The organism is Salinicola sp. V024 (assembly GCF_052645315.1).
In genome coordinates this window covers 284,722-398,222 of record NZ_JBQXYB010000003.1, presented here as the reverse complement: position 1 = coordinate 398,222, position 113,501 = coordinate 284,722, and the positions used below count along the sequence as shown (strand labels likewise).

Annotated in this window: 105 protein-coding genes, 3 tRNA genes and 1 pseudogene (1 of these 109 running past the window's edge); 62 read left to right on the top strand and 47 right to left on the bottom strand. The window is 64.0% G+C overall.

Translation table 11 applies throughout. The annotated features are described in order from the left end of the window. Positions 1-173: 173 nt before the first annotated feature. A complete protein-coding gene (locus ACUN9V_RS07725) occupies positions 174-1,130 on the bottom strand; it encodes a homoserine kinase (RefSeq protein WP_439286403.1) in 957 nt (318 codons plus the stop codon). A gap of 202 nt (positions 1,131-1,332) precedes the next feature. Next, entirely contained in the window at positions 1,333-1,656 is a 324-nt protein-coding gene (locus ACUN9V_RS07720) for a DUF2782 domain-containing protein (protein WP_445510968.1), read from the bottom strand. A 193-nt stretch (positions 1,657-1,849) separates the two neighbouring features. On the opposite strand from ACUN9V_RS07720, the gene polA reads away from it, so the two are divergent. From polA to nadA, 3 genes are all read left to right on the top strand, one after another. After that, a complete protein-coding gene (gene polA / locus ACUN9V_RS07715; protein ID WP_445510967.1) occupies positions 1,850-4,627 on the top strand; it encodes a DNA polymerase I in 2,778 nt (925 codons plus the stop codon). A gap of 277 nt (positions 4,628-4,904) precedes the next feature. Next, positions 4,905-6,320 carry an NADP-dependent phosphogluconate dehydrogenase gene (gene gndA / locus ACUN9V_RS07710; RefSeq protein ID WP_445510966.1) on the top strand — a complete coding sequence of 472 codons (1,416 nt, stop codon included), beginning with the start codon at positions 4,905-4,907 and terminating at the stop codon, positions 6,318-6,320. Positions 6,321-6,333: 13 nt separating this feature from the next. Continuing rightward, a complete protein-coding gene (gene nadA / locus ACUN9V_RS07705) occupies positions 6,334-7,383 on the top strand; it encodes a quinolinate synthase NadA (RefSeq protein ID WP_445510965.1) in 1,050 nt (349 codons plus the stop codon). Positions 7,384-7,602: 219 nt separating this feature from the next. Here the strand turns inward: nadA and ACUN9V_RS07700 are convergent, their stop codons facing one another. Beyond that, the gene (locus ACUN9V_RS07700; RefSeq protein WP_445510964.1) at positions 7,603-8,376 is read right to left on the bottom strand and encodes a MipA/OmpV family protein; all 774 of its coding nucleotides are present in this window, start codon (positions 8,374-8,376) and stop codon (positions 7,603-7,605) included. A 328-nt stretch (positions 8,377-8,704) separates the two neighbouring features. On the opposite strand from ACUN9V_RS07700, the gene ACUN9V_RS07695 reads away from it, so the two are divergent. From ACUN9V_RS07695 to ACUN9V_RS07685, 3 genes are read left to right on the top strand one after another with little or no spacing between them, the layout of a single operon-like run. Next, positions 8,705-9,397: a (2Fe-2S)-binding protein gene (locus tag ACUN9V_RS07695; protein ID WP_083627773.1), complete on the top strand. Its 693-nt coding sequence runs from the start codon at positions 8,705-8,707 to the stop codon at positions 9,395-9,397. After that, the gene (locus ACUN9V_RS07690) at positions 9,394-10,380 is read left to right on the top strand and encodes an FAD binding domain-containing protein (protein ID WP_445510963.1); all 987 of its coding nucleotides are present in this window, start codon (positions 9,394-9,396) and stop codon (positions 10,378-10,380) included. Before ACUN9V_RS07695 ends, ACUN9V_RS07690 begins: the two co-directional genes overlap by 4 nt. Positions 10,381-10,402: 22 nt before the next feature. Continuing rightward, positions 10,403-12,628 carry a xanthine dehydrogenase family protein molybdopterin-binding subunit gene (locus ACUN9V_RS07685; protein WP_445510962.1) on the top strand — a complete coding sequence of 742 codons (2,226 nt, stop codon included), beginning with the start codon at positions 10,403-10,405 and terminating at the stop codon, positions 12,626-12,628. A 132-nt stretch (positions 12,629-12,760) separates the two neighbouring features. On the opposite strand, the gene ACUN9V_RS07680 is transcribed toward ACUN9V_RS07685, so the two are convergent. Both ACUN9V_RS07680 and ACUN9V_RS07675 read right to left on the bottom strand, forming a co-directional pair. After that, positions 12,761-13,273 (bottom strand): DUF302 domain-containing protein, encoded by a 513-nt coding sequence (locus ACUN9V_RS07680; RefSeq protein ID WP_445510961.1) that lies wholly within the window; start codon positions 13,271-13,273, stop codon positions 12,761-12,763. A gap of 59 nt (positions 13,274-13,332) precedes the next feature. Next, entirely contained in the window at positions 13,333-15,051 is a 1,719-nt protein-coding gene (locus ACUN9V_RS07675) for a Na+/H+ antiporter (RefSeq protein WP_445510960.1), read from the bottom strand. Between the two features lie 353 nt (positions 15,052-15,404). Between ACUN9V_RS07675 and ACUN9V_RS07670 the strand changes: the two genes are divergently transcribed. From ACUN9V_RS07670 to ACUN9V_RS07660, 3 genes are read left to right on the top strand one after another with little or no spacing between them, the layout of a single operon-like run. Beyond that, positions 15,405-15,950: a (2Fe-2S)-binding protein gene (locus ACUN9V_RS07670; RefSeq protein ID WP_445510959.1), complete on the top strand. Its 546-nt coding sequence runs from the start codon at positions 15,405-15,407 to the stop codon at positions 15,948-15,950. Further along, on the top strand, positions 15,947-16,957 hold the full coding sequence (locus ACUN9V_RS07665) for an FAD binding domain-containing protein (RefSeq protein ID WP_445510958.1): 1,011 nt from the start codon (positions 15,947-15,949) through the stop codon (positions 16,955-16,957). The genes ACUN9V_RS07670 and ACUN9V_RS07665 overlap by 4 nt, the downstream gene beginning before the upstream one ends. Further along, positions 16,954-19,188, top strand: coding sequence for a xanthine dehydrogenase family protein molybdopterin-binding subunit (locus ACUN9V_RS07660; RefSeq protein WP_445510957.1), 2,235 nt, complete (start codon positions 16,954-16,956; stop codon positions 19,186-19,188). Before ACUN9V_RS07665 ends, ACUN9V_RS07660 begins: the two co-directional genes overlap by 4 nt. On the opposite strand, the gene ACUN9V_RS07655 is transcribed toward ACUN9V_RS07660, so the two are convergent. Then, positions 19,185-19,829 (bottom strand): TetR/AcrR family transcriptional regulator, encoded by a 645-nt coding sequence (locus ACUN9V_RS07655; RefSeq protein WP_075562188.1) that lies wholly within the window; start codon positions 19,827-19,829, stop codon positions 19,185-19,187. The genes ACUN9V_RS07660 and ACUN9V_RS07655 overlap by 4 nt on opposite strands. Positions 19,830-19,951: 122 nt before the next feature. Between ACUN9V_RS07655 and ACUN9V_RS07650 the strand changes: the two genes are divergently transcribed. The 7 genes from ACUN9V_RS07650 (at position 19,952) to ACUN9V_RS07620 (ending at position 27,866) form a co-directional block, all read left to right on the top strand. Next, entirely contained in the window at positions 19,952-21,061 is a 1,110-nt protein-coding gene (locus tag ACUN9V_RS07650; protein WP_445510956.1) for an HlyD family secretion protein, read from the top strand. A 114-nt stretch (positions 21,062-21,175) separates the two neighbouring features. Then, positions 21,176-22,726 (top strand): DHA2 family efflux MFS transporter permease subunit, encoded by a 1,551-nt coding sequence (locus ACUN9V_RS07645; RefSeq protein WP_445510955.1) that lies wholly within the window; start codon positions 21,176-21,178, stop codon positions 22,724-22,726. A gap of 137 nt (positions 22,727-22,863) precedes the next feature. Beyond that, entirely contained in the window at positions 22,864-23,277 is a 414-nt protein-coding gene (locus ACUN9V_RS07640; RefSeq protein ID WP_075562191.1) for a hypothetical protein, read from the top strand. A gap of 8 nt (positions 23,278-23,285) precedes the next feature. After that, positions 23,286-25,694 (top strand): tRNA(Met) cytidine acetyltransferase TmcA, encoded by a 2,409-nt coding sequence (locus tag ACUN9V_RS07635; protein ID WP_445510954.1) that lies wholly within the window; start codon positions 23,286-23,288, stop codon positions 25,692-25,694. 116 nt (positions 25,695-25,810) lie between these two features. Further along, entirely contained in the window at positions 25,811-27,286 is a 1,476-nt protein-coding gene (locus ACUN9V_RS07630; protein ID WP_445510953.1) for an aminoacyl-histidine dipeptidase, read from the top strand. 145 nt (positions 27,287-27,431) lie between these two features. Beyond that, positions 27,432-27,569 (top strand): type II toxin-antitoxin system RelE/ParE family toxin, encoded by a 138-nt coding sequence (locus tag ACUN9V_RS07625; RefSeq protein ID WP_445510952.1) that lies wholly within the window; start codon positions 27,432-27,434, stop codon positions 27,567-27,569. A gap of 9 nt (positions 27,570-27,578) precedes the next feature. After that, entirely contained in the window at positions 27,579-27,866 is a 288-nt protein-coding gene (locus ACUN9V_RS07620; RefSeq protein ID WP_075562196.1) for a HigA family addiction module antitoxin, read from the top strand. Between the two features lie 134 nt (positions 27,867-28,000). On the opposite strand, the gene ACUN9V_RS07615 is transcribed toward ACUN9V_RS07620, so the two are convergent. After that, positions 28,001-29,293 (bottom strand): App1 family protein, encoded by a 1,293-nt coding sequence (locus tag ACUN9V_RS07615; RefSeq protein WP_445510951.1) that lies wholly within the window; start codon positions 29,291-29,293, stop codon positions 28,001-28,003. A gap of 152 nt (positions 29,294-29,445) precedes the next feature. After that, positions 29,446-30,009, bottom strand: coding sequence for a type 1 glutamine amidotransferase domain-containing protein (locus tag ACUN9V_RS07610; RefSeq protein ID WP_075562253.1), 564 nt, complete (start codon positions 30,007-30,009; stop codon positions 29,446-29,448). Positions 30,010-30,267: 258 nt separating this feature from the next. Here ACUN9V_RS07610 and rmuC point away from each other — a divergent pair, with 258 nt between their 5' ends. After that, positions 30,268-31,767, top strand: coding sequence for a DNA recombination protein RmuC (gene rmuC / locus ACUN9V_RS07605; protein WP_445510950.1), 1,500 nt, complete (start codon positions 30,268-30,270; stop codon positions 31,765-31,767). A gap of 62 nt (positions 31,768-31,829) precedes the next feature. Here rmuC and ACUN9V_RS07600 read toward each other — a convergent pair whose 3' ends face one another. Continuing rightward, the gene (locus tag ACUN9V_RS07600; RefSeq protein ID WP_075562198.1) at positions 31,830-32,309 is read right to left on the bottom strand and encodes a Dps family protein; all 480 of its coding nucleotides are present in this window, start codon (positions 32,307-32,309) and stop codon (positions 31,830-31,832) included. Positions 32,310-32,501: 192 nt separating this feature from the next. Next, complete coding sequence (locus ACUN9V_RS07595) at positions 32,502-33,641, bottom strand: glycerate kinase (RefSeq protein WP_445510949.1); 1,140 nt, start codon at positions 33,639-33,641, stop codon at positions 32,502-32,504. A gap of 299 nt (positions 33,642-33,940) precedes the next feature. On the opposite strand from ACUN9V_RS07595, the gene ACUN9V_RS07590 reads away from it, so the two are divergent. From ACUN9V_RS07590 to ACUN9V_RS07575, 4 genes are read left to right on the top strand one after another with little or no spacing between them, the layout of a single operon-like run. After that, positions 33,941-34,525 (top strand): hypothetical protein, encoded by a 585-nt coding sequence (locus tag ACUN9V_RS07590; RefSeq protein ID WP_445510948.1) that lies wholly within the window; start codon positions 33,941-33,943, stop codon positions 34,523-34,525. Beyond that, positions 34,522-34,983 (top strand): hypothetical protein, encoded by a 462-nt coding sequence (locus ACUN9V_RS07585; RefSeq protein ID WP_075562200.1) that lies wholly within the window; start codon positions 34,522-34,524, stop codon positions 34,981-34,983. Before ACUN9V_RS07590 ends, ACUN9V_RS07585 begins: the two co-directional genes overlap by 4 nt. After that, positions 34,980-35,672 (top strand): DUF1007 family protein, encoded by a 693-nt coding sequence (locus ACUN9V_RS07580; protein ID WP_445510947.1) that lies wholly within the window; start codon positions 34,980-34,982, stop codon positions 35,670-35,672. Before ACUN9V_RS07585 ends, ACUN9V_RS07580 begins: the two co-directional genes overlap by 4 nt. Then, positions 35,660-36,751, top strand: a complete 1,092-nt coding sequence (locus ACUN9V_RS07575; protein ID WP_445510946.1) for a nickel/cobalt transporter — start codon at positions 35,660-35,662, stop codon at positions 36,749-36,751. Before ACUN9V_RS07580 ends, ACUN9V_RS07575 begins: the two co-directional genes overlap by 13 nt. Before the next feature lie 48 nt (positions 36,752-36,799). Here the strand turns inward: ACUN9V_RS07575 and ACUN9V_RS07570 are convergent, their stop codons facing one another. Then, the gene (locus ACUN9V_RS07570) at positions 36,800-37,225 is read right to left on the bottom strand and encodes an HIT domain-containing protein (RefSeq protein ID WP_445510945.1); all 426 of its coding nucleotides are present in this window, start codon (positions 37,223-37,225) and stop codon (positions 36,800-36,802) included. 222 nt (positions 37,226-37,447) lie between these two features. Here ACUN9V_RS07570 and ACUN9V_RS07565 point away from each other — a divergent pair, with 222 nt between their 5' ends. The 5 genes from ACUN9V_RS07565 to ACUN9V_RS07545 all read left to right on the top strand — a co-directional run bounded on the left by ACUN9V_RS07565 (position 37,448) and on the right by ACUN9V_RS07545 (position 42,343). Beyond that, positions 37,448-37,579 carry an entericidin A/B family lipoprotein gene (locus ACUN9V_RS07565; protein ID WP_075562204.1) on the top strand — a complete coding sequence of 44 codons (132 nt, stop codon included), beginning with the start codon at positions 37,448-37,450 and terminating at the stop codon, positions 37,577-37,579. Positions 37,580-37,769: 190 nt separating this feature from the next. After that, positions 37,770-38,579, top strand: coding sequence for a formate dehydrogenase accessory sulfurtransferase FdhD (locus ACUN9V_RS07560; RefSeq protein ID WP_445510944.1), 810 nt, complete (start codon positions 37,770-37,772; stop codon positions 38,577-38,579). Positions 38,580-38,879: 300 nt separating this feature from the next. Then, the gene (locus tag ACUN9V_RS07555) at positions 38,880-41,231 is read left to right on the top strand and encodes an FdhF/YdeP family oxidoreductase (RefSeq protein ID WP_445510943.1); all 2,352 of its coding nucleotides are present in this window, start codon (positions 38,880-38,882) and stop codon (positions 41,229-41,231) included. Continuing rightward, positions 41,224-41,511, top strand: coding sequence for a MarR family transcriptional regulator (locus tag ACUN9V_RS07550; RefSeq protein WP_445510942.1), 288 nt, complete (start codon positions 41,224-41,226; stop codon positions 41,509-41,511). Before ACUN9V_RS07555 ends, ACUN9V_RS07550 begins: the two co-directional genes overlap by 8 nt. A 67-nt stretch (positions 41,512-41,578) precedes the next feature. Further along, positions 41,579-42,343 carry an SDR family NAD(P)-dependent oxidoreductase gene (locus tag ACUN9V_RS07545; RefSeq protein WP_445510941.1) on the top strand — a complete coding sequence of 255 codons (765 nt, stop codon included), beginning with the start codon at positions 41,579-41,581 and terminating at the stop codon, positions 42,341-42,343. Positions 42,344-42,441: 98 nt separating this feature from the next. Here ACUN9V_RS07545 and ACUN9V_RS07540 read toward each other — a convergent pair whose 3' ends face one another. The 4 genes from ACUN9V_RS07540 to ACUN9V_RS07525 all read right to left on the bottom strand — a co-directional run bounded on the left by ACUN9V_RS07540 (position 42,442) and on the right by ACUN9V_RS07525 (position 46,319). Beyond that, positions 42,442-43,158, bottom strand: coding sequence for an alpha/beta fold hydrolase (locus ACUN9V_RS07540; protein WP_445510940.1), 717 nt, complete (start codon positions 43,156-43,158; stop codon positions 42,442-42,444). A 7-nt stretch (positions 43,159-43,165) separates the two neighbouring features. Next, positions 43,166-44,479, bottom strand: coding sequence for a CitMHS family transporter (locus ACUN9V_RS07535; protein WP_445510939.1), 1,314 nt, complete (start codon positions 44,477-44,479; stop codon positions 43,166-43,168). Between the two features lie 117 nt (positions 44,480-44,596). Further along, positions 44,597-44,926, bottom strand: a complete 330-nt coding sequence (locus ACUN9V_RS07530; RefSeq protein WP_445510938.1) for an AtuA-related protein — start codon at positions 44,924-44,926, stop codon at positions 44,597-44,599. Between the two features lie 7 nt (positions 44,927-44,933). Further along, entirely contained in the window at positions 44,934-46,319 is a 1,386-nt protein-coding gene (locus ACUN9V_RS07525) for an acyclic terpene utilization AtuA family protein (protein WP_445510937.1), read from the bottom strand. Positions 46,320-46,426: 107 nt separating this feature from the next. On the opposite strand from ACUN9V_RS07525, the gene ACUN9V_RS07520 reads away from it, so the two are divergent. Further along, complete coding sequence (locus ACUN9V_RS07520; RefSeq protein WP_445510936.1) at positions 46,427-47,341, top strand: LysR family transcriptional regulator; 915 nt, start codon at positions 46,427-46,429, stop codon at positions 47,339-47,341. On the opposite strand, the gene ACUN9V_RS07515 is transcribed toward ACUN9V_RS07520, so the two are convergent. Genes ACUN9V_RS07515 through osmF form a run of 4 tightly spaced genes read right to left on the bottom strand, consistent with a single transcriptional unit; the run spans position 47,338 to position 51,361 of the window. Then, entirely contained in the window at positions 47,338-48,105 is a 768-nt protein-coding gene (locus tag ACUN9V_RS07515; RefSeq protein ID WP_445510935.1) for an ABC transporter permease, read from the bottom strand. The two genes, ACUN9V_RS07520 and ACUN9V_RS07515, sit on opposite strands and share 4 nt — an antisense overlap. Then, positions 48,102-49,181 carry an ABC transporter ATP-binding protein gene (locus ACUN9V_RS07510; protein WP_445510934.1) on the bottom strand — a complete coding sequence of 360 codons (1,080 nt, stop codon included), beginning with the start codon at positions 49,179-49,181 and terminating at the stop codon, positions 48,102-48,104. Before ACUN9V_RS07510 ends, ACUN9V_RS07515 begins: the two co-directional genes overlap by 4 nt. A gap of 34 nt (positions 49,182-49,215) precedes the next feature. Continuing rightward, positions 49,216-50,409: an ABC transporter permease gene (locus tag ACUN9V_RS07505; RefSeq protein ID WP_445510933.1), complete on the bottom strand. Its 1,194-nt coding sequence runs from the start codon at positions 50,407-50,409 to the stop codon at positions 49,216-49,218. 7 nt (positions 50,410-50,416) lie between these two features. Further along, positions 50,417-51,361, bottom strand: a complete 945-nt coding sequence (gene osmF, locus ACUN9V_RS07500) for a glycine betaine ABC transporter substrate-binding protein OsmF (protein ID WP_445510932.1) — start codon at positions 51,359-51,361, stop codon at positions 50,417-50,419. A 358-nt stretch (positions 51,362-51,719) separates the two neighbouring features. On the opposite strand from osmF, the gene ACUN9V_RS07495 reads away from it, so the two are divergent. From ACUN9V_RS07495 to ACUN9V_RS07485, 3 genes are all read left to right on the top strand, one after another. Then, positions 51,720-52,037, top strand: a complete 318-nt coding sequence (locus ACUN9V_RS07495; protein WP_445510931.1) for an I78 family peptidase inhibitor — start codon at positions 51,720-51,722, stop codon at positions 52,035-52,037. Positions 52,038-52,238: 201 nt separating this feature from the next. Next, positions 52,239-53,294 carry a hypothetical protein gene (locus ACUN9V_RS07490; protein WP_445510930.1) on the top strand — a complete coding sequence of 352 codons (1,056 nt, stop codon included), beginning with the start codon at positions 52,239-52,241 and terminating at the stop codon, positions 53,292-53,294. A 142-nt stretch (positions 53,295-53,436) separates the two neighbouring features. Next, positions 53,437-53,973 carry a cytochrome b gene (locus ACUN9V_RS07485; protein WP_083627780.1) on the top strand — a complete coding sequence of 179 codons (537 nt, stop codon included), beginning with the start codon at positions 53,437-53,439 and terminating at the stop codon, positions 53,971-53,973. Positions 53,974-53,997: 24 nt separating this feature from the next. Here the strand turns inward: ACUN9V_RS07485 and ACUN9V_RS07480 are convergent, their stop codons facing one another. The 7 genes from ACUN9V_RS07480 to ACUN9V_RS07450 form a co-directional block, all read right to left on the bottom strand. After that, complete coding sequence (locus ACUN9V_RS07480) at positions 53,998-55,050, bottom strand: ion transporter (protein WP_445510929.1); 1,053 nt, start codon at positions 55,048-55,050, stop codon at positions 53,998-54,000. Positions 55,051-55,110: 60 nt separating this feature from the next. Beyond that, entirely contained in the window at positions 55,111-55,590 is a 480-nt protein-coding gene (locus tag ACUN9V_RS07475; protein WP_245392107.1) for an acyl-CoA thioesterase, read from the bottom strand. 179 nt (positions 55,591-55,769) lie between these two features. Then, a complete protein-coding gene (locus ACUN9V_RS07470; protein WP_110691554.1) occupies positions 55,770-57,083 on the bottom strand; it encodes a short-chain fatty acid transporter in 1,314 nt (437 codons plus the stop codon). 74 nt (positions 57,084-57,157) lie between these two features. Next, complete coding sequence (locus tag ACUN9V_RS07465; protein WP_445510978.1) at positions 57,158-58,504, bottom strand: MATE family efflux transporter; 1,347 nt, start codon at positions 58,502-58,504, stop codon at positions 57,158-57,160. A 193-nt stretch (positions 58,505-58,697) separates the two neighbouring features. After that, on the bottom strand, positions 58,698-58,946 hold the full coding sequence (locus ACUN9V_RS07460) for a YfhL family 4Fe-4S dicluster ferredoxin (protein ID WP_075562220.1): 249 nt from the start codon (positions 58,944-58,946) through the stop codon (positions 58,698-58,700). 1 nt (position 58,947) lies between these two features. After that, complete coding sequence (gene coaD, locus ACUN9V_RS07455; RefSeq protein ID WP_445510928.1) at positions 58,948-59,457, bottom strand: pantetheine-phosphate adenylyltransferase; 510 nt, start codon at positions 59,455-59,457, stop codon at positions 58,948-58,950. A gap of 22 nt (positions 59,458-59,479) precedes the next feature. Further along, positions 59,480-61,357 (bottom strand): beta-ketoacyl synthase, encoded by a 1,878-nt coding sequence (locus tag ACUN9V_RS07450; protein WP_445510977.1) that lies wholly within the window; start codon positions 61,355-61,357, stop codon positions 59,480-59,482. Positions 61,358-61,824: 467 nt separating this feature from the next. Between ACUN9V_RS07450 and trmB the strand changes: the two genes are divergently transcribed. From trmB to ACUN9V_RS07425, 5 genes are all read left to right on the top strand, one after another. Continuing rightward, entirely contained in the window at positions 61,825-62,601 is a 777-nt protein-coding gene (gene trmB, locus ACUN9V_RS07445; RefSeq protein ID WP_071232733.1) for a tRNA (guanine(46)-N(7))-methyltransferase TrmB, read from the top strand. Positions 62,602-62,612: 11 nt separating this feature from the next. After that, positions 62,613-62,942, top strand: a complete 330-nt coding sequence (locus tag ACUN9V_RS07440) for a DMT family transporter (RefSeq protein ID WP_071232734.1) — start codon at positions 62,613-62,615, stop codon at positions 62,940-62,942. Positions 62,943-63,141: 199 nt separating this feature from the next. Then, positions 63,142-64,551 (top strand): D-alanyl-D-alanine carboxypeptidase/D-alanyl-D-alanine endopeptidase, encoded by a 1,410-nt coding sequence (dacB, locus tag ACUN9V_RS07435; RefSeq protein WP_322528747.1) that lies wholly within the window; start codon positions 63,142-63,144, stop codon positions 64,549-64,551. Between the two features lie 92 nt (positions 64,552-64,643). Further along, on the top strand, positions 64,644-65,102 hold the full coding sequence (locus tag ACUN9V_RS07430) for an META domain-containing protein (RefSeq protein WP_445510927.1): 459 nt from the start codon (positions 64,644-64,646) through the stop codon (positions 65,100-65,102). 84 nt (positions 65,103-65,186) lie between these two features. Next, on the top strand, positions 65,187-65,711 hold the full coding sequence (locus ACUN9V_RS07425; protein ID WP_445510926.1) for a GNAT family N-acetyltransferase: 525 nt from the start codon (positions 65,187-65,189) through the stop codon (positions 65,709-65,711). A 3-nt stretch (positions 65,712-65,714) separates the two neighbouring features. On the opposite strand, the gene ACUN9V_RS07420 is transcribed toward ACUN9V_RS07425, so the two are convergent. Next, positions 65,715-66,170 carry a hypothetical protein gene (locus ACUN9V_RS07420; RefSeq protein WP_445510925.1) on the bottom strand — a complete coding sequence of 152 codons (456 nt, stop codon included), beginning with the start codon at positions 66,168-66,170 and terminating at the stop codon, positions 65,715-65,717. A gap of 142 nt (positions 66,171-66,312) precedes the next feature. Here ACUN9V_RS07420 and ACUN9V_RS07415 point away from each other — a divergent pair, with 142 nt between their 5' ends. Beyond that, positions 66,313-67,053 carry a TSUP family transporter gene (locus ACUN9V_RS07415; RefSeq protein ID WP_445510924.1) on the top strand — a complete coding sequence of 247 codons (741 nt, stop codon included), beginning with the start codon at positions 66,313-66,315 and terminating at the stop codon, positions 67,051-67,053. Between the two features lie 251 nt (positions 67,054-67,304). Here the strand turns inward: ACUN9V_RS07415 and ACUN9V_RS07410 are convergent, their stop codons facing one another. After that, on the bottom strand, positions 67,305-68,162 hold the full coding sequence (locus tag ACUN9V_RS07410; protein WP_445510923.1) for an AraC family transcriptional regulator N-terminal domain-containing protein: 858 nt from the start codon (positions 68,160-68,162) through the stop codon (positions 67,305-67,307). 274 nt (positions 68,163-68,436) lie between these two features. On the opposite strand from ACUN9V_RS07410, the gene ACUN9V_RS07405 reads away from it, so the two are divergent. Beyond that, positions 68,437-69,507: an NAD(P)-dependent alcohol dehydrogenase gene (locus tag ACUN9V_RS07405; protein ID WP_445510922.1), complete on the top strand. Its 1,071-nt coding sequence runs from the start codon at positions 68,437-68,439 to the stop codon at positions 69,505-69,507. Between the two features lie 219 nt (positions 69,508-69,726). On the opposite strand, the gene ACUN9V_RS07400 is transcribed toward ACUN9V_RS07405, so the two are convergent. Continuing rightward, complete coding sequence (locus tag ACUN9V_RS07400) at positions 69,727-70,539, bottom strand: acyl-CoA thioesterase domain-containing protein (protein WP_445510921.1); 813 nt, start codon at positions 70,537-70,539, stop codon at positions 69,727-69,729. Positions 70,540-70,697: 158 nt separating this feature from the next. On the opposite strand from ACUN9V_RS07400, the gene tadA reads away from it, so the two are divergent. Then, positions 70,698-71,195, top strand: a complete 498-nt coding sequence (gene tadA / locus ACUN9V_RS07395; RefSeq protein WP_445510976.1) for a tRNA adenosine(34) deaminase TadA — start codon at positions 70,698-70,700, stop codon at positions 71,193-71,195. Positions 71,196-71,277: 82 nt separating this feature from the next. Here the strand turns inward: tadA and ACUN9V_RS07390 are convergent, their stop codons facing one another. Both ACUN9V_RS07390 and mltF read right to left on the bottom strand, forming a co-directional pair. Then, positions 71,278-73,230, bottom strand: coding sequence for a diguanylate cyclase (locus tag ACUN9V_RS07390; RefSeq protein ID WP_445510920.1), 1,953 nt, complete (start codon positions 73,228-73,230; stop codon positions 71,278-71,280). A 60-nt stretch (positions 73,231-73,290) separates the two neighbouring features. Further along, positions 73,291-74,742, bottom strand: a complete 1,452-nt coding sequence (gene mltF / locus ACUN9V_RS07385) for a membrane-bound lytic murein transglycosylase MltF (protein WP_445510919.1) — start codon at positions 74,740-74,742, stop codon at positions 73,291-73,293. A 285-nt stretch (positions 74,743-75,027) separates the two neighbouring features. Here mltF and purL point away from each other — a divergent pair, with 285 nt between their 5' ends. Further along, on the top strand, positions 75,028-79,008 hold the full coding sequence (gene purL, locus ACUN9V_RS07380; protein WP_445510918.1) for a phosphoribosylformylglycinamidine synthase: 3,981 nt from the start codon (positions 75,028-75,030) through the stop codon (positions 79,006-79,008). Between the two features lie 390 nt (positions 79,009-79,398). Here purL and ACUN9V_RS07375 read toward each other — a convergent pair whose 3' ends face one another. The 12 genes and pseudogenes from ACUN9V_RS07375 to ACUN9V_RS07320 all read right to left on the bottom strand — a co-directional run bounded on the left by ACUN9V_RS07375 (position 79,399) and on the right by ACUN9V_RS07320 (position 91,945). Beyond that, positions 79,399-80,922, bottom strand: a complete 1,524-nt coding sequence (locus tag ACUN9V_RS07375; protein ID WP_445510917.1) for an HAL/PAL/TAL family ammonia-lyase — start codon at positions 80,920-80,922, stop codon at positions 79,399-79,401. Positions 80,923-81,018: 96 nt separating this feature from the next. Then, a complete protein-coding gene (locus ACUN9V_RS07370; protein ID WP_075562235.1) occupies positions 81,019-81,333 on the bottom strand; it encodes a putative quinol monooxygenase in 315 nt (104 codons plus the stop codon). Positions 81,334-81,460: 127 nt separating this feature from the next. After that, positions 81,461-81,892, bottom strand: a complete 432-nt coding sequence (locus tag ACUN9V_RS07365) for a hypothetical protein (RefSeq protein ID WP_075562236.1) — start codon at positions 81,890-81,892, stop codon at positions 81,461-81,463. Positions 81,893-82,008: 116 nt separating this feature from the next. Further along, positions 82,009-82,764 (bottom strand): DeoR/GlpR family DNA-binding transcription regulator, encoded by a 756-nt coding sequence (locus tag ACUN9V_RS07360; protein ID WP_445510916.1) that lies wholly within the window; start codon positions 82,762-82,764, stop codon positions 82,009-82,011. Between the two features lie 25 nt (positions 82,765-82,789). Next, entirely contained in the window at positions 82,790-83,695 is a 906-nt protein-coding gene (locus ACUN9V_RS07355) for an NAD(P)-dependent oxidoreductase (RefSeq protein WP_445510915.1), read from the bottom strand. A 51-nt stretch (positions 83,696-83,746) separates the two neighbouring features. After that, complete coding sequence (pdxA, locus tag ACUN9V_RS07350; protein WP_445510914.1) at positions 83,747-84,757, bottom strand: 4-hydroxythreonine-4-phosphate dehydrogenase PdxA; 1,011 nt, start codon at positions 84,755-84,757, stop codon at positions 83,747-83,749. Beyond that, the gene (locus tag ACUN9V_RS07345) at positions 84,754-86,067 is read right to left on the bottom strand and encodes a four-carbon acid sugar kinase family protein (RefSeq protein ID WP_445510913.1); all 1,314 of its coding nucleotides are present in this window, start codon (positions 86,065-86,067) and stop codon (positions 84,754-84,756) included. Before ACUN9V_RS07345 ends, pdxA begins: the two co-directional genes overlap by 4 nt. Before the next feature lie 289 nt (positions 86,068-86,356). Then, positions 86,357-87,685 carry a nickel pincer cofactor biosynthesis protein LarC gene (larC, locus tag ACUN9V_RS07340; protein WP_445510912.1) on the bottom strand — a complete coding sequence of 443 codons (1,329 nt, stop codon included), beginning with the start codon at positions 87,683-87,685 and terminating at the stop codon, positions 86,357-86,359. Between the two features lie 109 nt (positions 87,686-87,794). Further along, positions 87,795-88,457: pseudogene (gene larB / locus ACUN9V_RS07335) on the bottom strand (nickel pincer cofactor biosynthesis protein LarB); the annotation flags it as partial. A gap of 22 nt (positions 88,458-88,479) precedes the next feature. Further along, a complete protein-coding gene (gene larE / locus ACUN9V_RS07330) occupies positions 88,480-89,388 on the bottom strand; it encodes an ATP-dependent sacrificial sulfur transferase LarE (RefSeq protein WP_445510911.1) in 909 nt (302 codons plus the stop codon). Positions 89,389-89,475: 87 nt separating this feature from the next. Further along, on the bottom strand, positions 89,476-90,738 hold the full coding sequence (gene larA / locus ACUN9V_RS07325; RefSeq protein WP_445510910.1) for a nickel-dependent lactate racemase: 1,263 nt from the start codon (positions 90,736-90,738) through the stop codon (positions 89,476-89,478). Between the two features lie 82 nt (positions 90,739-90,820). Continuing rightward, complete coding sequence (locus ACUN9V_RS07320) at positions 90,821-91,945, bottom strand: 2-keto-3-deoxygluconate permease (RefSeq protein ID WP_075562243.1); 1,125 nt, start codon at positions 91,943-91,945, stop codon at positions 90,821-90,823. Between the two features lie 215 nt (positions 91,946-92,160). Between ACUN9V_RS07320 and ACUN9V_RS07315 the strand changes: the two genes are divergently transcribed. The 13 genes from ACUN9V_RS07315 (at position 92,161) to ACUN9V_RS07255 (ending at position 102,124) form a co-directional block, all read left to right on the top strand. Beyond that, positions 92,161-94,077, top strand: coding sequence for a DEAD/DEAH box helicase family protein (locus tag ACUN9V_RS07315; RefSeq protein ID WP_445510909.1), 1,917 nt, complete (start codon positions 92,161-92,163; stop codon positions 94,075-94,077). 103 nt (positions 94,078-94,180) lie between these two features. Continuing rightward, on the top strand, positions 94,181-94,258 hold the full coding sequence (gene pqqA / locus ACUN9V_RS07310; protein WP_075569317.1) for a pyrroloquinoline quinone precursor peptide PqqA: 78 nt from the start codon (positions 94,181-94,183) through the stop codon (positions 94,256-94,258). Continuing rightward, a complete protein-coding gene (pqqB, locus tag ACUN9V_RS07305; RefSeq protein ID WP_445510908.1) occupies positions 94,255-95,190 on the top strand; it encodes a pyrroloquinoline quinone biosynthesis protein PqqB in 936 nt (311 codons plus the stop codon). Before pqqA ends, pqqB begins: the two co-directional genes overlap by 4 nt. Then, a complete protein-coding gene (gene pqqC / locus ACUN9V_RS07300) occupies positions 95,184-96,011 on the top strand; it encodes a pyrroloquinoline-quinone synthase PqqC (protein WP_445510907.1) in 828 nt (275 codons plus the stop codon). The genes pqqB and pqqC overlap by 7 nt, the downstream gene beginning before the upstream one ends. Then, the gene (pqqD, locus tag ACUN9V_RS07295) at positions 96,008-96,328 is read left to right on the top strand and encodes a pyrroloquinoline quinone biosynthesis peptide chaperone PqqD (protein ID WP_445510906.1); all 321 of its coding nucleotides are present in this window, start codon (positions 96,008-96,010) and stop codon (positions 96,326-96,328) included. Before pqqC ends, pqqD begins: the two co-directional genes overlap by 4 nt. Then, positions 96,325-97,449, top strand: a complete 1,125-nt coding sequence (gene pqqE / locus ACUN9V_RS07290; RefSeq protein WP_445510905.1) for a pyrroloquinoline quinone biosynthesis protein PqqE — start codon at positions 96,325-96,327, stop codon at positions 97,447-97,449. Before pqqD ends, pqqE begins: the two co-directional genes overlap by 4 nt. Before the next feature lie 113 nt (positions 97,450-97,562). Continuing rightward, positions 97,563-98,489, top strand: a complete 927-nt coding sequence (locus ACUN9V_RS07285) for a segregation and condensation protein A (protein WP_445510904.1) — start codon at positions 97,563-97,565, stop codon at positions 98,487-98,489. Then, on the top strand, positions 98,486-99,412 hold the full coding sequence (gene scpB, locus ACUN9V_RS07280; RefSeq protein ID WP_445510903.1) for an SMC-Scp complex subunit ScpB: 927 nt from the start codon (positions 98,486-98,488) through the stop codon (positions 99,410-99,412). The genes ACUN9V_RS07285 and scpB overlap by 4 nt, the downstream gene beginning before the upstream one ends. A gap of 80 nt (positions 99,413-99,492) precedes the next feature. Next, complete coding sequence (gene rluB / locus ACUN9V_RS07275) at positions 99,493-100,359, top strand: 23S rRNA pseudouridine(2605) synthase RluB (RefSeq protein WP_445510902.1); 867 nt, start codon at positions 99,493-99,495, stop codon at positions 100,357-100,359. Between the two features lie 87 nt (positions 100,360-100,446). Beyond that, positions 100,447-100,522: transfer RNA gene (locus tag ACUN9V_RS07270), tRNA-Lys, on the top strand. 52 nt (positions 100,523-100,574) lie between these two features. Further along, positions 100,575-100,650: transfer RNA gene (locus tag ACUN9V_RS07265), tRNA-Lys, on the top strand. Positions 100,651-100,709: 59 nt separating this feature from the next. Then, positions 100,710-100,785, top strand: a tRNA-Lys gene (locus ACUN9V_RS07260). An 88-nt stretch (positions 100,786-100,873) separates the two neighbouring features. Beyond that, a complete protein-coding gene (locus tag ACUN9V_RS07255; protein ID WP_445510901.1) occupies positions 100,874-102,124 on the top strand; it encodes a serine hydrolase domain-containing protein in 1,251 nt (416 codons plus the stop codon). A 69-nt stretch (positions 102,125-102,193) separates the two neighbouring features. Here ACUN9V_RS07255 and ACUN9V_RS07250 read toward each other — a convergent pair whose 3' ends face one another. Beyond that, positions 102,194-103,657, bottom strand: a complete 1,464-nt coding sequence (locus tag ACUN9V_RS07250; protein ID WP_445510900.1) for a M48 family metalloprotease — start codon at positions 103,655-103,657, stop codon at positions 102,194-102,196. A gap of 353 nt (positions 103,658-104,010) precedes the next feature. Between ACUN9V_RS07250 and ACUN9V_RS07245 the strand changes: the two genes are divergently transcribed. Further along, positions 104,011-104,262, top strand: coding sequence for a sulfurtransferase TusA family protein (locus ACUN9V_RS07245; RefSeq protein WP_445510899.1), 252 nt, complete (start codon positions 104,011-104,013; stop codon positions 104,260-104,262). After that, positions 104,259-105,344, top strand: coding sequence for an AI-2E family transporter (locus ACUN9V_RS07240; protein WP_445510898.1), 1,086 nt, complete (start codon positions 104,259-104,261; stop codon positions 105,342-105,344). Before ACUN9V_RS07245 ends, ACUN9V_RS07240 begins: the two co-directional genes overlap by 4 nt. A gap of 14 nt (positions 105,345-105,358) precedes the next feature. On the opposite strand, the gene ACUN9V_RS07235 is transcribed toward ACUN9V_RS07240, so the two are convergent. Further along, entirely contained in the window at positions 105,359-105,832 is a 474-nt protein-coding gene (locus ACUN9V_RS07235; RefSeq protein ID WP_110691584.1) for a peroxiredoxin, read from the bottom strand. A gap of 320 nt (positions 105,833-106,152) precedes the next feature. Between ACUN9V_RS07235 and dapA the strand changes: the two genes are divergently transcribed. The 4 genes from dapA to purC all read left to right on the top strand — a co-directional run bounded on the left by dapA (position 106,153) and on the right by purC (position 109,724). Continuing rightward, positions 106,153-107,037: a 4-hydroxy-tetrahydrodipicolinate synthase gene (gene dapA / locus ACUN9V_RS07230; protein ID WP_445510897.1), complete on the top strand. Its 885-nt coding sequence runs from the start codon at positions 106,153-106,155 to the stop codon at positions 107,035-107,037. Positions 107,038-107,114: 77 nt separating this feature from the next. After that, the gene (bamC, locus tag ACUN9V_RS07225; protein ID WP_445510896.1) at positions 107,115-108,068 is read left to right on the top strand and encodes an outer membrane protein assembly factor BamC; all 954 of its coding nucleotides are present in this window, start codon (positions 107,115-107,117) and stop codon (positions 108,066-108,068) included. Next, complete coding sequence (locus tag ACUN9V_RS07220; protein ID WP_445510895.1) at positions 108,068-108,919, top strand: MBL fold metallo-hydrolase; 852 nt, start codon at positions 108,068-108,070, stop codon at positions 108,917-108,919. The genes bamC and ACUN9V_RS07220 overlap by 1 nt, the downstream gene beginning before the upstream one ends. Before the next feature lie 94 nt (positions 108,920-109,013). After that, complete coding sequence (gene purC, locus ACUN9V_RS07215) at positions 109,014-109,724, top strand: phosphoribosylaminoimidazolesuccinocarboxamide synthase (protein WP_445510894.1); 711 nt, start codon at positions 109,014-109,016, stop codon at positions 109,722-109,724. Between the two features lie 126 nt (positions 109,725-109,850). On the opposite strand, the gene ACUN9V_RS07210 is transcribed toward purC, so the two are convergent. Continuing rightward, positions 109,851-110,432: a peptidylprolyl isomerase gene (locus tag ACUN9V_RS07210; RefSeq protein WP_445510893.1), complete on the bottom strand. Its 582-nt coding sequence runs from the start codon at positions 110,430-110,432 to the stop codon at positions 109,851-109,853. A 121-nt stretch (positions 110,433-110,553) separates the two neighbouring features. Here ACUN9V_RS07210 and ACUN9V_RS07205 point away from each other — a divergent pair, with 121 nt between their 5' ends. Next, positions 110,554-111,162, top strand: a complete 609-nt coding sequence (locus ACUN9V_RS07205) for a GNAT family N-acetyltransferase (protein ID WP_445510892.1) — start codon at positions 110,554-110,556, stop codon at positions 111,160-111,162. On the opposite strand, the gene tsaA is transcribed toward ACUN9V_RS07205, so the two are convergent. Beyond that, the gene (gene tsaA / locus ACUN9V_RS07200) at positions 111,079-111,897 is read right to left on the bottom strand and encodes a tRNA (N6-threonylcarbamoyladenosine(37)-N6)-methyltransferase TrmO (RefSeq protein WP_445510891.1); all 819 of its coding nucleotides are present in this window, start codon (positions 111,895-111,897) and stop codon (positions 111,079-111,081) included. The two genes, ACUN9V_RS07205 and tsaA, sit on opposite strands and share 84 nt — an antisense overlap. 113 nt (positions 111,898-112,010) lie before the next feature. On the opposite strand from tsaA, the gene ACUN9V_RS07195 reads away from it, so the two are divergent. The 3 genes from ACUN9V_RS07195 to ACUN9V_RS07185 all read left to right on the top strand — a co-directional run. After that, on the top strand, positions 112,011-112,571 hold the full coding sequence (locus ACUN9V_RS07195) for a hypothetical protein (protein ID WP_075563701.1): 561 nt from the start codon (positions 112,011-112,013) through the stop codon (positions 112,569-112,571). Positions 112,572-112,610: 39 nt separating this feature from the next. Then, positions 112,611-113,114 carry a GNAT family N-acetyltransferase gene (locus ACUN9V_RS07190; RefSeq protein ID WP_445510890.1) on the top strand — a complete coding sequence of 168 codons (504 nt, stop codon included), beginning with the start codon at positions 112,611-112,613 and terminating at the stop codon, positions 113,112-113,114. A gap of 76 nt (positions 113,115-113,190) precedes the next feature. Next, positions 113,191-113,501: the 5' portion of a winged helix-turn-helix transcriptional regulator gene (locus tag ACUN9V_RS07185; RefSeq protein ID WP_445510889.1), read on the top strand. 265 nt of this gene lie beyond the right edge of the window; only the first 311 of its 576 coding nucleotides appear in the window; it begins with the start codon at positions 113,191-113,193; its stop codon lies off the right edge, out of view.

Below are 113,501 nucleotides of genomic sequence, written 5' to 3'. Positions count from 1 at the left end.
TCGGCCGGCAACAAAACAGAAAACAAGTAGCCCCCGGCGTGAATGGTGACGAAAAGGCCGGGAACGCGAATGGCGCGCATTATGACGGCGCGGGAACGCGACGACCACTGAATGTCAGGGAAAAACTAGTCGAAAGTCGCTATCGGCACAGCCTTTTAGGCGAAAATCGTGATTCATTCGGCGGCGATGGGCAGCGGCGGTACGCGGCCGTCGAGACGTCTGCCCAGCAGGGTGCGAAAGCGCGCCGGGTCGTGGGGCGTGATGTCGTGGGCCGGCGGATCGACGTGGATCACCAGCAGTCGCGACAGCCAGTAGCGCAGCGCCGTCAGCCGCAGCATGGTCGGCCACAGCTCGCGCTCCTGCTCGGTCAGCGGGCGATGCGCGAGATAGGCGCCGAGGATGGCGGCGTAGCGCGGCTCGTCGATGTCGCCGGCGTCGTCGCTGGTCCAGTCGTTGATCACGATCGCCAGATCGAACAGCAGCTCGCCGCTGCAGCCGTTGTAGAAGTCGATGATGCCGCCGAGCCGGTCGCCGTCATAAAGCGTGTTGTCACGGAACAGGTCGCCGTGGATGGCGCCCTTTGGCAGCTCGATATCCGCGAATGCCTGGGCGTAGTCGGCAATCTCGCGGCTCATCAAGGCCTGGTCGTCCTCCGACAGGAACGGCAGCACTTCGCGATGACGGCGCTGGAGCCAGGCGAGATCGCGCGGATTGGCGCGTTCGCCGGTAAAGTCCTGCGAGGCCTGATGCATCCGTCCCAAGGCATCGCCGAGCGCGGCGCACTGGGTGAGATTGGGGGCGCTGGGGTGGCTGCCCGGCATGCGCGGAAACAGCAGCGCGGGGCGCCCGGCCAGGCGCTGCAGCGCGACGCCGTCGCGATCATGAACCGGGCCCGGCACCGGCAGTTGCCGTGCGGCCAGGTAATCCAGCAGATCGACGAAGAACGGCAGATCCTCGAATCCCCCCTGCTCGAACAGTGTCAGAACCCACTCGTCCTGCTCGGTGGTGACGAAGAAGGTGCTGTTCTCGGTGCCGTGCGGCACGCCCTTGAGCGTCTGCAGGCGGCCGACAGAGTAGCGTTCGAGAAACTCGGCGACCTGATCGTCGCTCAACGGGGTGAATACGGCCATGGGATCTCGGAATCGGGGGCGGACATTAGGGGTAAAGAACCGCTGATGAAAACCGCAGGATAAAAGACAGCGCGCATTGTAGCGGCTAGCGGGGCGCTCTCCTACCGGCTAACGGGCGCCAGCAATAAGCGACGAGCGGCACCGGCCGTGATGGAACCGTCGAACGGCGCCGAATCTCGCTTCAATCGATCAACACGATGGATCACTCGCTCTGGACCCATTTCGGCACCGGCACACTGGACGCGTCGACGCGCCTGAAGTCACCGTCGCCGTTGTCGTCGTAGAGGAAGTAGATGGCGCCCTTGTCCTCTCCGCCAGTGGGGACGATCCGGATCGCGTAGAGCTTGCCGTTGACGCGGTACTCGTCGATCGTGCGCTGGTCATCCTTCTGCGAGGTGATCTCGGGCTGAACCGCGGACTGCGCCAGGGCGGGCAGCGATAGCCCGCCGGTCAGCAGCGCCGCCAGCAGGGCTGGCAGCCACGTCTTCATTCGCGGCCATGAGGCCATTCGCGACCCAATTCTCATCGCAGACTCCTTCGCTCGCTGTGGGTTGCGGATCCACCGGTATCTGACCGGTGTTTGAATCGTCCCATTGTATCGCTTTCCAGCATCCGGACGCATGGGGCCAGGTTAGGGTCGCGTAGGCGGATGCCCTGACGCCGAGCCGTGGCTTGCGTATCATGAGGGCATCGAAAGCCAGCCACGGATCATGCAGCTCATGGCAGATGCCCCCATCGTCCTCGTCGACGGATCGTCCTACCTCTATCGTGCTTTCCACGCATTGCCGCCGCTATCGACCTCCGACGGCCAGCCCACCGGCGCGGTACGCGGGGTGCTGTCGATGCTCAAAAGCCTGATCAAGCAGTACCCGAAAAGCCCCATGGCGGTGGTGTTCGATGCCAAGGGCAAGACCTTCCGCGACGAGATCTACGCCGAGTACAAGGCCCACCGGCCGCCGATGCCGGACGATCTGCGCCCGCAGGTGGAGCCGCTGCACGACTGCGTCCGCGCGCTCGGCCTGCCGCTGTTGTGCATCGAGGGCGTCGAGGCAGATGACGTCATCGGCACGCTGGCGCGCCTGGCCACCGAGTCCGGCCGCGACGCGGTGATCTCCACCGGTGACAAGGACATGGCCCAGCTGGTCAACCAGCACATCACCCTGGTCAACACCATGAAGAACGAGACGCTCGACGTGGCCGGCGTCGAGGCCAAGTTCGGCATTCCGCCGTCGTTGATCATCGATTATCTGGCGCTGATGGGCGACAAGGTCGACAACATTCCCGGCGTGCCCGGCGTCGGTGGCAAGACGGCGCTGGGACTGCTGCAGGGCGTCGGCGGCGGGCTGGATGCGATCTACGCCGACCTGGAGAAGGTCACGACGTTGAGTTTCCGCGGCGCCAAGACGATGCCCAAGAAACTGGAGGAAAACCGCGAACAGGCGTTCCTCTCCTACCAGCTGGCGACGATCAAGACCGACTGCGAGCTGCCGGTGGGGCTCGACGATCTGCATCTGGCCGAACCCGACCGCGAGGCGCTGAAGGCGCTCTATCAGCGGCTCGAGTTCAAGAACTGGCTGACCGAACTGCTCGAGGGCCGGGACGAGGGCGTCGACGATGTGGGCGCCGAGAACGCCGGCAAATCGGAAATCGACGAAGACGTGACGCTGACCAAACCGGCGCGTCACGACCAGACGCTGCTGACCCAGGCGGAATTCGACGCCTGGCTCGAACGGCTGAAAACCAGCGAAGCGTTCTGTTTCGATCTCGAGACCACCAGCCTCAACTACATGGAAGCCGATATCGTGGGCATCGGCCTGTCGCTGGAACCCGGCGAGGCGGCCTACATCCCGGTCGGCCACGACTATCTCGACGCCCCGGCGCAGCTCGACCGTACGGCGGTGCTGGCGGCGCTCAAGCCGCTGCTGGAAAACCCCGAGATCGGTAAGATCGGCCAGAATCTCAAGTACGATATCTCGGTGCTGGCGCGCTATCAGATTCGGGTCGCCGGGGCGCTTAACGACACCATGCTCGAATCCTACGTGCTGAACTCCATCGCCACCCGGCATGACATGGATTCGCTGGCGCTCAAGTATCTCGGCGAGAAGACCATCAGTTTTCAGGATATCGCCGGCAAGGGCGTCAAGCAGCTCACCTTCAACCAGATCGCCCTCGAAGAGGCCGTGCCCTACGCCTGCGAGGACGTCGATATCACCCTGCGCCTGCACCAGGCGCTGCGGCCCAAGGTGGAGGAAGCCGGGCGGCTGGCCGAGGTGCTCGATACCCTCGAGCGGCCGCTGATTCCGGTGCTGTCGCACATGGAGCGTGGCGGCGTAGCGCTGGACGCCACGCGCCTGCATACCCAGAGCCAGGAGCTGGAAGGGCGGATCCGCGAGCTGGAGCGTGAGGCGTTCGAACTGGCCGGCAAGGAGTTCAACCTCGGTTCGCCCAAGCAGCTGGCGGAGATTCTGTTCGAGGAGCAGAAGATCCCGGTGATCAAGAAGACGCCCAAGGGCGCACCGAGCACCGCCGAAGCCGTGCTCGAAGAGCTGGCACTGGACTTCCCGCTGCCCAAGCTGATCATGGCGCATCGCGGCATGACTAAGCTCAAGTCGACCTATACCGACAAGCTGCCGCGGCTGGTCAATCCGATGACCGGCCGGCTGCACACCAGCTATCACCAGGCGGTGACGGCGACCGGGCGGCTGTCATCCTCCGATCCCAACCTGCAGAACATCCCGATCCGGACGGAAGAGGGGCGCAAGATTCGTCAGGCGTTCGTGGCTCGCGAGGGCTACCGGATCGTCGCCGCCGACTACTCCCAGATCGAGCTGCGGATCATGGCGCATCTCTCCGACGACAAGGGCCTGCTGGACGCTTTCGCCAACGATCGTGACATTCACGCCGCCACCGCCGCCGAAGTCTTCGGTGTTGAGCTGGAGAAGGTCACGACCGACCAGCGCCGCAGCGCCAAGGCGATCAACTTCGGCCTGATCTACGGCATGAGCGCCTGGGGCCTTTCCAGGCAGCTGCATATCGAGGCCAAGCAGGCCAAGGTCTACATCGACCGCTACTTCGACCGTTATCCGGGCGTGGCCAAGTTCATGGACAACATTCGCGCTCAGGCCGGCGAGGATGGCTTCGTCGAGACCGTGTTCGGTCGCCGCCTCTATCTGCCGGAGATCAAGGCCCAGAACCATGCCCGGCGTCAGGCAGCGGAACGCACCGCGATCAACGCGCCGATGCAGGGTACCGCCGCCGATATCATCAAGCTGGCGATGATCGACGTGCACCACTGGCTCAACCCGGTCAAGGAAGAGGCAGAGTTCGATGCCTGGATGGTGATGCAGGTTCACGATGAGCTGGTGTTTGAGGTCAAGGAGAGTCAGACCCAGGACTTCCTCGGCGCCATCAGTGGGCGGATGCAGAACGCTGCCCAGCTCAATGTGCCGCTGATCGTGGAGGCCAATAGTGGGGCGAACTGGGACGAAGCCCACTAGGAAACACTGAATACATGTCTGCGCGGGCAATACGCTGCGTTGTGCGGTGCCGGGGCGCCGGTCCGATCGGAATCCTCACCTATACCCCATAGGCTCCGGTTCCTGTGCTCCGTACGCCTTGCGTCTTACTCCGCTCGACGATGTCTCCAGCGCTTCCCGCCTCGCAGCGTGAAATCGGAAGATCGGACGCGATTCGGATGATTCGCGTCTGTGGCTTACACTACCGTTATCGTTTATCGCCGCGTGACGGCTTTATTTTCGCAAGGAGCACAAGATCATGGCCAAACAGCAAATCGGTGTCGTCGGCATGGCCGTCATGGGCCGCAATCTGGCGCTCAACATCGAGAGCCGGGATTACACGGTGTCGATCTTCAACCGCTCGCGGGAGAAGACCGATGAAGTCATGCAGGAAAATCCTGACAGCAAGCTGGTGCCGTTCTACAGCGTCGAGGAGTTCGTCGCCTCGCTCGAGACGCCGCGCCGCATTCTGCTGATGGTCAAGGCGGGCGATGCCACCGACAAGACGATCGAATCGCTCAAGCCGCATCTGGACAAGGGCGATATCCTGATCGACGGCGGCAACACGCCGTTCGAGGACACCATTCGGCGCAACAAGGAGCTCTCGGAAGCGGGCTTCAACTTCATCGGCACCGGCGTCTCCGGAGGCGAAGAGGGCGCGCTGAAAGGCCCGTCGATCATGCCGGGCGGCCAGAAGGAAGCCTACGACATGGTCGCGCCGATCCTCGAGAAGATCGCCGCGCGCGCCGACGACGGCGAGCCGTGTGTCACCTATGTCGGCCCGGACGGCGCTGGCCATTACGTCAAGATGGTCCACAACGGCATCGAGTACGGCGACATGCAGCTGATCGCCGAAGCCTATTCGATTCTCAAGGGGTCGTTGGGGCTCTCGAACGCCGAGCTGGCCGACATCTTCAGCGAGTGGAACGAAGGCGAACTCGACAGCTACCTGATCGACATCACCGCCAGGATTTTCACCAAGAAGGACGACCAGAGCGATCAGGACGTGGTCGACATCATCCTCGATTCCGCGGGCCAGAAGGGCACCGGCAAGTGGACCAGCAAGAGCGCGATGGATCTCGGCGTACCGCTGCCGCTGATCACCGAGTCGGTCTTCGCGCGCTTCATCTCGGCGCTGAAAGACGAGCGCGTCGAAGCCTCCAAGGTGCTCAAGGGCCCCAAGGAAACGCCGCTCCAGGGCGACAAGGCCGAGTTCATCGAGAAGGTACGCAAGGCGCTGTTCTTCAGCAAGATCGCCTCCTACGCCCAGGGCTTTGCCCAGATGCGCGCCGCTTCCGAGCACTACGACTGGAACCTTAACTACGGCGAAGTCGCCAAGCTGTTCCGCGCCGGCTGCATCATCCGCGCCCGCTTCCTGCAGAAGATCACCGACGCCTATAAAGAGAATCCCGAGCTCAAGAACCTGCTGATGGCGCCGTACTTCGGCGAGATCGCCGGCAACTATCAATCGGCGCTTCGGGACGTGATTTCCCACGCCGTCCAGAACGGCATCCCGGTGCCGACCTTCTCCTCGGCGATCGCCTACTACGACAGCTATCGCAGCGAGAAACTGCCGGCCAACCTGATCCAGGCCCAGCGCGACTTCTTCGGCGCCCATACCTACAAGCGTGTCGATCGGGAAGGGACGTTCCACACCGAGTGGCTGCAGGACTGACGGAGACGGATCGATGGCGGAACTGGAGCGGGATCGGGTTCGCGAGCACTTGGCGGGTAACACGCCGCCTGCGCTCGGCGAGAGCGCCAAGGCGCACTATCGGGAGCGTATCGCGGCGCAGTTGAAGGCCCGCAATGCGGTACTGGTGGCGCACTATTACACCGATCCCGAAATCCAGGCGCTGGCGGAAGCGACCGGTGGCTGTGTGGCCGATTCGCTGGAGATGGCGCGCTTCGGCAAGGATCACCCGGCGATGACGCTGATCGTCGCCGGCGTGCGCTTCATGGGCGAGACCGCCAAGATCCTGAGCCCGGAGAAGCGGGTCTTCATGCCGACGCTGGAAGCGACCTGCTCGCTGGACATCGGCTGCCCGGCGGACGCTTTCTCCGCCTTCTGTGACCAGCATCCGGATCGCACCGTGGTGGTCTACGCCAACACCTCGGCGGCAGTGAAAGCCCGCGCCGACTGGGTGGTGACCTCTTCCATCGCGGTCGAATTGATCGATCATCTCGATCGGCAGGGCGAGAAGATCCTGTGGGCGCCGGATCGCCACCTGGGCAACTATGTCCGCGAGCGAACCGGAGCCGACGTGCTCTGCTGGGACGGTGAGTGCATCGTCCATGACGAGTTCAAGGCCAAGGGCATTGTCGAGCTCAAGGCGCTGCATCCGGAAGCGGCGGTGCTCGTGCATCCGGAGTCTCCGGCGTCGGTGGTGGAAATCGCCGACGTGGTCGGCTCGACGTCGCAGCTGATCGCGGCGGCGCAGCAGCTCGACAATCCCAGCTTCATCGTCGCCACCGATCGTGGAATCTTCTACAAGATGCAGCAGCTGATGCCCGACAAGACCTTCATGGCTGCGCCCACGGCAGGCAACGGTGCGACATGTCGCAGTTGCGCCAGCTGTCCGTGGATGGCGATGAACGGTCTCGAGAACACGCTGGCGGTACTCGAAGACGCCAACGGCTGCGGCCAGGAGATCCACGTCGATCCCGAGATTGCCGCGCGTGCGCTGGTGCCACTGGATCGGATGCTGGAGTTTGGCGCCGAACTCAAACGCCGTTAGGGAACCAATGCATAAATGCCTGCACGAACGAATGGCTGCGTTGCGCGGTACTCGAAGGCTCGCCTAACCCCATGTTATGTCTCACCCTCTGCGTTCCGTGCGCCTTGCCCTTCATCTCGTTCGGCGATTTATTCAGCGCTTCCTTAGGCGCTGTATGCTGAGAAACGAAAGCGCCCGCCCCGGCTGACACCGGGGCGGGCGCTTTCATGTCTCTACGATTTAGAAGTGGTAGTTGATGAATGCTCCCGCCCGCCACTGGGTCGCATCGCCCTCATCATCGACGATCGAGCTGTCCGCGGCATCGCCGGTCAGGCGTGAGACGCCGACCAGGCCGGTGATCGACCACTGCCGCGTGAGGTAGTAGCTGAGCGAGGCGTCGCCACCGATGGCGAAATAGCCGTCGTCCGGATCGTAGGCGTCGATACCGGAACGCGCGCTCTCGCGATTCGAGACGCCGAACATGTCGTCGGTCCAGGCGGCGCTGGTGTACTCGAAGCGCGGCCCGATGGTAAAGACCGCGCGTTCGCCGAGCTTGGTGATATGAGTCGCCTTGAACTTGACGCGATAGCCGTCGATGTCGCCGCTGAAGGGCGTTTCCGCGGCGCCACTGTAGCGCCACGCCTGGTCGACATAGCTGACCCGTAGCCCGCCGGTGACGCCGCCGTCGACTTGGTCGAGATCGTCGATGTCGCCGGTATCGTCACGGCCGAAGGTGTAACCGATGAACGGCGCGACTCGCCAGTTATCCTGCTTGATCACGTTCCAGCCAATGCCGTCGGTGACGCTGACGAAGAAGGTATCGCCGTAAGTGGCATCCAGTGACGGCCAGGCGTTCCATTCGTAGTCGTCGCTGCCCAGATAGTCCGGGCTGTAGATCGCCCCGGCTCCGACGGTGCCCTCCCACTCGGGCTGTGCGGCGAAGACCGCCGAGCTGATAGCGACACTGCCTGCGGCAAGCGCGAGTTGCCAAGCCAATTTCCGTGAATCGATCATGTCATTCATCCTTGCGGCGGACTCGGGAGATGGCGAAAACATACGGCAGTGTAGGTAAAAAGGCCAGTCGCAGAAGATGCTGTTCTTCATGCCCATTTCTCCGCAATCGCGGCGGGATACTCCTGAATCCGCCGCCGGGCTTTGCACCGCCTCGTTTCCTCCCCTAAGTTGAATAAATCTCCGTCGCCTGACACGACGGTGTCTACGGACTTCCCGGGCAGCGAATTCTCACTGCCTTCGTCGTCTCGCGCTGCGAGGCGCACCCGTTCCGAACGATACCGATAGCCACAACGAAAACGACCGGGCAGAAACTGATGAGGACGATTCCATGGACGATAACCAGCGTTCGAGTTCGAGCGTAGCCATCTACGATCCCGACGATCACGCGACGCGACCGAGTTCGCCCGGCCGCCGTCGCTTCCTGCAGACCGCCGGTATCTCCGGGTTGGCCGTAGCGGCGGCGCCGGCGCTTTCCCAGGTGAGCTACGCCGGCTCGCCGGACCAGCCAGAAACGCAGACTGACGCGCCGCCCGCCGAGGGCAAGCAACGTATCACGTTGGTCGTCAACGGCCAGCGCCAGCAGCTGGACGTGGCGCCCAACGTCATTCTGCTCGATGCGCTGCGTCACGGGCTCAAGCTCACCGGCACCAAGAAGGGCTGCGACCACGGCCAGTGCGGCGCCTGCACGATTCTGGTCGACGGCACCGCAATCAATTCGTGTCTGAGCCTGGCGGTGACCCACGACGGCGACGAGATCACCACCGTCGAAGGACTCGAGAAGAACGGCCAGCAGCATCCGATCCAGCAGGCGTTTCTTGAACACGATGCCTATCAGTGCGGCTACTGCACGGCGGGTCAGATGATGAGTGCCGTGGCGATCCTCCAGGATGATGACATCGGCAAGAGTGACGCTGACGTGCGCGAGGCGATGAGCGGCAATATCTGCCGCTGCGGCGCCTACAAGAACATCGTGGCGGCGATCCAGTCAGCTCGAGGCGCCGTGAAGGGAGGCAACGCATGAGACATTTCGAATACGCCCGCGCCGACAGTGCGCAACAGGCGGTCGCCGCGCATGGGAGCGACCGCGAGGTCTCGTTCCTGGCCGGTGGCACGACACTGCTGGATCTGGTCAAGCTCGACATCATGCAGCCGAACAAGATCGTCGATATCAACGGCGTCGCTCTGGACAAGATCGAGCGGCTGGACGACGGCCGCCTGCGTATCGGCGCGATGGTGACCAACACCGCCCTGGCGCGGGACAAGCGCGTGGTCGATGACTACGCCGTGCTGTCACAAGCTCTGCTGGCCGGCGCCTCGACCCAGCTGCGCAACAAGGCGACCACCGGCGGGAACGTGATGCAGCGGGTGCGCTGTCCCTATTTCCGCGATGGTGTCTCCGACTGCAACAAGCGCGAGCCCGGCAGCGGCTGTGCGGCGATCGGCGGCGTCAACCGCACCGTTCATGCGGTGCTCGGCACCAGCGATGACTGTATCGCCTCGCACCCGTCTGACATGTGCGTCGCCATGATCGCAATCGGCGCCACCGTGGTCGTTCAAGGGCCGGAAGGCTCGCGCGAGATCGACTTCGCCGACTTCCACCTGCTGCCCGGCAAGACGCCGGCGCGAGAGCATGCGTTGGAACCGGGTGAGCTGATCACTCACGTCGTTCTCGACGCCCCGCTCGAGGGCAGCCGATCGGCCTATCTCAAGCTGCGCGATCGTCAGTCCTATCAGTTCGCGCTCGCCTCCAGCGCGGTGATCGTTCAGATGGATGGCAACACCATTCGCGAGGCGCGGGTGGCGATGGGCGGTGTCGGCACCAAGCCTTGGCGCGCGCCGGAAGTGGAAGCGGCGCTCAAGGGCAAGGCCGCGAGCGAGCAGCTCTTTGCCGACGCCGCAAAGCTCGCTTTCGAGAATGCCGTCGCCTACGCCCACAACGGCTACAAGATTCCGCTCGGCCAGCAGGCCATCGTGCGCAATCTTTCCGATCTGACCGCCGCCTGATCGCCCGCGAGGAGAATCGACCATGAGCGACAAACAGCAAAGCATCATCGGCGCCGGCGTGCCGCGCATCGACGGCCCGGACAAGCTCTCCGGCCGCGCCAACTATGCCGCCGACAACCTGCCGCCTAACCTGGCCTACGGCTACGGCGTCTTCAGCACCATCGCCAGTGGCAAGGTTTCGCAGTTGAGCGTCGACGAAGCCCGCAAGATGCCGGGCGTCATCGATATCTTCCACCACAGCCACTTTCCGTCGCTGTACCGGACGCCATCGAGCTTCGCCCAGGGCAACAAGGTCGAGGAGACCCGGCTGCCGTTCGAGGACGAACGCGTTTACTACGAAGGGCAGTTCGTGGCACTGGTGATCGCGGACACCTTCGAGAATGCCCGAGCGGCGGCGCGGCGAGTCAAGGTGACCTACTCGACCGACAAGACCGTGGCCAATCTCGACCAGGGCGTCGAGGCCAACGGCACCCAGGCCGGCAGCGGCAATCATGATCGCGGAGACGCGGCCTCGGCGTTCGATAGCGCGGCGACCACCATCGATGTGACCTACCGCACGCCGGTTGAGACCCACAATCCGATGGAGATGCACGCTTCCACCGCTTGGTGGGACGACGAGCATCTGACAATTTTCGATGCCTCCCAGGGCGTCGTGGTGGCGCGAAACGCGCTCTCCAAGATATTCGCCATACCGCCGGAGCGGATCACCGTGCACGCGCCCTACATCGGCTCCGGTTTCGGCAGCAAGCTGTGGACCTGGCCGCATGCCATCGCCACGGCGGCGGTGTCCCGGGAACTCGGGCGTCCGGTGCAGCTCGTGGTGCCGCGTCAGCAGATGTTCACCACCACCGGGCATCGGCCGGAAACGCGACAGCGCCTGCGCCTGGCGACGGACGCGAACGGCAAGCTGGTGTCGCTGCGTCATGAAGCGATCAACACCACGTCCTATACCGATCAGTACGTCGAAACCTGCGGCAGCGTGACCAAGAGTCTCTACAGCTGTTCTAACCTCACGGTCAGCCACGAGACCACCCAGGTGAATCGCGGCACGCCGACCTCGATGCGCGCACCGGGCGCCGCGCCGGGGCTGTTCGCACTGGAATCGGCGATCGACGAGATGGCCGACGCTGCCGGTGTCGACCCGGTGCAGTTCCGGCTCGACAACTACGCCGAGCGCGACGAGAGCCAGGATCTGGATTTCTCCAGCAACCATATCGTCGAAGCGACGAACCGGGCGGCGGAGAAGTTTGGCTGGGCCGACCGCAATCCCGAGATCGGCAGCATGCGCAAGGGCCGCGAGATCGTCGGCTACGGCATGGCAGCCTGCAACTGGGAAGCGCTGAAACGCCCCTGCGACGCGCGTGTCTCGATCCGTGCCGACGGCACGGCGTTTGCCTCCTGCGCCACCCAGGATATCGGTACCGGCACTTACACTATCGTCGCCCAGGCGGTCAGCGACGTGACCGGCATCCCGATCGATCGCATCACCGTCAAGCTGGGGGATTCGTCCTATCCGGACGGGCCGGTTTCCGGCGGCTCCTGGGCGACGGCGACCACGCTGCCGGCGATTGCCGGAGCGGCACGCAAGGCGCTCGATGAGATCAAGCGCTACGCAACTGGCAGCAACGGCGCCTTCGCCGGGGCGTCCAGCGACGAGCTGGAAGTCGCCGACGGCGGCCTGCGCACTGCCGACGGCAAGCAGGCGAGCTTCGCCGATATTCTCAAGGCGGGACGCTACGGCAGCGCCGATGGGGAAGCGCATACCGAAGGAGCGGATTCGAAGTACTCCTACCGATCCTTCGGCGCTCACTTCGTCGAGGTGCGCTGGGATCCGGGCATTTCGCATCTTCGGGTGGCGCGGGTGGTCAGCGCCATCGACGTGGGCCGCGTGATCAACGAAACCACCGCGCGCAATCAGGTCGAAGGCGCCGTGGTGATGGGCATCGGCATGGGCCTGTTCGAGGCCACCGAATATGACGAGCGCAACGCCCGCCCGGTCAATAACGACTACGCCGAATACGTGGTGCCGGTGCACGCCGACCAGCCGGAAATCGACGTGATCCTGCTCGACCATCCGGACCTGGCGTTCAACGAATACGGCGCCCGCGGCATCGGCGAGATCGGCGTCACCGGCCTTGCAGCGGCGGTTGCCAATGCGGTCCATCACGCCACCGGCAAACGCATCCGCGAACTGCCGATCACTCTCGACAAGCTGATGGACGACGTGCCCCAGGCGCGAAGCGCGTAACAGATAGGCGCGAAGCGCGTAATGCCTCGAAAGGCACGCGCAGCGTGAGATGATCGTTCTCGCGGCAAACGAAAGCCGCCGCGCCGTTTGACGTTTATATCAGGCGGCGCGGCGGCTTTTTCTTTCGCGACACTACTGCTGCAACGTCGCTTTCACCAGTTTCTGCATTGTCTGCTGCAGCGGTTTGACCGCCGGGCAGTCGGCGGCGCCGTGGCGTTCGGCGATCCAGGCGGGATCGTTGTAGCCGAGCCAGGTCTGGCCGTCGTCGTCCTGCCAGATCAGCGCTTTCATCGGCAGGTCGATGCCGGCGCTCGGCGCGCATTGCATCAACGGCGTGCCGCCCTTGGGGTCACCGAAGATGATCACTTCGTTGGGCAACAGCGCCATGCTGCGCGACATCGCGCCCTGTCGGTGATCGACACGGGCGAACACGGTCATGCCGCTGGTGCGGGCCTGTTCGGCGAATCGAGACGCCGTATCGTGAACACTGGCGTCGCTCTTGGCGACGATCAGCCCCGGCACCGAGGGCGCTGTGTCCCCCGAAGCCGTCGACTCGGGCTCTTGGGCCGATGCGGAATTGGCCAGCCCCAGTAGCGCGGCGGCGAACAATGCGGCACGTGCCGAGCGGGCAAGGAATCGAGGCATGCGAAGTCTCCAGGTGTTGATATCTGTCGGCGTGTTGAAGGTATCGGCCAGTGCTGCGATCAGTGATGGGCGGCGCTCTGATCGCCGGTCAGCGCGGCTTCGGCCAGGTCGACCTCGCGGACCAGCTTGCGGAGAACACTGTCGTTGATGTGATCCCGCTGGCGCAGTTTGTAGTACTGACGGCGTTCGGCGCGCAGGGCCTCCAGCCGGGTCTCGCGCTCCAGCTGGCGCGAAGCGGCGAGTTGGGGCGTTGCGGTATCGGCCGAGTGCAGCGTCAGGCGCTCGCGATAGTAGCTCATTAGCTGCGAGCTGATGTCGTTGAAGGCCAGGATCGTCTCGTCGTTGGTCTTGTTGCGCGCGAATTCGCCGGTCCGATCATGGTGGTAGCGTTCGATATGGTAGATCGCGGCCTCGGCGCCGGCGATGCGCGCCTTGCGCTCTTCCTCGAACTCATGGGTGTCGGCGGGAATCTTGAGGTTGCGCAGCACCAGCGGCAAACCGACGCTGCCGGTGACCAGCGTGAACAGAATGACCCCGGTGGCGAGAAAGATCAGCAGCTCGCGGCCGGGGAACGGGGTGCCGTCGGCCATGACCTGCGGTAGAGACATGGCGGCGGCGAGCGTGATGGTGCCGCGAATGCCGGCGAGCGTTGCCGCCAGCATCAGCTTGAACGGCACCCGGCCGCTATTGTCCGGCGACGTCAGGCGAGGCTGCCCGCGCAGGAAGCCGCTCAGCCGGGTCGCGCCACGACCGACCTCTCTGGCGAGCCAGATCCAGAAGAAGCGAGAGGCGAGCAGCGCGATCGAGATCGCCGCGACATAGCCCAGCAGACGCAGGAATTCGAAATCGCCGATGTCGTGGAGCGAGTGGTCCAGCGCCCCGCTGATGATCGCCGGCAGCTGGAAGCCCAGCAGCAGAAAGACCAGCGCGTTGAGTATGAACTCGACCATTTCCCACACGCTCTGGGTCTGCATGCGCGCATGCAACTGACCGACACGTTTGCTGTCCGCGCGGTTCATCACCATGCCGGCGGCGACCGCCGAGAGGATGCCGGACATGCCCAGGTGCTCGGCCAGCAGATAGGCCGCGAAAGGCAGCAACAGCACCAGCAGAATGACCTGAACCGTAGTGGCCTCTCCCAGATGCCGCTCGATCAGCCGCGTGCGCAGAAAGTTGAAGCCGAAAGCCAGCAGGCCACCCACCGCCAGACCACCCACCGAGATGATGACGAAGCTCAACGAGGCGTCGGCCAGCGAGAATGTCCCGGTAAGGGCGGCGGCGATGGCGAACTTGAACGCGACCAGACCCGAAGCGTCGTTCATCAGTGACTCGCCTTCGAGTATCCGCATCAACCGAGGCGGTACCGGCAGTCGGCCCGAGATCGACGACACCGCCACCGCATCGGTGGGCGAGAGAATCGCCGCCAGGGCGAAGCAGATCGCCAACGGCAGCGCCGGGAGCAGCACGTGAATGAAGTAGCCGACGCCGACCACCGTGAACAGCACCAGGCCCAGCGCCAGTGCCAGGATCGGTCCGCGCAGGATCATGAACTCGCGCTGCGGGAAGCGTCTGGCATCGGCGAACAGTAGCGGGGCGATGAACAGCAGCAGAAAGATTTCCGGCTCCAGCTCGACATGCAGCCCCGAGGCCGGCCACGCCAGCAGCGCGCCGAGAAATATCTGTATCAGCGGTGTGGGAAGGGTGGGGACAAAGCGTGTGATGACACCGGTCGCGGAGGCGACCAGCAGCAAAATCAGAACCAGCAGCAGCGTATTCATCGACCCGATCAACCGGTTGGGAGCCATTGGCCGACGAGCTTAGCGGAAGTCGAACGCGTTGGGGGCGGGTGCGACAAAATTTCTTGGTCTCTCGCCGGGCGCGATCGAGACCGGGTGTCTATGCTGTTGTCGATAGTCGGCATCGGCGTCCTGACAACGCCAGCCGCCCCATGACTTCGTGAAAAAGTCCTGTGACAAAGTTCCGTGACAAAGTTCTGTGACAAAGTTCCGTGACGAAAAGCGCTTGTTCAATCGCACGTCCACCACACCAGACGAACCAGACAACGAACCGTGGCATGGCGCAGTGACGCGCCTCGCTGCCGTGGTTTTCGATCCCCTGATGAGGAGCCGGCATGATGGATGATTCCGTGCATTCCCGGACCGCGTCTTCCGAGACGCAGTCACTCAATCTGACGCTCAATGGCGAGCCACTAACCTTGCAGGTGGCCCCTAACGCCGTACTGCTGGATGTGCTGCGCGAGCAGCTCGGGCTCGGTGGTACCAAGAAAGGCTGCGACCATGGCCAGTGCGGCGCCTGTACCGTGCAGATCGACGGCCAGGCGATGAATTCCTGCCTGCGGCTGGCGGTGATGTGCGAAGGGCAGCACGTCACCACCGTCGAAGGACTGGCGCGAAACGGAGAGCTGCATCCGGTGCAGCAGAGCTTCCTCGAGTGCGACGCCTTCCAGTGTGGCTACTGCACCCCGGGCCAGATGATGTCCGCGGCAGCGCTACTGGAAGATGAGCGCATCGGCACCGATGACGCCTCGGTCAAGGAGGCGATGAGCGGCAACATCTGTCGCTGCGGCGCGTACAAGAACATCCTGACCGCAATTCAGCAGGCCCGAGTGCAGTTGGCCCACGATGCGACCGCTCCCCGCAAGGAGGGCGTCGCATGAGAACTTTTGCCTATTCCCGTGCCGACAGTATTGAGCAAGCCGCACATCAGACGACGCCCACCGCGGCTTTCGTGGCAGGCGGTACGACGCTGCTGGATCTGGTCAAGCTCGACGTGATGCGCCCCAGCGAACTGGTCGATATCAATACGCTGCCGCTCAAGAACGTCGAATGGCTCGATGATGGCCGTCTCCAGATCGGGGCGCTGGTGACCAACACCGATCTGGCCCACCACCCCGACATCCAGCAGCACTATCCGGTGCTGTCTCAGGCGCTGCTGGCCGGCGCCTCGACCCAGTTGCGCAACATGGCGACCACGGCCGGCAACGTGATGCAACGGACCCGTTGTCCTTACTATCGTGATCCCGCCGCGGCCTGCAATCGGCGTGAACCGGGCAGCGGTTGCGACGCCCGGCACGGTCTCAATCGGTTGAACGCCGTTCTGGGCGGCAGCGATGCATGCGTCGCGGTGCATCCTTCCGACATGTGCGTGGCGATGGCCGCCATCGGCGCGACGCTGACGCTGAGTGGGCCAGAGGGTGAGCGCGAAGTGGCGTTCCAGGATTTCCATCGTCTTCCCGGCGATACCCCGCATATCGAACATGATCTGGCCGATGGCGAGCTGATCACCGCCATCACCCTGGATGCCCCGCTGGTCCCGGCGGGATCGTACTATCTCAAGTTGCGGGACCGGGCGTCGTACGAGTTCGCCCTGGCCTCGACGGCGGCGCAGCTGTCGCTGGATGGCGAAATGATCGGTGAAGCGCGGGTGGCGCTCGGCGGCGTCGGCACCAAGCCGTGGCGCTGTCCCGAGGCCGAAGCGGCGCTGGTCGGCCAACCCGCCGAAATGGCGACTTTCGAGCGTGCGGCGGATATTGCCCTGCGTGATGCCGTACCGCTCGAGCACAACGCGTTCAAAATTCCGCTGGCGCGACAATCCATCATCCGTGCGCTGCGCGAGGCGACGCGTCTCGCCCGACAGGACGAGAAACAGGAGGGCCAGGCATGAACGATTTGACGCAATCCGCACTCAACAAGCCGCGCGTGGTCGGCCAGCGAACGCCGCGCATCGACGGTGAATACAAGTTGACCGGCCGCGCCGGCTACACTGGCGAACTGCTGGCCGAGGGCATGCTCTACGGCTATCCGGTGCCGGCGACGATCGCCAACGGCGTGCTCGAATCGCTCGAACTCGATGACGCCCTGGCCATGCCGGGCGTGGTCGATATCCTTCACCACGGTCACTTCGAGCACTTGCACCGCTCGCCCAACTCCATGGCCCATGGCGATATGGTCAGCGAAGTGCGCCTGCCGTTCGAGGACGAGCGCATCTACTATCACGGCCAGTACGTGGCGCTCGTGGTGGCGGAAACCTTCGAGCAGGCACGGGCTGCCGCTTATCGTGTCATCGCCCGGTACAAGGAAGAGGACGGTGCCGCCATCGGTCTACTGCACACCGACGCCCAGGGCGAACTGCAGGAGAGCGCGGGCACGTCCCGCGGCGACCCCGAGGCGGCGTTCGGGGGTGCCGAGGTGAAAGTCGACTCGACCTATCAAATCGCGGCCGAAAGCCATCTGCAGATGGAGATGCACGCGACGCTCGCCGAGTGGCGCGACGACGGCAAGCGCCTCGTGGTGCATGAATCGACCCAGGGCGTCTTCTTCCAGCGCAATGCCATGGCGCGCATCTTCGGGCTCGCCCAGGAAAATCTCGAGGTGATCTCGCATTACATCGGCTCGGGCTTCGGCAACAAGCTGTTCATGTGGCCCCATGCCGTGGCGACCGCCGTGGCGGCGCGCATGGCCGGCCGGCCGGTCAAGGTGGTACTGCCACGCCAGCAGGACATGACCGGTGGCGGCAATCGTCCCGCGTCGCGCCAGCGCGTTCGCCTGGGCGCCGATCGCAGCGGCAAGCTGACCTCGGTAATCCACGACAGCACCACCGAGACATCGTTGGTGCATCAGTACGTCGATGCCTGTGGCAGTGCCACGCCGAGCTTCTATGCCTGCGACAACGTCTCGACCAGCCAGCGCGTGCTCGAAGTGAATCACGGCACGCCCTGCCCGATGCGCGCACCCGGTGAAGTCTCGGGTATCTTCGCGCTGGAAACGGCGATGGACGAACTGGCGGTCGAGCTGGGCATGGACCCGGTCGAGCTGCGCCAGAAGAACAACGCCGAGCAGGACCCGGCCAGCGGCTTGCCGTGGTCGAGCAAGCATCTCGACGAGTGCCTCACCAGTGCCGCCCGTCGGTTCGGCTGGGACAAACGCAATCCGGCCGTCGGTTCGATGCGCGACGGTGACGAGATCGTCGGCTACGGCATGGCGTCGTGTACCTGGTCCGCCGGGCGTCAGCCCTGCGAGGCGCGGGTCGAACTGCGCGCCGACGGCTCGCTGTTCGCCGCCTGCGGCACCCAGGATATCGGCACCGGCACCTATACCATCGTGGCGCAGGCCGTCGCCGAGCTGACCGGTGCGGATCTCTCGCGTATCGAGGTCAAGCTGGGCGAGACCAGCCTGCCGGCCGGACCGCTCTCGGGCGGCTCCATGGCGACAGCCACGGTGCTGCCGGCCGTGGCCGCCGCGGTACGCGACGCGCTGGATGCGATCAAGGAAGTGGCGACCGGCAGCGGCGGCGCCTTCGAAGGCAGCGATGCCGATTCGCTCGAGGCGGAGCAGGGCGGTCTTACCGATGGCAAGCGCCGCGTGAGCTTCGAGGAGATTCTCGAGACCGGCAAGCTCTCTAGCGTCAACGGCAAGGGGAGCGCGGCGCCGGGGGACGAACGAAGCGAGTACAGCTTCCGCTCGTTCGGCGCGCATTTCGTCGAGATTCGGATCGATCCCGAGATCTCGCGCGTGCGCGTGGCCCGGGTCGTTTCCACCATCGACATCGGCCGGGCGATCAATCCGCCGACGGCGCGCAATCAGGTCGAAGGCGGCATTGTCATGGGGCTCGGCATGGGGCTTCTCGAGAAGCTCGACTACGACCCGCGTGACGCACGGCTGATCAATGCCAACGTGGCCGACTACATCGTGCCGACGCATGCCGATGCGCCGGACATCGATGTCGAGCTGCTCGACTACCCGGACTTCAAGCACAACGAATTCGGGGGCCGGGGCGTCGGCGAAATCGGTCTTACCGGGGTGGCGCCGGCGATCGCCAATGCGATCTATCACGCCACCGGCAAACGCTATCGGGATCTGCCGATCACGATAGAAGCGCTACTGGCTGCGTCCTAGCGGCGAGTGTCGCCCGTTCCGTTCAGGAACAGCTCGACGCAGCGTTTGACCCGGTTTTCGATCGCCGTCCGTGAGGGCGGCGATTCCAGTTGCAGGACCCGGATCAGATGCCATTCGCCCAGCAGCATGCCGAGAAAGATCCCGGCGAGTTCGACGCTGTCGCACGCTGGCAGCAGCTGCCGTTGCACCCGGCGCTCGAGGTAGTCCGCCAGCGCGTGTCGAACGCGACCCGGACCGCCGTCGAAGAACAGCCGCGCCAGCAACGGCTGGCGCGGGCTTTCGGCGACGACCTCGCGATAGATGCCCAGGGTTTCCTCGTCCATTATCTTGACCAGCAGATCGATGCCGAGACGTTCCAGCGCGACCTGGATCGGCAGCTCGTCGATGCCGTCGGCCGTCAGCGTGTCGTAGATATGATGGGAGCGTCGTTCGATCATCGCCTGGAACAGGCCTTCCTTGCTGCCGAAGTGGCGATAGAGCGTCGTCAGCGAGCCCCCGGCGTGGGCCACGATATCGTTGACGCTGACCTGGCCGTAGCCGCGTTCGAGAAATAGCCGCTGTGCGGCATCGAGCAGTGCGTCCCGGCGCTGGCGGCCGCGTTCGGTCGTTGGCGGTGAATCCTTGGGAGATGTCGATGACATGGCGCTTCCTCGTGCCGGCCCGGCCGGTTTTTTCTGATACGCGATGGCGTTTTTTAAAAGATAGTGTAGTCTACACTACACATTGAGTGGGCGTGCGCCACTGGCATGAAAAAAGGCTCTGCATGAAGATCAAGAAGAAAATCTATTCGGCGGTGATCGTTCTGGTGGTGCTGGTAGTGGCGCTGGTTCTCGTGTGGCGTTGGTGGCACACGGGGCGCTATTTCGTCGAGACGGACAACGCCTACGTGCATACCGACGCCGTGGCGGTGCGGGCCGAAGTCAGCGCGCGAGTGATGGAAGTGGCGGTGGACGACAACGAGCGCGTCGAACGGGGCGATCTGCTGGTCCAGCTCGACGACCGCGATACCCGCAGCCAGCTGGCGCAATCCCAGGCGCAGCTGGCCGTCAGCACTGCTAACGTGACCCAGGCCGAGCGTCAGGTCGATCTCGACCAGGCCAGCATCGACGAAGCCCAGGCGCAGGTGACAGCGGCACAGTCGGACGTGTCCCAGGCGCAACAGCATCTTCAGCGCTCGCAGTCGCTGGCGGCGAACAATTACGCCTCGCGCCAGCAGCTGCAGGACGACCAGGCCTCGCTGCGAGTCGCCCAGGCGACGCTGGCGGCGCGTCAGGCCAGTGTCGAATCGGCGAAACGCCGGCTGTCTGCCGACCGGGCGTCGATCGACAGCGCCAAGGCCAACCGCGATGCCGCCCAGGCCGATATCGATTACGCCCAGAGCCAGCTGGACAAGACCCGTATCGTCGCCAGACGCGATGGCGTGATCGGAAATCTGAGCGTCGAGCCCGGCGATCTGGCCCAGCCGTCGCTGACGCTGATGCAGCTGGTTCCGGTACAGACCGCGTACGTGGTCGGCAACTACAAGGAAACCCAGATCGGGCGGATGCGCGTCGGTCAGCCGGTGTCGCTGGAGGTGGATGCCTACCCGGATATCGAGTTCAAGGGCAAGGTCGACAGCGTAGCGCCGGCCACCGGCACCCAGTTCAGCCTGCTGCCGCAGGACAACGCCACCGGCAACTTCAACAAGATCGTCCAGCGCGTGCCGGTCAAGATTCGCGTCACGGAGCCCAAGGATCAGCTATGGCGGCTGCAGTCCGGCCTTTCTGTCGTGCCCTCGGTGGATACCCGCAGCGTCGACGGCCAGGCGATCTATTTCGATCCCGGCCCGCATCTCGACGACGGTTCGGACCGCGCCGTCGACGATAAGTCGTGAATCAGCGCCGTGCGTGTCGATCATGCCTATCGTTCATGAGTGCTGTCGCGAATGTCTGTCATGAAAATGTCTGCCGTGAGTATCGGTCATGAGTGTCGGTCATGAGTGTCGGTCATGAGTGAAGTGGCACCGCCTTCGGGGGCCGGTCCGCAGGAGATGCCCTCCTGGCATTACCGCTTCGGTTTCATCGCGGCGGTGTTCGGCATGTTCATGGCGATCCTGGATATCCAGATCGTTGCCAGCTCGCTGAACGAGATCCAGGCCGGCGTCTCGGCCTCGAGCGACGAGATTTCCTGGATCCAGACCTCCTACCTGGTGGCGGAGATCATCATGATCCCGCTCTCCGGCGTGCTGATGCGCTGGCTTTCCACCCGTGTTGCCTTCGTCATCTCCTGTGTCGGCTTTACGCTGGCCAGCCTCGGCTGTGCGTTCGCCACGAGTATCGAGCAACTGATCGTGCTGCGGGCGATCCAGGGCTTCATGGGCGGGGCGATGATCCCGATTACCCAGGCGATCAGCTTTACGCTGTTTCCGCGTCGGGCGATGGGCGCGGTCCAGGGTGTGATCGGCATGGTGGTGACGCTGGCACCGTCGATCGGTCCTACCGTCGGCGGTTATCTGACCGAAATCTTCAGCTGGCACTGGCTGTTTCTCATCAACGTCGTCCCTGGCGTGCTGGTGTCGCTGGCAGTGTGGCGCTTTCTCGACATCGACAAGGGCGATGCCCGCGTCGGCAAGACCCTCGATTTCCGGGGCTTGATTCTGATCGCGCTGTTTCTGGGTAGCCTCGAATTCGTGCTCGAGGAGGGCCCTGGCGACGACTGGTTCTCGAGTGAGCTGATCGTGTGGATGACGCTGCTCTGCGCGGCTTCCTGCATCGGCTTTTTCCGGCGGGTGTTCACCTACGCGCACCCCATCGTCGATCTTCATGCGTTCAAGAATCTCAACTTCTCGATCGGCACCGGACTGGTGTTCGTGGTCGGGATTGCAATGTACGGGCTGGTCTATCTGATGCCGCTGTTTCTGGGGGGCGTGCGCGGCTACTCCAGCCTGCAGATCGGTGAGGTGATGTTTGTCACCGGCGTGGCGATGTTCTTCACCGCGCCCCTGATCGGACGGCTGACCAACTCGGTGGACTTGCGCCTGCTGCTGTTCATCGGTCTGGCGCTGGTCGGCATTGGCACGGCAATGAACTCGAATCTCACCAGCGAGTCGGGCTTCTGGCAGTTCTTCTGGCCGCAGATCGTGCGCGGTATCGGCATGATCATGTGCATCATTCCCGCGTCGCGTATTGCCATGGGTACGCTGCCACCGCAGGAGCTGGGCAACGCCGCCGGGTTGTTCAGCGTGATGCGCAACCTCGGTGGCGCGGTGGGTCTGGCGATGCTCGACACCGTGCGCGACTGGCGCGTGGATTATCACTGGAATCAACTGATTCCCGCGCTCAATGAGGGCAGAATCGTGGTTCAGCAGCAGATCGACAACTATCAGTCGATGCTGATCGGCCACGTCGCCGACCCTTACCATAGCGCGGTGGCGCTGCTCGGCCAGCGTCTCGGCGTTCAGGCCCAGGTGCTCGCCTACAACGATATCTTCCTTTGGCTGGGCTGCATCTATCTGCTCTGCGTGCCGCTGGTTTTCCTGCTCAAGAAAATCGAGCACTGAGAGACGCACTGCATTCTCGCCAGTCGCTGTCGGGTGCGCTGAGTAGCGGCCTGACGGACCAACGCGTGCGTGCATGGCTGCGATGTCGATGATTCAATGGCGTCATCTTCCGCTCGACGACCTTCAGGATCCTCACCATGCCTTCGCCCCAATCTTCCAAACCCGGCGCCGACGAACCCACCCGTACCGTACTGCGCCTGATCGGCAGTTTTGCCGCACCGGTGGTGATCTATCTGGTGGCCTGGGAGCTGGTGGCGCGGCTGATTCTGCCTGGCGTGGCGGCTAGCGGACGCGAGTTCGTGATCAATCTGTTCAGCGTGCTGATTCCGTTCGCGGGCGTAATGGCCAGCGTCTATCTCGCCGGTATCAAGGCCGGTCGGCTGATGGGCGGCGGCGTGATGGCGGTGTTCTTCCTCTATCTCTACGTCTCCTCCGGCGTCGCGTTCAGCTGGCTGCCGGTGGCGTTGACGCTGGGCGGAATTGCGCTGGCGGTGGTCGTCGCACGCTACTGCCCGACGATGAAACCCGATCTCGGCGGCGCTTTCGGCTAGGTCGCCCCATGTCGACGCCGACTTCCGTTCCAACGCCGCAGGCAGACTCTGCACTCACCCAGTGGCTGGCGGATCGCCGCGATGGCCTGAGCCGACGGCGCTGGCGCGGCGTGCTGTGGATTGCCGACGACGCTTCGAATGCGATCCGCAAGGCGATGGCCTGGATCGCATCGGCCGATTGGCAATCGCCGCTGTGGATCGGCCCCGAACTGCCGGAGTTGCCGGAAAGCCTGGCGCGATTGAGCGCTTCCCGCGCCCGCAGCCAACTGGGCAGCGAGCACGATCTGGTGGTGTTCGATACGGTTTCCGCACAATCCGGGTTCGACCCGGACGCCTTCGGGGCCATCAGCGGCACCGTCCTGGCCGGGGGCTGGCTGGTACTGCTGACGCCGAAGCACTGGCTAAAGCCCACCGGGGCAAACTGGCTGCCGGATGCCGACTATCGACGGCTGGCGCACTGGCCCCATGAGGCGGAAACCCTGTCGACGCATTACCTGCAACGCCTCGCCGGAAGACTCCGAGACAGCGCCAACCTGGCGATGTGGCCGCCTGATACCGCGTTGCCGCTTTCGTCTTCAGCGATCTTCTACGATTCAGAGTTCGAACCGGACTCTCACATCAATGCGCGCGTCGACGACAGCGACTGTCTGACTCGGGATCAGGCAGCGGCGGTGTCGCGGCTGACGCGGATGCGCCGCCGCCGCCCGGTGGTGCTGATCGCCGACCGCGGCCGTGGCAAGAGCGCCGCGCTGGGCATCGCGGCGGCGCGGCGCCTGATGCAAGGCGAGCGTCGACTGTGGATCACGGCGTCGAGTGTCGTTGCAGTCGAGGCCGTGTTCGAACGGCTGGCGCAGCTGTTGCCCGACGGCCGTCGCGACTCGAACCGTTTCGAGGTCACCTTGGATGGCCGCATGAGCTGCGTGGAGTGGCTGCTCCCTGAGCAGGTGACGGCAGCGCTGGCATCGGCCGATATCGACGCACAATCTCCGCCGACGCTGTTCGTCGACGAGGCTGCAGCGATTCCCGCCGCGCGGCTGATCGCTTGGTTGCGCCGCTTTCCACGCATCGCCTTCGCCACGACCGTGCACGGCTACGAGGGGACCGGGCGCGGGTTCGAGGTGCGACTGCGCGACGCGCTGGATCGGCTGACGCCGGAGTGGAAGCGGCTGACGCTACAGACGCCGATCCGCTGGGGCGCCGGCGATCCGTTGGAAACGCTGACTCGGGATCTGCTGTGTCTGGATGCCGAGATCGAGCCGGACGATTCCGTTTCGAACGCCGTGCGCGAAGCATCGGTCAGCTATGAATGGCTGGACCGGGAATCGCTGGCTGGGGACGAGGCCTTGTTGAACCCGATCTTCGGGCTGCTGGTGCAGGCCCACTATCGCACCTCGCCCAGCGATCTGCGTCAGCTGCTGGATGGGCCCGATGTTCAACTGCTGGCGGCTTTTGCCGGCGAGGCCGGGGAAAAGCACGTGGTGGGGCTGTGCGTGGTCCAGCAGGAGGGCGGCTTCGACGCCGAACTGGCCAATGCCATCTATCATGGGCAGCGCCGCCCGCGTGGTCATCTGCTGGCACAGTCGCTGGCCACCCACGGCGGTTTCGAGGCCGCCGCGCTCGCGTGTTGGTGGCGCATCATGCGCATTGCGGTGCATCCCGCCGTCCGACGTCGAGGGCTGGGTGCGGCAATGATCGAACAGGTTGCGAGCGCGGTACGGGGTCATGGCCTCGATCGCCTGGGTGTGAGCTTCGGCGCCGAGCCGGCGCTGATTCATTTCTGGCGCCAGCAAGGTTTCAGCACGTTGAGAATCGGGCTGACGCGGGAGGCCTCCAGCGGCGAACCGGCGCAGATGATGGGCCGCGGGCTGACGTTGGATGCCGAACAGGCCATGGCTCGCATGAACGCGGACCACGTCTCCCAGTTGCCGGACCTGTTGGCCAGCGAGCTACGCGACATCGAACCCCTCGTCGCGGCGGCCTGGCTGCATGAAGGGGCGGTGGCATCGCTGTCTGACGATCTGCCGGAACGAATCGCCTGGTTTGCCGCGGGCGGCGGTGAACTGGCGCTGGTGCGGCCCTGGCTGCGGCTGGCCTGGCTTGCTTGGTGGCGGCAACAGCCACCGACCAGCGTTCCGCAGGCGCTGGAGGTCGATCGCGCGGGCGGTTTCTCGGCTGATGGAGGAGAGAACCCGGATCTAACGGAAGCGCCTCACGTGGCTGCCGCGGTAGCGGCGCTGTTCCAGTATCGGGACGGCGCACTGTCATCGCGGGGGCGGCGTGAGCAGCAGGGCGCGGCGCGCCGGCTGGCGGCGACCCTGCTGGCATGGATCGCCGAAAATGAGGGCGAGAAGGCCGGTGAGAAAGGTGGGAAGATCGACGGCGAGCCCAATATGGTCAAGCCGCAACTAGACGAGTAAGGTGTTGGCACCTCAAAACGAGCCGCGGTTCGCGCCGCCGGCTCAGATTTCATTCATCACTCTTTCGACACCCGTTGCGGCGAGCTGCTCGCCGCGCGACGAGGCTGGAATCGACCATGAACGATCATCTGCTGCAACTCTCTCCCGAGCCCGTGTGGCGCCACTTTCGTACGCTCTGCAATACGCCGCGCTCCTCAGGTCACGAAGCGAAACTGGTCGAGATTCTGGAACGCTGGGCCGACGACAACGGCCTGACCCACGACCGCGACGGCTACGGTAATCTGCGGATCCGCCGAGCCGCGAGCCCCGGCTGCGAGTCGGTACCCGGCGTGATCCTGCAGGGCCATCTCGACATGGTCACCCAGGCCAACAGCGATCATCCCCACGATTTCCTCAACGACCCGCTCGATACCTACGTCGAAGATGGCTGGTTGCATGCCCGCGGTACCACACTCGGCGCCGACAACGGTCTCGGCGTGGCGGCGGCGCTGGCGATTCTTGAAGCGGATGATATAGACCACGGGCCGATCGAGGCGCTGTTCACGCTGGAAGAAGAGACGTCGTTGCAGGGCGCGCTGTCGCTGGACGAAGGCTGGCTGGAAGGGCGCTATCTGCTCAATCTCGATTCCGAGGATCGGGGCGAGGTCTACATCGGCTGCGCCGGCGGTGCCGATGTCGTCGTCGATGCCGATCTGCCGATGCGCGGATGCGACGAAGAAGAGGTGATGCGCAAGATCTCCCTGACCGGGCTGGTCGGCGGGCACTCCGGCGCGGATATCCATAAGGAGCGCGGCAATGCCAACCAGCTGCTGGTCCGTGCACTGCGCGGGCTGAGCGATCTGGAAATTCGCCTGGTGGATTACCACGGCGGCACGCTGCGCAACGCCCTGCCTCGTGAGGCGTTCGCCACCATCGTCGTCGACGAGCATCATCTGCCGGCCGTGGAAGAGACACTGGTCACGTTGCAGGCGCTCTATCGTGAAGAGCTGGCGGGCGTGGACGACGGCGTGACGCTATCGCTGTCACCGGCCGCGACCTCCTGCGAAGAGGCCGAAGCGCTGACCGATACCGCCACGCAGTTGCTGGTTGCCGCCCTGCATGCCGCGCCTCACGGCGTCGACCGCATGAGCGTCGAAGTGCCGGGCGTGGTCGAGACCTCCAACAATCTCGGCGTGGTCTCGCTGGAGAACGGGCGTTTCCATCTCTGCGCGCTGGTCCGCTCGCTGCGCGATAGCGCGACGCTCAACCTCGCCGACCGTTTCACCGCACTGTTCGGCCTGATTGGCGCCCAGACGCGGGTCGAGAACGTCTACCCAGGCTGGACGCCGAGTGCTGACAGCACCCTGCTGACGCGCTTCCGTCGCTTGCATCAAGAACAGCTGGGCGAGGATCCCGCGGTCAAGGTGATCCACGCCGGGCTCGAGTGCGGCATCATCGGCGGCAAGTATCCGGAGCTGGAAATGATCTCCTTCGGCCCGGTGATTCGCGGCGCGCATTCACCCACCGAGCGTACCGAGCTCTCATCCGTCGAAGAGTTCTGGAAAGTCCTCAAGGCGCTGGTGGCCGATATCGCCTCCGGCAAGGCCGCCTGAAGCTGAACATGACGAGCGGTTCTCTCGCAGCAATTCAAGAGAACCGCTCGCCGCGGGTGAAAGCCCATTCCCCCAAGCGCCTTCCTAGTATTACACGGTCATTTTCAGTAGCCATCGCACCGAGGGAAACAATAGTTAAGGGGAAATGCCGGGCCTTCGACTCCACAAGCTTTCCGGTAATCGGACTGATGTTTGGTCGGTGACGGTAAGCGGCAACTGGCGCGTGACCTTCCGGTTTGACGATGGAGACGCCGAGATAGTGAACTATGAAGATTATCACTGAGGTGCTCTTATGTTGATGCACAACCCGCCCCACCCAGGTGAAGTCATACGAGAGCTTTGTCTGGAACCCCTTGGCCTATCAGTAACCGCAGCTGCGGAAGCGCTAGGCGTAACCCGAAAAACGTTAAGTGCCGTTCTGAATGGAAAGGCCGGCATTAGTCCGGAAATGGCGATCCGGCTTTCTATTGCTTTTAATACCTCGTCAGAGAGCTGGCTAATCCAACAGTCTCAATATGAGCTTTGGCATGCCGAGCAGCATCGAAAAGATCTTAGAGTCAAGAGGCTAGTTGCCGCGTAGAAAAGCAATATAATCAAGTCTCTAGCGCCTTAACCCGCATCAATTCATTTCCATAGAACAATACGCCGAGAATTAGGGGTCATCGTCTGTAAAAGGCGTTATACCGGGACGGCGGTAACGCCTCAAACAACGCTTTATTGCCGCTTCTGTTGGCGCGTGTCCTCGCGTACCGCCTCGCAACCTTCCTCAGAGATATATCCCTTCGAGAGCGCGTGCTCCGCCATGCTGACGCTGTCGTGGGCCAGTATCAGCTCGCACCCTGCCTGCTTGACCTCGTTGGCCAGCGCTTCGATCGCGGCATCTCGTTCCGGGTCGTTGTCGACCTTGCGAATGTAGATGGCGCGTACGCGATCCGGGTGCGCCTTGACGATTTCGGCGTAGACCTCGGGATCCCGCTGGCCGCTGTCGCCGATGAGGATGAACGGCAGCGTATCGTAGAGCGCCAGCATGTTGTTGATCACATCGGACTTGTGGTCCTGTGCTTTACGCGGCCAGGGGCGCTTCAGCGTCATGCCCCATTCGCGCAGGAACAGGATCGGCCCGACCGGAATATTGTTCATGTTGAAGAACGTCTCGAGCACTTCGTAGATGGCCCATGGCCCCCGCGATACGTAGAGCATGGGGCGCTTGCGATTCTCTTCGGCACCACCGTAGAGCGCGCGATACAGGGCGGAGACGCCGGGAAAGGCGGTTCGTCGATCGGCCTTTTCCATGAACAGCCGATAGAGCATCTTCAGCTTGTTGGCGACACCGGTGTACATCACGGTGTCGTCGATATCGCTGATCACGATCAGGTCGGTGCTGGCCGGTGGAATATAGATTTCGGTTTCGGTGCTGATGGCGTCGTCTTCCGAGACCACCTGCAGTTTGACCGTATGCCAGATCGCGTCGGCGGGAAGCGTGTGGGTGATATCGACATGGGCGTGGAAATAGCCGTCACGGTCGGTGGTGACGGTGGCATGAGTCGCGCCCATCCGGATATCGACACGGGCATCTCTGACCCCGTGCCTGACGACGCGGCGGGCGACATCGACCAGGTCGCTGGCGACACCGCCTTGCTTCCAGCCCGCCAACCGGCCGGGTTGCCGAAACACGCGACCCATGATGAAGGCTTCCGAATGCGAGCCATAGCCGCGATACGGATGCACGATGACGCCGCCTTCACCCTTGTCTCCCCGCATGGGGCGGATGAAAATTCGAACCAGCTTCTTGGTGAAATGGACGAGCTTGGCGACGAACAGCCGGGGCAGCGAATTCGATTCCGAAGCGGAATCGGCGCTGAAACGCTCGTGGGATCGCTCTCTGTAACGGCTTCCGGAGCTGTCACCGCCAGCACTGCTACCGGCGCTTTCACCAGAATTGCCACCAGAACTGTCGCTGGAACTATTGGCAGAGGTGTCGGCGGAAATGTCGGAAGAGTGGGGCACGATGAGAGGCAATCCTAGGTTTGGTTAACCGTGAGTATGGGAACTCAAGGGCCATCGTGCAAAGTCTGACGGAGAATCGGACAAAATGAGAGAGCCTGATGCAAGAACGCCCACCAAAAGGCGGGCGTTCGTTCAGCCATGTCCGAAGGCGATCAGGCGTGCTGTTTGCTGTGACGCCCTTCGGCCAGCTCTTCCAGCAGCTTGGCATTGAAGTCGTCGAGATCTTTCGGCGTGCGGCTGGTGACCAGGCCGCTGTCGACCACGACGGATTCGTCGACCCAGGCGGCGCCGGCGTTCTTCAGATCCTGCGCGACTGACGGCACCGAGGTCATCTTGCGACCCTTGACGACTTCGGCGTTGATCAGGATCCACGGCGCGTGGCAGATCGCGGCGACCGGCTTGCCGGCTTCGAAGAAGGCCTTGACGAAGCTGAGCGCGGTGTCGTTCAAACGCAGAGTGTCCGGGTTGAACAGGCCACCGGGAAGTACCAGCGCGTGATAGTCGGCAGCGCTGACGTCGCTGAGACTCTTGTCGGCTTCGTAGGTGTCGCCCCAGTCCGTTTCGGCCCAGGCACGGATGCCCTTGCCGTCCGGCGTGATCACGTGGGTTTCGACACCCTGACTTTGCAGCGCGGCGCGCGGTGCGGAGAGTTCGGATTCCTCGAAGCCATCGGCGGCGAGAATTGCGACACGTTTGCCATTGAGTTGCTGAGCCATCTTGACCTCCTGGTCCTGGTAAATCGGCTCGATAAATCGGCTGGATATATCGGCTGATGTTTCCATAAATCACAAGCCCATGGGCCGTCCCGGTCCATGTATCGGCTTACTCCTAAAGTTTGGGATAGTCTGAATAAAGTTCAAGGGAAAATCGGGGCTTTCGATGCCATGGCTTGCGCTGGGTCAATAACTTGCGGATGGTGGCGCCGCAATGGCGTCGAGGTCAGAAGAAGGCAAAGCGATGAGTAAGGCGAAACGATGAATGTAGCGGGGGAGTGGCTGTCGGGCGGCGGTCTTGTCATGGTGTCGCTGCTCGGATTGATGGTAGTGGTGTTGGGCGTCGGTCTGCTATGGCAGCGGCAGCGCTACATGCGCGAGAGGGACGCGCTCCAGTCCCGTTTGCAGGCCAGCGAGGCTCAGTGCCTGCGCCTGGAGCACGAGCTGGCCCAGAGCGACAGCCAGCAGGACGATCTTCGCGAGCGTCAGGCCCAACTTCAGCAGCAGTTGGTCGCCCGCGAACAGCAGCTCGAGGCGCTCAATGAACGTCTGGCCACGCTGCGTGAGCAGTACGGTCGGTTGGAGACCCGCCACGAGCAGCAGCAGAACCAGCATGCCGAACAGCTCCAACTACTCGAGCAGGCGAAAACGCGGCTGGGCCACGAGTTCGAATCGCTTGCCGGGCGCATTTTCGACGAGCGTCAGCGCGCCTACAGCGCACAGAGCCGGGACAGTCTGGAGGCGCTGCTGAAGCCGTTTCGCGAGCAGGTCAGCGGCTTTCGTCAGCGTCTCGAAGAGATCCACGGTCAGGAAGTGCGCGAACGCACCACGCTCAAGGTGCAGATCGATCAGCTCGCTTCGCTCAACCGCCAGATCACCGAAGAAGCCGCCAATCTCACCCGCGCCCTGAAAGGCGACAAGAAGATGCAGGGCAACTGGGGCGAGATGATGCTGGAGTCGGTGCTGGAACGCTCCGGTCTGCGGCGGGATATCGAATACCGCCGCGAGGTATCGATCGATGGCGAGCACGGGCGTCAGCGTCCGGATGCGATCATCTACCTGCCGGACGACAAGCACCTGATCGTCGATGCCAAGGTCTCGCTCAACGCCTATGTGCGCTACGTCAACGCCGAAGACGAGGTCGAGCGCGAGCAGGCGCTACGCGCGCATGCGCAGGCGGTGAGAAGCCATATCGAGTCGCTTTCCGGGCGTGACTATCCGCAGCTGCCGGGACTGCGCTCGCCGGATTTCGTGTTCCTTTTCATGCCGGTGGAACCGGCCTTTGCGGTCGCCTTCCAGCATGACGAAAGCCTGTTTCAGGACGCGTTCTCTCGCGACATTATCGTGGTCACGCCGACCACGCTACTGGCCAGCCTGCGCACCGTGGCGAGCCTGTGGAATCTCGAGCGGCAGAACGAGAACGCGCGGCATATCGCCGAGCGTGCCGGCAAGCTGCTCGACAAGTTCCAGGGGTTCGTTTCGAGCCTTGAGGATGTGGGCCGGCATCTGGGGCGGGCGCAGGGCAGTTACGATCAGGCGATGGGGCGGCTGTCGACCGGCCAGGGCAGCCTGGTCGGCCAGGCGCTGGCGCTCAACAAGCTGGGCGTGCGGATGAAGCGCGATCTACCGGCGCATCTGACTCGCGATGCCGAGGACGATATCGACAGCGAGCCGGGCGAACCGGAAGGCGACGGCGAATCACGGCAGGTCGAGGATTCCAGCCGCGATCCGCGCTCGCCTGATGACGGCTCGGCCTCGTAAACGCAGACCGCCGCCCGGGTGGGCGGCGGTCATCAACAGCGATCGGTTCGCGCGGAAGAAGATCAACCCAGGTAGGCGTTGAGCATCCAGACGGTCTTTTCCTGCTCGCGGATGTAGTCGCTGGCCAGAGAGGCGGTGCCTTCGTCATCGGCATCGCTGGCCTGGGAGAGCAGTTCGCGCTGGAGCTCGATCAGGACCTGAAAACCTTCCACCAGCCCGCGCACGCACTGCTTGCCGTCGGCGACCTGCTTGTCTTCCTGGATCTGGGAGATCTTGGCGTAGTCGCTGTAGGCATGCAGCGGCTGGTAGCCCAGGGTCAGAATGCGTTCGGCGACTTCGTCGACCTTGGTCAGCAGATCGGTGTAGATCTCCTCGAACTTAGCGTGAAGCTCGAAGAACTGCTCGCCCTTGACGTTCCAGTGATAGCCGCGGGTGTTCATGTAGAACACCTGATAGTTGGCCAGCAATCCGTTGAGTCGCTCCGCGAGCTGCTGGGCGCTGGACGCGTGCAGACCTATCGCATTGGTATCGGTATCGGACATGGTATCTCTCCTGGAAAGTGATGGTGAGAGTGTAACCGGGCGCTCTCCGCAGACCCATCCAAGTGTCGGTATGGCTTGGATAGCGTCGTTCTATCAGGATGTTAAGCGCGTTTCGAAGCGTGTTTCGTATCTACCTATATCAGGGCTACATGACCAAAAGACAAGCCTCGCGTGAGTTCGTCCGACGGTGCCTCATCGGTTGGTGTCGGCCCGCCAGAGCCTGGCCAGCGTGCGCGCGCGATCGCTCAGCAGTTCGCCGCAGCGGGCCAGTGCCTCATCCAGCGTGATCGGGCCGTCAGCCAGGGCGAACGCGGCGGTGATGCCGTGTTCGAACGCGTCCTGCCACTGATCGCCGAGGCGCCCGACCAGCGCGACGGTGGGTACGCCGAAGCGCTCGGCTCGACGGGCGATGCCGATCGGCGTCTTGCCGGAAAGGCTCTGGCCATCCAGCTGGCCCTCGCCGGTGATGACCCAGTCGGCATCGGCCAGCAGCGTGTCGAACTCAACCTGCTCCATCACCAGCTCGATGCCGGGGCGCAGGGTGGCGCCGAGGAAGGCGCGAGCGGCGAAGCCCATGCCGCCGGCGGCACCGGCGCCGGGCAGTTCGCGGAAATCCACGTCGAGTACGTTGGCGGCAAGATCGGCGAAGTGCGCCAGCGCCCGGTCGAGCCGGGCGACATCGGCTTCCGTCGCTCCCTTTTGCGGGCCGAAGATGGCGCTGGCGCCGCGCGGCCCGAGCAACGGATTGTCAACGTCGACCGCGGTCTGCACTTCAAGCTCGGCCAGCCGCGGGTCGAGGCCGTCGAGATCCAGCGTCTCCAGGTCGGCCAGCGCAGCCCCGCCCGGGGGAAGCGGCTGACCTTCGCGATCGAGCAGGCGCGCACCGAGCGCGGCCAGCATGCCGGCACCGGCATCGTTGGTGGCGCTGCCACCCAGCGTCAGCACCAGCGACCGGGCGCCGGCATCCAGCGCGGCCAGAATCAACTGACCGACCCCGAAGGTGGTGCTATGTAGCGCGGTACGCTCGCCGCGCTCGAGCTGCTGCAGGCCGCTGGCCTCGGCGAGTTCGACGAATGCGGTGCGCGAGGCTTCGTGCCAGCCCCAGGCCGCGGTGGCCTCACGCCCCAGCGCATCCTGCACGGTCGCCGTACGCCGCTCGGCATCCGTCGCCGCCAGCAGCGCATCCAGCGTCCCCTCGCCGCCGTCGCCCATCGGGCACTGATGGAGGGTGGCGTCGGGCAGTTCCTGCCGCAGGCCGGCGGCGATGGCGGCGGCGGCATCGCGGGCGGAGAGCGCATCCTTGAAGCTATCGGGGGCGATGACGATGTTCATGGCATCCTCGGCTGGGAGTGAATCGGGGCGGATTGTGGCTCTGATCAGCATAACGTCGTTCGCGGTTGGCGGCGACGGGCGCGTCAGGGCGCCGCGATCGAGATGCACACGAGACACAAGCGGACTTAGGCAAAAGACAAGCGGGGCTGAAACGAGACACTAGCGAGACGCAGACGTCGTGCCTCCCCGGCGCAGGATGATGGAGGTTCGACGACATCGAAAAGCGCCGGGGACCGTGGATTGGCAGGCGGGAAAATGGCATGCTGAACACTGTTCGCAATCCCTGCGAGGTGGCTGTCATGAACGATCGATTTCGTCGAGCTAGGCGCTGGTCGAGTCTCTGCATCGGGCTCGCGATACTGAGCGGATGCCAGGCGCTGTCGGCGCCGGGACCTACCTCGTCGGCGGGCGGCGACGTGCTACCGAGCGCCTGTCGCTGGCCTGCCAGCGGAGACTCGCTCGAGCGTCTGCGGGCGACCCGCGACGCCCTCGAAAGCCAGGGCTACGCGATCCTGGACACCGATGCCACCCTGGGCCTGGTCAGCGCCGAGCGCAAGACCGCACAGCCGGGCCTCGGCGCCGTGAACAGCCCGTTCGGGCGTACCGGCTTCTGGGGCGGTTTCGGTCTGGGTGGCCGGCACGGTTATTCGCTAGGTCTGTTCCAGAACTTCGGCGGCGGCTACAACACCGATCCGGTCCAGATCGAGCGTGTTTCGGTGGTGACGCCGGACGCGACCACCCTGGTCGATCGTGACTCGGTGGTGGTCGACTACAACGGCTATCTGATCGATGCGCGCAGCTACAACCAGCCCTCGTTCTGCCAGCAGCTACATCAGGATATCGAATCTCGCCTGAACCAGCCCACTGCGGGAGCGGCCCCATGAGCCATCGTGAAATGACGACACGGCATGACGCCATCAATGGGCGATTCCGGGTTCGACGAATCGTCGGGCCGGGTCTGTTGTTCGGAAGCCTGCTGATCGCAAGCCTGTTGCTGACGGCCTGCGCGGTGTCGCCCCAGGCGCAGCCGAGAAGCATCGCGGTGCAGGCGACCGCCGACGAGACGCTCAAGGCGACACTCGCGATGCTGGCGGAGCGCGGGTTCGTGATTCGTCATGGCGATGGCGACCTGGGCCAGATCGATGCCGTGCTGGCGTCGCGCTCCGGTTACGAGATGCACGCCAAAGTCACCAGCGGTGGCGAACGCCCGCCGGGGCTGGTTCTGCAGAACGGCAATACCTATCTCACCTTGAGCGGTCGGCGCGGCGGGCATCCGCTGGAAGCGGTCGAGCTCGATCCTCTCTTTATCGATGTTCAGAATCGGCTGGGGTTGTTGCCTTGAGAAAATGGACGCTGCTGCGCGGCTGGCGTGGCCTGGGAATTGGCGTGGCGATCGGGCTCTCGGCGGGGGCGCCTTCGACGGGCATGGCGCATCCCCATGGCTGGGTCGACCTGAGCGTCGAAGGCGTCTTCGACGGCCAGGGCGATCTGACTGCTCTGCGCCAACGCTGGCGCATGGATCCGTTCTACAGCCAGGTGGTGATGGAGGACATGGCGCAAGTGAAAGGCGAGACCACGATGGCGCAACGCCTCGACGCGCTGGGTGTCGAGATCCGCAACAATCTCGAGACGAACGATCATCTCACCCATATCACGCTGCACGGCAAGCCGGTGGCCCAGGGAACGGTGACCGATACCAATACCGAATATCGCGACGAGCGCCTGATCTTCAGCTTCGTGCTGCCGTTGGCCAAACCCCAGGCGATGGCGGGCCAGACGTTGCGCTATCGGATATTCGACTCGACCTACTACATTGAAATGCTCCACGAGGCCAATGCCGACGGCTCCCAGCCGCTGCCCGGTGCGCTGACGCTGGAAAATGCCCCTCAGGGTTGCCATACGCGGATTCTCAAGGCCGATCCGGATCCCGACAAGGTGATGGAGGCCTCGATGCTGGATACGACCCAGCAGGGCGAGCCCAACCTGGGCCAGTTCTTCGCCGAAACCGGAGAGATCACGTGTCCCGGTTGAGCGTGATGGCCAGATTGCTGATCCCGCTGGCACTGCTGGCTGCCATCGGCATCGCCGGCTATGCGCTGGGATGGTGGCAACAGATGGCGGTCCAGATCGTGCTCTGGCAGGGCAAGCTCTACCACGCCCTGGTCGAGGCGGTCAGCGCGCTGAATCGCGCGCCGAGTGTCACCACGTGGAGCGTGCTGCTCGGCGTGAGCTTCGGCTATGGCGTCTTCCACGCGGCGGGGCCGGGTCACGGCAAGGTGGTGCTGAGTACCTACCTGGCCTCTCAGGGCGGCGCCTGGCGCCGCGCGCTGGGGCTATCGGTGCTGGCGGCGCTGCTGCAGGGCGTCATGGCGATCGCGATCATCGGGGTGCTGGTGTTTGGGCTGGGATGGCTGACCCGGCAGGCGATGGGCAGTATCGATCAGGCTGAGCTAGCGAGCTTCGTGATCGTCTCGCTGGTCGGACTCTGGCTCTGCGTGCGCTCGCTACGCCGGCTATGGCGTTCGCGTCATATCGGCGCCGCCCCGGCGACCGTGACCTCGGCCTTCACGCCGGTCACGCCCGGCTCCAGATCGAGTCAGTCGTCGCTTGGGCCGGTGTTGCCGTCACGCCACGCCCATGACGCGCATTGCGGCTGCGGGCACGAACATCATATCGACCCGCGCGAGGCTGCAGACTGGCGGGTGGCGCTGCTGACCGTGCTGTCGATCGGCATTCGGCCCTGCAGCGGCGCCGTGCTGCTGCTGGGCGCGGCTGCACTGCTGGATCAGTTCGGCAAGGGCGTCGTTGCGGTACTGGCGATGTCGCTGGGAACGGCGCTGACCGTCTCCTCGCTGGCCTTGCTCAGCGTGCTGGCGCGGGACTGGGTCAAGCGTCATCTCAAGCCCACCGCCGCCAGCGGTCAGTGGCAGGCCTGGGTCGGTCTGGCGGGGGGCGCGCTGATACTGGTACTGGGCCTGTCGCTGACTCTGGCCCAGTGGCAGCAGGGACCGGCCGCCGCGCCACCCTTGCTGGGCGGGTCGATCTCCGATGCCTCCAGCACGCAGCAGTCCGGTCAAATACCCGGTCCGTTTGGCCCTGGGCGAGGTTGACCCGCCGACTCGGCCCATGGGATCGCAGAGCCCTCTAAACGTCGTCGTCTAACGCGCGAGACCCGCTTCTTTCGCCAGCCGAGCGATCTCCGCACGGCGCTTCTCGAGCGCTTCATCAGTATAGGCTTCGGCGCTGCCCTGGCCCCAGACCGGCCCGGGCCAGGCGGCGTCATTCTGAAAGCGCACGATCACATGGAGATGACATTGCGCCACCACATTGCCGAGCGTGGCGATGTTCAGCTTGTCGCCGCCGTAGTGGCCCATCATCGCCTGCCCCAGTTGGCTCGCTTCCTGCCATAGCGTCGCCTGCTCGTCGGCGCCCAGATCATAGACTTCGACGACCCGCTCGCGCTGCGGAATCAGAATCGCCCAGGGGTAGCGGGCATCCCGACTGAGGCGAACCTGACACAACGCCAGATCGATGACGTGGACGCTGTCCTGCTGCAGTCGCGAGTCGAGGGTGAAAGTGGGCATGAAGCCTCCGAGTGAGAACGATGAATGACGGGGGAAACGCCAGCTCCAGAACCGCTGACGGCGAGTCGGTAACCGGTAGCAGTTTAGACGCCAAATCCGGCAGTTAGACAAGTTGTCGTACGCCTTTGCGCGACTCTCTGCTACCTTGATGACAGGCCGATAACAAAACGGCCCGGATGAGCCACGAATTCATCCGCCCAAACCGTTAAGGAGGACGACACCATGAAACGCCTAATTGCTTTCTCTCTGTTCGCACTGTTCAGTGCCGGTATCCTGGCGGGCTGCAACACCGTCGATGGCGCTGGCAAGGACATCGAGAGCGGTGGCGAAGCCGTACAAGACGCCGCCAGCTGAGTTCGCGACGCCCGATCCCCAGGATCGGGCGTTTCGGTTGTATCGTCAGGCGAGTCGTATCGTCAGACTAATCGTATCGCCAGTCCGGTCTTTACGTCAGCACGACCCCGCGCCAGAAATCCCGCGTCGTCTACCACCCGTGATATCGTTTCACTGCTTCCCGACGCCCGTCGATGGAATGGAGTGACCTATGACAGCGCCGTTATCCTCTCGCACCGAAAGCCCCTCGCAGTATCCCCAGCGCGAGCTCGATCCGTTGACGGCTTTCGAGGATGCCAGCAGCCTGGCGCTCGATACGCTGCCCGGTCCGCAGGAATCGCCCGTCTCCATCGTTTTCAACGATACGGCTTACGCCACGGTACTGGCGACGCCGGATCAACTCGCGTCGCTGGCCGTTGGTTTCGCGTTCAGTGAAGGAGTGATCGATCGCTATGCCGATGTCGAAGCCGTCGACATCGAAACCAGCCGGCATGGCTTTCGGGTCCGCCTGCGGGTCGCCGAGCGGATTGCCAGACGCGCCGGCAGCCAGGCGAGGGCGACGCTATCGACCAGCGGCTGTGGTGCCTGCGGGGTGCAGGAGGAGTCGCAGCTGCTGTTCGGCTTGACCCGCCTGCCGGCCACGACCTTGCCCGAGACGACGACGATCGCCGCCGGGCTGGATGCGCTGCGAAACGAGTCCGCTCCCGGCGTGCATCTGGCTCTGGGGCTGTCCGAGATCGGCGAGATCATGACGGTGGGCCGCGATATCGGCCGCCACAACGCGCTGGACAAGGTGATCGGCGCCAGTCTGATCGCCGGCAACATGCCCGCGCTGGTGATGACCTCCAGCCGCTGCAGTCTTGAGCTGGTGCAGAAAAGCGTTCGGGCGCGGATCCCGGCGCTGGCGACGCTCTCGTATCCCTCCCGGCTCGCGGTCGAAGTCGCGCGCAGCTGCAATCTGACGCTGATCAACTGCCATCGCGGCAAACGCCTCGAACTGCTGAGCCGCGGTGACGGCTAAAAGTTCGTCCACTCCCCCGGTTATCCTCAAGCGCAGCGCGTAACGGCCGATACGCTATCCCGTTTGGCGCGCAAGCCCCCGTCCGTCAGGTTATCGACAGCTGAAACGTTAGCGGCGTAATATACTTTGGTATTACGACCAACGTTCATGTCGGCTCCGTTGCCCATCCAGCGCGCGAGGCTTTCCTTGCGCCGAGAGCGAATCCCGGTCTTCATCGCCGCCGCACTGCCGTGTGCCGGTGGCGGGCGCGTCTGTCACTGCCATTCCCGTTCGTCACCCCTCGAACGTTTAAGGAGAAGCATGTCCCAGTCCCAGCAGGAATCCAGCCCAGACGTGTCCAGTGCTGATGCCATTCAGCCCGATGCGAAGGTATTCGCCTATCACAATCCGGCCGGTGGCTGGGGCGCGCTGAAGTCGGTGGGCAAGCATCTATTGCACAGCCGCTCGCCGGCGCTCAATGCGCGTTCGCTGTTCAAGCTCAATCAGCCGGACGGTTTCGACTGCCCGGGCTGCGCCTGGGGCGATCCGGAGCACGCGTCGTCGTTCGAATTCTGCGAGAACGGGGTCAAGGCGGTGACCTGGGAAGCGACCGCCAAGCGTGTCACGCGGCAGTTCTTCGCCAGGCACAGCGTCAGCGAATTGAAGACCTGGGACGACTACCGCCTCGAGGATCAGGGCCGTCTGGTCGAGCCGATGCGCTATAACGCCGAAACGGATCACTACGAGCCGATCGGCTGGGACGCGGCGCTGGACCTGATTGCGGCCGAATTGAAGGCGCTGCCGTCACCGAATGACGGCATCTTCTATACCTCAGGCAAGGCCTGTAACGAGTCCGCCTACGTGTTTCAACTGCTGGCGCGATTCTTCGGCACCAACAACCTGCCCGACTGCTCCAACATGTGCCACGAGGCCAGCGGCTCGGCGATGAATGCAGCGCTGGGGACCGGCAAGGGCAGCGTGCTGCTGGAAGATTTCGAGAAGGCGGAAGCGATCTTCGTCTTCGGTCAGAACCCCGGCACCAATCACCCGCGTATGCTGGGCGTGCTGCGGGAAGCGGCGGAACGTGGCGCGACCATCGTCACCTTCAATACGTTGAAGGAGCGCGGACTGGAGAAGTTCGCCGATCCGCAGAAGCCGTTCGAGATGCTGCATAACGGCAGCCACCGCATCAGCAGCCACTACTTCCGGCCCAAGCTCGGTGGCGACATGGCAGTGGTGCGGGGCATGGCCAAGGCGCTGTTCGCTCGCGATGCCGCCGGAGAGGACGTGCTCGACCACGACTTCATGGCCGAGCATACCGCGCATCTGCAAGCCTACCGCACCCGCGTCGAGACGACCGACTGGGCGACGCTGGAAGACCAGTCCGGCCTGACGCGCGACGAGATGGAGCAGGCCGCCGAACTTTACGCGCGTTCCAACGCCACCATCGCCTGCTGGGCCATGGGGATCACCCAGCACGAGCACTCCGTGGCGACCGTGCGCGAGATCATCAACCTGCTGATGCTGCGTGGCAACATGGGCAAGCCGGGCGCCGGCCCGTCGCCGGTTCGTGGGCACTCCAACGTGCAGGGCGACCGCACCATGGGGATCTTCGAAAAGCCCTCGCAGGCCCTGCTGGACGCTCTCGAAGCGCGTTACGCCCGAGCCATGCCGCAGGAGTTCGGCGTGGACTCGGTGGCCGCGGTCAAGGCGATGCGTGACGCGCCGGGCAAGGTATTCATTGGCCTGGGAGGCAACTTCACTCGCGCCATTTCCGATAGCGTTGTCACCGAGCAGGCCATGGCCAACTGCCGATTGACCGCGTTCATCAGCACCAAGCTCAACCGCAGTCACCTGGTGACCGGCGAGCAGGCACTGATTCTGCCGTGCATCGGGCGTACCGAGATCGATGCCAACAGCGCTGGCAAGTCGCAGCTGATCACGGTGGAAGATTCGATGAGCATGGTGCACGGTTCCGCCGGGATCAATAAACCGGCAGACAAGTCGCTGCGCTCGGAAATCTTCATTCTGACCGGTATCGCGGAACGCTTGTTTGCCAACGACGAGCTCGGTAACGACGGGGTCGACTGGGCCTCGCTGCGCGAGGATTACGACGTCATTCGCGAGCATATCGCCGACGTCATTCCCGGCTTCGTGGACTTCAACCAGCGGGTTCGGCAGCCACGTGGGTTCTGGCTGCCCAACTCGGTCGCCAGCCTCGAGTTCGCTACCGCGACCGGCAAGGCCGAGTTTTCCGACGACGCGCTGCCGCAGGCGGTCATGCACCAGCGTCTGGCGAAACGCGACGGTTGGCTGACGCTGCAGACGATGCGTTCGCATGACCAGTACAACACCACCGTCTACGGCTATAACGACCGTTATCGCGGCATCGAGGGCGGCCGTCAGGTGATCTTCCTCAACCGCGACGATATCGCGCGGCTGGGCTTCGAGGCCGGGCAGTGGGTCGATCTGGTCGGTGAGTCCGATGACGGCGTTACGCGCCGTGTCGACGGTTTCAAGATCGTCGCCTACGACACGCCTCAGGGCTGTGCCGCCGCGTATTACCCGGAAACCAACCCGCTGCTGCCGTTGGATCACAAGGGCGTGCAGAGTCACACGCCGGCCTCGAAATCCATCGCCGTGCGCCTGGAAGCCAGCACGCGACTTGCCTGAGCTTCCGGAACTCATCGAGCTGCAGCGCCAATGGGAGGCGCTGCAGCTCGAGCATCCCCAGCTCGACCCGGTCGCGGCTCTGGTGCTGGTGGCGCTTCGGCAGTCCGATGCGCCGAGTGCCACCGGCGTTTCCTCGGCGGTGCTGTCGCGCCACCTGGGACTCGAACATGCCCTGATCCGGCGCGCGGCGGCCGAGCTGGAGGCCGGCGGCTGGGTCACTGCCCGGCCGTCCGGTGGCGCCAGCCCTGCCTTGCGGTTGATTTTGACACCCACTTGCTGACTCAATGCCGGTATCGACGACTGTCGCGATCATCGCAGAACACGATCACCGTAGAGAGGAAGCCTGCATGTCGGATCATCACCTGAATGGACGAGTCGCCGTGGTCACCGGTGGCGGCGTGGGCATCGGTTACGCCATCGCGAAGGCACTGGCGGCTGCCGGGGCGCGAGTCGTCATCACCTACCGCTCCCACGAGCCGGATGCAGAGGCGCTGGCGGCGTTGTCCGCCAGTGGCGGAGAGACGGCGTTGGCCCGGTCGCTGGACGTCACCGATGAAGCTGCCGTCGAGGATTTCGCGACCTGGCTGAAAGAGGAGGTCGGCGGCATCGATATCCTGATCAACAACGCCGGCGGCTTGATTCAGCGTTCGACCATCGAAGAGATGCCGTTCTCGCTGTGGCGAAGGGTGCAGGCGCTCAACGTGGATTCGGTCTTTCTGGTCACCCATCATCTGCTGCCGCTATTTGGCGACAACGGTGGGCGCATCGTCACGGTGTCATCGCTGGCCGGGCGCAATGGCGGGCATGCCGGTGCCACGGCCTACGCCACCGCTAAGGCGGCGCTGTTCGGCTTTACCCGCGGGCTGGCCAAGGAAGTGGCGGGGCGGGGGATTACGGTCAACGCGCTGGCGCCGGGTTTCATCGAGGCGACGCCGTTCCATGCGACCTTTACCACCGATGAATCCAAGCGCGCCACTATCGACACGATCCCCGCCGGACGCGCCGGTCTGCCCGAAGATGTCGCCTCGGCAGCGGTCTGGCTGGCCAGCGATAGTGCCGCGTTCGTCTCCGGCACCATCGTCGATATCAACGGCGCCCAGTACTTTGGTTAAGCGCTTTGGTTAAGAGCGGTGGCTAAGGGCTTTGGCTAAGAGCTTTGGCTAAGGGCTATGACCGAGAGCCTTGATTAAGGGTTTTGACTGACGGCCCGCTAGTCGAGCGTGGCAAGGAAATCGTCGAGGCAGGCGGCTAGCGCTTCGGGGCTTTGGAGCATCGGGGTGTGGCCGGCGTCGAGGATCTCGAGTCGGGCGCCGGCGATACCTGAAGTCAGCGCTTGGGCGTGCTGGAGTGAGCGGGCCGGGTCGCGCTCGCCGTGAACGACCAGCGTCGGGCAGCGGATGTCGCCTAACCGTCCCGTAAGATCGAGTCGACGCAGGCTCGTCATGGCGCGGTAGGCACGTTCGGGGCCGGCGGAAAGCGCGTAGCGGCGCAGCTCGTCGCCGTGGCGAGCCAGTGCTTCTTCACCGATGCAGCGCAGCAGGAAAGTCTCGATGAAGGCTTCTCCCCACTGTGCCAGCAGCCGCTGCGGCAGATCGGGATCGCCATGGTGGGCGGCGCTGGCGCCGGTATCGATCAGAATCAGCCCGTCGAGTTCGCAACCCAGCTGTGCCGCGACCTGCAGCGCAACGACTCCGCCGGCCGAGTGGCCTACCAGAACTCGACGATCCAGAACTCGACGATCCAGAACCCGCGCCGGCCAGCGGGCGACGATCTCCCCGGCGGCGATCTCCAGGTCGCCGTCGCCCGGCCCGGCCAGCCAGTCGAGCGGCTGCCAGCGCCAGCCGTTTCCAAGCAGTACCGGGTCGAAGATCGTCGGTGACAGCAGCGTGCCGGGCAGCGCCATCAGCGAGCCCGGCATGAGAGTCATGTTGCCATTAGCCACCGATGGCGCCGATCAGCCAGGCGAAGGCGAGCAGAATGATGCCGATGCCCCACGCCCACAGGAAAGTGAACTTGAGATGCTCGCGCAGCTCAACACCGGCCAGACCGATGGCGAGATAGACGCTGGGCACCACCGGGCTGATGCTGAAGCCGGTGTTCTCGCCGATCAGCATCGCGCGGGCAACCGCTTCGACCGGGACGCCGGCAGAGGTGGCGATGTCACGCACGATCGGCATCAGCGCGAAATAGTAGGCGTCCGGCGAGAACAGCATGCCCAGCGGCACGCCGAAGAAGCCGACGATCAGATGCAGAACACTGGCCGAGCCATTGGGCAGCAGATCGATCAGCGCAGTGGCCATGCCTTCTGACATTCCCGCGCCGGCCAGTATGCCGAGCAGAATCCCCGCGGCCAGCATCACCAGCGCTATCTGCAGGGCATCGTTGGCGTGCCTGGCCAGTTCCTTGCCCTGCGCTTCCGGGCGCGGGTAGTTGAGCAGCAGCGCGATACCCAGGCCGACCATGAAGCTTGCGTAGAGCGGGAAGGCGCCGGTGAACAGGATCAGCAGAATGATCAGCGTCAGCACCACGTTGGCCCAGTAGCGCCAGTTGCCGATCGGCAGCGCCGTTTCCCGCGGCGGCAACAGGTAGGCGCTCATGTCGCCGCCATTGCCAGCCTGACCGTGGCCGTTGGCTCGATTGTGGCGTTGGGCCTTGATGCCGAAGTAGCTCGCCAGCGCCAGCAGCAGCACCATACCCAGCGCCTGTACCGGGATCAGTGGCAGCCATAGCTCGGAGGCTTCCACGCCGGCCGTGGCCGCGGCTCGTGCCGTTGGGCCGCCCCACGGCACCATGTTGATCACGCCGGCGCTCAGCCCGACCAGACAGATCAGAATCAGCGGGCTCATGTTGAGACGCTGGTAGAGCGGCAGAAAGGCGGGAATCGTGAGCAGGAAAGTGGCGGCGCCGACGACGTCGAGATGCGCGATGGCCGCCACCAGCACGGTAACGATGGCGACTCTGAGCGGCTCGCCGCGGGTGCGTTTGATCAGGAAGTTGACCAGCGGGTCGAACATGCCACGCTCGCGCATGACCCCGAAATAGAGAATGGCGAAGATGAACAGCGTCGCGGTCGGCGCGACGGCAGTCAGGCCATCCTTGATGAAGCCGCCGGTCTCGGCCGGCGTGAAGCCCGCCAGCAGGCTGGCAACAACCGGTATCACGGCGAAGCCGACCACCGGGGTCAGTCGTTTGAGAAGTATCAGTGCGATGATGCCCAGCATCATCACGAATCCGAGCGTTGTTATCATGATGGCTCCGTGAGTTGGCGTTGTGGGACGCTCGAGCGTCTCTTGGCGTGGTCAGAACAAAGGTGAATGTCGAAGGGCCGAAGTCGAAACCGATTGAATCGGATCGAATCGGGTCGCTCAGCCGTCGGGCGGCGACAGACGCATGCCCAGCAGCAGATAGCTCAGACTCTTGCCGTGGCGGTCGAGCGTCGCACTCTGATTGACGCCGCCTTCCAGTGCGCCCTCGATGACGAAGTTCATGCCATCGAGATGGGGCAGGCAGTAGCGGGTCACCTTGTGGGGGTGACGATGGTCGAATCGTGCCGCTATCGCCGCTTCGGAAAGGTGTTGCTCGAGCCAAGCGTAGTGGCGGCTTTCGAAGGCGAATATGGCCACGTTCAGCGTGTTGCCCTTGTCGCCGGCGCGGGCATGGGCGAAGTCGGCAAGTAAAACGTCTTGGTTCGTCATCGGTGCCTCATTGCCAGGAAACGAACGGCGTGACCCGCTCGCGCGCAATCAGAAAGGAACGGGTGCGAAGTGATTCGCTCAACTGCCGACGAACGCCGCCGCCACCGGCCGGCCCGTTGAGGTAGAGCGCCTCGAGTTCCTGCAGTGCCAGGTCGATGGCACTCCGGTCGCGATCGACGATGCCCAGGCGCAGGCGCACGTCTTCCACCGCCGGGGCTTCTCTCAGGCGCTTTTCCAGCCATTCGCCGCTGCCATCGTTGAACAGGCTGGCGACGCCGATCAGATCGAAATGCGGCCTCAGTCGCGGCAATCGGGCGCCCAGGCGCTGGCGCAGAATCTCCAGCGCCAGTTGGGCGCGTTCCACCGCGTCAGGGCCGGCGTAGGAGATGCCCGCTTCACCGAACCACAGCCCGCGCAGCCCCAGGTTGCCCTTGAGCGTTGCCGGTGCCGGATGCCCGTGAACATCGTGTATCGCGACCCGGTCCGGGCCCAGGGTTTCCAGTCTCGCTCGCGAGACGTCGAGTGTGACGTCCGGCGTCAGGTAGGCCGCCGGATCGTGAACCTCGTAGAGCAGCTGTTCCTTGACCGTCTGCTCGGTGACGCAACCGCCGGTGCCTGGCGTCTTGGTGATGACCAGGCTGGCGTCGCTGCCGACTTCGGCAATCGGGCAGCCAAGGCGGGCGAGATCCGCGACGGTCTTGCGCCTGGCATCGGCGAAATAGCCGCCGGTGATCTGAGTGCCGCACTCCAGCAAGTGGCCGGCGGCGGTCGCCACCGCCAGATGCTTCCAGTCGTCTGCCGCCCAGCCGTGGGCGTGACGCAGCGCGCCGACCGCCATCGAAGGATCCGCCAGCCGACCGCCGATGACGATATCGGCGCCGTCGCGCAGTGCCTGAGTGACCGCTTCCGCACCGATATAGACATTGCAGGAGACGATCTCCTCGAGCGGACAGTCGGCGGGAAGCCAATCGGCGGTGGCGGCCCGATCCCCTGGCTCCTCTCCCAGCTCGCCGCCCAGATCGTCGCCCATCACGCAGGCGATTCTGGCGTCCAGGCCTTGGGTCTTCAGCTGCTGGCGCAGCCGCTGTGCCGCGGCCACCGGGTTGGCGGCGCCACCGTTGGTGATGATCGGAATGCCGTGTGTCAGGCACGACGCTACGATCGGCTCGAGAAAGGCGAACAGGTGCGTGGCATAACCAAGAGCCGGGTCTTCGAGCTTGCGTAGCTGTGCCTCGGCCAGGGTGCGTTCGGCCAGCAGTTCGAAAAACAGATAGCGCGCCCCGTCTCGCTCGGCGAGTGCTTCGACCAGCGCGACGGCGGCATCCGGGCGGTCGCCGGCGAACCCGGCTCCGCAGCCGATGTGTGCGTAGCGAATGGATGGGGAAGATGACATGGGGAATCCGTTGAACCGTCGATGGCAGAGACAATGGCGCAGGGCGACAAGATCAGGCAAAGCCATATATCTTATGAATTGATAAAAAATATTTATTCGGAAGAGCGATGTTTCATCAACGACAGCTTCACGCATTCGTGTTGACCGCCGAGATGGCCAGCTTCACGCGGGCCGCGAAGGAAATTCACCTGTCGCAGCCGGCGTTGAGCTACCTGATACGAAAGTTGGAAGAGGAATTGGGTATCGCGCTGTTCGCTCGCAACACGCGCACAGTGATGCTGACCGATGGAGGTGAACTGTTTCTGGGCCACGCCCGGCGAATTCTCGCCGACATGACTCTGGCGTTGGACGAGACTCGCAACGTGCGCGAGCTCGAACAGGGAAGACTCACGGTGGCAGGACTGCCCTCGGTCGCTTCGTCTCTGCTCCCGCGTACCATTGCCGCGTTTCGCAAGCGCCACCCCAGGGTGACCATTGCCTTGCGCGACGGCTTGGCCGATCAGGTCCACCAGTGGGTACGCCGAGGCGACGTCGACATGGGGCTGGGCTCGCCGCTGGATCAGGATCGCGAGCTCGATTTTCAGCCGCTGTTTCACGACGATCTGATCCTGATCACGCCGCCGCGGGTGGTGAGACGTAGCGAATCGCCCTGGTACGGGCTCGATGAGATGCCGTACATCGCCATGACCCCGGGCTCCAGCGCCAGGCACTATGCGGATCTGGCAATGGATCATGCCGGCAGGCGGATCGAACCCAGCTGGGAAGTGAGCTTCATGAGTTCGGCGATCGCCATGGTGAGAGCCAAGCTCGGCTATGCACTGCTGCCGGCGTCCAGCGTCGACGTCTTCAACCTCGAGCAGATCACCCGGTTGCCCATCAACATGCGCGAGCCGCGGGAAATCGGCATTCTGCGGCGCAAGCCACTGCATTCATCGCCAGCGCTGGAGGCATTCGTGCGGCAGCTGCGTAAACAGATCGCGCTGAATGACAACGGCGAGCACCTGAGTGCCACCGAGGACTAGCCGCCAAAAGAATATCGTCGCTCCAGCCGTTCGAACAGCAGGTCGGTGACGATCGCCAGTAGGCCGACCAGCAGCGCGCCCTGGATCACGTAGGCGAGATTGTTGCCGACCAGGCCGGCGATCAACGGCGTGCCCAGGCTCTTGGCGCCGACGGTGGAGCCGATGGTGGCGGTACCGATGTTGATGATCACCGAGACGCGGATACCGGCGATGATCACCCGCATCGCCAAGGGCAGTTCGACTCGACGCAGAATCTGCCAGCGGCTCATGCCGTTGCCGCGGGCGGCTTCGAGTGTGGTATGCGTCACCGTGCCCAGGCCGGCGATGGTGTTCTGGATTACCGGCAGCAGGCCGTAGAGCGACAGCGCGATGATCGTCGGGGCGAAGCCGAAACCGGCCAGCGGCACGGCGATGGCGAGCACCGCGGCGGGCGGGAAAGTCTGGCCGATCGCGGCCAGCGACGACACCATCGGTTCGAACTCGCGCCCGACCGGGCGGGTCACGAATAGCCCGGCGGCGACGCCGATCGTCACCGAGATCAGCGACGACATCAGCACCAGGCCGATATGCGCGAGCATCAGGTTGAGGAAGCTGTCGCGCGAATAGAGCGGGTTGCCGAGATCGGGAAACAGCGCTCGGAACAGGGGTTCGAGCTGACCCATGCCCAGTGTCAGTCCGACCAGCAGCACTATCAGCACGCCCAGAACGCCGTTGCCGGCGGAGGCGGCGCGAAGTCGACCGAGCCCCTGAGTTGCGCCACTCATGACGCCGGGTCTCCTGTGCTCAGTCCGCTTTCGGCCTCGATCCCCATGATCCCCTGCATGCCGATCTCGGCGATCAGCTTGCCGGCGTCATCGACCACCGGCAGTACCATCACGCGGTACCACACCATTCGGGAGAGCGCTTCCTTCATGCTCATCTCAGGCGTGGCGGTCCACTCGGGTTTGACTTCGGTCACTTGATGATCGTCGTCCAGCCGGGCGCCCTCGAGAGCGATCGGCCGGCCGGCGTCGTCGAGTTGCCAGCAGTGGTCGAGACCTTTCAGCGTCGCATGGTGCTCGAAACTCGGCTCGCGTTGATACTGATGAACCCAACGCCGGGAGAGCAGCTTGAGACCGAGATCCGCCTGGCCGATGAATTCGCGGACGAAGTCATTGTCGGGCTTCACCATCAGCTCGATGGGCCGGTCGTACTGCACCAGCTTGCCGCCGTTGAGCAGCGCGATGCGCGTCGCCAGCTGAAGCGCCTCGTCCATGTCGTGGGTCACGAAGACGATGGTCTTGCCGGTCTGCCGATGCACGCGGCGCATTTCGGCCTGCAGCACTTCGCGGGTAAGCGGATCGACGGCGCCAAAAGGCTCGTCCATCAGCAGTACTTCGGGGTCGGCGGCCAGCGCCCGGGCCACGCCGACGCGCTGCGCCTGACCGCCGGAGAGCTGGTGCGGGTACTTGTGGCGGAATTCGGTCGGGTCGAGATGAAACATCGCCATCAGCTCGTCGACCCGATCGTCGATGCGCGACTTCGGCCACTTGAGCAGCTGCGGCACGGTGGCGATATTCTGGGCCACGCTCCAGTGGGGAAACAGCCCGGTCGACTGGATGGCATAGCCGATCCGTCGTCGGAGCTGTTCCGCCGGCAGCTCGGTAACATCGTCGCCATTGAGAATGATGCGCCCGCCGCTCAGCGGCACCAGGCGATTGATCATCTTCAGCGTGGTCGACTTGCCGCAGCCGGAGGGCCCGATCAGCACCCCGAATTCGCCGGTATCGAGCGTCAGCGAGACATCGTCGACGACGTTCTTGCCGGCGTAGGTCTTGGTTAGTCCTTGCAACTCGATCATGCGGATCTTCCCTGATTGGGACCCTAAAGTACGCTCAGCGAGTGCCCGGCGGCCGGCTGAGCGTGACCAGAATCTGCAGTGCGAAGTCGGCGATTACCGCCAGCACGATGGTCGGGATGGCGCCCAGCAGCACCAGATCGATGGCGTACTGGCCCAGGCCCTGAAAGATGAAGGCGCCGAAACCGCCGGCCCCGATCAGCGCGGCGACCACCACCAGGCCGATCGCCTGCACGGTGACGATGCGCAGTCCCGAGAGAATCACCGGCAGCGCCAGCGGGATCTCCACCTGCCACAGGATCTGGCGTGGCGTCATGCCCATGCCGCGCGCGGCTTCGAGCGTGCCGGCAGAGACGCCGGCCAGGCCGGAATAGGTATTGCGAACGATCGGCAGCAGCGAATAGAGCACCAGGGCGATGATCGCCGGGGCCACGCCGATGCCGCTGACGCCGAGATCGCCAAGCCACGGCACGGCGCGGCCGAGCGCCGAAAGCGGGGCGATGAGCAGGCCGAACACGGCGATCGACGGTAGCGTCTGGAATACGTTGAGCATGCTGAACAGGCCGTTGCGCAGACCGTCGCGGCGATTGACCAGCAGCCCCAGCGGCAGGCCGATCGCCAGGGCCGGGATCAGCGCGCCCGCCACCAGCAGCAGATGACAAATCAGCTGATCGACGAAATTCGCTTTCTGGTTGGCGAATTCGCGCATGATCGACAGCGGCGAAAGCAGATCGCCGGAGAAGCAGGCGCCGATCACGGCCAGCGCCGCCGCGCCGAACAGCGCGCGTTTGACCAGCCCGAGACGCAGCCGCTGTAGCGCATCGATGGCGATCAGCGCGCTGACGAACAGCAGGATCCAGAAGGTCGCGCCTTGAGAAACACGTGCGGCCGGTGAAGCATCGACCAGCGCGCGGTGGGCATAGTCACCGAGCGCAAAAAAATCCAGCCCCAGCAATGACAGAGTGGCGATCAGCGAAAGCCATAAAGAGGTGCGTTGGGGCAAGGGCCTTGCCAGTGTCGCGGCCAGCAGGGCCAGCCCGATGAGCGCGAGCGCCGTGAGCTGCCACCCCGGCAGGGCTTGCCACAGCATCATCGGCTGCCCCGAGGACAGCCGGTTGGGGGACAGGCTGGCAAACGGCAGCAGCACGCTGCTGGCGACCGCCGCAATCAGTAGCGTCAGCAGCACCCGGTTGCCGACCAGGCGAGAGTCGGCAGATCGTGCCAGCGTCATGATCGAATCAGTCCAGCAGGCCCTGTTCGATGAGATAGTCGTGGGCGACCTTGTCCGCCGACAGGCCGTCGACCTGAATCTTGCCGTTGAGCGTCTGCAGGGTTTCACGATCGAGCGATTCGAACACCGGCTTCAGCAGCCCTTCGATCTGGGGATGGGCATCGAGCACCGACTGACGCACCACCGGGGCGGGCTCATAGACCATCTGCACGCCTTTCGGATCGTCCATGACCTTGAGGCCGGCAGCAGAGATGGCGCCGTCCGTACCGTAGACCATGGCGGCGTTGGTACCGCTGGTGCCTTCCGCGGCGGCGCGAATGGTAGCTGCGGTGTTGCCGCCGGAGAGCACCAGCAGCTGATCTTCGTTGAGCGTGAAATCGTAGGCGCGCTGGAAGCTTGGCAGCGCCGCGTCGCTTTCGACGAATTCGGCCGAGGCGGCCAGCTTCACTTCACCGCCGTCGCTGACCCAGTGACCGAAGTCGGCCATGGTAGAGAGGTCGTTGTCACCGGCCACGTCCTGGCGCACGGCGATGGCCCAGGTGTTGTTGGCGGGCGCCGGCGTCAACCAGGCCAGCTGATGTGCTTCGCTGTCGGCAGCCTTGATCTTGTCGTAGCCGGCCTGTTCGTCTTTCCACGCCGGATCGTCGGTGGTGTCGGTGAAGAAGGCGCCATTGCCGGTATATTCGGGATAGAGATCGATATCCCCGGCGACCAGTGCCTGGCGCACGATGTTGGTCGGACCGAGCTCCAGCCGGCTGTCGACCGGCAGATCGGCGTTCTCCAGCACGTCGACGATCATGTTGCCGAGCAGAGAGCCTTCGGTATCGATCTTGGAGGCCACCCGAATCGGTTGCTGGTCATCCTGGGCCATGGCCTGACCGATGCCGAGACTGGCGGTGATCGCCGCGGCGGCGACGGAAGTGACGAAATGGGTCGTGAGCGACTGGCGCATGGTGGCATTCCTTTGCGATCGATGAACTCAAGGCTCGATTGTTGCAGAGCCGCCATCGACAATGGCGACTCCCGGTGGCCCGCCGACGAGGCTGGCCTGACTCGTGTAGATAGAGTCTGAGTTTAGCGGGAGTGCGCCCGGTCGACCAGCCGATGCCGAGCCTGACGCTAGCTGCTAGGCTAGGAGTCATGGTGGGGCGTTGGATGATCCGTTGTCGACTCGATACTTATGCGACATTCTGTTCGACGAGACAGGGCATTCGGCACGGTGTTTTCAGAACATCGTTCCAGCAAATCGCATTCAGAAAGTCGTATTCAGAAAGTCGTATCTAAAAAATCGTACTCAACAGGAGCAGGCGATGAAGATTCCCGGCGCGGCAATGATTATCAGCGGCATGCTATTGGCGGGTTGCAGCACCACACCCGAACCCGATCAGGCGCCGCCGCCACCCGATGTGAAATCGGTTCCCGAAGATGCCTGCGGCGCCCAGAAAGTGGGCAGTCTGGTGGGCGAGATCCTGACGGACGAGTTGCAGGCACGTATCGGCGAGCGCTCGCGCGCCGAGAACATTCGCGTCGTGGAGCCCGGCAAGAACTACACCATGGATTATCGATCCGAGCGTCTCAACATCAAGGTCGATCAGCAGCGCAAGATCACCGATATCGCCTGCGGTTGAGACCAGGAATTCGCCAACGCCCGCCTGGGCGGACTGTTGATCGTCTACAGCAGCGTGCGTCGAGGGCCGGCCAATCACCGGCCCTTTTCATGCCCGCATGTCGGGTCAGGCACGCAATCGTGCTTGCGCCAATGTCATCCCTGGACGCCACGGATAACGGCATCGGCGGAAAAATGCGCATCGATTGAACGAGGAGTCACCATGCTACGTACCGAAGTCATCACCGAAGGCACGCTGACCTGTTTTCCTTCCGGGTTGACCTACGACGACGGTTCACTCGTCAACGTCGAGGTGTCGGCCGTGGTTTTCGACGGCCAGCGCCTGATCCTGGCCAGCGACAAACCGATTCCCGGTGAAAGCCGGTCAGCCGCTTTTGCCTTCGATCTGATCGATGGCCTGCCGGATCCGGACAGCCATCGCTTCCTGACGGCCGAGGCCATTCGGCGTGCGGTCAAGTACGAGGATTTCGCACTGACCGTCGATGGCCGCTATATCTTGGCGACCACCGGTTTCGATCGTATCGATGACGAGAGCCACGATCTCAATGCCTACAATCATCTGCTGATCTGGCCGGTGGGCGACCCGGACCGCGTGCAGGTCGTCGATCCGGATCCACGCGACGGTGTCGAAGGTTCGCTGGAGCTGAGACGTAAGCTCGATGACGCCATTGGCGTGCCCTACTACAAGATCGAAGGGCTGGCGGCAGTGCCGTCGAGGCCCGATCTTGGTGAAGAGAGCGACGGCCTGCTGCTGTTCGGGGTACGCGAGCAGGGGCGGGCTCATGACGACTTCGAGTACGTGGCTCGCGTGGTGGGCGTGCACTACCGCATGACGGTCGACGGCAATCTCGAGTTCGTTGACGAGCTCTGCGAGCGCTATCGCTTCCAGCCCTCCGAGTATGCCGGCGTTCGCCATATCTGCGGGCTCTCCAGTCTCGAGTACGACCCCTACAACGATCGTCTCTATCTGATGGCCAGTTTCGAAATCGAGGACGACGAGGGCGAACAGACCGGTGGCTATCTATGGTCGATGTCGCTGGCCGACTTGAGCAGTGGCGCCAGCCCGTCGATCGTCGAGGACGCCCACGGCGAAGTACTGGAGTTCGAACACAAGGCCGAGGGGTTGGCGGTGCTCGATACCGAGCGGCTGTTCGTCGCCTACGACAACGATCGCGACATGACGCTGGGCCGGATCGACGAGCGCGACGAACGGGAAGCCTGCGAGGCGCCCTACACGGTGCTTCGGATCATCGACTGAGGCTGCGAATCCTTCTGACGCCATGAGTCTCAGGCTGACGCTCCGGATCTTTGGCTGACGCGTCTGGCTCATCGAGTCGTTGCCTGCGCGTTGCGAATGTACGACAGTCGGCTTTCACGACGTGATTCACAGAGGCAGGACGATGTTGAAGGATTCCCCGCAACACTATGGGTCGGTCACCCGAGCCTTTCACTGGCTGATCGCGTTGCTGGTCATCGCACAGTTGACCAGCGTGTTCTCCAGCTTTCTGTGGGAGCACAACGCCTATAGTCAGCTGATTCTGCCCTGGCACACGACGATCGGGGTCAGCGTCCTGACCGTGATGGCGATACGCACGCTGTGGGCCCTGTCGCAGCTGTCACGGCGGCCCGCCCATGAAGGGAGACTGCAGCGCCTGGCCATCGCCGGGCACGTCATCATGTATGCCCTGCTGATATTGATGCCGCTGTCCGGCGCTCTGATGACCTGGGGCTCGGGTTACGGGATCCATGTGTTCGGTACGGCCTGGTTCGAAGGCGCCGACGCGCCGTGGGCCGCCGGTTTCGGCAAGCTTCACGGCACCTTCGCCTGGCTGCTGTCGTTCATGATCGTGGGTCACATCGTCATGGCGATGTATCACCATTTCGGTCGCCGGGACGACACCCTGCGCCGGATGCTGGGGCGCAAGGATCCCGGCTAAGCGTTCGGCTCACGTTTCCGAGGCCTATTCGGGGTGGGCGTCATGGCGCGTTCGCGGCTCGCTGAGTTCGCTTTCCCAGCGCTTCACGGCGACCTGCTCCTTGAGCAGTTCCAGCATGTCGATCAGCACTTGCTGAGTGACCCGATCGGTCCTGTCGTCGACCTGCAGCCAGGCATCCATACCGCTACCGACCAGGTCGGTCATCAGCGAGTGAAAATGCGGTGAGCGCAGCCCGTCGATGGCCTCGTGAACCACGCGGCTGGCGATATCGCTGAGACTGCGTTCGATACTCTCGGCCACGGCATCACCCATGGGCAGCCGGCGCAGACGGCGTAGCTCGTCGTTCTCTTCCATCGTTCTGGCCACCAGGGCGGCGACGTATCGGTGCACCTGCTGGTGGTTCTCGGCGTAGCCCTTGTTGATCGTTCGCTCCAGCCGCGCCGCCACCTCATCGACCAGGGCCGCCTTGCGTGGCTGAATCACTTCGTTCGAGATGCGCTGGGTCAGGTGCTGACTGTCTCGAATCTCGTTCTGCATGTCTTCCAGCAGATTGATCGCCACACGGTCGGAAATCTCCTCCATCAGCACGCCGTAGTAAGTGCGATAGAAGCGGTAGAGACGCCAGCGGGTGATGTCGATCACGCCCAGCCGCTGCAGCCGGACGAGCAGCGAGATCACGCGCAGCACACGCAGCAGCCGGAAGCCGGCCAGGGGAATGCAGCCAAGCACGTCGTACCAGTGCACGAACGGATAGAAGAACCACCGCGCGTAGCGTTTCTGGGCGATCGCGATGACCCAGCCCAGCAGCACGTCGAAAATGAAGATGGCGACGAAGCAGAGATCGATCTCGACGAAATTGGCGCGGATCGTGGTGTCGTAGGCGTCGTGAAGGCCCGGCGCGACAGCTTCGAAGGCGGCGTTGAGCGGCGCGATCAGATAGAGACTATCGAAAAGCAGCAGCGCCAGGTTGATCGCCACCAGCGCGATGACGGCGAAATCCCAGACCAGCAGCAGTCGCTCGCTGAGCGGGCTTAGTCGCCGTGTGGCGCGTGGATGGCGAGGGTCGGCTTCAGGCATCGAACGTCCTTGTCCGCAAGGGCAGCGTGATCGGTGGGTATGTCGCGGAGATCGGCCGTGTCATTGACCGGCCGGGTAGGCCTTGAGATGCGCGGCCACGGCGCTGCGTTCCGCCTCGGCTTCCTGTTTGCGCAATGTCTTGCGTAGCGCGGCCTTCTCGAAGCGTAGCTTCTGGAGCGGCGTGTTCAATTCCAGTGCCGGCACCGGGACCGGGTTCCCGTCGCTATCGACGGCGACCATGGTCAGGTAGCAGCTGTTGGTATGCCGGATCACTCGCTCCTGGATCGACTCTGCCAGCACCTTGATGCCGACCTCCATCGACGAGCGGCCGACGTGGTTGATCGTCGCCAGAAAGGTCACCAGCTCGCCGACATGGATCGGCTGCTTGAACAGCACCTGATCGACCGAGAGCGTCACCACGTAGCTGCCGGCATAGCGGCTGGCGCAGGCATAGGCGACTTCGTCGAGCTTCTTGAGAATCGCCCCGCCATGGACCTTGCCACTGAAGTTGGCCATGTCTGGGGTCATGAGTACGGTCATCGACAGTTCATGCTGTCGAGGCAGGTCATCGGGCGTCACGGTGTCCTCGGAATGGCGGCAAGACGTTATTGTGCGCCACATGTAAGCACGTTTCGCCGCAGCTGCCCATCGATCGGCCCGAACGCCGGCTTCTGCGGTGGGAAGCCGGCGTTCGAAAAGGCGCTACCGACAGCCAGTGGCTACAGCAAGGTCAGCCCCAGCCCGATCACCACGCCGGTGACCACCAGCTGAATCAGGCAGAAGCCCATGATGTCCTTGGCGTTGAGGCCGGCAATGGCGAGAACAGGAAGCGCCCAGAACGGCTGCAGCAGATTGGTCCAGGCATCGCCCCATGCCACCCCCATGGCGACGCGAGACACATCGGCACCCAGCGCCTCGGCGGCCGGCAGCATGACCGGAGCCTGGACCGCCCACTGGCCACCGCCGGAAGGGATGAACAGGTTGACCACGCCGGCACTGATGAATGACCAGAACGGCAGCGTGTCGGCGTTGGCGATGGCGACGAACATCTCGGACAGCGACTGCGCCAGACCGGACTGCATCATGATCCCCATGATCCCGGCATAGAACGGAAACTGGATGACGATGCCGGCGCCGCCCTTGATCGCCTCGTTGAGGCTGGTGAGCAGACTTCTTGGCGTCCGATGCAGCACGATGGCCAGCATCAGGAACAGCAGGTTGACGCTGTTGAGGTTGAGCCCGCCGCCGGCGAAGACGAAATAGTAGGCCAGGTAGAGCAGCCCCGGGATACCCACCAGCAGCGACAGCAGCGTACTGGTCTCGAGTCGATCAGCCGGACGGGTGATGGCGTTCGGATCGGGGCTCGGCGGTTCGGCCAGCTGCTCGCGACTGACGAAGACGCTCTCCTCTTCCGGCGGCAGCATCCAGCGATTGATCAGCGGCATGATCACGAACAAGGCCGCGACGATGATCAGGTTGTAGGCGGCGAAGATCGTCTGCGAGGTGGGAATGATACCGATCTGGTCCTCGCTGAAATGGCCCGGCGTGGCGATGGTCAGCGGAATCGAGCCGGCAAGGCCGCCATGCCAGACCACGAAGCCGGAGTAGGCGCTGGCGATCAGCAGGCGGTAGTCGACCCGGACCTGGCGTGCCAGCGCCTTGGCGAACAGCGCCCCGACGACCAGGCCGAAGCCCCAGTTGATCCAGCTCGCGGCCAGCGACACCAGCGTGACCAGAATGATGGCGCGGGCCGGAGTCCGGGCGGTAGCGGCCAGTCTGTCCAGCAGCCGCTTCAGCGGCGGCGAGTTGGCGAGCATGAAGCCGGTGATCAGGACCAGCAACATCTGCATCGAGAACGACAGCAACCCCCAGAAGCCGTCGCCCCAGTACTGAATCACCGCCAGCGGCGTCTGCTGTTCGAACAGCATGGCGGCCAGCGCGGCGATGATCGTCAACAGCAGCACGAAGATATAGGGGTCGGGCAGATAACGCTCGACCAGCTTGACCGCGGGGCGGGAAAGGCGCTGCAACATGGCGTGGGATCTCGTCGGGTAACCGTTAGCGCGAGCCTACCCGATCCTTCCCGGAATCATCAGTCAACCTTGGTCTAGTGGCTTGATTCCGGGGAGATTTCGCTCCCGTGTTCAGGTGACCAGCGCGTTTTGCGATAGCGCAGGTAACAGAGCCCGAGCGAGGACGAGCGGATGAAGGTGAAGAACAGAAACGAAAACCACAGGCCGTGATTGCCATAGCTCTGGGTCAGCCACCACATCGGCAGGTAGCAGGCGATCGCCAGCCAGACGGTATCGCGCATGGCGCGGCTCTCGGTGGCGCCGATGAAGACGCCGTCGAGCAGATAGCTCCACACCGCCAGCGCCGGCATCGCGATCATCCACGGCAGATAGTCGGCGGCGGTGGCGCGAACTTCCGGCAGGTCGGTGAGCAGCGATATGAGACCGTCGCCGGCGACCGCGAACAGCAGCATCGAAGCGCCCGCGACCAGCAGCGACAACCTGCCGGCGGCGCGCACGGCATCGCCGAAGTCGTGCCAGTCACGCCGCCCTACGGAGCGCCCGGTGAGCGCCTCGGCGGCATTGGCGAAGCCATCCAGCGCGAACGAGGTGAGCATGATGAACTGCAGCAGCACGGCATTGGCGGCGAGCACGGTATCACCGAAGTTGGCCCCCTGGGCGACGAAAAAAGCCTGGGCGAACAACAGCCCCAACGTGCGCACGAACAGATGCTGGTTGACGCGAATCAGTGCCGAGTAGCGCTCCCATACCCACAGCGCCTGACGCGACAGCGACCCGCCGAGATCGCGACAGTGAACGGCGACCCGCCACAGCCCGAAGGCCAGTGCGCTGTAATCGGCAATCAACGAGGCCCAGGCCACGCCGTCGCTGGCCAGGCCGAAGCCGACCACGAACAGCAGGTCGAGCACGATGTTGACGCCGTTGGTGAGCAGCAGAATCGCCAGGGTGATCCGTGTCTTCTGCTGGCCGATGAACCAGCCCAGGATCGCGTAGTTGGCCAGCACCGCCGGCGCCGAGAAGATACGAATGTGAGCGTAGCTGGCGGCAAGCGACATCGCCGCTTCGCTGCCATCGAGCAGCCACAGGCCGAGATCGATCAGCGGTTTCGACAGCACGATCAGCGCCAGCCCGATCACCGCCGCCATCACCAGCGACTGCGCCAGCAGCAGCCTTACGCCGCTGTCGTCCTCGCGACCCATCGCCTGGGACGTCAGCCCGGTGGTGCCCATGCGCAGAAAACCGAAGCCCCAGTAGAGAAAGCTGAACAGCGTCGCGCCAAGCGTCACCGCGGCCAGATAGCGTGAATCCGGCAGGTGACCGACGACGGCCGTGTCCACCAGACCCAGCAGCGGCACGGTGATATTGGAGAGGATGATCGGCCAGGCCAGCTGCCAGATATGAGCGGTGGTGTAGCGTCTGATCGGGTCGGGGCTTTCGCCATCAGGGCGAGCGTCGGGTTGAGCCACGCGTTCCTTGTCTCTTTTCAGTGCCGATGGAATCCGGTGCCTCGATGGAGATGCCAGCGATTTGCCGTCACAGAGCCGACAGAACAACGCCGCCAAGGAGGCGGCGTTGTAGAAAGTCAGTCCAGATCGACGCTGCGGGCATGAATCGTCAGGCGGCAGTAATGATCTTGTACTTCTCCATCAGCTGATCCTTGCTCTCCTCGTGCTCCGGGTCGAGCGGAATGCAGTCGACCGGGCAGACCTGCTGGCACTGCGGCTCGTCGAAGTGGCCAACGCACTCGGTGCAATGGTTGGGATCGATGACGTAGATCTCTTCGCCCGGCGAGATGGCGTCGTTGGGGCACTCCGGCTCGCAGACATCGCAGTTGATGCATTCATCGGTGATCATCAGGGCCATATCAATGTCCTCCTGACGGTTGGTCGCCGTCTGCCGCGAATCGTCGCCGCAGGGCCTCGGCCACGCACGGCGATACATGTTGGGAAACATCCCCGCCGAGGCGCGCGATCTCGCGCACGATCGTCGAGGAGATATAGGAGTTCTCGATCTCCGGCGTCAGAAACAGCGTCTCGACGTCCGGCGCCTGGGCGCGATTCATGTTGGCCAGCTGCATCTCGTACTCGAAGTCCGATACCGCCCGCAGCCCGCGCAGAATGATGCGTGCCCGCTGTTGGACCAGCAGCTCGGTGAGCAGGCCATTGAAGCCGATTACCTCGACGTTGGGCCATTCGGCAACGACCTCGCGGGCCAGCACCTCGCGCTCCTCGAGCGACAGCGTCGGCTGCTTGCGCGGGCTCTGTGCAACGGCGATCACGACCTTGTCGAAGATCCGCGCGGCCCGGTGAATCAGATCGCGATGACCGTTGGTGATCGGATCGAAGGTGCCGGGGTAGACGACGATATTGTGCATTCAAGGCACTCCGCGCTCGTATTCAGTCCAGTGTACCGAAAGGATTGTCGACCTTCAGTGACACCGGGTTGGCGTAACCCGGGATGCGGATCGAATCGCGGCCGACTTCCAGCTCCGGACCCTCCAGAACGCCCTCGCCGAAGCGGTAGATGACCTCGAACCGGCCGGCATCGGCGGCAGCCTCATAGCGTGCCGCGGCGGCAAGCGTCTGTTCGCGACGATGGCGCCAGTCGTCGAGTGCACGCTGGCCGTGGCGCTTGGCCAGCAGGCGCTCGGTCACCTGCGGCGACAGCAGCAGGCCGGTGGCGTTGTTGCCGCCAAAGCCCTTGGCGTTGATGAAGCTGCAGTCGGCCTCGAATGCCAGCGGCTCGCGGAAGAAACGCAACCGCTCGGCATGGACGTCGTCGGCGACCGCATCGAGCGTCGGAATGCCCGGCACCCAGCCGTGGGCGAAAGTCCCCAGCGCACTGGCGATCTGATCTCCGGCGGCGCTGCCCTGTGAGTGGCCGATGAATGCCTTGATCGCGGCGACCGGCCAGTTCTCGATACCGTTGGCCCGCGCTACCTGATCGAAGATATGCGACTCGGTGGTGCGGTTCTTCGGCGTGCTGGTGCCATGGGCATGAAGATAGCTGCGCTGGCGGACGCTCTGCTCGCCGAGAATCGACGTGGCCAGCGCGACCGACTTGCCCAGCGTCAGGTAGTTGCCGATGCCGGGAGCGGAGATCGAACGCTTCCAGCCGTCGGCGTTGACGTTGACTTCTGGCACCGCGGCGAGGATCTGTGCGCCGGTCTCGAGTACCAGCGAATCGTCCATTAGCAGCACGAACTGCGAGGCTTCGGCGATGGTGAACCCGCAGTTGCGTGCGAACGGCCGACAGGCCCGCTGATAATCCTCGTCGGTCAGCAGTTCCAGCGCATCCAGCGCCATCAGGCTCTGATCGTCGGCCAGGGCGCTCATGGCGCGGAATCCCTCGATGATCTCCGGCGTCACCGGCGCGTCGCTGGTGCCGACCATGACGATCCGTCGGCGCCCCTGACGAATGTCGTCGATGCCCAGGCGCAGATTGTAGAGGAAGGTAGCGCAGGCGCCCTGGATCGCGCCGGTGGCACCCACGCTGCCCAGCACGTAGGCATTGAGAAAGTCGGCCGGCATCTGGCCGTAACCCAACGGCATCTGCTTGGAGGTGGTGCGGCTGCCGGTGACGAAGCTCTTGAGCATGCCGCCCCAGCCGGCGTCGTCCAGCTGGCCGATCGAGTTGCCGGCATAGACGGCGATGGCGTCCGGATCCACCCGGTCGCGCAGCGACTCCCAGTCGAGCCCGCTCTGGCCGAGGCAGTCGCTGACACCGAAGATCGCCATCGACAGCCCGCGCGGATGATGCACGCTGCGGTAGAAGCTGTCGGGCGCGAAGCCTTCCGGCAGGCGGCCGGCAGCGCGTACCAGCGCCTGGCGCCGTTCGGGCAGCAGGGCATCGAGCGTACCGGCGGGAACGCTGACCTCGACCGTCTGTTTGTCGAGTTCGCGCACTTCCCAGCCCGCGGGCAGCGGTTGCGGCAACTGGCGTCGCGACGCGGTGAAGCGCAAGGGGCTGTCGAGCGTCATTCGCACTTCACGGTTGCCGGGAATGCCGGCCTCCCCGAAGGCGTCATCCTCGATGCGACGGATCAGCGTGTGCTTGAGAATGTGCTCGCGATAGCGGCTGACGACCGACTGTTCGCTCAGGATTTCGCCGTCGGCGCTTTGCCACTGGCCGTCCTCCCGGGAGGTGACCAGTTGCATCAGGGTTGCCAGTGCGACAAGCGTACGAGTCTGTTCGGCCGTTGGTAAAACGTCGAGAATCGTGCGGCGGTAGGCCTGGTGCCCGGAAGTTCTACCCGCGGCGTTGACGCCGCCCATACCGACGATTACCGGTAAATGTGACAAGCCACGTCCCTCGTGAACATTGGGGGCAATCGGTGAACGATGACATGGGGATGACGAAACTGCGATGAAAGGGCATCCCCGGCAAAGGCTTGCGCTGTCGACCTCGAGTCGGCGGAGGTCAGTCCCGAACCGGTGGAGGAGAGCCCTGAGTCGGTGAAAAATGGCCCCGGAACGAGCGGGGGACAGTCATCGCGCATGCCATCGAAGGCCGTATTGCCAGGATTGGCTGAATGTGGGCTGGGATGATACACCTGCGCGCGCGCGCCGTCATGCCGCGCGGGTGGCTCGTCCACGAACGCGTCGCGGGAGCCGGCGCCACGGCGGCAGGAATGCCGACGTCGTGGCTGCTAGAATGCGCGCTCTGTCGTCAGTCGTAAACGGTACTCTCCTTTCAACGGGACACAACCTTTAACGGGCCTCATCCTTCAACGGTAATTGCCATGCAAGCGTCTTCGCGCGCCATCACTTCCAGTCAGCAGGGGCCGCACCAGGATCTGGTGCGCCGCGTTCAGCGTGCCCGGGACAGCGCCTGGCAACGTCCGCCCGCCGAGCACACGCGGATCGCCTTCGAGGGGGCGGCACAGTGGCTGGCTGATCAACATCGGCCGCTGATTCTCGATGCCGGTTGCGGCGTAGGCCTCTCCACGCGCCGGCTGGCGGAGCGCTATCCCGACCACGCCGTGCTGGGGGTGGATCGCAGCGAGCAGCGGCTGTCACGCGACCATGGCGCCCTGCCGGACAACGCGCTGCTGGTGCGCGCCGATCTGGTCGATTTCTGGCGCCTGGCGGTGGCAGCCGAGTGGCGGCCGGCGCGGCACTTCCTGCTCTATCCCAATCCTTACCCCAAGAGCACGCAGCTCAAGAAGCGCTGGCAGGGGCATCCGGTCTTTCCGGCGATACTCGCCCTTGGGGGTATGCTCGAGTTGCGATCCAACTGGGCGATCTACGTTCAGGAGTTCGCGCTGGGCGTGAAGACGCTCCGTGGTCTCGAAGGCGAGATCGACTCCTACGCACCGGGTGGAGCGTTGATGACGCCGTTCGAACAGACTTTCCTGACGCCGTTCGAACAAAAATACGTCGAGAGCGGCCAGACGCTATGGCGCTACCGAGTCGATCTGTCGACGACGGGGTTCGACGCAACTGCCTCGGCTGAATCGGACTCAACCGAATCGACTTTCACCGAGTCGCCCTCAACCGAGTCTCCCTCAACCGAATAGGAATCAGCCCGATGAGCTATCTGCTGCTAGCGCTGGCGATCGTCGCCGAAGTCGTGGCGACCAGTTCGCTGAAAGCTTCCGCCGGCTTTTCACGGCTGCTGCCGAGCGTGATCGTGGTGGTCGGCTACGGCTTTTCGTTCTATGCGCTGTCGCTGGTGCTCAAGTCATTGCCGGTCGGTATTACCTACGCGATCTGGGCGGGGCTCGGCATCGTGCTGGTGACGGTGATCGGCATCGTGTTCTACGGCGAAAAGCCGGACCTGCCCGCTTATCTTGGCATGGGGCTGATCATTGCCGGAGTCGCCATCATCCAGGTGTTCTCGCGTCTATCGTCGCACTGAGGCTCTCGTCACTCTGGCGTCTTTCCTGCCACTGGCGCTTTCATCACGATCGCGTCTTTCGCCACTGGAACATGACATGGGGCATCGCATTATCAGTGAGTTAATTGGTACGCTCTGGATGAGATTGGCCCTCATTTTTCTTTGGAGCGAGCATCCCATTATGCGGCGATGGCTAGGTCGAAGTTCTCTGTTTCTCGGTGTGTTATCCCTTTCCGTCTTCACCATCGCCGCGCAGGCGGCCGGGTTCGAGCATGTCGCCCGGCTTGCGGATAAAGGTTTCGTGGTCAGCGCCCAGGCGCGCCTGCTCGATAGCGGCGAGGTACTCGGCGCCATCAATCCGGCGCAGTCATTGTCACCGGCTTCGGTCACCAAGCTCTACACCGCGGCCGCTTCGCTGGATCGCTGGGGGCCGCAGCATCGCTTCACCACGCGTTTCGTCTCCACCGGCACGCTCGATGGCAATGGCGTACTGCACGGCGATCTGGTGCTGGAAGGCGGCGGAGACCCGGCGCTGACCTCCGAAGAACTCTGGCGCTTGATTCAGAAACTGCGGGAGCTCGGTGTCTCCAGCGTCGATGGCCAACTGGTGGTCAGCCAGTGGCGCTTCGGCCCGGTGACCTGCATTACCACCGATCGCTGCGAGACGCAGACGGAAGGCACCAACGCCTACGCAGCGCTGCTCTCTTCTGCCGCGATCAACTACGGCAGCTGGTGCGCCACGGTGATGCCGGGGATCGTCGGGCAGCCGGCGCGGGTCACCAGCTGCGATACGGTGGCGCCGACCATTCGCATCGAGAACGACGTCGCCACCGTTGCCGCTGGCGGCTCGGCCAAGCTCTACGCCAGGCGGATCACCGACAGCCAGGGCGATACGCTGCGGGTCAGCGGGCAGATACCGGCCGGCAGCTATCCGCGCCCGGTCTACAAGGCCAGCTCCGATCCTGCCGACCAGACCGGCCAGACGCTGCTGTCGCTGCTGCGCCAGTCCGGCATTACGGTCAGCGGCGGCTACGCCGTCAGTCGCCAGGCGCCGCCGTCCACCGCGCAGCCGCTGGCCGCCGTCGAGGGCAAGCCGCTGCAGGAGCTGCTGCTGCGCACGCTCAATTATTCGAACAATTTCATGGCCGACACGCTGGCGCTGGACCTGACCTCCGGCACGCAGCAGAACCTGTCGGATGCCGGCCGCGAGCTGGAACGTTTCGCCGCCGGCCTGCCGGGGCACAGCGCGGTGACCCTGCGTAGCGGCAGCGGTCTGACGCCGGAAAATCGCGTTTCGGCGCAGAGCGTCAACGCGCTGCTCGGCGCGATGTATGGACGCGCGTCGCTGTTCCCCACTTTTGTGGCCGGCATGCAGGTACCCACCAACGGGCCGATGCACTTCATCCGTCGCGGCAGCCAGACGTTTCAGGATCACGTGATGATCAAGACGGGCACGCTCAACGAGCCGGTGACGGTACGTGCCATTGCCGGCTATTTTCGTACCGAGAGCGGACGCTGGGGCAGCTTCGCGGTGCTGGTCAACGGCACCGGGTCGACGCCTTATCTTTCCTGGCGGGAGACGCTGCCGATGGTCTCTGACGACCTGACCGCGATGATCGAACGCCACTAGCCTGCAACCCGACGCGGCGACCGGCCTGTTTCCGGTCGCCCCGGCATGATCGAGACGCGCTTTCCGTGCGTTCTTTTGAAGAGGACCTCATCGTGCTATCACGCCTTAAACCCTTGATCGCCGTCTCGGTGGCTGTCGTTGCCGTCATGGCCGTTTCCGGCTGTGCCACGAATCCTGACGTCACCACGCAAACCGCCAGCGAGGACCTGGTCGGCACCTACTGGAAGTTGATGCTGCTCGGCGGCAAGCCGGTGACCGTGGCGGACAACCAGCGTGAAGCGCACCTGGTTCTCGGTGAAGACGGGCGCGTTTCCGGTTCGACCGGCTGCAACCGGCTGATGGGCAGCTATCGGCTTGAAGGGGACACGCTGACCTTCTCCCGGCTCGCTTCGACCCGGATGGCATGCCCGGGTGACATGGCGACACTCGAACAGGCGTGGCTGGCGGCGCTCTCCGAGACGGCGCACTATGCGCTCGTGGGCCAGTCACTGGTGCTGCAGGACGCTGACGATCGAGCGCTGGCCGAGCTCAAGGCCAACGCGCTGTATTAGACTGCGCGCCTGGACTGTGCGCCAGGCTCTCGGCCTGACGACTTCCGAGCTGACGATACCTGACCTGATCATGAGAACCGAACCTTGACCCTGATCGACTGCGAGTTCGGCCCGCACGGTGAAGCCGTGCTGGCGATTTTCAACGATGCCATTCTCAACACCACGGCACTCTACGAATACCAGCCACGCACCGCGGCATTCGTCGAGAACTGGTTCCAGGCCAAGCGCGATGGCAACTTTCCGGTGATCGGCATGCTCGACGACGAGAGTGGGCGGCTGATGGGCTTTGCCAGCTATGGCCCGTTTCGCCCTCATGCCGCCTATCGCTACAGCGTCGAGCATTCTGTCTATGTCGATGGTGACTTCCGTCAGCGCGGTGTGGCCAGACGACTGATGACGGCGTTGATCGAACGCGCCGAGGCGCAGCAGTATCACACTCTGATCGGCGGCATCGATGCCACCAACGCGCCGAGTATCGCGCTGCACGAACGGCTGGGCTTCGTCCACGCGGGCACCGTCCGCCAGGCCGCCTACAAGTTCGATCGCTGGCTCGATCTGGCGTTCTACCAGCGGATCTTGGCGACACCGGACGAGCCCCGGGCGAACTGACGCTCAGGGCGCGTCGTCGCCCTGGTTCGATGGCGGTTGCGTGGAGCCCGCGGCCTGATTGTTGCCGCTATCGTCGTTGTTGCTATCGTCGTTGATCGCCGCGGTCGGCGTGCTGGGCAGGGCGTCGGATCCGATCGCCAGCTTGTCGGCATCGGCCATGTAGACTTCCTGGCTGCTGCGCCGGAACAGGCAGAGCTCCTGGCCGGCTTGACCGTTCATGTAGTTTTGGGGGTAGTGACCCTGGATCAGCAGGGCGGTCATGCCGGCCTCGTCGTCGAACAGCACGGGTTCACCGGCCGGCGCGGCATCCGGGAACTGGCTGGCGTCCTGGCACTGCTGGATGACGGCTTGATCGTGTGCCTCCCACGCGGCATCGCTGGAGGCGGCGGCTTGACCACTCAGCGCGAACAGCGCCGCGGCGAGATAGATCGGTACGGGGATAGTGATGAAACGGCGCATGGGGAGACGCTCCTCGTTGCCGGTTGATAGGGCGGCGATCATCGCTCTCACAATGGCGGGTTCACGCTCGCGTAATCTCTAGAATTTTTCACGGGCTATTTTTCACGGGCTATCGTGCCTGTCGCTGGAGTATAGACACCGTATGACCCTCCCCGTTGCATTGCTGTTTCTGGCCGTGGTGTTCTCGACCTCGGTGTTGTCCGGCGTTTTCGGCATGGCCGGGGGGTTGGTCCTGCTGGGCTTCCTGCTCGCCTGGCTACCGGCGGCGACGGCGATCGCGGTCCACGGCGTGATCCAGCTCACCGCCAACGCGTCACGGGCGTGGCTGTCGCGGAAGTTCATCGCCTGGCGAATCGTCGGCATGATCGCCTGTGGCGTCTTGATCTCGGCCGCCTTGCTGACGCTGGTGCGCTATTCGCCCAGCGAGACGGTGGTGCTGATCGTGCTGGGTCTGATGCCGGTGATGGTGTGGATTCCCAAGCGCTGGTTTCACTTCGATGTCTCGCGGCCCGGGCATGCGATCATGTGCGGCATCGTGTCCGGTGGCCTGACCATCGCGGTCGGCGTCTCTGGACCGACCATCGATATCGGCTTCATCCGCACCCAGCTCGATCGACGCACCGTGGTCGCGACCAAGGCGACCATTCAGGTGATCGCGCACACGCTCAAGATCCTCTTCTACTGGCAGGCGGCGATGGCGATGGACAGCGCCCAATGGGGCTGGATCGCGCTGGCCATTCCGTTCGCTTTCCTGGGCACGCGCACTGGCAATCTGGTGCTGGCGCGGCTGACGGACGACGGCTTCCGCTACTGGACGCGCTGGATCGTCACCGTGGTGGGCGCTTATTACCTGGTTCGCGGGCTGATGAACCTCTTCGCCTAGGAAGACACTGGATAAATGTCTGCGCGGGCAAATCACTTCGTTGTGCGGTGCCGGGGCGCCGGTCCGATCGGAATCCTCACCTATACCCCATAGGCTCCGGTTGACTTGAAACCTCCGGTTTCTCGCCCCTTCGGGGCCGTCCGTCGGACGTTCTTTCCGCTTCGCTTCAAGTCTGTGCTCCGTACGCCTCGTGTTTAACGCCGCTCGCCGATTTATTCAGCGCTTCCCTGGGTCTTTTCCTATCGCTGCGCTCAGCTCTGCGACGGGCTGACCCCGAAATAGCGCTTGTACTCGCGGCTGAACTGCGAGGTGCTGCGATAACCGACATCGGCGGCGGCGCGAGAGACGTTGATGCGCTGCTGGCCGAGGAGAACTCGCGCCCGGAGCAATCGCAGGCGTTTGAGATACTGCACCGGCGATAGCTGCGTGGTGCGTTTGAAGTGGTGATGAAAGTGGGAGGCGCTCATGTTGGCGCGCTCGGCGAGCGTCTCCACCGTCAACGGCCGTGCGAAATGACGGTGGAGATAGTTCAGCGATTCGGCGATGCGCGCGTAGTGGCCATGCTGCTGTACCAGCTGGCGCAGCGACTGCCCCTGCGGACCATTGAGCGCGGCGAACATCACTTCGCGTACCCGTCCCGCGCCGAGTGCCCGGCTGGCGTGTTCGTCCTGCAGACACAGTGCCAGGCGTTGCACCGCTTCCGCCATGGTGTCGTCGAGTGCGACCGCCGCCATGGGCTCGGGGGCGCCGCGATCGACACCGGATGGCGCGGGCAGATGATGCACCAGCTCGCTCAACGTCAACGGGTCGACGGCAATCGAGATACCCAGCAACGGCGCATCGGCGCGGGCGAGCGTTTCGCACTCGAACGGTAGCGGCATCGCCTGGACCAGATAGTTGCCGGGTCCATAGTGAATGACCCGGTCTCCCAGATAACCGATCTTGTCGCCCTGGGCGATGACGAATATCCCGGGTTCGTAGATCAACGGCGTGCGCGGATGGCCGCATCCGGAAGCGATCAGTCTGACGCCGTCGATGGCGGTCTCGGAGAAGCCGTCGGCCGTGGCCAGCGGCGCCAGCGTCCGGGCCAGTCGCGAGGCCCAGGACACGTTAGGCCTCGAAGCGTCGAGAGACGGATTCGTAGGGCCGCGGTGGAGTCGGGATGGTTCGGAAAGGCGATCGAGCATGACGACCTCGCGCTGATGAGGATAGACAGGTTCAGCGTATTGTGCATGAGTCCGGCCGGACAGAGGTAGTGGCCTCCTGGATTGAAGAGGATCGAGCAGACGTTGCAGAGGAAACGGCATGGCCGCCGAGCGAGTTGTCGACCACACTAGGCGCACGATCCGTTCATTCACCCATCTTTCATGGGGAGTCATCCAGATGACACAAGCTACCGCCACGCCCGCCAAGGGCTACGCTGCACATTCCGCCACGTCGCCGCTGGAAGCATGGGACTTCGAGCGTCGTGCGCCGCGCCCGGACGACGTCTCGATCGAAATCCTCTACTGCGGCGTCTGCCACAGCGATCTGCACTTTGCTCAGGATGACTGGGGCATGGCCTCTTATCCGGTGGTGCCGGGACATGAAATCGTCGGCCGAGTGACGGCCGTGGGAGACAAGGTCGCCAATTATCAGGTCGGTGACATGGTCGGTGTGGGTTGCATGGTCGACTCGTGCCGCCAGTGCCAGGCCTGTAAAGACGGGCTCGAAAACTACTGCGCCGAAGGGTTCGTGATGACCTACGGCAGCCCGGACAAGCATGATGGCACCCTGACCCAGGGCGGCTATTCTGACTCCGTCGTCGTCAGTGAACGCTTTGTCGTCAGGATTCCGGACAAGCTCGATATCAAGTCCGCGGCACCGATTCTCTGTGCGGGTATCACCACCTATTCACCGCTCAAGCACTACGGTGTCAAGCCGGGCGACAAGGTCGGCATCATCGGCATGGGCGGCCTCGGCCACATGGGCGTCAAGATCGCCAAGGCGCTGGGTGCCGAAGTCACGCTGTTCACTCGTTCCGAGTCCAAGAAGGCCGAGGCGAAGCAGCAGGGCGCCGATCACGTGGTGATCTCGACCAACGAAGACGAGATGGGCGCGATCACCGAGACCTTCGACTTCATGCTCGACACGGTGCCGGTGCAGCACGACATCAACCCGTATCTCAACGCCTTGAAGCCGGACGGCACTCACATTCTGGTCGGCCTGCTCGAGCCGATCGATCCGGCGATTTCCGGTGCCAATCTGGTGTTCCGTCGCCGCGTGCTGGCCGGCTCGCTGATCGGCGGCATGCCGGAAACCCAGGAAGTGCTCGACTTCTGCGCCGAGAAAGGCATTACCTGCGACGTCGAGATGATCAACATCGATCAGATCAACGAAGCCTGGGAGCGGATGCAGAAGGGCGACGTGAAGTATCGCTTCGTCATCGACATGGCATCGATCAAGGACGTCTGATAGCTACGAGCTACGAGCTACGAGCTACGAGCTACGAGCTACGAGCCTGCGCCGAGTTTGGGGCGCTGTAGAAAGCAGCTACGGGCTAAAAGCTAAAACCTGACGTCGGCTTCGGGACGCCAGAAGAGAATGCCAGCGACGTTCGTCGCTGGCATTTTTTGTACCGGAAACTTCACTCTGATTTTCGCGGCTCGCGGCTCGCGGCTCGCGGCTCGCGGCTTAAGACTGAACCCTGACCAGCCCTTCCTGCGCCGTCGATGCGATCAGACGCCCCTCGCGATTGTAGAAGCTGCCGCGGGCGAAGCCGCGTGCGCTACCCGCCCACGGGCTTTCCATGACGTAGAGCAGCCACTCGTCGACTTTCGGGTCCTCATGGATCCACAGGGCGTGGTCCAGGCTGGCGATGCGCAGGCGCGGGTCGCCGAATTCCACGTCGTGGGCCAGCAGCGAGGTCAACAGCAGATTGAAATCGGAGCTGTAGGCGAGCAGGTAGCGGTGCAGTGCCGGATCGTCCGGCATCGGACCGCCGCCCATGCGGAACCAGATCATCCGCGAGGGCGGCCGCTCGTGGCACTCCTCGACCGTGATGAACTCGACGGGATGCCCGTGGAAACGCTGATGAACCGCCTCACCCTCGGCCAGTAGCGCCTCAGGAGACGGCACTTCCGGCATGTCGGGTTGATGACTCAGGCCGTGCTCGCGGCCCTGGAACGAGGCGCTGCAGAAGAAGATCGGCTTGCCTTTCTGAATCGCGGTGACTCGTCGCGTGGTGAAACTGCCACCGTCGCGAACGCGGTCGACGGAATAGATCACCGGCAGCTTGGCATCCCCGGGGCGCAGGAAATAGCCGTGCAGCGAATGCAGGTAGCGGTCTTCGGGCACCGTGCGGGTGGCGGCCGCGGCGGCCTGTCCCAGCGCTTGCCCGCCGAACAGTTGGGGCAGCCCCAGGTCCTGGCTCTGGCCACGGAACAGATTCTCTTCCAGCGCTTCCAGGCCGAGAAGCTGGATCAGGTCGTTCAGCGCTTGTGTCATTCGGGTATCCTTGATGGCACGTCAGTAAAAGCTTTTCGAATAAGGCTTGTCGCGAGTATATCCTGCTCGATGGCAGCTCGCCGCGACGCCGACGACCTCGACCGGCTCGCGGGCGGGCAAGAGGCTGGACCGCGATGCCGCAACACGGAATTAGCATGATGCGCAGCGATGAATTCTACATGCACCGGGCGCTGGAGCAGGCGCAACTGGCGTTCGACCACGGTGAAGTGCCGGTCGGCGCCGTGGTGGTAGACCCCGCCGGCGAAGTGATCGGCGCGGGCTATAACTGCCCGGTGGCAGGCCACGATCCCACTGCGCATGCCGAAGTGCAGGCGTTGCGCAGCGCGGCTTCGGGTCTGAGCAATTATCGACTGGATGATTGCACGCTGTTCGTGACCCTCGAACCCTGTCTGATGTGCACGGGGGCGATCATTCACGCCCGCATCCGGCGGGTCGTCTACGCCACCGCCGAGCCCAAGGGCGGCATGGTCGAATCCCGGGCCAATCTGTTTGCCCAGCCGTGGTTCAACCATCGCGTCGAGATCGCCGGTGGCGTGCTCGCTGCCCCGGCCAAGCGACTGCTTCAGCAATTCTTTCGGCAGCGTCGCCAGGGTGATCCTTCGTCAGCGGGCGAGGCGAGCCGCGAATCCCTCTGAGCCACGAATCGGTTCGAGCGGCCGGCCGGCTCTAACAGACGGCCTGCTCGAGCGGGCTGCCGGCTCTTGCGACGCTCCGGTTTCAGAGGGCGTCGGCGAGAACGACGCGATTGCGGCCATTCTGTTTGGCGCGATACAGCGAGTCATCGGCCGCCTGGAAGATCCGGTCGCGATGTATCGACAAGGTCTCGGTGACGTTGACCCCGATGCTCAACGTCACCGGTTCGCCATCGGGCTGGACGAGGCCGCTGTCGGCAACCGCCCGGCACAGGGCTTCGGCGATCTCTTCGGCTCGGTGGCGATCGCACCGCGGCAGGCAGGCGACGAACTCCTCGCCGCCGTAGCGGGCGAACATTCCCCCGGCGCGCTCCACCGGCAGGCGACAGCACTGCGCGATCGTCTTGAGATAGCGATCGCCTTCCAGATGGCCGAAGTGATCGTTGACGTTCTTGAAGTGATCGAGATCGCAGATCATCAGCGCCAGCGGCAGCGGGTCGCTCTGGATATCCATCCAGCGCAGCAGCTCGCGCCGGTTGGGCAGGTGCGTCAGCTCATCGTGCCGGGCGATCCACTCGATCTCCTGCTGCAGCCGTTCGCGCTCTCTTATCTCTTCGCGCAACGAGACATTGGTTCGGTTGGCCAGGCGGTGCTGATGCGTCAGCCGACGGTAGATGTAAAGCACCATGTGCAGCAGGTAGGCGAGCACAATGCCGAACACCAACGTGATGTCCGGCAGTCTGTCGCGATTGGCTTCCAACCAGTGCAGTGAAGGCTTCACGCTGAGCGTCAGCCGATCGGTACCCAGGGCCACCGTCTGTTGGTAGCTCCAGTCGGCGAGGTCACCCAGCGGACCGTAGTGAAAATAGAGCCGATCGCCGCCGCTGAGTGTCACCGCGCGATCCTGGTTATCGGTCTGCGTCAGCAGTGAATTGAGCAGATTGTCCACGCTCACCACCATGGCGACGGCACCACGCAGCGTGCCGTCGACGGCGTCGCGGACCGGTAGATAGCTGACGACGCCCCGCCCACCTTGCAGGAAATCGACGATTCCGGTCTGGCCTTCGATACCGTAGACCAGGGGGCGATCCAGCGCCTCGCTGGCGGAAGGATCCGACGCGTAGAGATTGACGCCGAGCACTGACTGGTTCCCCCGCAATGGGTAGACGCGGATGACGGTGCCGTCAGGATCGATGAAGGCGATATTACGGAAATAGCTGAAGTCGTCGTGATAGCGCTTGGCCTGCTGTTCCCACTCCGAGCGGGTGGGTACGTGATCCATCATGTTCCAGAAGCTGGTGAAACGCCGCATTGCCTCGAGGTGGGCGACCGTTTCGGAGGCCAGTCGGGTGGCGATGTCGTTGCCTTCGTCGGCAGCGAGGTCATAGAGCCGCTGATTGTCGGTCTGGCGCTGCTCCTGCCAACTGATCATGGCCAGCAGCGCGATCGATCCGCCGACCAGGAGCGGTAGCAGAATTCGCCGCCAGTAGCGTCGGAGCGTCGGGAAAAGCGCCAGGCATTGAGCGATCCACAATAGTCCTAGCGCGGCCAGCATCGGCAGCGGGATCCCGTTCAAGCTGGAGGTATATTCCGGCGGCGGAGACAGCGAGCGATAGCCCAGCCAGGCGCCGCACATGGCCACCAGCAGCAGAATGATCGGAGAGCCCAGGCCCAGCCGCGAAAGCAGCAGCACGTTGAGGATCAATGCGAAGATCATGCACAGCGCGAGGATGGGCGGGCGGCTGTGGAAGAGCTCCCAGTGGCCCGGCAGGAGATCGAGCCAGCGTTGCCAGAGATCGACGCTGACCCAGTCCTCCGCGATCAGGAAGCTGGCGATGATCGCCAGGGTCAGGATGCCGGTAGGAATCAGCAGCCAGCGGCTGGCTCTGTGCCAATCATGGGACGTGGCAAGCTGGCCTAGCCACAGCCCGCCCACCAGCGGCATCAGGATCCAGCGCTGCGCCGGTTCGTCGCCGGGCCAGATCGCCAGCAGCAGAATCGGCAATGCCAGGTACAACGACAGACGAGATACCACCATAGTCGCTAGAGTTCTCCACGGTGGGTTGCCAACGATGCGTTATCAGCAAGGCATCATGAACTACAGCAGCGGGGCTATGACCTCGAAAGGAGGGTTCTCCTCTCCCTCCAGGGCTCGCTCGCCTAACTGATTGAACTGCTGCTGGCTTCGATTGACGTACTTGAGTATCTCGTAATAACGGCGAATGTTGCGTACGTAGATTACCGGTTCCCCACCACGAGCGTAACCGTGGGCCACGCGAGAGTACCACTCGCGCTGCTGCAGCAGCGGCAGGGCTTCGCGAACGTCGGCCCAGCGCTCGGGGTTGCCGCCGCGCAGCCGAGCGATCTCCTGGGCATCGAAGAGATGGCCCAGGCCGACGTTGTAGGCGGCGAGTGCCATCCAGGTCCGGTCCGGCTCGGGGATGTCGTCGGACAGGCGCTGCTTGACCTGAAGCAGGTACCGGGCCCCGCCGTCGACGCTCTGGCGCGGGTCCAGGCGGTCGTCGATGCCGATCTCCTTGGCGGTGGGGCGGGTCAGCATCATCAGCCCGCGAACGCCGGTCGGTGACTCGGCGCCGGGCTTCCAGTGCGATTCCTGAAAGCCCAGCGCGGCCAGCAGGCGCCAGTCGAATCCGGTGTCGCGTGCGGCTTCCTTGAAATACGGCAGGAAGCGCGGCAGACGGTTGCCCACGTGGCGTATGAACAATCGGGCGCCGACGTACTCGAGATAGTCGTCGTGACCGAAATAGCGCCCGACGAGTTCGTCCAGGGTGCCGTTTCGGCGTTGCGCGTCCAGGAAGTGGTTGGCGGCCGTAAGCAGATCGATCGGCTGATCCGCGGCGAACGCCCAGCTCAGGCTCATGGGTTTGCCCAGCGGGAAGCCCCGCTCGACGTTGGGGAAGAATAGTCGATTGAGCTGGAACTGGTGGGTGTAGACGACGGCCGCGTCGAGATCGTCTCGTTCGACCATCTCCATCAGGTCGGCGATGGTCACACCGTCCGCCTCGCGCCAGCCGAGTCCCGGCAGATCCTTCTGCTGTGCGCGCAACGCGGCCGCCGTTCCGGAGTCGGCGATGGCGCCGATGCGCAGACCCACGAGATCGTCGAGAGTGCGCACCGGGGGCAGCCCGCGACGATAGACCACCATTGGCTGCAGCGTCAGGATCGGCTCGCTGTAGCGAATGCCCGGCCGGTCGAGATCCAGCGTGAGTGCCGCGGCACCCATGTCCGCGTCGCCTTCGCGTACGTGGTCGAAGACGTCGGCGATTCGTGTCTCGCTGTCGACTGCCAGGCTGACGCCCAGCGACTGCGCGAAACGTCGCATCAGTTCGTATTCGAAGCCGGTCGGGCCGTGGCCTCCCGCATAGAAGGTGATGGGTCCATTGCGGGTGGCGACCTGCAGGAAATCGCGTTTGCGGATCGGATCGAGCCCGTCGCTGAAGCGCAGCGCCAGCTGAGCGGGGCACAGGAGAGTGGCCAACGCCAGTAGCACCGTCAGCACGAGTCGCAGGCGTGTCGAGAGCTTGGACATGCAATGGGATCGGTGACAGCGTGACGGCACACCATATCCGGCGATCGTCCTGCTGTCATCTATTGGCTACCAGGCTATGTATCCCGGAACGCGGGCGCCGTGCCCCGCTGCGACCAGCGTCTGGTGCGTATCGAAACATGCCGTGGATCTCGCGGCGTTGGCTTAGCGAGCGCCGCCGCTTTCCAGTATGATATCGCCCTGATCCGGCATCGCCGCCCCGTCTCGCAATGGCCGTTTCGAATGAGACGGACGCGATCCTCGACCGTCCTGGAGGCTTTCCTCGCCATGCTCGAATTGCAAGGCGCGCCTGCGCTATCTGCATTCCGTCACGCCAAACTGCTCGCCGATCTTCGTGCCGTCGCGCCCGAAGTCGAGTCCGTCACGGCGCACTACGTTCACTTCGTCGATGTTCTTTCCGTCGATTATCAAGACGAGCTCGATGAGCAGCCCCGCCAGGTGCTCGAGCGATTGCTGGACTATGGTTTTCAAAGCCATGGTTTCCAAAACGCTGAAGGCCAAGGGGGCGGGGGCGGCGGATCCGATCGTGATGCGCCGCTTGAGGGTCACCTGTTTCTGGTGGTACCGCGCATCGGCACGATCTCGCCGTGGTCCTCCAAGGCTACCGATATCGCGCACAACTGCGGGCTCGAACAGATCGCGCGCATCGAGCGCGGTATCGCCTACCGAGTGACGCTGAAGAGTGCCCCGGGCGCCGAAGCCTACGACGCCATGGTGGCATGTCTGCACGACCGCATGACCGAGACCGTGCTGTTCGACGCAAACGATGCGGCCAAGCTGTTCTCGCATCATCAGCCGACGCCGCTGGCGACGGTGGACGTGAAGGGCGGCGGCCGAGCGGCGCTGGCGGATGCCAATGACGAGCTGGGTCTGGCGCTGGCCGACGACGAGATCGACTACCTGGTCGACGCGTTCCAGGCGCTGGGGCGCAATCCGACCGACGTCGAACTGATGATGTTCGCCCAGGCCAACTCCGAGCACTGCCGCCACAAGATCTTCAACGCCGACTGGCTGATCGACGGCGAACCGCAGACCCATTCGCTGTTCAAGATGATCAAGAACACCTTCGAGCAGTCCGGCGACAAGGTGCTTTCGGCCTACAGCGATAACGCCGCGGTGATCGAAGGGCCGACGGCGGGGCGGTTCTTCCCTTCGCCGCAGAACCAGGTCTACGGCGCGACTCAGGAACCGGTCCACATCCTGATGAAGGTGGAGACCCACAACCACCCGACGGCGATCGCGCCCCATTCGGGCGCTGCCACCGGTGCCGGCGGCGAGATCCGCGACGAGGGTGCCACCGGGCGCGGCGGCAAGCCCAAGGCGGGCCTGACCGGTTTCACCGTTTCCAACCTGCGGATTCCCGAGTTCGTGCAGCCGTGGGAAGCCTTTGACTACGGCAAGCCCGAGCGGATCCAGTCGGCGCTCGACATCATGCTCGAAGGCCCGATCGGCGGTGCGGCGTTCAACAACGAGTTCGGCCGGCCCAATCTCAACGGCTTCTTCCGTACTTTCGAGCTCGATGCGGTGGGCGCCGATGGCATCGAGCGTCGCGGCTATCACAAGCCGGTGATGCTGGCTGGCGGCTACGGCAACGTGCGTGACGGTCATGTCCTCAAGGGCGAGATCCCGGTCGGCGCCAAGCTGATCGTGATGGGCGGCCCGGCGATGCTGATCGGCCTCGGCGGCGGCGCCGCCTCGTCGATGGCGTCCGGCACCTCGAGCGAGAATCTCGACTTCGCCTCGGTGCAGCGCGACAACCCCGAGATCGAACGCCGCGCCCAGGAAGTGATCGATCGCTGCTGGGCGCTGGGGGACGACAACCCGATCGCGTTCATCCATGACGTCGGCGCCGGTGGGCTTTCCAACGCCCTGCCTGAGCTGGTCAAGGATGGCGGCCGTGGCGGCCTGTTCGATCTGCGCGCGGTGCCCAACGCCGAACCCGGCATGAGCCCGCTGGAAATCTGGTGCAACGAGGCCCAGGAGCGCTACGTGCTGGCGGTGACACCCGAGCAGCTCGAGCGTTTCGATGCGCTGTGTACCCGCGAGCGCTGCCCCTATGCCGTGGTCGGCGAGGCCACCGAGGCACACCACCTGGCCGTGCGCGATGGGCATTTCGAGGCTGATCCGGTCGACTTGCCGATGAGCGTGCTGTTCGGCAAGCCACCGAAGATGCAGCGCAGCTTCGAGCGCCACACGCTCAACCTGCCGGGCCTCGGCCTCGACAATCTCGATCTGCGCGAAGCGCTGGACCGAGTGCTGCGGCTGCCGGCGGTGGCGTCCAAGAGCTTTCTGATCACCATCGGCGACCGTTCGATCACCGGTATGGTGGCTCGCGACCAGATGGTCGGCCCGTGGCAGGTGCCGGTGGCCGACTGCGCGGTGACCACCTCGAGCTACGACACCCACGCCGGCGAAGCGATGGCGATGGGCGAACGTCCGCCGGTGGCGCTGATCCATCCTGCCGCCAGCGCGCGTCTGGCGGTGGCCGAGGCGATCACCAATCTCGCTGCCGCGCCGATTGCGGCGCTTTCCGATATCAAGCTCTCCGCCAACTGGATGAGCGCCGCCGACCATGCCGGCGAGAATCAGGCGCTGTACGACGCGGTCCACGCGGTGGGCATGGAACTCTGCCCGGCGCTGGGTATCGCCGTGCCGGTGGGCAAGGACTCGATGTCCATGCGCACGGCCTGGCAGGTCGGAGAGGGCGACCGCCGCGACGAGAAGAGCATCACCGCGCCGCTGACGCTGAACATTACCGGTTTCGCGCCGGTCACCGATGCGCTGCGAACGCTGACGCCGCAGCTACGGCTCGATCAGGACGAAAGCGATCTGATCCTGATCGATCTCGGCCGCGGCCAGAACCGTCTCGGCGGCTCGGCCCTGGCCCAGGTCTACGGTCAGGTCGGCAACGTCTGCCCGGATCTCGACGAGGCCGAAGACCTGGCGGCGTTCTTCAGCGTCATTCAGGGGCTCAACGCCGACGGCAAGCTGCTGGCCTATCACGACCGTAGCGACGGTGGTCTGATCGTGACGCTGCTGGAGATGGCTTTTGCCGGTCGCGGCGGGCTCGAGATCAAGCTCGACTGGCTCACCGACGATGCCGTCGGCGCGGTCGATGCGCTTTTTGCCGAAGAGCTCGGCGCGGTGATTCAGGTCAACCGTCAGGAAACCGAGTTCGTGCTGGCGCAGCTTGCCGCCGCCGGCCTCGAGACCTGCGGCGTGATCGCCCGGCCGCGCTACGACGACCAGATCCGCGTGACGCTGTTCGAAGAGCCGCTGCTGGAAACCACCCGCGCCATGACGCAGCGCATCTGGTCGGAAACCAGCTATCGAATGCAGGCGCTGCGTGACAATCCGGAGGCCGCCAAGAGCGAGTTCGACGGCCTGCTCAACCTGCGTGACCCGGGCCTTTCGGCCAATCCGACCTTCGATGTCGACGAGGATATCGCGGCGCCGTACATTCAACGTGGCGTACGCCCGCGGGTGGCGATCCTGCGCGAGCAGGGCGTCAACGGTCACATGGAGATGGCCGCGGCCTTTGATCACGCCGGCTTCGAGGCGGTCGACGTCCACATGAGCGACATTCTTGCCGGTCGCGTCGGTCTGGAAGAGATGAAAGGGCTGGTCGGCTGCGGCGGCTTCTCCTATGGCGATGTGCTCGGCGCCGGCGGCGGCTGGGCCAAGTCGGCGCTCTACAACCCCCGCGCTCGCGATCAGTTCGCGGCCTTCTTCGCTCGCGAGGACACCTTCGGCCTTGGCGTCTGCAACGGCTGTCAGATGTTCTCGCAGCTGAAAGAGTTGATCCCCGGCGCCGAGCGCTGGCCGCGCTTCGTGCGCAACGGCTCGGAGCAGTTCGAGGCGCGGGTGTCGATGGTCCAGGTCGAGGAGAGCCCCTCGATCCTGCTCGCCGGCATGGCCGGTTCGACCCTGCCGATCGCCGTCGCCCACGGCGAGGGCCAGGCGCTGTTCGAGGACAGCGGCCATCTGCGCAGCATGCAGAACAGCGGCCAGATCGCGATGCGCTACATCGACAACGAAGGCCAGGTCACGAGCCGTTATCCGGCCAACCCCAACGGCTCGCCCGCCGGCATCACTGGCCTGACCACGCCGAACGGTCGCGTCACCATCATGATGCCGCACCCCGAGCGCGTCGCCCGCGCCGTGACCAACTCCTGGCGCCCGCCGGAGTGGACGCAGGACGGCGCATGGATGCGGATGTTCCGCAACGCGCGTGTCTGGGTGGGTTGATGTAAGGATCGACTGATGTGAAGGTCGATCGACGCCAGCGTTGGCGTGACGATAAAGCCGGCTTGCCCCAGGGCTAGCTGGTTTTTCCTTGGGCTCCTGATTCATCGTTGGCGAGGTTACGACTGCCTTCGTTTTAACGGACCCTGTGCTGGCTCTGAAGAGAGGGCTTAACGCTCGCCCTCTCTTCGCTCTCCCTCTTCTGGCGCCACGAACCGCGAAACCCCGTGCGATAGCTGACGTGAGTTCGGGTCGGCGCCTAGGGACATCCCTGTCCCAACGCGCCTCGCGCGACATCCATGTCGCGCGACCCGACCCACGCCAGCCTCGCACAGCGCGTTCCGTAAAGGCGCCGGCTGGCAGTCGCAGATGTCGATGACGTATCTCCCAGTCTTACGAATAAAGCGTCCAGTGTCGCGCCCGTATCCGCTCCAGGCAGAGCCTGAGCTCGCCATCCAGCGCACGGTCCTCGACCACCGGGGCGAAATCTTCGCGCAGGATGTCGACCATCTCGGCAAGCGGGGCGGGCAGAGGATCGCCGCGCAGTTGGACGCCCTGCAGTCCGGCGAGCAGCGCGGCGGCGGCGACCTGTTCGGTGAGTTCGAGCACGCGCAGGGCATCGCGGGCGGCGATGGTGCCCATGCTGACCTTGTCCTGGTTGTGACACTCGGTGGAGCGCGAGAAGACGCTGGCGGGCATGGTGCCCTTGAGCGCTTCGGCGGCCCAGGCGGAGGCGCCGATCTGGACGGCCTTGAAGCCGTGATTGATCATCGCGCGCTCGGCCGGCGCGCCGGAAAGATTGCTCGGCAGGCCGTGGTTGTAGCGGGTGTCGACCAGCAGTGCGAGCTGGCGGTCGAGCAGGTCGGCGACATTGGCGGTCAGGGTCTTGAGGCTGTCCATGGCGAAGGCGATATGGCCGCCGTAGAAGTGGCCGCCATGCATGACATCGCCCGCGTCCGGATCGATCAGCGGGTTGTCGTTGGCGCTGTTGAGCTCGGTCTCGATGAAGCCGCGCAGCCAGCCGAGGCTATCCGCCAGCACGCCCAGCACGTGGGGCGCGCAGCGTAGCGAGTAGCGATCCTGCAGTCGCTGCTGCGGCGGCAGATTTTCCAGTTCCAGATCGGCACGCAGCCACGCGGCGACACGGGATTGGCCGGGGTGCGGCTTGGCCGCGAATAGCCGCGCCTCGAAATGATTGGGGTTGCCACGCAGGGCGGTGACGTTGAGTGCGGTGATCCGCGTGGCGAGCTTCAAAAGATACTCGGCGCGGCCGAACGCCAGGCACGCCAGCGCGGTCATCACCGCGGTGCCATTCATCAGCGCCAGCGCCTCCTTGGGTCGCAGCGTCAGCGGCTGCCAGCCCAGCTCGGCATGGACGTCGGCCGCCATCCGGACTTCGCCTCGCCAGATCACTTCGCGCTCGCCGCAGAGCATGGCGGCGACGTAGGAGAGCGGGGTCAGGTCACCGCTGGCGCCGACCGAGCCCTCTTCGGGAATGCGTGGCAGCAGGTCTTTCCGCAGGCAGGCCTGCAGCCGTTCGAGCAGCGCGAAGCGCACGCCGGAGACGCCCTGACATAGCGATTGCAACCGAGCGACGAGCACGGCGCGGGCCGCTTCGGGTTCGAGAAAGCGACCCAGCCCGCAGCCGTGGAACGTGTAGAGCTGGCGCGGCAGCGCTTCGACCTGGGAGAGCGGAATCGCGGTGACGCAGGAGTCGCCGTAGCCGGTGGTGATGCCATAGATCTGCCCCTCGCGGTCCAGCAGGCCGTCGACCACCGCCGCACCCCGATCGATCCGTGCGCGCCATTGCGGGTCGGCATCCAGTGTCGATTCGGCGCGGCGTTCGCTCAGCGCGATGACGGATTCGATGGATAGCGGCGCGGGGCCGAAGGTGACAGGTGGGGTGTTCGGGGGCATGCAACGGCGTCCGGTTGGGTTCGGGAAACGCCGAGTGTAGCCGCGGGCGATGCCACGCGGCCAGCGGAGGCGGTCAGGCGCCTCTTCTCGATGGGCTTATTCGGGGCGGGTGGCGGTATAGAAGAAACGGACAGAAGGTTCGCCGTCAATCAGCGGCGCGGTGCCTTCCTTGAACGGCGGGTAGTGCGGCATCTGCATGTGATGCTCGAAGGCAGCTCGATCACGATAGACTTCGTGAAGCACGACCATGTCTTCGCTACCTTCCGGCGTCAGCACGTCGAACGCCAGGCAGCCTTCCTCGTTGCTCAGCGATTCACTGGCGTCGTTGTGCGCCAGCGCGAGAAAGGCCGGCACCTGGCCCGGCTTGATCTGAAATTCGGCAATGACCACGAAGTGAGTGGAATCGGCCATGATGATCTCCTTATCGGGGGAGTAAGAAGGGGTCGCTTCGAGCGCCTGACGATATCGATGTCGCCAGGCCGCTTTCCCTGCTATCAGCGTACTTGCGACTGGGTACTTGCGATCAGCGTACTTATGATCAGTGTACGCGCGGCGCCTCGCCCATGCCGAGACGTTCCTGAAATTCGGCAACGGCGCTCTTGAGGAGTTCCAGCAGCCCGGGGATCAGCGCCACGCCCTGATCCGGCCCCTCGACGAACTGCTCCACGCTGACGTGGACGGCTTCGTTGTGCACCACCAGCTTGGCGGCTTTCAGCGTGTTCATCACATCGTTGGCGGTTTCCAGCAGCAGCAGGCGGTTGGCGGCGTCCGCAGCCTGCCACACGCCGGGCAGCATCAACTGAAAGAAAGCCGGCTCGTCGGTGGCGACGACCAGCACGAACTCGAGGTGATCCTGGCGAATGCGCGCGGCCTGGGCATCCATCGCCTCGATGTCGATCTCCATGGCGCGCAGCTGTTCGATGTATTGCTCGAGCGGGCTGGGAGAGTCTGATGGGGTGTTGGGCTGCATGAAGGCACTCCGGACAGGAATCATGACGAAGACGCGGTGGCGCCAATGACCCTCATTGTAATGCAGGACGGCGCGGAAGACGGGCTCGATGGCCTGAGTCCGATTCAGTCCTGTGTCTAGGAAGGATTGAGAATCGTCGCACCGAGTCTCTCGAACGGTTCTATCCGCTCATCGGTAGCGTCGGTGATCAGGGTCCAGCGTGGCGGAAAGGCGGTCCAGTGCTGCTGGCTCGCACGACCCAGCTTGGTGGCATCCGCCATGACGTAGACTTCGGCGGCGCGGGCGATCATCGCCTCCTTCAGCCACGCCTGCTCGGGGCTGGCTTCGCATAGCCCCAGCTCGGTCACGCCATCGGCGCTGAGGAACAGCCGGTCCACCGTCAGCCGGGCCAGCGCCGCGTGCGCCAGCGGGCCGTATGCGGTCATGCTCGAGGTGCGCAGATCTCCGCCGAGCACGGTCGTATGTCCCTCCGGCAGCTGCGTGAGGCAGGGCAGCGCCGCCATGTTGTTGGTCACCACGTGGAGGCCGCGACGCTCGTTGAGCCGGGCCGCCAGCGCGGCGGTAGTGGTGCCGCCGTCTAGTAGTACGGTGTCGTTGTCTTCGATGCAGCTCAGCGCGCAATCGGCCAGCCGAGCCTTGACGTCACCCTGACGCGTACGTCGCTGTTCCAGGGTCAGCTCGGGTTCGCGGTGGCCGATATGGGCCGCGGCGCCACCGTAGGTGCGAACCAGCAGGCCCTGCTCGGAGAGCGCGCCGAGATCGCGCCGCGCGGTCGCCTCGGAGATGGTGAAATGCTGGCAGAGCGCCTCGATGCTGGTGATGCCCGAGAGCACCGCATCCAGCATCGCCTGGCGACGTTTGGCGACTTTCATGGTGATTCCTTGGGGCCGACCGATCTCATTTTCCGAGTGACGTATGGTAACGCGCCGCCACGATATCGGAGAGCTCGGGCACGTATTTCTCGCCGTCGCCCTGGGATTCGGCGCTGGCGTAGAGATCGCGAACGGCCTTGGCGACGCCGGCATCGACGTTCATCGCCTCGGCCAGCGACGCGAGGTAGCGGGTGTCCTTGTGAGCGTTGGCCAGAGTGAAGCGATGGGCATTGCGATCGCGCTCGAGCACGTACTGAAAGAAGGTCTGATAGAAGCCGCTGTCTATGCGCGAGCCGCGAATGACACTGTCGAAAGTCTGCGGCGTGATGCCGGCCTTGGCGCCGATGGTCAACGCTTCGGCGAAGATCGCCCCGTAGCCCATGGCGAGGAAGTTGTTGAGCAACTTCATGGTATGGCCGGCACCCACCGGGCCCACGTGCATGATCCTGGCAGCCCAGGTCTCCATCACCGGGCGCACGCGCTCGAGAGTGGCGTCGTCGGCACCGACGATCGCCTGCAGTTCACCGGTCTCGGCCTGGGCCGGCGTACCGCCCAGCGGCGCGTCGATCAGCGTGATCCCGTCCTCGCTCAGCGAGGCGGCCAGTTCGCGGGTCAGCGTGGGTTCGGAGGTCGAGCAGTCGACGATCACCAGGCCTTCGCGGCCGGCGTTTCTGGCCCCGGCACGGATCCCTTCATCGCCGTCGATCAGCGCCTTGACCTGCGGCGCGCCGGTCACGCAGAGAAAGACGATATCGCACTCGGCTCCCAGCGCTGCGGCATTGCTGGCCTCTTCGGCGCCCCGGGCAACCAGATCGTCGATGGGTTGGCGGTTGCGATGGGCCAGTACCTTGAGCGGATGGCCCGCCTTCAGAATGTTGGCGGCCATACCGGCCCCCATGAATCCCAGTCCTGCAAAACCGATGGTGGGCATCTCTCTCTCCTCAGCGGTGACAGTCATGAATGCGATAAAGGGTGTCAGTGATCATGCCGATCGAGCGGTCTGGCGGCTGGCCAGCTCGACCGCCTGGCGCAGCGCCTCGATCAGACTGCGATCGTCGGCGATGCCTTTGCCGGCGATATCGAAAGCGGTGCCGTGGTCGACCGAGGTGCGCACCACCGGCAGACCGACGGTGACATTGACGCCCGCTTCGAGCCCCATCACCTTGACCGGGCCGTGGCCTTGGTCGTGATACATCGCCACCACGCAGTCGAAGTCGCCACGACCGGCACGGAAGAACAGCGTGTCGGCGGGCAGCGGACCCTCGACGTTCCAGCCCCGCTGGCGCAACGCCTCGATCGCCGGCACGATCTTCTCCTCCTCCTCACCATAGCCGAACAATCCGTTCTCGCCGGCATGAGGGTTGATGCCGCAAACGGCAATGCGCGGATCGGTCTGCCCGGCGCGGGCCAGCGTTTCGTAGGCGCGCTCGATGGTGCGGGTGACCAGTCCCGGTTCGATCCGGGCAATGGCATCGATGATGCCGATATGGGTGGTGACGTGGATCACCTTCATCTTCGGTGTCACCAGCATCATCGAGACTTCCTCGGTGCCAGTGAGATGCGCCAGCAATTCGGTGTGGCCCGGGAACAGGTGGCCGCCGGCATGCAGCGCTTCCTTGTTGAGCGGTGCGGTACAGATCGCATCGAGCTCGCCGGCTTCGATCAGTTCCACGGTCTTGGCGATGTACTGATAGGCGGCATCGCCGGCGATCGGCGAGACCTTGCCCCAGGGCAGATCGGCGGGAATCAGGCCGAGGTCGATGCACTCGAGCGTGCCGCGCTCGAATCGCGCCTGGGCGGGAGCGTCGACGATGTGCAGCTCGAGGGTCGAGCCGACGATCTCCATGGCTTGACGCAGGCGGCCGGCGTCGCCGATGACCAGCGGCCGGCAGGTATCGTGGACGGCGTCCTGGGCGAGCGCCTTGACGATGATTTCCGGGCCGACGCCGGCGGCGTCTCCCATGGTGATACCGATGATGGGGCGATCGCTCATGTTCGTATCCTCTGCTGAGTCTTGAAAGTGGGTAACGGATTCACTGTGGGGGCGGCCCCCGCGTCGTGCCAGACCCGCTGGAAGGCTTCGGCATCGCCGAAGCCGCCGGCCTTGGTGATCACCTCCAGGGGCCGTTCGCGATAGCGGGTCACGAGCCGGGCCATGCCGGTATCGGGGGCGTCGATCAGCGTCAACCGGGTGATATCCGCGGCCATCAGTATGGCCCGGGCGGTGGCGCCACCCGTGGCGATCAGCCGATCGACCGCGGCCAGATGCGGGGCGAGCATCACGCCGAGTTCGGCGCTGAGACGCGGCCCATCCGCGGCGTTGCGATCCTCGTTCTGGGCCAGACGAACCATGACGTCGTTGCCCGTCTGCAGCGTCTCCCCGATACGGTGAGAGAGACGCTGGGAGATCGACGCCAGCGCGGGCGACGACGAGGTCTCTTCCGTCTCGCCGAACAGCTCGGCCGGGGTGATCTCCACGACCGCGAGGTCGGGGTTGGCGGCCACCAGCGCGTCGGCCTGAACGTGCGAGATACCGCTCATGCTGCCGATCACGATCAATGTCGGGCGTCGACGTGGGGCGCGGGAGGAAGGGGCCTCGACCGTCGAAGCGGTAAGCCCCAGCGCATCCGGCAGCACCAGGCCCAGCCCGGCCGAACCGACCCAGAAGACGTCGTCGAGCGTCGCGGATAGCGCTGCCAGCCGCCGCAGGTCGGCATCCGTCAGGGCGTCGCAGACGACGGCGTCGACGCCTTCTCGCTGATACTGCCGCAGCATGTTCGAGACCACCGCATCCGTTTCGTAGAGCGTCGCCAGATCGAGGTGACGCGTGGTCAGCGCCGCGCCCTCCAGCATCTCGACCAGATCGGCGCGGCCGCGAATGCCTTCGTTGGTCCAGACCTCGGTCTCCTCGACCGGACGTTCGTGTAGCCACTGGCGGCCGGCCCGGGTGGTGCGCCCGGTGGCAGGATAAGCCGGGGCGACGATAGCCATGCCGGCGCTTGGCACCAGGCTCGCGATCTCGGCGGCGACATTGCCGCGCAGGGTCGAATCGATCTTCTTGAACAGATAGCGATAGCGTCCCTGCCACTGATTCAGGCAGTCGCGATGACGATCGACCGCCTGCTGCGGGGAGCAGGCTCGTGAGTCGAGATCGATGGCGACGGCACTGGCGCTGGCACTGATCCTTCCCGAAGCGGAGAGCATGACCTCCGTCGAGAGCCCTTGTCGGGTGCAGCCAATCGCCGAGTCGGCGGTGCCGGTCAGGTCATCGGCCAGAATGAGCAGCGAGGTCTGATCGGCCATCGACGGCGGATCGGACAGGTACGAAGCAGGCGCTATCGTCATGGTTATGATTGAACCGATTAAATATTTCCGTATAAATTGATCGATTCGATCATAAATGGCAAGTCGACGAAGGTGGAACACGACTCGACATGAACCTGCGTGTCACCAACCGGAAAACGAGGCCGAATGCAGTTCGACTGACTCGGCCAGGGGCTCAGTCATGGCCTCAATCAGGGCCTCAATCAGGGCCTCAATCAGGGCCTGGGTCAGTGACTCAGCCAGCGATTCGTCCAGCGATTCTTCCAGATCAGGGTTCCAGCGCCGGACTGCCAGAATCGCCGCGCAGGGCGTAGGCTTCCAGCACGCGGGCATGGACATCGGCGAGAGGGTGGTCGTGCTCCAGGGCGAGGCGATGGATGTCTTCATATTCCGGAGCCACCCGGATATCGCGGCCGTCGAGGCTGCCGATCTTGACCTTGACCTCGCCCCATTCGGTCTCGACGATCTCGATACGGCGATCCAGAATTCGCCGGCTGGATTCATGACGGCGCACGCCGAAGGTCGATGTGTGCAGGAGCAAGAGTCGCTCCAGGGCATCCGCTCGCGGCCACGGGGCCAATACCGTGATCAGCGTTCCGGGGCGGGATTTTTTCATCATCACTGGGGTATAGAACACATCCAGTGCCTGGGCTTCCAGCAATAGCCCCATCAAATGCCCCAACTGCTCGCCGGTGACGTCGTCAAGCTGGCACTCCAGGACACCGATCGACTCTCGCGGTTCGTCATCGTGGGCGGTCGTGGACGATCTTTTGGCCTCGAACAGAACGCCGCGCAGGACATTAGGATGGGCCGAGTCGCGGTTGCCGGCGCCGTAGCCGATCCGCAGCGGTACCCCGGCCGGCAATCCGCCGAAGCGCTCGACCAGGACGCCGAGAAAGGCGGCGCCGGTGGGCGTGGTCAGTTCGCCCGGCGCATCGAAATCCGACAGCGGCACCCCCTTGAGCAGCTCCAAAGTGGCCGGCGCGGGAATCGGAAAGCGGCCATGAGCGATATCGATGATGCCGTGTCCCACCGGCACCGGCGAGGCGCTGATCCGATCGATATCGAGCAGCTCGAGCGCCAGGCAGACGCCGATGATGTCGATGATCGAGTCCATCGCCCCCACTTCGTGCAGGTGGACCTCGCCGGGATCGATGCCGTGGATTCGCCCCTCGGCCTCGGCAATCGCGGTGAAGAGCGCCGTCGCCCGATGTCTGGCCCGGTTCGGGAGGTCGGCGGCCGCGATCATCGTCAGAATATCGCCGGCACGGCGATGACCATGGGTGTGCTTGTGCTCGTGATGGTCATGACCGTGGCCGTTATCGTGATCGGCGTCGTGATGATCGTGATGGGAATGATCGTCGTGATAAGAGCCGTGAACATGGCCATACGGATCGGCGATGTCGAGATCGATCGTCAGCAGGCGGGCCCGAATCCCGCAGCGATCTACCGGCCGGGTGCCGAGTTCGAAAGGGTCGATCGGCAGCCGACGTAACGCGGTGGCGATCTGGTCCAGATCGGCACCCAGATCCACCAGCGCAGCCAGCAGCATGTCGCCGGCGATGCCGAAAGTGCAGTCGATATGAAGCGTCTTCATGAGCTGCGGAGCCCTGTTGAGGCGGATTCGGGGGGGGGGGCTCGGCGGCGGCTGCCGAACTCTCGAAGCTGGCGGGTCGCGGATCGGGGCCCCGCTCGAGCAGCGACAGAATGCTGGCCGCCTGCCAGGCGGCGCCGAAGCCGTTGTCGATATTGACCACGCTCATGCCGGTGGCGCATGCCGACAGCATGCCGAGCAGGGCGGTGACGCCCTGCAGGCTGGCGCCGTAACCCACCGAGGTGGGTACCGCGATCACCGGATTGCGCACCAGCCCGGTGATCACGCTGGGTAGCGCGCCTTCCATGCCGGCAATCACGATCAGCACGTCCGCCCGGGTCAGGGCTTCACGATGCGCCAGCAGGCGATCGATGCCGGCGACGCCGACGTCGTTGAGCCGGGCGACGTCGGTGCCCAGCCACTCGAGGGTACCCGCGGCTTCCTCGGCCACGGGCAGGTCCGAGGTGCCGGCGCAGATCACTGCCACGGTGCCGGGGAGACGCTTCGGCGAGGCACCCCACGAAAGCAAACGACTCATCGGATCGTAGTGGCCGTGGGGATGATCCTGAAGCACGCGTTCGGCGCGCTCGGCATCGAGTCGGGTGACCAGCGCTCGCTGGTGACGATCGATCAGGCGGGCGACGATGGCGCTGATCTGATCGGCCTGCTTGCCCTCGCCGAACACGATTTCGGGGACGCCGTTGCGAGCTTCGCGAGCGTGATCGACGCGGGCGAACCCGAGATCGGAAATGGGTCGGTCTGGGCGTTCGGTCATGCCATATCCTGTCGAGCCGAATTCAAGGCAGCAGTCGATTCATGCTGCCGCTGCGGTAGCCGGCCAGATCCAGCGTCACCCAGGCGTATCCTAGCGCCGTGAGTTCCGCGACCAGCCGGTCGTGATGTTCGAGTACCGTCGCCATGTCCTGAGGTTCGACTTCGATCCGCGCCAGTTCGCCGTGATGGCGCACGCGGAGCTGGCCGATGTTCAGGGCTCTGACGCGGCGCTCGGCTTCGGCGATCCGCTCGAGCTTCCCCAGCGTGATGCGCTCGCCGTAGGCGACCCGCGATGACAGACACGCCAGCGAGGGCTTGTTCCAGGTCGGCAACCCCATCGCCTGGGAGAGTTCTCGGATCTCGGCCTTGTACAGGCCGACTTCATGCAGCGGGCCGCGCACGCCATACTCGCGGGCGGCCTGGGTGCCCGGGCGATGCTCGCCGTCGTCGTCGGCGATCAGACCGAAGACGATATTATGGAATCCGGCGTCGACCATGATCGGCGCCAGATGGGTGAACAGGCCGGATTTGCAGTAGTAGCAGCGGTTGGCGTCGTTCTCGGCGTAGCCGGGAATGGCGATCTCCGAGGTCTCGATGACCCGATGCGGCGCCTCCAGACGCCGGGCCAGTTCGCGGGCGGCCTCGAGTTCCTCGAACGGATAGGATTCTGAATCGGCGGTGACCGCCAGCACGCGTTCCCGGCCCAGCGTCTCCAGCGCGATGGCCAGCAGGAAGGTGCTGTCGACGCCACCGGAGAACGCCACCACGACATCGCCCATCTCGCGAAGCACGTGACGCAGGCGTTCCAGCTTGGCCTCGAGTTCGGCGCCCTGGGCCACGTCGGCGGTCAGCGACACGCCAGGCAGACGCGACGGCGCCGCTGCGTCCATGCTCAAGGCATCGATTCGTTCGGTTCGAGCCATCGAAGTCATGGGTTCTCTCCCGTCGTGTGTTCGTCGATCGGCAGATCAGTCATCGGCGTAGCTCGATCATCCACGTAGTTCAGTCATCGACATAGCTCAGTCATCGACATAAGGCACGGTCAACGGGCCCAGCGGCATCACGGCGATAGTCATCTCGTCGCCATAGCGTGCCTTCAACGACTGCAGCGCCTCGGCGATGTCGTGCACCGGCTGCATCAGTGCGGCGCGCGCCTGGGTGTCGCTCAGCGTCGAGTAGAGCATCACATCGGCCCAGCTCTGGATGACCGCCTGCTTCTGCACCTGCCACTGATCGAGCATGGCGAATTCGGGATCCTCGATCATCTCGAGCAGCGCCTGGGGCGAATCGGCCATGGCCAGAATCTCGGCGAACTTGCCGTGATCGGGAATGCCGTCCGAGCACTCGCAGGCCATCAGGATCGTGCCGCCGCGCTTGACGATCTTGTGCGCGGCACTCATGCCCTTGACCGCCTGATAGAGATTCTGGTCCAGCGGGTAGCCGGAATTGCCGGTGATCACCACGTCGAAGCGCCGATCGGCTTTCACCATCGCGTGCTCGAGCTCATGTTCGCAACCCTGACGGTGCGCCTCGGTCAGGTCGCCGGCAAACACCCGGGTAATCGCCTTGTCGCGATTGAGCGTGACGTTGAGCATGAAATGCGGCGGACACAGCGCGTTGATCTCGCGGGTCATCGCCTGCAGCGGATTGTCGGCGATGTTGCCCCAGGTCGATCGCGGATCGCCGATCATGCGGGCATTGTGGAAGGTCATGATCGTCTCGAGACCGGCGATACCCGGCATCACGCCCTTGGGCCCGCCGGAGAAACCGGCGAAGAAGTGCGGTTCGATGAAACCGGTCACGATACGAAAATCGGCCTCGACCCAGCGCCGGTTGAGCCACGAGGGGCAGCCGAAGCTGTTGTCGCCGACGTTGACCAGTTCGTCGTAGTTGTCGCAGTGGTTGTTGATGATCTCGATGTGATCCACCACCCAGTCGCCCAGCATGCCGCGGAGCTCCTCGACCGTCTGGTCGCGGTGGGTGCCGGTGCCGTTGATGATGACGAAATTCTCGTGCGGCACGTGATCGAGCGTTTCGATCAGCAGCGGTACCAGCAGATGATTGGGCGTCGGGCGGGTGATGTCGCTGATCACGATGGCGACGCGATCGCTGGCCTTGACCATCTCCTTGAGCGGCGGGGTACCGATCGGCGAAGAGAGTGCTTCGCGAACGCCGGCTTCGGGATTCTCCATCCCATGCTGCGTCGTCGGTTCGACGACGAAAGTGTCGTCCGGCAGGTCGAGTGCCAGCTCACCCTTGCCGTAGAGCAGAGAGATTTTCATGAAGGCTCCAGGATGGCGGCGCTTGCGCGCCGCCGGATGATGTCATTCGTCTCAGCATGCCACGATACGGCAGCGGCGTCGCTCAACCGTCGCGGGCGACACCGAGATCCTCGTCGACACGGGATTGCGGCTCGTCCTCGAGGGTGCCTTCGATGCCGCGTCTCTTCTGCCAGCGATCGACCAGCATCACGGCGATCGGCCCCAGGATGGCGGTCGTCAGCGTGGCGATCGATATCTGCGACGTCGCGATGTTGACCAGGTCGTGATAACTCTGCGCTTCGGCCGCGCTCATCATCCCCGAGTTGGCGGCAACGGCTGCCGCGGCGGCGATGGCAGCCGGCGTGCCGGCGGCGTTGCCCGCTGTGGTCGCTTCGGAAACCGGCGCGATGACGCTGGGTTCGCGGAACAGCCGGAAGACCAGAATGCCGACGCCGCCGGTGAGTACGGTAGTCATGACGCCCAGCAGCAGGCCGGCACCCACCACCTCGGGATTGAAGAACGCCGCCAGGTTCATGTTCGCGCCCAGCGCAAAGGCGAAGAACGGGACCGGCAGAATTTCGCCGGGCTTGAGGAAGGCGCGAATATCGCGGTCGATATTGCCCAGCAGCATGCCCAGCGCGATCGGCAGCAGCACCGCAATGAAAGCGATCACCGGGAACTGGGAACCCAGCAGGCCCAGCGACATCAGGGTGAAGAACGGACCATCGTTGAGCGACAGGATCGCCACCGCGCCGGTATCGGAGCGGTTGCCGTACTGGCTGGTGAGTGCCGCGTACATGCCGCCGTTGCCGTTGGTCATGGCGGCGATGATCGCTACCGTCGAAAGACCCAGCAGGCCATCGATCGGGTCGAACATCAGCCCCAGCCCCACGCCCACCGCCAGACCGGTCAGGTATTTGGCGGTGACCAGCAGGGCGCCTTTCTTGAGTGCCTTGCCGCCCACGCGCAGGTTCATCTGGCTACCGGAGCAGAACAGGAACAGCGCGATCAGCACCAGCGCTCCATCCTTGAACAGCTCCTGGGAGAAGCCGCCGATGCGCAGGAATTCGTACTGGCCGCTATCGGTCTGCCCGGCACCCAGCCACTGCAGAATGGCGGTGATCCAGGAGAGATGGAGCTGATCGATGGTGTTGAGCGCGGCACCGAAAATGAGGGGGACCACCATCAGGCCCCCGGGGACCTTCTGGATCGTGGCGAGCAGTTTCATGGAGTTGGCTCCCGTGCGCCATGCGTGGCGAGTGGTTCACTAGCGGTTAGTGATCGAAACGATTGCTAATTTGATCGAATCGATCATTTTTCACAATTCCACTAAAGGCGTAGATGAAAGAATTCCTCCGGCCTCACCCTGATGATGCGGCTGGCTATTGGAATGACGCTCCCGGGGCGTTCCTTCGGTCGCGCGATCTGAGTAACATGCCGGCCATGCTCAAATCCTCCTCGGACAGCGCTGTCCCCCGGCTTCGCCCCTACCAGATCCAGGCCGTCGACAATGTCATCGCTCACTTCCGGGGCAGTGACGATCCGGCCGTGGTGGTGTTGCCGACGGGAAGCGGCAAATCGCTGGTCATCGCGGAGCTGGCGCGGCGGGCCCGTGGCCGGGTGCTGGTGCTGGCCCACGTGCGCGAGCTGGTCGAGCAGAATCACGCCAAGTATCTCGCTTACGGGCTCGAAGCGGATATCTTCAGCGCAGGCCTGGGCCGCAAGGAGAGCGGGCGCCAGGTGGTGTTCGGTTCGGTGCAGTCGGTGGTCAACGGTCTGGATGATTTCGCCACCGGCGAGTTCACACTGCTGGTGATCGACGAGTGCCACCGCGTCTCTCTCGCCCGCGATAGCGGGGACGAGCGCCAGGCGGCAGCCTCGGGAAAAGCGGGCCAGCGGGCCGTCTCCACCTACGAGAAGGTGATCGCGCGGCTTCGCGAGGCGCGGCCCAACCTCAAGGTGCTGGGGCTCACGGCAACGCCGTATCGGCTTGGCGAGGGCTTCCTCTATCACCGCCACTATCACGGCATGGTGAAAGGGCCGGAGAACACGTTCTTTCGCGACTGCGTATTCGAGCAGCCGCTGCGCGTGATGGTGCGTCAGGGGTATCTCGCCGAACCTAGGCGCATCGACGGCGCCATGGCCTTCTACGATTTCTCGCGCCTGACCCCACAGCGCAACGGCCAGTTTGCCGAGCGCGATCTCAACGGCGTGGTTCAGGGCAATCGTGCCACGCCGCAGATCATTGATGACGTGATCCAGCGCGCCCACGATCGTCAGGGCGTGATGATCTTCGCGGCCACCGTGGCGCACGCCGAAGAGGTGCGGGAGCTGCTGCCCGCGCCCGAGAGTGCGCTGATTACCGGAGCGACGCCGGGCCCGGAGCGAGAGCGACTGATCGCGGCGTTCAAGGCCCGCGAGCTCAAGTATCTGGTCAACGTGGCGGTATTGACGACCGGTTTTGATGCGCCACACGTGGACGTGATCGCCATTCTGCGCCCGACCGAATCCGTGGGGCTCTATCAGCAGATCGTCGGGCGGGGATTGCGGCTCTCGCCGGGCAAGACCGACTGCCTGATTCTCGACTACGCCGGCAACCCGTGGGAGCTCTATGCGCCGGAGATCGCCCAGACGCGCCCGGACGGCGAGAGCGAGCCGGTGCAGGTCGAGTGCCCCGAATGCGGCTTCGCCAACACCTTCTGGGGCAAGCGTGACGGCGACTTCGTGATCGAGCATCACGGTCGGCGCTGTCAGGGGCTTCTTTTCACACGCGGCCAAAGCCCCGCGAAAAGCGGAAGGTCAAACCCGGGGAAGGAGGTCGATGCTGGCGCGGGGTCGGGCGCCGTGGAGAGTCGACATCAATGCACGTTCCGTTTTCGCTTCAAGGTGTGCGAGCAGTGCGGCGGCGAGAACGATATCGCCGCACGCTCCTGCGGGCACTGCGGCGAGCGCCTGGTCGATCCCGACGACAAGCTGCGCGATGCGCTTAAGTTGCGTCATGCCAGGGTGTTGCGGGTCAGTGGCATGCAACTGGCGGCAACCACCAACGGCCGCGGCGTACCGCGGCTCAAGGTGACCTACCATGACGAGGATGGCGAGACGCTGGACGAGTGGTTCGGGCTGGAGACGCCGGCACAGCAGCATGTGTTCGAGCGGGTCTTCCTGCGCCACCATCTGCGCGCGCCGGCCAGCGGCTGGCGACCGCAATCTGCCGAGCAGGCAGCGGCGGAGGCGTATCGATTACGCGCGCCGGATTTCGTCATCGGCCGCAAGAGCGGTCGCCACTGGCGGGTCGACGAGAAACTGTTCGACTATGTCGGTCGCTACCGCAAGGCGGATGGCGCCGGCATCGACGGTTAAAAGTTTACTTGCTAAGTAAATTCTTGGGATAAACCGCGACGATTGGCTAATATGGAGTAGCGTTCATCCGAGCGTGATCGACAATCGACCTCAGGAGCTCCCCATGAGCTGGACGACCCCGGAAGTGAAGGAAATCTGCGTCGGTATGGAAATCAACGACTACATGCCCGCTGAATTTTGAGCCATCAGCAAGACACGCGCGGCGGTGCTGCTCTGCAGCTGCGCGTACTGGGGGCGGCCGCCGGTGGCGGCTCGCCTCAGTGGAACTGCCGCTGCGACGTGTGCCGTCTGGTCTGGGAAGGCGATCCGCGCGTGACGCCGCGAACCCAATCCTCGATTGCCGTCAGCGTTGACGGTCAGAACTGGGCGCTGATCAACTGCGCGCCCGATATCCTCAAACAGATTCAACAGACGCCGGCACTGCATCCGCGCGTGGGCCGACGGCATACGCCGATCGCCAGCGTGCTGCTGACCAATGCCGACGTCGATCATATCGGCGGGCTGCTCAATCTCCGCGAAAGCTCGCCGTTTCGGCTGCTGGCGACGCCGATGATCCAGGACGTGCTGCGTGGCAGCCCGATCTTCGATGTGCTGAACCCCGATTACGTCAGCCGCGAATCGATCGCCCTGGATCAACCCTTCACGCTGCTCGACGGCCTGCAGGCTCGGCTGTTCGCGGTGCCGGGCAAGACCGCACTCTTTCTGGAGGGCGATCAGGTCGAGATTGGTGTCGAAGGCGAAAGCACGGTTGGCGTCGAGCTGATCAGCGGCGACAGGCGCGCCTACTATATTCCCGGCTGCGCCGCGATGACGCCGACACTCGCGGCGCGTCTCGACGGTGCCGATCTGCTGCTGTTCGATGGCACCCTGTGGCGCGACGATGAAATGGTGCGCGCGGGCGTCGGTCACAAGACCGGAAATCGCATGGGCCATATGTCGATGTCCGGCGCCGAGGGCAGTATCGCAGCGCTGGCGGAACTCTCGCTGGGCAAGCGCGTCTTCGTCCATATCAACAACACCAATCCGGTGTTGATCGCGGATTCCTCCGAGCGTCAGGCGGCCGAGCGCGCCGGCTGGGAGATCGCCCATGACGGCATGGAGCTCTCTTGCTGAATTTCGAAAACCATCCTGACCTCGTCGAGCCGTTGAGCATGGAGGCGTTGGAAGCCCGGCTGCGCGAGGTCGGCGAGACCCGCTACCATCATCGTCATCCGTTCCAGTTGATGCTCCAGAACGGTGAGCTCGACAAGCGTCAGGTCCAGGCCTGGGCGCTCAACCGCTACTACTATCAGGCGATGATCCCGATCAAGGACGCCTCGCTGATGGCGAGGCTCGACGACCCCGATCTGCGTCGAACCTGGCGTTCGCGACTGGTCGATCATGACGGCGAAGCCGCGGGCGAGGGCGGGATCGAGCGCTGGCTCAAGCTGACCGACGGCCTGGATTTACCCCGTGAACTCGTCGTTTCGACCCGCGGCATCCTGCCGGCGACGCGTTTTGCCGTCGAAGCTTATACCCACTTCGTGCGCGATCGGACGCTACTCGAGGCGATCGCCTCGTCGCTGACCGAGCTGTTCTCGCCCATGGTGATCGGCCAGCGCGTGCGCGGCATGCTCGAACACTACGATTTTGTCTCCCGCGAGACGCTCGCCTACTTCGAGCCGCGGCTGACCCAGGCGCCGCGGGATGCCGAGATGGCGCTCGACTACGTCAAACTCCACGCCAAGCGCGCCGACCAGCAGCAGGCGGTGATCGATGCGCTGCGCTTTAAGTGCAGCGTGCTGTGGGCGATGCTCGATGCGCTGCAGCACGCCTATGTCGGTTCCGGCTCGAATCCAGCGGGCCAGGTGCCGCCGGGCGCCTGGGGCAGTGGCGTCGAAGGGCAGGAGATCGATGGTGACGGCCTGGGTGGCCGAGGGAGAATTGCCCGATGAGTGCCGACACCCCTATCAACGACGACGCTGGCGGCGTGCCGACGCTCCAAGAGCACGACGTGGTCAAGATTCCGCGCGGCGTGCGGCTGCGCGAGGACAAGGCCCGCGGCGGCTGGGTGCTGCTGGCGCCGGAACGGGTGTTCCAGCTCGATCCCGTTGCTCAGCAGGTGCTCACCCGCGTCGATGGCGAGCGTGACATCGCCGCCATCGTCGACGATCTGGCTGAAACCTTCGCGGCGCCCCGCGAGCGCATACTCGTCGACGTGCGGGCGATGCTCGCCGATCTGATCACCAAGAACGTCTTGGAAGTGACATGAATACCCAGCCGGAAGCGCGACAGTCGCCCTCGATGCAGCCACCCCCCATCGGCATGCTGGCGGAATTGACCCACCGCTGCCCGCTGCAGTGCCCGTATTGCTCCAACCCGGTCGAACTGACCCGCAAGCGCGAGGAACTCGAGACCGAGACCTGGCAGCGGGTCTTTGCCGAGGCGGCCGAGCTCGGCGTACTGCAGGTGCATCTCTCCGGTGGCGAGCCGGCATTGCGCCAGGATCTGGAAGCGCTGGTGGCGAGCTGTGCCGAACACGGTCTCTACTCCAACCTGATCACCGCAGGCGTCAATATCAGCCGGGCGCGGCTCGAAGCGCTGGCGGATGCCGGGCTCGATCACGTGCAACTCTCGGTGCAGGGTGCGACCGCGGAGGTCAACGATCATATCGCCAACCTGCCCGGCGCCTTCGACAAGAAGCTCGCCTTCGCTCGGGAAGTGACCGACGTCGGACTGCCGTTGACGCTCAACAGCGTGATCCATCGTGCCAACCTGCATCAGATCCCTGACCTGGTCGAACTGGCGCTGGAGCTGGGCGCGCGTCGTCTCGAGATCGCCCATGCCCAGTACTACGGTTGGGCGCTGAAGAATCGGGGCGCGCTGATGCCGCCGCGGGAGCAGGTGATGGAAGCGCTCGATCTGGTCGAGGCTGCCCGCGCACGGTTGAAGGGCAAGCTGGTGATCGACGCCGTGGTGCCGGACTACTACGCGCGCCTGCCCAAGCCGTGCATGAATGGCTGGGGCCGACAGTCGCTCAACGTCACGCCCGCTGGCAAGGTGTTGCCGTGTCACGCTGCCGAGACCATTCCCGGACTCGAGTTCTGGAACGTGCGCGAGCACGCGCTGGGCGATATCTGGCAGTCGAGCCCGGCGTTCAACGCCTACCGCGGCACCGACTGGATGCCGGAGACCTGCCAGAGCTGCGATCGGCGTGAGATCGACTGGGGCGGCTGCCGCTGCCAGGCCCTGATGCTGACCGGCGACGCCGCCCAGATGGATCCGGTCTGCGAGCTATCGCCCTATCACGACGACATCCAGACGCTGGCGATCATTGATTCGAGCCGAGACGACGAATTTACCTATCGCCGATTTGCGCGCCAGCCTGCCTGAGAGCCAACGATGGCGGCGTGACCCTCGCCGTTCGGTCGACGTCGTGCCGATAGGCCAGCGTCGCCTGCCTTGTTAGACTGCTGTCACTATTCAGCAGTGATCCGGGAGGCGGCGTGAGCGTTATCGAATCCGAACGACCCGATGCCGCCGAGGCGTCGCCTGCCGGTCAGCTGCCGCTGGAGTTCGTGGCCCGGGTCAATGGCGAAGGCCTGACCGAGCTGCCGCAGGATCTCTACATTCCGCCGGAAGCGCTCAAGGTCTTTCTCGAGACCTTCGAAGGCCCGCTCGATCTGCTGCTCTATCTGATACGGCGCCAGAATCTCGATATCCTCGCCATCAACGTCGCCGCCATCACCCACCAGTACGTCGAGTACGTGGACCTGATGCAGGCGATGGAGATCGATCTCGCCGGCGAGTATCTGGTGATGGCCGCGATGCTCGCGGAGATCAAATCGCGTTCTCTACTGCCGCGGCCGCCCAAGGGCGATGACGAGGACGACGAGGAAGATCCGCGAGCCCAGCTGATTCGCCGGTTGCAGGAGTACGAACAGCTCAAGCTGTCTGCCGAGGAACTCGATACCCTGCCGCGCATGGGCCGCGACTGGCATCCGGCGCAGGCGGCATTGCCTGAGCTCGAGCGGCGCGTGATTCATCCGGACGTATCGCTGAACGATCTGCTGGGCGCGCTCGGCGGCATGCTCAAGCGGGCCGATCTGCGTCAGTCCCATCGGATCAGTCGTGAAGTGCTCTCGACCCGCGAGCGGATGCTCTCGATCATGGCCAAGCTGAACGCCGATCGTTTCACGCCGTTCGAGGCGCTGTTCGAGCTTTCCGAGGGGCGCGCCGGGGTCATCGTGACCTTCATGGCGATTCTCGAATTAGCGCGTGAGTCGATGATCGAAATCGTGCAGAATGCGCCGCTCTCGCCGATCTACCTGCGTGCCCGGCTGGCGCTGGAAGAGGGTATCGCCGATGCTGCTCCAAAGAGCGGTATCGTTGGACCTGACATTCTCGACAGTGAAGGCGAGACCAAGGCATGAACCGCCTGACCGACTCCTACATTTCTTCAGTCGTGACGCCGGCGCTGGACGAAATTCTCGAAGCCGTGTTGCTGGCCGCGGGCGAGCCGGTCTCGTTGGAGCGGCTCGAGGCGTTGTTCGATGACGGCTTGCTCGACTCCGGACAGCCGCCGTCCCGCGCCGCGCTTCGCGAGTCGCTGAACAAGCTGTCCGAGCGATTGGCGGCCGGCGGTGCGCTGGAGCTCGGCGAGTCGGTTTCGGGTTATCAGCTGCGGATTCGTCAGCGCTACTCGCCCTGGGTGTCGCGGCTGTGGGATGAAAAGCCTCAACGATACTCCCGGGCGCTGCTCGAGACGCTGGCGCTGATTGCCTATCGTCAGCCGGTCACCCGCGGCGATATCGAGGAGGTGCGCGGCGTGGCCGTCAGCAGCTCGATCATGCGGACCTTGGTCGAACGCGGCTGGATTCGCGTCGTGGGTCATCGCGACGTGCCGGGGCGACCGGCGGTCTACGCCACCACCCGGTCGTTTCTCGACGATCTGGGGTTGAGTACGCTGGAGTCGTTGCCGCCGATGCATGAACTCAAGCCGCTCGAGACGTTCGAAACGGGCATGCATGAGCCGTTTGCGGATGTACCTGATGTCGACGTACCTGATGTCGGTGCGTCCGATGTCGATACGGCCGGCGAGACGCCATCGCTCGACGCAGAAGACGCCGCGGAAGCGGTGGTGGAATCAGAAGATACCGATTTATCGGCAGCGCCGGGTGAAGGTGACACAGATGAGCCCGACAATGACGAACACGCCGAGATGGCGTCCCCCGGCGAGTCGCTGAGTTTTGCCGAGCTCGAAGTGCGACTGGCCGAACGTGCCCGGAAGCGTCAGGCCGAAGAGGCGGAGTCGAACTCCTCCCCAGCGGACGACGATTCGGACACGGACACCTGAGGATCGCCACTACCGACCATGCTGCCTGACGGGCAGGCGGTCACCGGTGATTCCTCGAGCCGATGAGGCAACGAAATATCATGACCGAGATCAACACCGAAAAACTGCAGAAAGTGCTGGCCCGGGCCGGCTATGGCTCGCGCCGGGAAATGGAAACGGCGATCAGCGCCGGCCGTGTCAAGGTCAACAGCCAGGTCGCCAAGCTCGGCGATCGGGTGGGCGCGCGCGATCGTGTCGCGCTCGACGACCGCTTGATCAGCCTGCGTGCCGTGGAAGAAGTCCCGCGCCGGGTGATCATGTACAACAAGCCGGAAGGCGAGCTGTGCACGCGCAAGGATCCGGAAGGGCGGCGGACCGTGTTCGAACGCCTGCCGCGGCTGAAAGGCGAGCGCTGGATCGCGATCGGTCGCCTGGACATCAATACCAGCGGCCTGCTGCTGTTCACCACCGATGGCGAGCTGGCCAACCGATTGATGCACCCCTCGCACCAGATCGAACGCGAATACGCGGTCCGCGTAATGGGTGAGGTCAAGCGCGAGCACGTGGTCAATATGGTCGAAGGGGTGATGCTCGAAGACGGCCCGGCGCGTTTTTCCGACGTGCAGGAGTTCGGCGGCGAAGGCATCAATAGCTGGTTCCACGTGGTGATCATGGAAGGGCGCAATCGAGAAGTGCGTCGTCTGTGGGAATCCCAGGGCCTAACCGTCAGCCGCCTGAAACGCGTTCGTTACGGCAATATCTTCCTCGACAAGCGGGCCAAGGCCGGCGAGTGGACCGAGATGACCCAGGACGAGATCGACGAGCTGTCGACGATGGCCGGGCTCGAGCCGCGCAAGGTACCGGAACTGACGCCGGACGAGAAAAATCGCTGGAGCCGCGACAAGAACAAGCGGCGCCCGGTGACGGCGATGAAGAAACCGCGCCGTCCGCGGCGTGAAGACTCCTGATTCCCGCGTCGTGACCAGCGCCTCGGGGCGGGAAAAAATACTTGCCTGCTCCGAGGGTTATGAGTAATATGTGCGCCCAGTCGGGAAGGGTCGTTAGCTCAGTTGGTAGAGCAGTTGGCTTTTAACCAATTGGTCGTAGGTTCGAATCCTACACGACCCACCACTTTCCGACGGGTCGATGCTTTTGTGGCAAGCGCCATTGATCAGAAGCGCATGGGTCGTTAGCTCAGTTGGTAGAGCAGTTGGCTTTTAACCAATTGGTCGTAGGTTCGAATCCTACACGACCCACCATCGATCTCTTCCTCGCCTTCATGGCACCGATTCGGCACTCCCCGCCGGTCGTACGTTCTGGGTCGTTAGCTCAGTTGGTAGAGCAGTTGGCTTTTAACCAATTGGTCGTAGGTTCGAATCCTACACGACCCACCATCTCGTTTTTTCCTGTCATTGCCGCCAAACCGATGCGCGTTTCCGTACGCCTGTGTTACTGATTGAGGATTCCCTCAGGAGACCTCTCATGGCGTCCCGTTCATTCCGGCCCGATTGTTCCAGTCCATCACGCCCATCTCGATCCGAACCGCGCCGGTCGGCCACTGATTACCGTCATGCCAACGAACCTGTCGGCAGCGTCGAGCAGATCTACGGGGGCCAGCTGGTCCCGGATCTGGCGGTCAGCACTTTCCGCAATATCGATCGGCTGTTTCCTTCCCGGGTCATTGCAGCCGGCAAACGACCTCGCCCGCTGCCGCCGATCTCGCGGAACCTCGAGGGGTGGGTGGCCACGGTTAACGGTGAGCCTTACGACCTTTACGACTACCTCGCGTTGAACAATGTCACCGGGCTTCTGGTCCTGCACCGGGGCAACGTCCTGTTTGAGACCTATCAGCGGGGCAATGCGCCGGATACGCGCTGGATGTCGATGTCGGTCGCCAAGTCCGTCTGCTCGACGCTGGCCGGCATGGCGATTCGGGACGGACTGATCCCCGAGGGGTTGGGGGCTCGGGTGGTCGACTACGTGCCGCTGTTGAAGGGAAGTGCCTACGATGGCGTGAGCCTGCGCGATCTGCTGATGATGGCCTCGGGAGTTGCCTGGAACGAGACCTATACCGATCCCGAGTCCGATCGACGCTCGCTGCTCAGGGCGCAGGTTGCCCAGGCGCCGGGCGGGGCGATGGCCGTGATGGCGGCGCTGCCTCGGGCTGCCGAACCGGGCCGGGTTCACAATTACAGTACCGGGGAAACCCAGATTCTCGCCGAACTCGTCCACGCGGCTGTCAATCGACCCTTGGCCGACTATCTGTCGGAAAAGCTCTGGCAGCCCTTTGGTATGGAAAGCGACGCCACCTGGTGGCTGGAATCCGCCGGCGGCATCGAGGTCGGTGGAAGCGGTATTGGCGCCACATTGAGAGACTACGCCCGTTTCGGCCAGTTCATGCTCGAGGGCGGGAAGGTCGACGGCGAGCCGCTGCTGCCCGACGGATGGATGGCCGAGGCCACGCGGCCCACCACGCTCGCCGATGGCGAACTTGTGGACTACGGCTTCATGTGGTGGACGGCATGGACGCCGCCCTCGCGAAAGGATCGCGCCTACGCGGCAAGAGGTATCCACGGCCAGCTCGTCTACATCAACCCGGCTCATGACATCGTGATCGCTCAGAACGCCGCTGCCCCCAAGCCGAAAGGCAGGATAGTGATCGATCCGATGGCGTTCTTCGATGCCCTTGTCGCGCACCTGGATCGCCGGCCCGGGGCGGCCAGTTCGAGTTGATGTAGCGGTTTCCGCCTTTCAGGCGGGGCGGTCGAGCGGCGGGACGGGCGCTTGCCCTGGGCTGACGAATCAGAAGTTCCGCATGGTCTCGCGATACCCCAGAAAATCCTTGCGCCGCTGCTCGATGCGGCTGGCCATGGCGTAGTCGCCGCTCTGCTTGGCGACCTTCTCGGCGGAGTCGATCTGACGGATGGCGGTGTCGATGTTGCCTTGAAGCTGGAGCTGCTCGGCGCGCGCCAGCTGGCCCCAGGCATCCCGACCGCTGCGCCCGGCGGCTTCGGACAGCAGGCCGAACACGTCGGGGTCCTCCGGGTACTGCTCGCTCATGTCGCGTAGTACGTCGAAAGCCTGCGACGGAGAGGTCTGGACCAACGTCTGAGCCTGGACCCATTGCGCCGGGTAGTAGCCGGGAGAAATTCGCAGAATGCGTTGCGCCCGGGTCAGCGCCTCCTCTCGGCGGTCGGCGTCGTAGGCAATCTGGGCGGCAGTCGCCGGAATCATCGACAGGTCAGGATACTGCTTCGCCAGCGTGTCGAGCGTCGCCAGCGCCGCGTCCGTGCGCGACTGTCGCGCATCGGTCAGTGCCTGGAGATAGCTGACGGCGGCGGCCGGCGGGTCGTCCTGCTTCAGTACCGTCATGGCCTGAGTCGGGTTGCCCTGGTTGAGCATCGCCAGCGCCCGGCCCCGGATCATGGCGTAGGTCGGGTCGTCGTGGTGGGGCGGCGAGGTCAGCTGATCGGCTCGGGCCTGGGTGTCGCTGATGCGCGATTCGGTCACCGGGTGGGTCAGCAGGAACTCCGGCGGATTGCCGCCCTGAAGAGAGGCGAGCTTCTGCAGCGTCCGGAACATTTCCGGCATCGCCTGCGGGTCGTATCCGGCCTTGGCCATGGCGCTGAGACCGACGCGATCGGCTTCCTGCTCGAAGCGCCGGGAGTAGGCCAGCTGATCCTGAATGAACGCGGCCTGAGTGCCCATCATGGCGGCGATTCCGGCACCGCCGCCGCCGCCCGCCGCGAAGATCATCCCCGCCAGCATCGCCGCCATGGTCGGCAGCTGCGTCTCCTCCACCCGAGCCATGCGTCGCGCATAGTGGCGCTGAGCCAGGTGGCCCAGCTCGTGGGCCAGTACCGAGGCGAACTCATCCTCGTTGGGCGCGGTGGTGAACAGGCCGGCATTGACCCCGACAACGCCGCCGGGCACGGCAAACGCATTCAACAGGCGGCTGTCGACCAGCGTGACCACGAGTCGTTCGTCGACGCCGCTGTAGGGCACCAGCTTGGCCAGCATCGAACGTACATAGGTCTGGGTGATCGGATCATGCCAGGGGTCGGTCTGGGCGCGGAACTGGCGAAGCCAGGCCCGGCCCAGGCGATATTCGTCATTGGTGGTGACGGCGACGCTGGTACTGCCGAGATCCGGAAGCTGATAGCCTTGTTCGGCCTGCGCAACCGGGGGCACGCCGGCCAGGGTTGCGGAGAGCAGCGAGACGGCCAACAATTGCCGTTTGAATGATGTCAGTCGTTGGTTGGTCATGCTGACGGTGTCGGTCCTCATTCGGGCAGAAGCTCAGGTCAGGCAGAAGCTCAGGTCAGGCAGAAGCTCAAGTGTGACCAAAAAATAAGCGCGGGCAAATCGGCGCCACCCCGGGAGACGATACAGGCAAAAGCCTCGGTGCGGACAAAGACTCTACAAGGGCCGCCATTCGACGTGGGCGAAAGCCACGCTGACCGCCAGCGGTCTGGGTTATCATGCCTTCGACCACGGCCAGGCACAGAGGTTGCCTGGACGTTTTCCCAAAGTCAGCGAGCGATGCAGCGGCCCGGTGGCAGGCTAACCAACTTTCGATTCATCTATCAATTCATTGCCCATCAACTCCGGGATTCGTCATGTCTCAAGCGCCCGATTGCCGACTGGATGCCTCCGGTTTGCGCTGTCCACTTCCATTGCTCAAGGCCAAACAGACGCTAGCCGGCATGCAGGCCGGGCAACTGCTCGAGGTGATCGCCACCGACGCGGGTTCATGGCGCGATTTCGAAAGCTTCGTCGAGCATAGTCGGCATACGCTGATCGAGCGTGAGGAGGCGGAGGGCGTGTATCGCTACTGGTTACGCAAGGCCGATGGAGAAGCGCTGGCATGAGTTTGAAAGGCATTCTGCGTCACTGGTTCGAGCGTTACCTTTCCGACGAGGAAGCCATCGTCCTGCTGGCGCTGTTGATCGGCGGTTTTGCCGTCGTCATCTGGCTAGGCGGCGCCCTGGCACCGTTCTTCACGGCACTGGTCGTCGCTTTCCTGCTGCAGGGCGTGGTGTCCTGGCTGGAACGTAGAGGGTTGCCGCGCCTGCTGGCCGTCGGGCTGGTCTTCCTGCTGTTCGTGGGGGCGCTGTTGGCGCTGGCATTGATCGTCATGCCGCTGGTCTGGAATCAGCTGGTCGAGCTGGTTCAGGAAGCCCCTCGCATGTTCGCCAGCAGCCAGCTCTGGCTGGGCGAGATGCAGGAGAAATATCCCACCATCGTGACCCCGGATCAGATCCAGGGCTGGATCGCCACGGCGGGCCAGCAGGCCTCCCAGCTCGGTCAGCGCGCGCTGACCTTCTCGCTGGCGTCGCTGGGCAATCTGATGGCGGTCATCATCTATCTGGTACTGGTGCCGATCCTGGTCTTCTTCATGCTCAAGGATCGCGAGCGGCTGGTCGATTTTCTGCTCTCGATGCTGCCGGGCAAGCGCACGCTGATGACCCGCATCTGGGAAGAGATGGATGATCAGATCGCCAACTACGTCCGCGGCAAGACCATCGAGATCATCATCGTCGGCAGCGTGGCGTTCATCGTCTTCTGGGGCTTCGGTCTACCCTACGCGGCGCTGCTGGGGCTGATGGTGGGGCTGTCGGTGCTGGTGCCTTACATCGGCGCCGCGGTGGCCACGCTGCCGGTCGCCGCGGTGGCGGGATTCCACTTCGGGGTTGGCGACCAGTTCCTATACGTGCTGGTCGCTTACGCCATCTTGCAGGCGCTGGACGGCAACGTACTGGTACCGATCCTGTTTTCGGAAGCGGTCAACCTGCATCCGGTGTCGATCATCCTGGCGGTGCTTTTCTTCGGCGGACTCTGGGGCTTCTGGGGCGTGTTCTTCGCGATCCCCCTGGCAACGCTGATCAAGGCGCTGGTACAGGCCTGGCCACGAGGCGAATCGGGCCAGACCCTGCTGACGGAAGATCGCTGAGGCGAGGCGAGCGTCTACTCGGCGTTGAGTTCGCGCGCCGCTTCGAGCACTTCGTCGACGTGGCCGGGGACCTTGACGCCGCGCCACTCACGGGCCAGTTTGCCGTCGGCGTCGATCAGGAAGGTGCTGCGTTCGACGCCCAGGTGCTCCTTGCCGTACAGCTTCTTGAGCTTGATCACGTCGAACTGGCGGCAGATGGCCTCGTCACGATCCGAGAGCAACTCGAACGGAAAGCCCTGCTTGGCCTTGAAGTTCTCGTGGGACTTGAGGCCGTCCCGCGAAACCCCGAAGACGACCGTGTTGGCATTTTCGAACTCGCTGATCCGGTCGCGAAAATCGCCGCCCTCGGTGGTGCAGCCGGGGGTGCTGTCCTTGGGATAGAAGTAGATCACGACCTGCTTGCCGCGATAGTCGCCGAGCCGAAACGGGGTGTCGCCGGTGGCTTCGGCGGAGAAGTCGTCGACGGGCTGTCCAACGCTGAGTGTCATGGGTTGCTCCGAAACCGGGAAGTGAATGCCGAACGATAGCCGATCCTGGCGGTCAATGCCTGGTCATCGTTGCCGTGGTGTCGTGATCGGCCGCAGGCCAATCTGGCCGGTAGCCGGCTTGGCGGCTGTACACGCCGGGGCTGCCTGAGTACCATCTGGGGGTTGCAGGATCGGGCCTGGGCAGGCGCCACGAGCGTTGCATGAGGCGCGCCATGAGCCGGACACGGGCGATTCGTCTGGCCGGTGTTCGATTTCTGGTCATTCGATCCCGATGAGACAAGCGGCCGGCCGCCATCCGGCCTCAAAGAGAGAGCTGCAAGATGATCACAGGCAGTATCGTTGCCATGGCGACGCCGATGAAAGCCAGTGGCGAGATCGATTGGGAGGCGCTGCGTCGCCTCGTGAACTTCCATCTCGACCATGGCACTGACGCCATCGTTGCCGCCGGCACCACCGGCGAGCCCACCACCATGTCGTTCGCCGAGCATTTCGACGTCATTCGCACGGTGGTCGAAGAGGTCAACGGTCGGATTCCGGTCATCGCCGGCACCGGCGCCAACAACACGGCCGAGGCGGTCGAGCTGGCACGTTATGCCAGTGAAGTCGGTGCGGACTGCTGTCTGTCGGTGGCGCCCTATTACAACAAGCCGACCCAGGAAGGCTTGTATCAGCATTTCAAGGCGGTTGCCGAAGCGAGCGAGCTGCCGATCATTCTCTACAACGTCCCCGGGCGGACCTGCTCCGATATCTATAACGAGACGGTCTTCCGGCTGGCGGAACTCGAGCGGATCGTCGGCCTGAAGGATGCCACCGGCAACCTCGAGCGTGCCGAGGAGCTGATCGATCGGCTCAAAGGCAGCGATTTCGCGCTCTACTCCGGCGACGATCCTACTGCCTGCGACTTCATGTTGATGGGCGGCCACGGTGATATCTCCGTCACCGCCAACGTGGCGCCGCAGGCGATGCACGATCTGTGTGTCGCGGCGACCAGCAGTCAGCGTGAAAAAGCCCACCAGATCAATGCGCGTCTGGCGCCATTGCATACGGCGCTGGGGATCGAATCCAATCCGATTCCCGTCAAGTGGGGCCTCAACCGCATGGGTTACGCCGACACCGGCATTCGTCTGCCGCTGACCTGGCTGTCCGAACGCTATCACGGCAATGTCGGCGAAGCGCTGCAGCTCGCGGGTATCAACATCAAGTGAACCTGCCGACGTGGATCGAATCGCCAGGGTTCGTACAGAGCCTAATCAGCCCATTGCTTCGAATTAAAGGTGGATGCATGAAGCCCATCCTCAAATGGATGCCTCTAATGTTGTGCTCGTCGCTGGCCCTGTCCGGCTGCGGTCTGTTTCAGGACGGTTATTACTACGACCGCAACGACGAGTACCAGAACGCCAAGATGGCCAAGCCGCTGGATCTACCGGATTCACGCAATCGGGTTCTCTATCAGGACTCGATGCCGGTTCCCCAGGCCGACAGCGACTTTTCGGCGGCGGATGCGGTGGATGATGCGCCGCGCCCGCAGCCGTTGGCTTCAGGCCAGGGCGACGAGCAGGCCTATGTCGAAATGCGCGAGGCCGGGAGCGAGCGCTGGCTGCTGGTCGACGCCGCGCCGGCCAGCGTCTGGCCGCGGCTGCAAGGGTTTGCCGTCGATCACGGCGTCCAGCCGACCGCGATCAACGCCGGCAGTGGTCGCATCGAGACGGCACAGGGCAGCTTGAGTCTGCGTCAGGGCCTGCGTAGCGGTACCAGCGAAGTGCGTTGCGATATCGGCAGCAGCACCCAGTGCCTGAGTTCGGTCCAGGCCTATCTCGAGAATAACCATACGGCGGACAGCGGCGTGTCGCTGGCCGCGCAGCCACTCGATCAGAGCGAACGCGTCAAGCTGCGCAATCGTGACGGCGGCTGGGAGCTCGATCTGGCGCTGGATAGCGAGCGCGCCTGGTCCGAGCTCTATTATCAGCTGCAGAACGGTTTCGACGATGATCGCCTGACGCTCACCGACCAGAATCGCACTGCCGGTCAATTCTTCGTCGACTATCTCCCGCTGAACGCCGAAGGCGGTGGTTGGTTCGACTGGTTCGGCAGCGATCCGAAACCCGAACACTATCGTCTGCAGCTCGACTCGACCGCCGGCAACTCCGTGGTAACGGTTGCCGATGCCGAGGGTCAGCCGGTGGCGTCGGCTGCGGCACGGGAGCTGCTCGACGCGATCGCGTCCACGTTGCGCTGATGTCGTCGCGTTCCACGCCCGGCTTGCATGCGTCAGCCGGGCTCGGCTCACCAGGGGCGAGCTCACCGGGGCCCGGCTCTGGACCCGGATTAAGCTTTGCCTCGCTGGGCAGCGGCAGCAAGGGCAACGCGACGCTGGTCAGCGACGGCGAGACCCTGGTGCTGGTGGACTGCGGGTTCGGGATGCGCGAGGCGGAACGACGTCTCGCGCGGCTCGGTGTCCATCCGCGCCAGCTGGCGGCCGTACTGGTGACTCACGAGCACAGCGATCACATCACCGGTGTCGGCGCGCTCGCCCGGCGTCATCAGCTGCCGGTCTATCTCAGCGCCGGCAGCTGGCTTTCCGGCAAGCTGGGCGACGTCCCCAGGCATCATCTGCTGGTGCCGCAGGGGCGTTTCGCCATCGGCGGGCTGGAGATCGATCCGGTCACCGTTCCCCACGACGCCCGGGAGCCGATCCAGTTCTGCTTTCGGGCCCACGGCCGGCGTCTCGGCGTGCTGACCGATCTTGGCCATCCGACGTCGCACGTGGTGGATGCCTTCAGCGGCTGCGATGCGCTGTTTCTCGAATGCAATCACGACCCGCGGATGCTGGCCGAAGGTCCGTATCCGCCCCATTTGAAGCGCCGCGTCGCCGGTCGGTGGGGTCATCTGGCCAACGGTCAAGCGGCAGATCTGTTGCGCCAGTTGGGACTCGATCGCCTGCAACGGATTGTCTGCTCGCACCTGTCGGCGCAAAATAATCACCCCGAGCGGGTGCTGGAGGCGCTGGTGCCGCTGCTCGACGGCGATGAATCGCGACTGCTGGTCTCGGCCCAGGATCGCGGCATCGACTGGCAGCAGGTGGCATGACGTTGTCATCAAACCGTCCAGATACCACATCCTGCCTCACCCCTAAACCTCACGAACCTGCTGCCCCGAAGGGCCGCGACGCGGAGACAGCCCCATGCAAAAACGCGATCTTCTCTATGCCGGCAAGGCCAAGTCGGTCTATCTGAGCGACGACCCGCAGCGGCTTGTCCTGCACTTTCGCGATGACACCAGTGCCTTCGACGGCAAGAAGAAAGAGGCGCTCGAGCGCAAGGGGCTGGTCAACAACAAGTTCAACGCCTTCATCATGGAGAAGCTCCAGGCGTCGGGCATCCCCACCCATTTCGAGCAGCTGCTGTCCGACACGGAATGCGTGGTCAAGAAGATGGAGATGATCCCGGTCGAGTGCGTGGTGCGTAATCTCGCCGCCGGTGGCCTGGTCCGTCGTCTCGGCGTCGAGGAGGGCATCGCCCTGAATCCGCCGACTTTCGAGCTGTTTCTGAAAAACGACGACAAGGGCGACCCGATGATCAACGAGTCGCTGGCCGAAACCTTCGGCTGGGCGACGCCCGCGCAGCTTTCGACCATGAAATCGCTGACGTTCCAGGTCAACGACGTGCTCAAGCAGCTGTTTCTCGATGGCGGCATGCTGCTGGTCGATTACAAGCTCGAGTTCGGCGTCTTCGACGGCGAGATCGTGCTGGGCGACGAGTTCTCGCCGGACGGTTGCCGGCTGTGGGACGCCGAGACCCGGGAAAAGCTGGACAAGGACCGCTTCCGCCAGGGATTGGGCGGCGTGATCGAGGCCTATGAAGAGGTGGGGCGGCGTCTCGGCATGACTTTCTGATCGATCCGGACTCTTCGGAGCCACGGACGACGAAGCGCCCCCGATAGCCTGGCTATCCGGGGGCGTTTCACGTAGAGAGTACCGAGACTGATACCAAGAGCACCGATAGTTAGCGCGCCGATCGGTTCAGTCGATGCGCTCGGCGCCTTCGATGGTGATCGGGGTCTTGGGCACGTCGGCGTGCGGCCCTTGGCGTCCGGTGGGTGTACCGGCAATCTTGTCGACGACGTCCATGCCCGAGACCACATGACCGAATACCGTGTAGCCTGGGTTGTAGAGATCGCGGTAGTTCAACGCGCCGTTGTCGACCAGATTGATGAAGAACTGACTGGTCGCCGAATCCGGGTTGGCGGTACGTGCCATGGCAAGGGTGCCGCGGGTGTTGTCGATTCCGCTCTTCTCCAGCGCAATCGGCGCATGGGTCTCTTTCTGCTCGAGATCCGCCGTCATGCCGCCGCCCTGGATCATGAAATCCTGCATGACACGGTGGAAGATCGTACCGGCGTAGAAATCTTCATCGACATAGCGCAGGAAGTTCGCCACCGTCTTGGGTGCCGCCTCGGGATCGAGTTCGACCTCGATGTCGCCCTGGCTCGTCTCCAGACGCACGTGCGGATGATCGGCATCGGCGAGAGCCGGCAAGGAGAACAGGGTCAGGGCGGACAGGCAAAAGAGAATCAGCGACTGTCGCAGCGAAGGCACTCTCATCAACACACTCCCGTCATTCATCGAAGCTCGCCAGCCTAGCGGGATCGATACTCGCTGACCAGTGCCGGAGATCGATGGCAGCGGCGCGCCAGTCATCGATACGTCAATCAAAGGGTAGGCCATGAAGCACTACGCAACCGATCGGCTGACGTTGAGACAGCCGGATCTTGCAGACGCAACGCGACTTTTCGCCATCTACGGCGACCCTGAAACCAACCGGTTCAATCCGGCCGGCCCGCACGCCGATGCTTCGGTCTCGATGCAGGTGTTGAATCGCTGGAGGGAACACTGGGAAAACCATGGCTTTGGGGTCTGGGCGATCGAGGAAAAGGCGAAGCCGGGGATCGTCATCGGATTTGGCGGTCTTGGCTGGGCGGAAGAAGAGGGCTGGGGCTGGATCGTCAATCTGGGATATCGATTCTCCCCCGCCGTGTGGGGAAAAGGCTATGCCACCGAGATGGGGCAGGGCGCGATAGAGTTCGCGACAGAGCGCCTGGCAGTCGAGGCACTGTATGGCCTGGTTCGCCCGCAGCACGAAAAGTCGTTGCACGTCCTGCAAACTGGGATTCGGCGAAGTCGGTACGCTGGAAGACACCCCCGGTCAGCCCGCCAGTCTGGTGCTCGAGCGATCACTGCGCTGAACCGGTCAGCGCGGTTCGATCGCCTCCACGTGGATTTCGGTTTCACCGTCACGGTCCACGACGCGAAAGCGCACGTTGACGTCACGTAGGAACACGCCATAGCACCTCGCGGTGTCGTTCAGGCTCGACGGTGAAGACGCGCCGCCGTGATAGGCAGGGCGCGGATCCTGTGCCAGCACCTCGTCGATCAGCCGGGCCAGCGACTGGCCATCGTCGTGCCGCTGGAGGGCGTCGTTCGCCGCGAGGCTGAACGTGACGCAATGCCGGGGCGGTGGCGCGGGGGCGAAACCGGCGTCGGCATCGGGACGAGACTCGGCCCATGGCAGGTACGGTCTGATGTCGACGACGGGCGTGGCATCGCAGAGATCGTGTCCCCGCAGGTGAAGCTTGACCCGGCTCCGCTGCTCGGCGAGACGAGAGCCAACAATCGGCGCCTGTGCCAGCGAGGGTTTTGGCGTGCATTCCACATCGACCAGCTCGACCAGCGACAGACCGAGTCGGTTGGGGCGATGAGTGCTGCGACTGGCGAAGACGCCGATACGCTGATTGCCCCCTAGCCGTGGCGGCCGCACCCTTGGCGTCCAGCTCTGCGGGCTGCGATCGAAGACGAAGGTCAGCCACAGATGGGTGACTGCTTCCAGGCCCTCGACCGCGAGGGGATCATCGAAAGGCGCTGCCAGGTAGAGAATGGCGCGGGCAGACGGCGCCAGCCCGGGTTGCCGCGGAATCCCGAACTTGTCGGGATAATCGCTGGCGACATGCCCGATCGCCTCCAGCGTGAAAGCGTCATCGGTCGCAGAGGAAGGAAGTCTGGGCGCTCGCATCGTGAAATCGGTTCCAGAGGTGAAATTTCATAACGGTGCCATACTGCATGAGCGCTCTCACGAGGGCACGAAGGCAATTCGAAAACTCGCATGATACCAAGGAGAGGTGTTGGATGAGTTTCCTGCACGTTTATCACGAAGCGGATAGCGACCAGCCGCTGCTGACCACCCATGACGCCTATCGCATCTCGCTAGAGCTGAGTTCGATCGAAGTCTATTTCGATCGGCGTGAGCTGGTGGAGGTGCCGGTTGGCATTCAGCAGCAGCAACTGGTGATGTTGAACAATGAAACCGCGACCGAGATCCAGCAGCTGAGCGGACGCCGATACTGCGACCTGCGCGGCATGAGCCCGCAATATCCCGATCTGGCGCTCAGGCGCGAGCTGCTGTGCACCGAGTCCTCGAACGACGAGGAGAGCTGGCATCTGTTCCTGCGAGGCCAGGCCATTTTCTACTTCCATCTCAATGGTCGCGTCTACGTCGTCGGCTGTGATCGGGGAGATCTGATCTCGGTCCCCGCGGATCTGCCGCACTGGCTGGATATCGGCCCCGAACCCGACTTCCTGGTACTGACGTTGAGCAACGCGCAGTCGCCGGACCTGATTGCCACGGCGAGTGATATCGCCCTGCGGTTTCCACGTTTCGAAAAGTTGGTCGACGGCATGGCGGCGTGACAGAACCGCGTCGCGGCCGTCGATCCGGGAGAGGACACGATGCTCGAGCGGACCCGTTTCCGTCAGGCGCTGCCCAAGGACGCGCCGGATCAGGCCGAAGTCTTCCATCATGCGATCATGGAAGGGGCGGCCGGTCGGTATAGCCTGGCCCAGCGTCGGGCCTGGGCGTTGGCGCTGCCTCGAACTGCCGAGGCATGGATGGCTCGCCAGGCGATCCATTTCACGCTGGTCGCGGAATGCGACGGTCACTGTGTGGGCTTCTGCGAACGCGACATGACCGCCGGGCGTATCGAAACGCTCTACGTCTGGCCTTCGGTGGCCCGACAGGGTCTGGGCTCGCGCCTGATGTCGCTGTCGGTCGATGCCTTGCGGGACGCCGGCCACCGGGAGGTATCGATCGAAGCGAGTCTGGTGCTGGCGCCATCACTGATCGCCCGGGGCTGGGAAACACTGGGCGAGGATCGTGTCGAGCGTCACGGCGAGTGGCTGGCGCGTCTGCGCATGCGACTGGCGCTGCGTAGCCAAGAAGATGATGGACATTGACGCAGGCCATTCGTGAACGGAGGTCCCTTCGCAGGCGTTCCCTTGGACTGGGAAATTCGGTAAAGTCGCTTCCATAATGAAAGTGACTCACGATATTTCCGCTCTTTGTCCCGTGGCCCGCGCGCTGGAGTGTGTCGGCGACAGCTGGACGCTGCTGATCCTGCGTGACGCCATGCAGGGAGCCCGCCGCTTCGACGAATTCCAGCGCGGGCTGGGCATCGCGTCCAGCATGCTGACGGGGCGTCTGGACCGTATGGTTGCCAGCGAGCTTCTGGAAAGACGCTGCTACCAGCAGCATCCCCCGCGCCATGAATATCATCTGACCGCCAAGGGGCACGATCTCGCCCCGGTCATTCTGATGCTCTACCGCTGGGGCGAGCGTCATCT

Bases quoted from the DNA above. Each gene is read 5' to 3' on its own strand.
- ACUN9V_RS07725 (WP_439286403.1), bottom strand. From the start codon at position 1,130: ATGGCCGTATTCACCCCGTTGAGCGACGATCAGGTCGCCGAGTTTCTC.
- ACUN9V_RS07720 (WP_445510968.1), bottom strand. From the start codon at position 1,656: ATGAGAATTGGGTCGCGAATGGCCTCATGGCCGCGAATGAAGACGTGG.
- polA (WP_445510967.1), top strand. From the start codon at position 1,850: ATGGCAGATGCCCCCATCGTCCTCGTCGACGGATCGTCCTACCTCTAT.
- gndA (WP_445510966.1), top strand. From the start codon at position 4,905: ATGGCCAAACAGCAAATCGGTGTCGTCGGCATGGCCGTCATGGGCCGC.
- nadA (WP_445510965.1), top strand. From the start codon at position 6,334: ATGGCGGAACTGGAGCGGGATCGGGTTCGCGAGCACTTGGCGGGTAAC.
- ACUN9V_RS07700 (WP_445510964.1), bottom strand. From the start codon at position 8,376: ATGATCGATTCACGGAAATTGGCTTGGCAACTCGCGCTTGCCGCAGGC.
- ACUN9V_RS07695 (WP_083627773.1), top strand. From the start codon at position 8,705: ATGGACGATAACCAGCGTTCGAGTTCGAGCGTAGCCATCTACGATCCC.
- ACUN9V_RS07690 (WP_445510963.1), top strand. From the start codon at position 9,394: ATGAGACATTTCGAATACGCCCGCGCCGACAGTGCGCAACAGGCGGTC.
- ACUN9V_RS07685 (WP_445510962.1), top strand. From the start codon at position 10,403: ATGAGCGACAAACAGCAAAGCATCATCGGCGCCGGCGTGCCGCGCATC.
- ACUN9V_RS07680 (WP_445510961.1), bottom strand. From the start codon at position 13,273: ATGCCTCGATTCCTTGCCCGCTCGGCACGTGCCGCATTGTTCGCCGCC.
- ACUN9V_RS07675 (WP_445510960.1), bottom strand. From the start codon at position 15,051: ATGAATACGCTGCTGCTGGTTCTGATTTTGCTGCTGGTCGCCTCCGCG.
- ACUN9V_RS07670 (WP_445510959.1), top strand. From the start codon at position 15,405: ATGATGGATGATTCCGTGCATTCCCGGACCGCGTCTTCCGAGACGCAG.
- ACUN9V_RS07665 (WP_445510958.1), top strand. From the start codon at position 15,947: ATGAGAACTTTTGCCTATTCCCGTGCCGACAGTATTGAGCAAGCCGCA.
- ACUN9V_RS07660 (WP_445510957.1), top strand. From the start codon at position 16,954: ATGAACGATTTGACGCAATCCGCACTCAACAAGCCGCGCGTGGTCGGC.
- ACUN9V_RS07655 (WP_075562188.1), bottom strand. From the start codon at position 19,829: ATGTCATCGACATCTCCCAAGGATTCACCGCCAACGACCGAACGCGGC.
- ACUN9V_RS07650 (WP_445510956.1), top strand. From the start codon at position 19,952: ATGAAGATCAAGAAGAAAATCTATTCGGCGGTGATCGTTCTGGTGGTG.
- ACUN9V_RS07645 (WP_445510955.1), top strand. From the start codon at position 21,176: ATGAGTGAAGTGGCACCGCCTTCGGGGGCCGGTCCGCAGGAGATGCCC.
- ACUN9V_RS07640 (WP_075562191.1), top strand. From the start codon at position 22,864: ATGCCTTCGCCCCAATCTTCCAAACCCGGCGCCGACGAACCCACCCGT.
- ACUN9V_RS07635 (WP_445510954.1), top strand. From the start codon at position 23,286: ATGTCGACGCCGACTTCCGTTCCAACGCCGCAGGCAGACTCTGCACTC.
- ACUN9V_RS07630 (WP_445510953.1), top strand. From the start codon at position 25,811: ATGAACGATCATCTGCTGCAACTCTCTCCCGAGCCCGTGTGGCGCCAC.
- ACUN9V_RS07625 (WP_445510952.1), top strand. From the start codon at position 27,432: ATGCCGGGCCTTCGACTCCACAAGCTTTCCGGTAATCGGACTGATGTT.
- ACUN9V_RS07620 (WP_075562196.1), top strand. From the start codon at position 27,579: ATGTTGATGCACAACCCGCCCCACCCAGGTGAAGTCATACGAGAGCTT.
- ACUN9V_RS07610 (WP_075562253.1), bottom strand. From the start codon at position 30,009: ATGGCTCAGCAACTCAATGGCAAACGTGTCGCAATTCTCGCCGCCGAT.
- rmuC (WP_445510950.1), top strand. From the start codon at position 30,268: ATGAATGTAGCGGGGGAGTGGCTGTCGGGCGGCGGTCTTGTCATGGTG.
- ACUN9V_RS07600 (WP_075562198.1), bottom strand. From the start codon at position 32,309: ATGTCCGATACCGATACCAATGCGATAGGTCTGCACGCGTCCAGCGCC.
- ACUN9V_RS07595 (WP_445510949.1), bottom strand. From the start codon at position 33,641: ATGAACATCGTCATCGCCCCCGATAGCTTCAAGGATGCGCTCTCCGCC.
- ACUN9V_RS07590 (WP_445510948.1), top strand. From the start codon at position 33,941: ATGAACGATCGATTTCGTCGAGCTAGGCGCTGGTCGAGTCTCTGCATC.
- ACUN9V_RS07585 (WP_075562200.1), top strand. From the start codon at position 34,522: ATGAGCCATCGTGAAATGACGACACGGCATGACGCCATCAATGGGCGA.
- ACUN9V_RS07570 (WP_445510945.1), bottom strand. From the start codon at position 37,225: ATGCCCACTTTCACCCTCGACTCGCGACTGCAGCAGGACAGCGTCCAC.
- ACUN9V_RS07565 (WP_075562204.1), top strand. From the start codon at position 37,448: ATGAAACGCCTAATTGCTTTCTCTCTGTTCGCACTGTTCAGTGCCGGT.
- ACUN9V_RS07560 (WP_445510944.1), top strand. From the start codon at position 37,770: ATGACAGCGCCGTTATCCTCTCGCACCGAAAGCCCCTCGCAGTATCCC.
- ACUN9V_RS07555 (WP_445510943.1), top strand. From the start codon at position 38,880: ATGTCCCAGTCCCAGCAGGAATCCAGCCCAGACGTGTCCAGTGCTGAT.
- ACUN9V_RS07545 (WP_445510941.1), top strand. From the start codon at position 41,579: ATGTCGGATCATCACCTGAATGGACGAGTCGCCGTGGTCACCGGTGGC.
- ACUN9V_RS07540 (WP_445510940.1), bottom strand. From the start codon at position 43,158: ATGACTCTCATGCCGGGCTCGCTGATGGCGCTGCCCGGCACGCTGCTG.
- ACUN9V_RS07535 (WP_445510939.1), bottom strand. From the start codon at position 44,479: ATGATAACAACGCTCGGATTCGTGATGATGCTGGGCATCATCGCACTG.
- ACUN9V_RS07530 (WP_445510938.1), bottom strand. From the start codon at position 44,926: ATGACGAACCAAGACGTTTTACTTGCCGACTTCGCCCATGCCCGCGCC.
- ACUN9V_RS07525 (WP_445510937.1), bottom strand. From the start codon at position 46,319: ATGTCATCTTCCCCATCCATTCGCTACGCACACATCGGCTGCGGAGCC.
- ACUN9V_RS07520 (WP_445510936.1), top strand. From the start codon at position 46,427: ATGTTTCATCAACGACAGCTTCACGCATTCGTGTTGACCGCCGAGATG.
- ACUN9V_RS07515 (WP_445510935.1), bottom strand. From the start codon at position 48,105: ATGAGTGGCGCAACTCAGGGGCTCGGTCGACTTCGCGCCGCCTCCGCC.
- ACUN9V_RS07510 (WP_445510934.1), bottom strand. From the start codon at position 49,181: ATGATCGAGTTGCAAGGACTAACCAAGACCTACGCCGGCAAGAACGTC.
- ACUN9V_RS07505 (WP_445510933.1), bottom strand. From the start codon at position 50,409: ATGACGCTGGCACGATCTGCCGACTCTCGCCTGGTCGGCAACCGGGTG.
- osmF (WP_445510932.1), bottom strand. From the start codon at position 51,361: ATGCGCCAGTCGCTCACGACCCATTTCGTCACTTCCGTCGCCGCCGCG.
- ACUN9V_RS07495 (WP_445510931.1), top strand. From the start codon at position 51,720: ATGAAGATTCCCGGCGCGGCAATGATTATCAGCGGCATGCTATTGGCG.
- ACUN9V_RS07490 (WP_445510930.1), top strand. From the start codon at position 52,239: ATGCTACGTACCGAAGTCATCACCGAAGGCACGCTGACCTGTTTTCCT.
- ACUN9V_RS07485 (WP_083627780.1), top strand. From the start codon at position 53,437: ATGTTGAAGGATTCCCCGCAACACTATGGGTCGGTCACCCGAGCCTTT.
- ACUN9V_RS07480 (WP_445510929.1), bottom strand. From the start codon at position 55,050: ATGCCTGAAGCCGACCCTCGCCATCCACGCGCCACACGGCGACTAAGC.
- ACUN9V_RS07475 (WP_245392107.1), bottom strand. From the start codon at position 55,590: ATGACCGTACTCATGACCCCAGACATGGCCAACTTCAGTGGCAAGGTC.
- ACUN9V_RS07470 (WP_110691554.1), bottom strand. From the start codon at position 57,083: ATGTTGCAGCGCCTTTCCCGCCCCGCGGTCAAGCTGGTCGAGCGTTAT.
- ACUN9V_RS07460 (WP_075562220.1), bottom strand. From the start codon at position 58,946: ATGGCCCTGATGATCACCGATGAATGCATCAACTGCGATGTCTGCGAG.
- coaD (WP_445510928.1), bottom strand. From the start codon at position 59,457: ATGCACAATATCGTCGTCTACCCCGGCACCTTCGATCCGATCACCAAC.
- ACUN9V_RS07450 (WP_445510977.1), bottom strand. From the start codon at position 61,357: ATGGGCGGCGTCAACGCCGCGGGTAGAACTTCCGGGCACCAGGCCTAC.
- trmB (WP_071232733.1), top strand. From the start codon at position 61,825: ATGCAAGCGTCTTCGCGCGCCATCACTTCCAGTCAGCAGGGGCCGCAC.
- ACUN9V_RS07440 (WP_071232734.1), top strand. From the start codon at position 62,613: ATGAGCTATCTGCTGCTAGCGCTGGCGATCGTCGCCGAAGTCGTGGCG.
- ACUN9V_RS07420 (WP_445510925.1), bottom strand. From the start codon at position 66,170: ATGCGCCGTTTCATCACTATCCCCGTACCGATCTATCTCGCCGCGGCG.
- ACUN9V_RS07415 (WP_445510924.1), top strand. From the start codon at position 66,313: ATGACCCTCCCCGTTGCATTGCTGTTTCTGGCCGTGGTGTTCTCGACC.
- ACUN9V_RS07405 (WP_445510922.1), top strand. From the start codon at position 68,437: ATGACACAAGCTACCGCCACGCCCGCCAAGGGCTACGCTGCACATTCC.
- ACUN9V_RS07400 (WP_445510921.1), bottom strand. From the start codon at position 70,539: ATGACACAAGCGCTGAACGACCTGATCCAGCTTCTCGGCCTGGAAGCG.
- tadA (WP_445510976.1), top strand. From the start codon at position 70,698: ATGCGCAGCGATGAATTCTACATGCACCGGGCGCTGGAGCAGGCGCAA.
- ACUN9V_RS07390 (WP_445510920.1), bottom strand. From the start codon at position 73,230: ATGGTGGTATCTCGTCTGTCGTTGTACCTGGCATTGCCGATTCTGCTG.
- mltF (WP_445510919.1), bottom strand. From the start codon at position 74,742: ATGTCCAAGCTCTCGACACGCCTGCGACTCGTGCTGACGGTGCTACTG.
- purL (WP_445510918.1), top strand. From the start codon at position 75,028: ATGCTCGAATTGCAAGGCGCGCCTGCGCTATCTGCATTCCGTCACGCC.
- ACUN9V_RS07375 (WP_445510917.1), bottom strand. From the start codon at position 80,922: ATGCCCCCGAACACCCCACCTGTCACCTTCGGCCCCGCGCCGCTATCC.
- ACUN9V_RS07370 (WP_075562235.1), bottom strand. From the start codon at position 81,333: ATGGCCGATTCCACTCACTTCGTGGTCATTGCCGAATTTCAGATCAAG.
- ACUN9V_RS07365 (WP_075562236.1), bottom strand. From the start codon at position 81,892: ATGCAGCCCAACACCCCATCAGACTCTCCCAGCCCGCTCGAGCAATAC.
- ACUN9V_RS07360 (WP_445510916.1), bottom strand. From the start codon at position 82,764: ATGAAAGTCGCCAAACGTCGCCAGGCGATGCTGGATGCGGTGCTCTCG.
- ACUN9V_RS07355 (WP_445510915.1), bottom strand. From the start codon at position 83,695: ATGCCCACCATCGGTTTTGCAGGACTGGGATTCATGGGGGCCGGTATG.
- pdxA (WP_445510914.1), bottom strand. From the start codon at position 84,757: ATGAGCGATCGCCCCATCATCGGTATCACCATGGGAGACGCCGCCGGC.
- ACUN9V_RS07345 (WP_445510913.1), bottom strand. From the start codon at position 86,067: ATGGCCGATCAGACCTCGCTGCTCATTCTGGCCGATGACCTGACCGGC.
- larC (WP_445510912.1), bottom strand. From the start codon at position 87,685: ATGAAGACGCTTCATATCGACTGCACTTTCGGCATCGCCGGCGACATG.
- larE (WP_445510911.1), bottom strand. From the start codon at position 89,388: ATGACTTCGATGGCTCGAACCGAACGAATCGATGCCTTGAGCATGGAC.
- larA (WP_445510910.1), bottom strand. From the start codon at position 90,738: ATGAAAATCTCTCTGCTCTACGGCAAGGGTGAGCTGGCACTCGACCTG.
- ACUN9V_RS07320 (WP_075562243.1), bottom strand. From the start codon at position 91,945: ATGAAACTGCTCGCCACGATCCAGAAGGTCCCCGGGGGCCTGATGGTG.
- ACUN9V_RS07315 (WP_445510909.1), top strand. From the start codon at position 92,161: ATGCTCAAATCCTCCTCGGACAGCGCTGTCCCCCGGCTTCGCCCCTAC.
- pqqA (WP_075569317.1), top strand. From the start codon at position 94,181: ATGAGCTGGACGACCCCGGAAGTGAAGGAAATCTGCGTCGGTATGGAA.
- pqqD (WP_445510906.1), top strand. From the start codon at position 96,008: ATGAGTGCCGACACCCCTATCAACGACGACGCTGGCGGCGTGCCGACG.
- pqqE (WP_445510905.1), top strand. From the start codon at position 96,325: ATGAATACCCAGCCGGAAGCGCGACAGTCGCCCTCGATGCAGCCACCC.
- scpB (WP_445510903.1), top strand. From the start codon at position 98,486: ATGAACCGCCTGACCGACTCCTACATTTCTTCAGTCGTGACGCCGGCG.
- rluB (WP_445510902.1), top strand. From the start codon at position 99,493: ATGACCGAGATCAACACCGAAAAACTGCAGAAAGTGCTGGCCCGGGCC.
- ACUN9V_RS07255 (WP_445510901.1), top strand. From the start codon at position 100,874: ATGGCGTCCCGTTCATTCCGGCCCGATTGTTCCAGTCCATCACGCCCA.
- ACUN9V_RS07250 (WP_445510900.1), bottom strand. From the start codon at position 103,657: ATGACCAACCAACGACTGACATCATTCAAACGGCAATTGTTGGCCGTC.
- ACUN9V_RS07245 (WP_445510899.1), top strand. From the start codon at position 104,011: ATGTCTCAAGCGCCCGATTGCCGACTGGATGCCTCCGGTTTGCGCTGT.
- ACUN9V_RS07240 (WP_445510898.1), top strand. From the start codon at position 104,259: ATGAGTTTGAAAGGCATTCTGCGTCACTGGTTCGAGCGTTACCTTTCC.
- ACUN9V_RS07235 (WP_110691584.1), bottom strand. From the start codon at position 105,832: ATGACACTCAGCGTTGGACAGCCCGTCGACGACTTCTCCGCCGAAGCC.
- dapA (WP_445510897.1), top strand. From the start codon at position 106,153: ATGATCACAGGCAGTATCGTTGCCATGGCGACGCCGATGAAAGCCAGT.
- bamC (WP_445510896.1), top strand. From the start codon at position 107,115: ATGAAGCCCATCCTCAAATGGATGCCTCTAATGTTGTGCTCGTCGCTG.
- ACUN9V_RS07220 (WP_445510895.1), top strand. From the start codon at position 108,068: ATGTCGTCGCGTTCCACGCCCGGCTTGCATGCGTCAGCCGGGCTCGGC.
- purC (WP_445510894.1), top strand. From the start codon at position 109,014: ATGCAAAAACGCGATCTTCTCTATGCCGGCAAGGCCAAGTCGGTCTAT.
- ACUN9V_RS07210 (WP_445510893.1), bottom strand. From the start codon at position 110,432: ATGAGAGTGCCTTCGCTGCGACAGTCGCTGATTCTCTTTTGCCTGTCC.
- ACUN9V_RS07205 (WP_445510892.1), top strand. From the start codon at position 110,554: ATGAAGCACTACGCAACCGATCGGCTGACGTTGAGACAGCCGGATCTT.
- tsaA (WP_445510891.1), bottom strand. From the start codon at position 111,897: ATGCGAGCGCCCAGACTTCCTTCCTCTGCGACCGATGACGCTTTCACG.
- ACUN9V_RS07195 (WP_075563701.1), top strand. From the start codon at position 112,011: ATGAGTTTCCTGCACGTTTATCACGAAGCGGATAGCGACCAGCCGCTG.
- ACUN9V_RS07190 (WP_445510890.1), top strand. From the start codon at position 112,611: ATGCTCGAGCGGACCCGTTTCCGTCAGGCGCTGCCCAAGGACGCGCCG.